The sequence below is a fragment of the Stenotrophomonas sp. IS26 genome (genome assembly GCF_054188265.1).
This window is the reverse complement of sequence record NZ_JBSZJV010000003.1, coordinates 1-113,613: the sequence shown is the minus strand read 5'-3', so window position 1 is coordinate 113,613 and position 113,613 is coordinate 1. Positions and strand designations below refer to the sequence as shown.

Annotated in this window: 100 protein-coding genes, 1 tRNA gene and 3 pseudogenes (1 of these 104 only partly in view); 53 read left to right on the top strand and 51 right to left on the bottom strand. The window is 66.3% G+C overall.

Annotation, left to right across the window (positions count from 1 at the left end):
• Window positions 1-353, bottom strand: the 5' portion of a protein-coding gene (locus ACW6W5_RS04090; protein WP_152153499.1) for an SMI1/KNR4 family protein. Its footprint begins 244 nt before the window's first position; only the first 353 of its 597 coding nucleotides appear in the window; it begins with the start codon at window positions 351-353; its stop codon lies beyond the left edge, outside the window.
• A gap of 196 nt (window positions 354-549) precedes the next feature.
• Here ACW6W5_RS04090 and ACW6W5_RS04085 point away from each other — a divergent pair, with 196 nt between their 5' ends.
• On the top strand, window positions 550-1,350 hold the full coding sequence (locus tag ACW6W5_RS04085) for a dienelactone hydrolase family protein (protein WP_152153497.1): 801 nt from the start codon (window positions 550-552) through the stop codon (window positions 1,348-1,350).
• Window positions 1,351-1,379: 29 nt separating this feature from the next.
• Here the strand turns inward: ACW6W5_RS04085 and ACW6W5_RS04080 are convergent, their stop codons facing one another.
• Window positions 1,380-2,378 carry a polyprenyl synthetase family protein gene (locus ACW6W5_RS04080; RefSeq protein WP_152153495.1) on the bottom strand — a complete coding sequence of 333 codons (999 nt, stop codon included), beginning with the start codon at window positions 2,376-2,378 and terminating at the stop codon, window positions 1,380-1,382.
• A 303-nt stretch (window positions 2,379-2,681) separates the two neighbouring features.
• On the opposite strand from ACW6W5_RS04080, the gene ACW6W5_RS04075 reads away from it, so the two are divergent.
• Window positions 2,682-4,295 (top strand): alpha-glucosidase, encoded by a 1,614-nt coding sequence (locus tag ACW6W5_RS04075; protein WP_152153492.1) that lies wholly within the window; start codon window positions 2,682-2,684, stop codon window positions 4,293-4,295.
• A 646-nt stretch (window positions 4,296-4,941) separates the two neighbouring features.
• On the opposite strand, the gene ACW6W5_RS04070 is transcribed toward ACW6W5_RS04075, so the two are convergent.
• Complete coding sequence (locus ACW6W5_RS04070; RefSeq protein WP_193222840.1) at window positions 4,942-7,701, bottom strand: TonB-dependent receptor; 2,760 nt, start codon at window positions 7,699-7,701, stop codon at window positions 4,942-4,944.
• Between the two features lie 335 nt (window positions 7,702-8,036).
• Window positions 8,037-10,103, bottom strand: coding sequence for a glycoside hydrolase family 97 protein (locus ACW6W5_RS04065; protein ID WP_226956675.1), 2,067 nt, complete (start codon window positions 10,101-10,103; stop codon window positions 8,037-8,039).
• A 234-nt stretch (window positions 10,104-10,337) separates the two neighbouring features.
• Here ACW6W5_RS04065 and ACW6W5_RS04060 point away from each other — a divergent pair, with 234 nt between their 5' ends.
• The 5 genes from ACW6W5_RS04060 to ACW6W5_RS04040 all read left to right on the top strand — a co-directional run bounded on the left by ACW6W5_RS04060 (window position 10,338) and on the right by ACW6W5_RS04040 (window position 16,797).
• Complete coding sequence (locus tag ACW6W5_RS04060) at window positions 10,338-12,539, top strand: glucosidase family protein (protein WP_152153589.1); 2,202 nt, start codon at window positions 10,338-10,340, stop codon at window positions 12,537-12,539.
• Window positions 12,536-14,023, top strand: a complete 1,488-nt coding sequence (locus ACW6W5_RS04055; protein WP_152153488.1) for an MFS transporter — start codon at window positions 12,536-12,538, stop codon at window positions 14,021-14,023. The genes ACW6W5_RS04060 and ACW6W5_RS04055 overlap by 4 nt, the downstream gene beginning before the upstream one ends.
• The gene (locus ACW6W5_RS04050; protein WP_152153486.1) at window positions 14,023-15,744 is read left to right on the top strand and encodes an alpha-amylase family glycosyl hydrolase; all 1,722 of its coding nucleotides are present in this window, start codon (window positions 14,023-14,025) and stop codon (window positions 15,742-15,744) included. The genes ACW6W5_RS04055 and ACW6W5_RS04050 overlap by 1 nt, the downstream gene beginning before the upstream one ends.
• 91 nt (window positions 15,745-15,835) lie before the next feature.
• A complete protein-coding gene (locus tag ACW6W5_RS04045; protein WP_193222839.1) occupies window positions 15,836-16,333 on the top strand; it encodes a GNAT family N-acetyltransferase in 498 nt (165 codons plus the stop codon).
• 71 nt (window positions 16,334-16,404) lie between these two features.
• Complete coding sequence (locus ACW6W5_RS04040) at window positions 16,405-16,797, top strand: SseB family protein (protein ID WP_458233616.1); 393 nt, start codon at window positions 16,405-16,407, stop codon at window positions 16,795-16,797.
• 20 nt (window positions 16,798-16,817) lie between these two features.
• Here ACW6W5_RS04040 and ACW6W5_RS04035 read toward each other — a convergent pair whose 3' ends face one another.
• Together ACW6W5_RS04035 and ACW6W5_RS04030 are read right to left on the bottom strand one after the other, a co-directional pair.
• A complete protein-coding gene (locus ACW6W5_RS04035) occupies window positions 16,818-17,243 on the bottom strand; it encodes a hypothetical protein (protein ID WP_152153605.1) in 426 nt (141 codons plus the stop codon).
• 11 nt (window positions 17,244-17,254) lie between these two features.
• On the bottom strand, window positions 17,255-18,235 hold the full coding sequence (locus ACW6W5_RS04030; RefSeq protein WP_152153606.1) for a hypothetical protein: 981 nt from the start codon (window positions 18,233-18,235) through the stop codon (window positions 17,255-17,257).
• A gap of 319 nt (window positions 18,236-18,554) precedes the next feature.
• On the opposite strand from ACW6W5_RS04030, the pseudogene ACW6W5_RS04025 reads away from it, so the two are divergent.
• Window positions 18,555-18,674: pseudogene (locus ACW6W5_RS04025) on the top strand (SseB family protein); the annotation flags it as partial.
• A gap of 9 nt (window positions 18,675-18,683) precedes the next feature.
• On the opposite strand, the pseudogene ACW6W5_RS04020 reads toward ACW6W5_RS04025, so the two are convergent.
• The 3 genes and pseudogenes from ACW6W5_RS04020 to ACW6W5_RS04010 all read right to left on the bottom strand — a co-directional run.
• Window positions 18,684-19,142: pseudogene (locus tag ACW6W5_RS04020) on the bottom strand (hypothetical protein); the annotation flags it as partial.
• Window positions 19,052-19,555 carry a hypothetical protein gene (locus ACW6W5_RS04015; RefSeq protein ID WP_152153608.1) on the bottom strand — a complete coding sequence of 168 codons (504 nt, stop codon included), beginning with the start codon at window positions 19,553-19,555 and terminating at the stop codon, window positions 19,052-19,054. The gene ACW6W5_RS04015 and the pseudogene ACW6W5_RS04020, both read right to left, overlap by 91 nt.
• A complete protein-coding gene (locus ACW6W5_RS04010; protein WP_152153610.1) occupies window positions 19,552-20,151 on the bottom strand; it encodes an RNA polymerase sigma factor in 600 nt (199 codons plus the stop codon). The genes ACW6W5_RS04015 and ACW6W5_RS04010 overlap by 4 nt, the downstream gene beginning before the upstream one ends.
• Before the next feature lie 112 nt (window positions 20,152-20,263).
• Between ACW6W5_RS04010 and ACW6W5_RS04005 the strand changes: the two genes are divergently transcribed.
• Window positions 20,264-20,590, top strand: a complete 327-nt coding sequence (locus tag ACW6W5_RS04005) for a hypothetical protein (protein ID WP_121043262.1) — start codon at window positions 20,264-20,266, stop codon at window positions 20,588-20,590.
• A gap of 17 nt (window positions 20,591-20,607) precedes the next feature.
• Here ACW6W5_RS04005 and ACW6W5_RS04000 read toward each other — a convergent pair whose 3' ends face one another.
• Window positions 20,608-21,639, bottom strand: a complete 1,032-nt coding sequence (locus tag ACW6W5_RS04000) for a LacI family DNA-binding transcriptional regulator (protein ID WP_121043266.1) — start codon at window positions 21,637-21,639, stop codon at window positions 20,608-20,610.
• 312 nt (window positions 21,640-21,951) lie between these two features.
• Between ACW6W5_RS04000 and ACW6W5_RS03995 the strand changes: the two genes are divergently transcribed.
• The 6 genes from ACW6W5_RS03995 (at window position 21,952) to ACW6W5_RS03970 (ending at window position 27,116) form a co-directional block, all read left to right on the top strand.
• The gene (locus ACW6W5_RS03995; RefSeq protein WP_152153612.1) at window positions 21,952-22,479 is read left to right on the top strand and encodes a single-stranded DNA-binding protein; all 528 of its coding nucleotides are present in this window, start codon (window positions 21,952-21,954) and stop codon (window positions 22,477-22,479) included.
• A gap of 160 nt (window positions 22,480-22,639) precedes the next feature.
• Complete coding sequence (locus ACW6W5_RS03990) at window positions 22,640-22,933, top strand: hypothetical protein (RefSeq protein WP_152153615.1); 294 nt, start codon at window positions 22,640-22,642, stop codon at window positions 22,931-22,933.
• Window positions 22,934-23,168: 235 nt separating this feature from the next.
• Window positions 23,169-24,071, top strand: a complete 903-nt coding sequence (locus ACW6W5_RS03985) for a hydroxypyruvate isomerase family protein (protein WP_193222842.1) — start codon at window positions 23,169-23,171, stop codon at window positions 24,069-24,071.
• Between the two features lie 26 nt (window positions 24,072-24,097).
• On the top strand, window positions 24,098-25,783 hold the full coding sequence (locus ACW6W5_RS03980) for a GMC oxidoreductase (RefSeq protein ID WP_152153617.1): 1,686 nt from the start codon (window positions 24,098-24,100) through the stop codon (window positions 25,781-25,783).
• The gene (locus ACW6W5_RS03975; protein ID WP_152153619.1) at window positions 25,783-26,358 is read left to right on the top strand and encodes a gluconate 2-dehydrogenase subunit 3 family protein; all 576 of its coding nucleotides are present in this window, start codon (window positions 25,783-25,785) and stop codon (window positions 26,356-26,358) included. Before ACW6W5_RS03980 ends, ACW6W5_RS03975 begins: the two co-directional genes overlap by 1 nt.
• A 14-nt stretch (window positions 26,359-26,372) precedes the next feature.
• Complete coding sequence (locus ACW6W5_RS03970; RefSeq protein ID WP_226956684.1) at window positions 26,373-27,116, top strand: 3-keto-disaccharide hydrolase; 744 nt, start codon at window positions 26,373-26,375, stop codon at window positions 27,114-27,116.
• A 30-nt stretch (window positions 27,117-27,146) separates the two neighbouring features.
• Here ACW6W5_RS03970 and ACW6W5_RS03965 read toward each other — a convergent pair whose 3' ends face one another.
• Genes ACW6W5_RS03965 through ACW6W5_RS03945 form a run of 5 tightly spaced genes read right to left on the bottom strand, consistent with a single transcriptional unit; the run spans window position 27,147 to window position 31,781 of the window.
• Window positions 27,147-27,443 carry a c-type cytochrome gene (locus ACW6W5_RS03965; protein ID WP_428999843.1) on the bottom strand — a complete coding sequence of 99 codons (297 nt, stop codon included), beginning with the start codon at window positions 27,441-27,443 and terminating at the stop codon, window positions 27,147-27,149.
• 18 nt (window positions 27,444-27,461) lie between these two features.
• Window positions 27,462-28,328, bottom strand: a complete 867-nt coding sequence (locus ACW6W5_RS03960; RefSeq protein WP_152153623.1) for a sugar phosphate isomerase/epimerase family protein — start codon at window positions 28,326-28,328, stop codon at window positions 27,462-27,464.
• Window positions 28,329-28,347: 19 nt separating this feature from the next.
• Complete coding sequence (locus tag ACW6W5_RS03955; protein ID WP_152153625.1) at window positions 28,348-29,472, bottom strand: Gfo/Idh/MocA family protein; 1,125 nt, start codon at window positions 29,470-29,472, stop codon at window positions 28,348-28,350.
• A 12-nt stretch (window positions 29,473-29,484) separates the two neighbouring features.
• Window positions 29,485-30,702, bottom strand: coding sequence for a nucleoside permease (locus ACW6W5_RS03950; protein WP_152153627.1), 1,218 nt, complete (start codon window positions 30,700-30,702; stop codon window positions 29,485-29,487).
• Window positions 30,703-30,728: 26 nt separating this feature from the next.
• Window positions 30,729-31,781 (bottom strand): sugar phosphate isomerase/epimerase family protein, encoded by a 1,053-nt coding sequence (locus tag ACW6W5_RS03945; protein ID WP_152153628.1) that lies wholly within the window; start codon window positions 31,779-31,781, stop codon window positions 30,729-30,731.
• A 95-nt stretch (window positions 31,782-31,876) separates the two neighbouring features.
• Here ACW6W5_RS03945 and ACW6W5_RS03940 point away from each other — a divergent pair, with 95 nt between their 5' ends.
• Window positions 31,877-32,884, top strand: a complete 1,008-nt coding sequence (locus ACW6W5_RS03940) for a LacI family DNA-binding transcriptional regulator (protein WP_152153630.1) — start codon at window positions 31,877-31,879, stop codon at window positions 32,882-32,884.
• 99 nt (window positions 32,885-32,983) lie between these two features.
• Here ACW6W5_RS03940 and ACW6W5_RS03935 read toward each other — a convergent pair whose 3' ends face one another.
• Entirely contained in the window at window positions 32,984-35,146 is a 2,163-nt protein-coding gene (locus ACW6W5_RS03935; RefSeq protein WP_152153632.1) for a glycoside hydrolase family 3 N-terminal domain-containing protein, read from the bottom strand.
• A gap of 72 nt (window positions 35,147-35,218) precedes the next feature.
• On the bottom strand, window positions 35,219-36,280 hold the full coding sequence (locus ACW6W5_RS03930) for a LacI family DNA-binding transcriptional regulator (RefSeq protein WP_193222843.1): 1,062 nt from the start codon (window positions 36,278-36,280) through the stop codon (window positions 35,219-35,221).
• A gap of 143 nt (window positions 36,281-36,423) precedes the next feature.
• Here ACW6W5_RS03930 and ACW6W5_RS03925 point away from each other — a divergent pair, with 143 nt between their 5' ends.
• Window positions 36,424-37,449 carry an AI-2E family transporter gene (locus tag ACW6W5_RS03925; protein WP_121043289.1) on the top strand — a complete coding sequence of 342 codons (1,026 nt, stop codon included), beginning with the start codon at window positions 36,424-36,426 and terminating at the stop codon, window positions 37,447-37,449.
• An 83-nt stretch (window positions 37,450-37,532) separates the two neighbouring features.
• Window positions 37,533-37,994, top strand: a complete 462-nt coding sequence (locus tag ACW6W5_RS03920) for a DUF1801 domain-containing protein (protein ID WP_152153636.1) — start codon at window positions 37,533-37,535, stop codon at window positions 37,992-37,994.
• Window positions 37,995-38,007: 13 nt separating this feature from the next.
• On the opposite strand, the gene ACW6W5_RS03915 is transcribed toward ACW6W5_RS03920, so the two are convergent.
• Complete coding sequence (locus ACW6W5_RS03915) at window positions 38,008-40,053, bottom strand: TonB-dependent receptor (RefSeq protein WP_152153638.1); 2,046 nt, start codon at window positions 40,051-40,053, stop codon at window positions 38,008-38,010.
• Window positions 40,054-40,162: 109 nt separating this feature from the next.
• Between ACW6W5_RS03915 and ACW6W5_RS03910 the strand changes: the two genes are divergently transcribed.
• From ACW6W5_RS03910 to ACW6W5_RS03875, 8 genes are all read left to right on the top strand, one after another.
• Window positions 40,163-40,333, top strand: coding sequence for a hypothetical protein (locus ACW6W5_RS03910; protein WP_193222844.1), 171 nt, complete (start codon window positions 40,163-40,165; stop codon window positions 40,331-40,333).
• A gap of 113 nt (window positions 40,334-40,446) precedes the next feature.
• Entirely contained in the window at window positions 40,447-41,571 is a 1,125-nt protein-coding gene (locus ACW6W5_RS03905) for a metallophosphoesterase (protein ID WP_152153640.1), read from the top strand.
• Window positions 41,572-41,588: 17 nt separating this feature from the next.
• Complete coding sequence (locus ACW6W5_RS03900; protein WP_152153642.1) at window positions 41,589-42,422, top strand: alpha/beta hydrolase; 834 nt, start codon at window positions 41,589-41,591, stop codon at window positions 42,420-42,422.
• 82 nt (window positions 42,423-42,504) lie between these two features.
• Entirely contained in the window at window positions 42,505-42,939 is a 435-nt protein-coding gene (locus ACW6W5_RS03895; protein WP_152153644.1) for a pyridoxamine 5'-phosphate oxidase family protein, read from the top strand.
• Window positions 42,940-42,942: 3 nt separating this feature from the next.
• The gene (locus ACW6W5_RS03890) at window positions 42,943-43,698 is read left to right on the top strand and encodes a DUF72 domain-containing protein (RefSeq protein ID WP_121043302.1); all 756 of its coding nucleotides are present in this window, start codon (window positions 42,943-42,945) and stop codon (window positions 43,696-43,698) included.
• Window positions 43,691-44,503: a DNA-formamidopyrimidine glycosylase family protein gene (locus ACW6W5_RS03885; RefSeq protein WP_152153646.1), complete on the top strand. Its 813-nt coding sequence runs from the start codon at window positions 43,691-43,693 to the stop codon at window positions 44,501-44,503. The genes ACW6W5_RS03890 and ACW6W5_RS03885 overlap by 8 nt, the downstream gene beginning before the upstream one ends.
• A 120-nt stretch (window positions 44,504-44,623) precedes the next feature.
• Entirely contained in the window at window positions 44,624-45,301 is a 678-nt protein-coding gene (locus ACW6W5_RS03880) for a class I SAM-dependent methyltransferase (RefSeq protein WP_121043308.1), read from the top strand.
• Between the two features lie 173 nt (window positions 45,302-45,474).
• A complete protein-coding gene (locus ACW6W5_RS03875; RefSeq protein ID WP_152153709.1) occupies window positions 45,475-46,743 on the top strand; it encodes an MFS transporter in 1,269 nt (422 codons plus the stop codon).
• 146 nt (window positions 46,744-46,889) lie between these two features.
• On the opposite strand, the gene ACW6W5_RS03870 is transcribed toward ACW6W5_RS03875, so the two are convergent.
• From ACW6W5_RS03870 to ACW6W5_RS03855, 4 genes are all read right to left on the bottom strand, one after another.
• Window positions 46,890-49,091, bottom strand: a complete 2,202-nt coding sequence (locus tag ACW6W5_RS03870; protein ID WP_152153648.1) for a TonB-dependent siderophore receptor — start codon at window positions 49,089-49,091, stop codon at window positions 46,890-46,892.
• Window positions 49,092-49,280: 189 nt separating this feature from the next.
• Window positions 49,281-50,972: a malate dehydrogenase (quinone) gene (gene mqo / locus ACW6W5_RS03865; RefSeq protein WP_152153650.1), complete on the bottom strand. Its 1,692-nt coding sequence runs from the start codon at window positions 50,970-50,972 to the stop codon at window positions 49,281-49,283.
• Between the two features lie 152 nt (window positions 50,973-51,124).
• The gene (locus ACW6W5_RS03860) at window positions 51,125-51,709 is read right to left on the bottom strand and encodes a hypothetical protein (protein WP_152153652.1); all 585 of its coding nucleotides are present in this window, start codon (window positions 51,707-51,709) and stop codon (window positions 51,125-51,127) included.
• A gap of 82 nt (window positions 51,710-51,791) precedes the next feature.
• Window positions 51,792-52,697: a LysR family transcriptional regulator ArgP gene (locus ACW6W5_RS03855; RefSeq protein WP_121043332.1), complete on the bottom strand. Its 906-nt coding sequence runs from the start codon at window positions 52,695-52,697 to the stop codon at window positions 51,792-51,794.
• Window positions 52,698-52,831: 134 nt separating this feature from the next.
• Between ACW6W5_RS03855 and ACW6W5_RS03850 the strand changes: the two genes are divergently transcribed.
• From ACW6W5_RS03850 to ACW6W5_RS03840, 3 genes are all read left to right on the top strand, one after another.
• Window positions 52,832-53,467 (top strand): LysE/ArgO family amino acid transporter, encoded by a 636-nt coding sequence (locus ACW6W5_RS03850; RefSeq protein WP_121043335.1) that lies wholly within the window; start codon window positions 52,832-52,834, stop codon window positions 53,465-53,467.
• Window positions 53,468-53,615: 148 nt separating this feature from the next.
• Window positions 53,616-55,580: an alpha/beta hydrolase family protein gene (locus ACW6W5_RS03845; RefSeq protein WP_152153654.1), complete on the top strand. Its 1,965-nt coding sequence runs from the start codon at window positions 53,616-53,618 to the stop codon at window positions 55,578-55,580.
• Between the two features lie 211 nt (window positions 55,581-55,791).
• A complete protein-coding gene (locus ACW6W5_RS03840; protein ID WP_152153656.1) occupies window positions 55,792-57,195 on the top strand; it encodes a hypothetical protein in 1,404 nt (467 codons plus the stop codon).
• A 14-nt stretch (window positions 57,196-57,209) separates the two neighbouring features.
• Here the strand turns inward: ACW6W5_RS03840 and ACW6W5_RS03835 are convergent, their stop codons facing one another.
• Window positions 57,210-58,985: a peptide MFS transporter gene (locus ACW6W5_RS03835; protein WP_152153658.1), complete on the bottom strand. Its 1,776-nt coding sequence runs from the start codon at window positions 58,983-58,985 to the stop codon at window positions 57,210-57,212.
• Window positions 58,986-59,141: 156 nt separating this feature from the next.
• The gene (locus ACW6W5_RS03830; protein WP_152153660.1) at window positions 59,142-60,293 is read right to left on the bottom strand and encodes a DUF1624 domain-containing protein; all 1,152 of its coding nucleotides are present in this window, start codon (window positions 60,291-60,293) and stop codon (window positions 59,142-59,144) included.
• Window positions 60,294-60,515: 222 nt separating this feature from the next.
• Between ACW6W5_RS03830 and ACW6W5_RS03825 the strand changes: the two genes are divergently transcribed.
• The 3 genes from ACW6W5_RS03825 (at window position 60,516) to ACW6W5_RS03815 (ending at window position 66,076) form a co-directional block, all read left to right on the top strand.
• Entirely contained in the window at window positions 60,516-62,486 is a 1,971-nt protein-coding gene (locus ACW6W5_RS03825; RefSeq protein WP_152153662.1) for an OPT family oligopeptide transporter, read from the top strand.
• 148 nt (window positions 62,487-62,634) lie between these two features.
• Window positions 62,635-64,698, top strand: a complete 2,064-nt coding sequence (locus ACW6W5_RS03820; protein WP_121043353.1) for a S9 family peptidase — start codon at window positions 62,635-62,637, stop codon at window positions 64,696-64,698.
• A gap of 133 nt (window positions 64,699-64,831) precedes the next feature.
• A complete protein-coding gene (locus ACW6W5_RS03815; RefSeq protein WP_183073818.1) occupies window positions 64,832-66,076 on the top strand; it encodes a DUF819 family protein in 1,245 nt (414 codons plus the stop codon).
• A 14-nt stretch (window positions 66,077-66,090) separates the two neighbouring features.
• On the opposite strand, the gene ACW6W5_RS03810 is transcribed toward ACW6W5_RS03815, so the two are convergent.
• From ACW6W5_RS03810 to ACW6W5_RS03790, 5 genes are read right to left on the bottom strand one after another with little or no spacing between them, the layout of a single operon-like run.
• Window positions 66,091-66,576 carry a hypothetical protein gene (locus ACW6W5_RS03810; RefSeq protein ID WP_121043356.1) on the bottom strand — a complete coding sequence of 162 codons (486 nt, stop codon included), beginning with the start codon at window positions 66,574-66,576 and terminating at the stop codon, window positions 66,091-66,093.
• A 47-nt stretch (window positions 66,577-66,623) separates the two neighbouring features.
• Window positions 66,624-66,884 carry a cell division topological specificity factor MinE gene (gene minE / locus ACW6W5_RS03805; protein ID WP_017355894.1) on the bottom strand — a complete coding sequence of 87 codons (261 nt, stop codon included), beginning with the start codon at window positions 66,882-66,884 and terminating at the stop codon, window positions 66,624-66,626.
• Window positions 66,885-66,886: 2 nt separating this feature from the next.
• Window positions 66,887-67,696, bottom strand: coding sequence for a septum site-determining protein MinD (gene minD, locus ACW6W5_RS03800; RefSeq protein WP_088432112.1), 810 nt, complete (start codon window positions 67,694-67,696; stop codon window positions 66,887-66,889).
• A gap of 35 nt (window positions 67,697-67,731) precedes the next feature.
• On the bottom strand, window positions 67,732-68,514 hold the full coding sequence (gene minC, locus ACW6W5_RS03795) for a septum site-determining protein MinC (protein WP_121043359.1): 783 nt from the start codon (window positions 68,512-68,514) through the stop codon (window positions 67,732-67,734).
• Between the two features lie 15 nt (window positions 68,515-68,529).
• Window positions 68,530-69,126: a GNAT family N-acetyltransferase gene (locus ACW6W5_RS03790; RefSeq protein WP_088432114.1), complete on the bottom strand. Its 597-nt coding sequence runs from the start codon at window positions 69,124-69,126 to the stop codon at window positions 68,530-68,532.
• Between the two features lie 138 nt (window positions 69,127-69,264).
• On the opposite strand from ACW6W5_RS03790, the gene ACW6W5_RS03785 reads away from it, so the two are divergent.
• The 5 genes from ACW6W5_RS03785 to ACW6W5_RS03765 all read left to right on the top strand — a co-directional run bounded on the left by ACW6W5_RS03785 (window position 69,265) and on the right by ACW6W5_RS03765 (window position 73,646).
• On the top strand, window positions 69,265-70,461 hold the full coding sequence (locus ACW6W5_RS03785) for a sensor histidine kinase (protein WP_088432115.1): 1,197 nt from the start codon (window positions 69,265-69,267) through the stop codon (window positions 70,459-70,461).
• Entirely contained in the window at window positions 70,461-71,102 is a 642-nt protein-coding gene (locus tag ACW6W5_RS03780) for a response regulator (RefSeq protein ID WP_019184539.1), read from the top strand. Before ACW6W5_RS03785 ends, ACW6W5_RS03780 begins: the two co-directional genes overlap by 1 nt.
• A gap of 313 nt (window positions 71,103-71,415) precedes the next feature.
• Window positions 71,416-72,495, top strand: coding sequence for a polyketide cyclase (locus ACW6W5_RS03775; protein ID WP_152153664.1), 1,080 nt, complete (start codon window positions 71,416-71,418; stop codon window positions 72,493-72,495).
• A gap of 103 nt (window positions 72,496-72,598) precedes the next feature.
• On the top strand, window positions 72,599-72,970 hold the full coding sequence (locus ACW6W5_RS03770; protein ID WP_152153666.1) for a DUF423 domain-containing protein: 372 nt from the start codon (window positions 72,599-72,601) through the stop codon (window positions 72,968-72,970).
• 1 nt (window position 72,971) lies between these two features.
• Window positions 72,972-73,646, top strand: coding sequence for a DNA-3-methyladenine glycosylase family protein (locus tag ACW6W5_RS03765; protein WP_121043368.1), 675 nt, complete (start codon window positions 72,972-72,974; stop codon window positions 73,644-73,646).
• 2 nt (window positions 73,647-73,648) lie between these two features.
• Here the strand turns inward: ACW6W5_RS03765 and ACW6W5_RS03760 are convergent, their stop codons facing one another.
• From ACW6W5_RS03760 to ACW6W5_RS03735, 6 genes are all read right to left on the bottom strand, one after another.
• Window positions 73,649-74,161, bottom strand: a complete 513-nt coding sequence (locus ACW6W5_RS03760; RefSeq protein ID WP_152153668.1) for a hypothetical protein — start codon at window positions 74,159-74,161, stop codon at window positions 73,649-73,651.
• A 27-nt stretch (window positions 74,162-74,188) separates the two neighbouring features.
• Window positions 74,189-74,998 (bottom strand): M15 family metallopeptidase, encoded by an 810-nt coding sequence (locus ACW6W5_RS03755; RefSeq protein ID WP_152153670.1) that lies wholly within the window; start codon window positions 74,996-74,998, stop codon window positions 74,189-74,191.
• Window positions 74,999-75,007: 9 nt separating this feature from the next.
• Complete coding sequence (locus tag ACW6W5_RS03750) at window positions 75,008-75,550, bottom strand: PH domain-containing protein (RefSeq protein ID WP_152153672.1); 543 nt, start codon at window positions 75,548-75,550, stop codon at window positions 75,008-75,010.
• A gap of 1 nt (window position 75,551) precedes the next feature.
• The gene (locus tag ACW6W5_RS03745; RefSeq protein ID WP_121043380.1) at window positions 75,552-75,740 is read right to left on the bottom strand and encodes a DUF4177 domain-containing protein; all 189 of its coding nucleotides are present in this window, start codon (window positions 75,738-75,740) and stop codon (window positions 75,552-75,554) included.
• Window positions 75,737-75,916: a type II toxin-antitoxin system antitoxin gene (locus ACW6W5_RS03740; protein WP_121043383.1), complete on the bottom strand. Its 180-nt coding sequence runs from the start codon at window positions 75,914-75,916 to the stop codon at window positions 75,737-75,739. The genes ACW6W5_RS03745 and ACW6W5_RS03740 overlap by 4 nt, the downstream gene beginning before the upstream one ends.
• Before the next feature lie 87 nt (window positions 75,917-76,003).
• The gene (locus tag ACW6W5_RS03735; RefSeq protein ID WP_088432124.1) at window positions 76,004-76,873 is read right to left on the bottom strand and encodes an SPFH domain-containing protein; all 870 of its coding nucleotides are present in this window, start codon (window positions 76,871-76,873) and stop codon (window positions 76,004-76,006) included.
• A 131-nt stretch (window positions 76,874-77,004) separates the two neighbouring features.
• Between ACW6W5_RS03735 and purT the strand changes: the two genes are divergently transcribed.
• Window positions 77,005-78,192 carry a formate-dependent phosphoribosylglycinamide formyltransferase gene (purT, locus tag ACW6W5_RS03730; protein WP_152153674.1) on the top strand — a complete coding sequence of 396 codons (1,188 nt, stop codon included), beginning with the start codon at window positions 77,005-77,007 and terminating at the stop codon, window positions 78,190-78,192.
• A 270-nt stretch (window positions 78,193-78,462) separates the two neighbouring features.
• Here the strand turns inward: purT and ACW6W5_RS03725 are convergent, their stop codons facing one another.
• Complete coding sequence (locus ACW6W5_RS03725; protein WP_152153676.1) at window positions 78,463-79,668, bottom strand: endonuclease/exonuclease/phosphatase family protein; 1,206 nt, start codon at window positions 79,666-79,668, stop codon at window positions 78,463-78,465.
• 37 nt (window positions 79,669-79,705) lie between these two features.
• A complete protein-coding gene (locus ACW6W5_RS03720; protein WP_121043392.1) occupies window positions 79,706-80,461 on the bottom strand; it encodes an arginyltransferase in 756 nt (251 codons plus the stop codon).
• 154 nt (window positions 80,462-80,615) lie between these two features.
• Between ACW6W5_RS03720 and ACW6W5_RS03715 the strand changes: the two genes are divergently transcribed.
• Complete coding sequence (locus ACW6W5_RS03715) at window positions 80,616-81,221, top strand: EF-hand domain-containing protein (protein ID WP_152153678.1); 606 nt, start codon at window positions 80,616-80,618, stop codon at window positions 81,219-81,221.
• 58 nt (window positions 81,222-81,279) lie between these two features.
• Here ACW6W5_RS03715 and ACW6W5_RS03710 read toward each other — a convergent pair whose 3' ends face one another.
• The 4 genes from ACW6W5_RS03710 to ACW6W5_RS03695 form a co-directional block, all read right to left on the bottom strand.
• On the bottom strand, window positions 81,280-82,488 hold the full coding sequence (locus ACW6W5_RS03710; protein ID WP_152153680.1) for an RNA polymerase sigma factor: 1,209 nt from the start codon (window positions 82,486-82,488) through the stop codon (window positions 81,280-81,282).
• A 131-nt stretch (window positions 82,489-82,619) separates the two neighbouring features.
• The gene (locus ACW6W5_RS03705; protein WP_121043398.1) at window positions 82,620-83,129 is read right to left on the bottom strand and encodes a putative signal transducing protein; all 510 of its coding nucleotides are present in this window, start codon (window positions 83,127-83,129) and stop codon (window positions 82,620-82,622) included.
• Window position 83,130: 1 nt separating this feature from the next.
• Window positions 83,131-84,039, bottom strand: a complete 909-nt coding sequence (tesB, locus tag ACW6W5_RS03700) for an acyl-CoA thioesterase II (RefSeq protein ID WP_088432131.1) — start codon at window positions 84,037-84,039, stop codon at window positions 83,131-83,133.
• Window positions 84,040-84,186: 147 nt separating this feature from the next.
• Window positions 84,187-84,966 carry an enoyl-CoA hydratase/isomerase family protein gene (locus ACW6W5_RS03695; protein WP_152153682.1) on the bottom strand — a complete coding sequence of 260 codons (780 nt, stop codon included), beginning with the start codon at window positions 84,964-84,966 and terminating at the stop codon, window positions 84,187-84,189.
• A 34-nt stretch (window positions 84,967-85,000) separates the two neighbouring features.
• Here ACW6W5_RS03695 and ACW6W5_RS03690 point away from each other — a divergent pair, with 34 nt between their 5' ends.
• A complete protein-coding gene (locus tag ACW6W5_RS03690) occupies window positions 85,001-85,444 on the top strand; it encodes a copper chaperone PCu(A)C (RefSeq protein WP_152153684.1) in 444 nt (147 codons plus the stop codon).
• A gap of 116 nt (window positions 85,445-85,560) precedes the next feature.
• On the opposite strand, the gene ACW6W5_RS03685 is transcribed toward ACW6W5_RS03690, so the two are convergent.
• Window positions 85,561-85,968 carry an acyl-CoA thioesterase gene (locus tag ACW6W5_RS03685; protein WP_088432134.1) on the bottom strand — a complete coding sequence of 136 codons (408 nt, stop codon included), beginning with the start codon at window positions 85,966-85,968 and terminating at the stop codon, window positions 85,561-85,563.
• Window positions 85,965-88,940, bottom strand: coding sequence for an excinuclease ABC subunit UvrA (gene uvrA, locus ACW6W5_RS03680; RefSeq protein ID WP_121043407.1), 2,976 nt, complete (start codon window positions 88,938-88,940; stop codon window positions 85,965-85,967). Before uvrA ends, ACW6W5_RS03685 begins: the two co-directional genes overlap by 4 nt.
• Before the next feature lie 295 nt (window positions 88,941-89,235).
• On the opposite strand from uvrA, the gene rplU reads away from it, so the two are divergent.
• The 3 genes from rplU (at window position 89,236) to obgE (ending at window position 91,076) form a co-directional block, all read left to right on the top strand.
• The gene (gene rplU / locus ACW6W5_RS03675) at window positions 89,236-89,553 is read left to right on the top strand and encodes a 50S ribosomal protein L21 (protein WP_019184518.1); all 318 of its coding nucleotides are present in this window, start codon (window positions 89,236-89,238) and stop codon (window positions 89,551-89,553) included.
• 15 nt (window positions 89,554-89,568) lie between these two features.
• Window positions 89,569-89,829, top strand: a complete 261-nt coding sequence (rpmA, locus tag ACW6W5_RS03670; RefSeq protein ID WP_019184517.1) for a 50S ribosomal protein L27 — start codon at window positions 89,569-89,571, stop codon at window positions 89,827-89,829.
• Between the two features lie 194 nt (window positions 89,830-90,023).
• Window positions 90,024-91,076, top strand: coding sequence for a GTPase ObgE (gene obgE / locus ACW6W5_RS03665; RefSeq protein ID WP_088432136.1), 1,053 nt, complete (start codon window positions 90,024-90,026; stop codon window positions 91,074-91,076).
• Between the two features lie 184 nt (window positions 91,077-91,260).
• Here the strand turns inward: obgE and rpsT are convergent, their stop codons facing one another.
• The gene (gene rpsT, locus ACW6W5_RS03660) at window positions 91,261-91,530 is read right to left on the bottom strand and encodes a 30S ribosomal protein S20 (RefSeq protein WP_019184515.1); all 270 of its coding nucleotides are present in this window, start codon (window positions 91,528-91,530) and stop codon (window positions 91,261-91,263) included.
• A gap of 116 nt (window positions 91,531-91,646) precedes the next feature.
• Between rpsT and murJ the strand changes: the two genes are divergently transcribed.
• The 6 genes from murJ to ACW6W5_RS03630 all read left to right on the top strand — a co-directional run bounded on the left by murJ (window position 91,647) and on the right by ACW6W5_RS03630 (window position 100,713).
• The gene (murJ, locus tag ACW6W5_RS03655) at window positions 91,647-93,251 is read left to right on the top strand and encodes a murein biosynthesis integral membrane protein MurJ (RefSeq protein WP_152153686.1); all 1,605 of its coding nucleotides are present in this window, start codon (window positions 91,647-91,649) and stop codon (window positions 93,249-93,251) included.
• Between the two features lie 75 nt (window positions 93,252-93,326).
• The gene (locus ACW6W5_RS03650) at window positions 93,327-94,274 is read left to right on the top strand and encodes a bifunctional riboflavin kinase/FAD synthetase (protein WP_121043416.1); all 948 of its coding nucleotides are present in this window, start codon (window positions 93,327-93,329) and stop codon (window positions 94,272-94,274) included.
• Window positions 94,271-97,102, top strand: a complete 2,832-nt coding sequence (gene ileS, locus ACW6W5_RS03645; RefSeq protein ID WP_152153688.1) for an isoleucine--tRNA ligase — start codon at window positions 94,271-94,273, stop codon at window positions 97,100-97,102. The genes ACW6W5_RS03650 and ileS overlap by 4 nt, the downstream gene beginning before the upstream one ends.
• Window positions 97,102-97,608 carry a signal peptidase II gene (gene lspA / locus ACW6W5_RS03640; RefSeq protein WP_152153690.1) on the top strand — a complete coding sequence of 169 codons (507 nt, stop codon included), beginning with the start codon at window positions 97,102-97,104 and terminating at the stop codon, window positions 97,606-97,608. Before ileS ends, lspA begins: the two co-directional genes overlap by 1 nt.
• A gap of 53 nt (window positions 97,609-97,661) precedes the next feature.
• Window positions 97,662-98,612, top strand: a complete 951-nt coding sequence (gene ispH / locus ACW6W5_RS03635; protein ID WP_121043425.1) for a 4-hydroxy-3-methylbut-2-enyl diphosphate reductase — start codon at window positions 97,662-97,664, stop codon at window positions 98,610-98,612.
• Between the two features lie 220 nt (window positions 98,613-98,832).
• Window positions 98,833-100,713 carry a M61 family metallopeptidase gene (locus ACW6W5_RS03630; protein ID WP_152153692.1) on the top strand — a complete coding sequence of 627 codons (1,881 nt, stop codon included), beginning with the start codon at window positions 98,833-98,835 and terminating at the stop codon, window positions 100,711-100,713.
• 24 nt (window positions 100,714-100,737) lie between these two features.
• Here the strand turns inward: ACW6W5_RS03630 and treA are convergent, their stop codons facing one another.
• Window positions 100,738-102,366 (bottom strand): alpha,alpha-trehalase TreA, encoded by a 1,629-nt coding sequence (gene treA / locus ACW6W5_RS03625; protein ID WP_152153694.1) that lies wholly within the window; start codon window positions 102,364-102,366, stop codon window positions 100,738-100,740.
• 163 nt (window positions 102,367-102,529) lie between these two features.
• Here treA and ACW6W5_RS03620 point away from each other — a divergent pair.
• Window positions 102,530-102,605, top strand: a tRNA-Thr gene (locus ACW6W5_RS03620).
• A 63-nt stretch (window positions 102,606-102,668) separates the two neighbouring features.
• Here the strand turns inward: ACW6W5_RS03620 and ACW6W5_RS03615 are convergent.
• The 6 genes from ACW6W5_RS03615 to ACW6W5_RS03590 all read right to left on the bottom strand — a co-directional run bounded on the left by ACW6W5_RS03615 (window position 102,669) and on the right by ACW6W5_RS03590 (window position 110,119).
• Window positions 102,669-105,746: an efflux RND transporter permease subunit gene (locus ACW6W5_RS03615; protein WP_152153696.1), complete on the bottom strand. Its 3,078-nt coding sequence runs from the start codon at window positions 105,744-105,746 to the stop codon at window positions 102,669-102,671.
• Window positions 105,743-106,843: an efflux RND transporter periplasmic adaptor subunit gene (locus ACW6W5_RS03610; RefSeq protein WP_152153698.1), complete on the bottom strand. Its 1,101-nt coding sequence runs from the start codon at window positions 106,841-106,843 to the stop codon at window positions 105,743-105,745. Before ACW6W5_RS03610 ends, ACW6W5_RS03615 begins: the two co-directional genes overlap by 4 nt.
• 49 nt (window positions 106,844-106,892) lie before the next feature.
• Window positions 106,893-107,525, bottom strand: a complete 633-nt coding sequence (locus tag ACW6W5_RS03605; RefSeq protein WP_152153701.1) for a TetR/AcrR family transcriptional regulator C-terminal domain-containing protein — start codon at window positions 107,523-107,525, stop codon at window positions 106,893-106,895.
• Window positions 107,526-107,601: 76 nt separating this feature from the next.
• Window positions 107,602-108,936: a GGDEF domain-containing protein gene (locus tag ACW6W5_RS03600; protein WP_152153703.1), complete on the bottom strand. Its 1,335-nt coding sequence runs from the start codon at window positions 108,934-108,936 to the stop codon at window positions 107,602-107,604.
• Window positions 108,933-109,739 carry an alpha/beta fold hydrolase gene (locus tag ACW6W5_RS03595; RefSeq protein WP_121043445.1) on the bottom strand — a complete coding sequence of 269 codons (807 nt, stop codon included), beginning with the start codon at window positions 109,737-109,739 and terminating at the stop codon, window positions 108,933-108,935. The genes ACW6W5_RS03600 and ACW6W5_RS03595 overlap by 4 nt, the downstream gene beginning before the upstream one ends.
• Window positions 109,740-109,774: 35 nt before the next feature.
• Window positions 109,775-110,119 (bottom strand): hypothetical protein, encoded by a 345-nt coding sequence (locus ACW6W5_RS03590; RefSeq protein WP_121043588.1) that lies wholly within the window; start codon window positions 110,117-110,119, stop codon window positions 109,775-109,777.
• A 70-nt stretch (window positions 110,120-110,189) separates the two neighbouring features.
• Here ACW6W5_RS03590 and ACW6W5_RS03585 point away from each other — a divergent pair.
• From ACW6W5_RS03585 to ACW6W5_RS03575, 3 genes and pseudogenes are all read left to right on the top strand, one after another.
• A pseudogene (locus ACW6W5_RS03585) lies at window positions 110,190-111,193 on the top strand (2-hydroxyacid dehydrogenase).
• Window positions 111,194-111,519: 326 nt separating this feature from the next.
• Window positions 111,520-112,596: a ubiquinol oxidase subunit II gene (gene cyoA / locus ACW6W5_RS03580; protein ID WP_121043451.1), complete on the top strand. Its 1,077-nt coding sequence runs from the start codon at window positions 111,520-111,522 to the stop codon at window positions 112,594-112,596.
• An 8-nt stretch (window positions 112,597-112,604) separates the two neighbouring features.
• Window positions 112,605-113,613 (top strand): cbb3-type cytochrome c oxidase subunit I (locus tag ACW6W5_RS03575; protein WP_193222845.1); only part of this gene is annotated, 1,009 nt, incomplete at its 3' end.

The window sequence follows — 113,613 nt, the reverse complement described above, 5'->3', positions numbered from 1 at the left end:
AGAATCTCGGGGTCTTCCTCCAGCCACTCCTCGTAGATCGAGCGGATGCTGTCATCCCACTGCACGCTGTCCTCGAATACCTGCGCTACCGAGCGCAGGTAGTAGGGGTAGTGCCCCTCCTCGACATCCGAGCCCAGCATCAGCACCACCGCCTCGCCACCCGGGTAGGGGCGGAAATGTGTGCCATCCACCCGCGCCAGCAGCGCGACCAGGCTCTCGGGCACCTGCGGCCAGCGCTCGCGCAGGCGCGCCAGATCGGCCGCGCTGGCGCCCTCGACCCAGGCCCACATCCGCGCATCATCTTCGGGCAGGCGCGGCACCAGGCCGGAAAGGAAGCGGTCGACAAGGCTCATGAGGGGTTCCATGCACAGGGGCCGGCCAGCCTGCCATAACAGGGACGGAGGTAGTTAATTCGAGGTAGTTAATTCAGATGAGGTCGGGCGTGGCCGGCCTGCCAGATCACGGGGTTGCACGTCGCGCCGGCGCGTCTACACGGTCCCGTCAGCCGACCGTCATACACTCGGGGCTCTTTCTGTCGGGAGCAGGCGCATGAACACGCAATGGCGGTGGGGTGCAGCGGTACTGTTGGGCATGACGGCGCTGCCCGCGCTGGCGGCGATGCAGGCCAAGCCGGTGGAGTGGACCCAGGATGGCACCACCTTCAGCGGGGTGCTGGTCTATGACGACAGTGACAACGACAAACGCCCGGGCCTGGTGATGGTGCCCAACTGGAAGGGCGTCAACGACTCGGCCATCGCCAAGGCCAAGCAGCTGGCCGGCGATGACTACGTGGTGCTGGTGGCCGATGTGTACGGCAAGGGCGTGCGCCCGAAGACCGATGCCGAGGCGGGTCCGGTGGCGACCAAGCTGCGCAATGACCGCCCCGTGCTGCGGGCGCGTGCGCTCAAGGCGATCGAGGTGCTGAAGGCGCAGGCCGGCAAGGCACCGCTGGATGCGAGCCGGATCGGCGCGGTCGGGTTCTGCTTCGGCGGCACCACGGTGCTGGAGATGGCCCGCGCCGGTGCGCCGCTGGCCGGTGTTGTCAGTCTGCACGGCGGGCTGGGCTCGCCGCTGCCGGCCAAGGCCGGTGGGACCCATCCCTCCGTACTGGTGCTCAATGGCGCCGACGACAAGAGCGTGAGCAAGGACGACATCGCCAGCTTCGAGCAGGAAATGAACGCCGCCAAGGTCGACTGGGAGTTCACCAACTACAGCGGCGCGGTGCACTGCTTTGCCGAGTCGGATGCGAACAGTCCGCCGGGGTGCCAGTACAACGAACGCGCGGCCAAGCGCGCGTGGAAGGCGCTGGACGAGTTCTTCGAGGAGCGGTTCGAGACGACACGCCGGTAGGTGCCGACCGTTGGTCGGCACGCCTCCGGTCAATGCGAGCGCTGCACCGCGTAACGGGCCAGCCCGCGAAGAGCGGCCACGGCATCGTTGTCGGCCAGGCCGTCGAGCGCACGCTCGGCGGCATCGGCGTATTCCTCGGCACGGGCGCGGCTGTATTCCAGCCCGCCGGTAGCGTGGATGGCCGCCAGCACCTCGGGCATCGCCTCGGCGTCACCGTTCTGCACGATCTCGCGCAGGCGCTCGCGGGTGGTGGCATCGGAATGCGCCATCGCGTGGATCAGCGGCAGCGTGGCCTTGCCCTCGGCAAGGTCGTCGCCCAGATTCTTGCCCAGCTCCTCGGCATTGGCCGAGTAGTCCAGCACGTCGTCGGCGATCTGGAAGGCGTAGCCCAACGCCATGCCGTAGTCGTACAGCGCCTGCTGGGTGGCTTCGTCCACGCCGCTGGCCAGCGCGCCCAGACGGGTGCCGGCGGCGAACAGCACCGCGGTCTTGCGCTCGATCACGCGCAGATAGGCCGCTTCGTCCGTATCCGGGTTGTGGACATGCAGCAGCTGCAGCACCTCACCCTCGGCGATCCGGTTGGTCGTATCGGCGAGGATCCGCATGACCGGCATGCGGTCCAGTTCGACCATCAGCTGGAAGCTGCGCGAGTACAGGAAATCCCCGACCAGGACGCTGGGAGCATTGCCCCACAGCGCATTGGCGGTGCTGCGGCCGCGGCGCAGGCTGGATTCGTCCACCACGTCGTCATGCAGCAGCGTCGAGGTGTGGATGAACTCGATGATTGCCGCCAGCTGATGGTGTTCCGGGCCGGCCTGGCCGACCGCGTGGCCGGCCAGCATCACCAGCATCGGGCGCAGGCGCTTGCCGCCGGCCGAGATGATGTGGTCGGCGATCTGGTTGATCAGCACGACATCCGAGGACAGTCGGCGACGAATCAGCGCATCGACGGCGTCCATGTCGGGCGCGGCGAGCGTCTGGATCTGGGGCAGGCTCAGCGCGGGGCGGGTGTCTTCGGTGATGGTCATGCGGTCTGACTTTCAGGCTTGGGCGGAATTATAGGCGGTGCGGTCGTATTCCGCCCGCGAAGACGCGCCGGTGGCCTGGTCAAGGCGCGGGGACGGGCGCCGGATCGTGCCGACCTTGGCCGCCGGCCCCTGCCACATGCCGGGCGCGCCGCGGCCTGACCGGGCGCCCGGAACGCCCCGCGCACCGCGATCCGGCGTGAATACGTATGCAGGCGACCCCACCGCTGGAGGCGCCCCGCTAAGCTTGTCGGGTTCGTTTCTGGCCCCCTCGCGGGTGCCGTGGAAGCCCGAAGGGGGGCCCCAATGTCGCAGTCTCCATGGTGGCGCGGTGCCGTCATCTATCAGATCTACCCGCGCAGTTTCCTGGACGCCAACGGCGATGGCGTGGGCGACCTGCCCGGCATCATCGAGCGCCTGGACTATGTCGCCGCGCTCGGCGTCGACGCGATCTGGGTCTCGCCGTTCTTCAAATCACCGATGGCCGACTTCGGCTATGACATCGCCGACCACCGCGACGTCGACCCGTTGTTCGGCACACTCGCCGATTTCGACGAGTTGCTGGCCAAGGCGCATGCGCTGGGCCTGAAGGTGATGATCGACCAGGTGTTCAGCCATACCTCGATCGACCATGCCTGGTTCCAGGAGAGCCGGCAGGACCGCACCAATCCCAAGGCGGACTGGTACGTGTGGGCCGATCCACGCGAGGACGGCACCCCGCCCAACAACTGGATGTCGATCTTCGGGGGCGTGGCCTGGCAGTGGGAGCCGCGGCGTGAGCAGTATTTCCTGCACAACTTCCTGGCCGACCAGCCCGACCTGAACTTCCATAACCCGGCAGTGCAGCAGGCCACGTTGGACTACGTGCGGTTCTGGCTCGACCGTGGCGTGGATGGCTTCCGCCTGGATTCGATCAATTTCTGTTTCCACGACGCACAGCTGCGTGACAACCCGGCCAAGCCGCTGGAAAAACGCCTCGGCCGTGGCTTCAGCGCGGACAATCCGTACGCCTACCAGTACCACTATTACAACAACACGCAGCCGGAGAACATCGGCTTCATCGAGCAGCTGCGCGTGCTGTTGGACGCGTACCCGGGATCGGTCAGCCTGGGTGAAATTTCCGCGGAAGATTCGCTGGCGACTACGGCCGAATACACCGCGCCGGGCCGCCTGCACATGGGCTACAGCTTCGAACTGCTGGTGAAGGATTTCAGCGCCGGTTACATCCGCGACACCGTGTCGCGGCTGGAAGCGACGATGACCGAAGGCTGGCCGTGCTGGGCGATCTCCAACCACGATGTGGAGCGCGCGGTAACGCGCTGGGGCGGTCATCCGGCACAGCCGCGCCTGGCGCGCATGCTGGTGGCGATGCTGTGCTCGCTGCGCGGTTCGATCTGCCTCTATCAGGGCGAGGAGCTGGGACTGGGCGAGGCGGACGTGCCGTTCGAGGCGCTGCAGGATCCTTACGGCATTACGTTCTGGCCGAACTTCAAGGGCCGCGACGGTTGCCGTACGCCGATGCCGTGGCTGGATGCGCCGAAGGCGGGCTTCACGACGGGTGAGCCGTGGTTGCCGATTCCGGCGGAGCATCAGGCTGCGTCGGTGGCGACGCAGGAACAGGATCCGCACTCGGTGTTGAGCGCGTTCCGTCAGTTCCTGGCGTGGCGGCGGACGATGCCGACGCTGTTGGTGGGCGACATCCGTTTTCTTGCGTGCGCCGAGCCGGTGTTGATGTTCGAGCGTGTGCACGGGGAGGAGACGTTGCTGTTGGCGTTCAATCTTTCGGCGGATTCGGTGCGGGCTGCGTTGCCGGTGGGTGAGTGGCAGGCGGTACATGTGCCGGGTCCGGACGTGGGCGAGGTTGTTGGTAATGAGCTGGTGTTGCCGGCGCAGTCGATGTATTGCGCGCGACGCGGCTGATCGGTGTTCCGGTGGTATTGAGAGGGCGGGGCCAGGTGCCTCGCCCTTTTTTTGTCTTGCGTTCGTGCGTTGGGGTACAGCCACAGCCACAGCCACAGCCACAGCCACAGCCACAGCCACAGCCACAGCCACAGCCACAGCCACAGCACTCGGGGCTGTAAACGTGCTGGTTTGGGCGGGCAGGGGTGGGTCAGCGGGACCCGCTGCAAGTACGTCCATGTAAGCTCGTATGCCGCCATCCATGGCGGCATACGGTCCCGCCAACCCACCCCTGCCCACCCTTTGACAGGGTGTCGGTGTGCAATGGAAAAGCGGCGCTTGCTTGATGGCTCAGTCAACCTGCCCAGACTTCGCGGTGATCGAAACGCAAAACTGACACGGCGGTAGACGCCTTGCTGTGCCATGGCCACCAACCCACTGTCGAAGGGCGGGGGTGTGTGGGTTGGCGGGACCGTTGTGCCGCATGGATGCGGCTCACGAGCCCCCATGGATGGGTTTACGGCGCGCCCCGCAAATCCACACACCCCCGACCAGCCCACGGACAGCCGGCGCTGACGCTCTTCAGAGTCAGAGAGAAGCCAACAAAAACCCGCTGCACAAGCAGCGGGTTCTCGATGTCGCCACTAAGTGGCTGACAAGAGCAACATCAGAACTTGTAGTTCACGCCCAGCATGTACGTGCGGCCCCACTCCACGTACTCCAGCGGACGATCCTTCGTGCCAGCGTAGGTGCGATACGGCTCGTTGGTCAGATTGCTTCCCTGCAGCAACAGCGTCAGCCCATGCAGACTGCTGCTGTCGGCGAACGTATAACTGACCTGCGCATCCGTCACGTTCTCACCGACCACATAACGCAGCGTCCGGTTGCCGTTGAAGTTGCCGATCTCACCGATGAAATCCGAACGACGGCGCTGGCTCACGCGGGCCTCGAACCCACTGCGCTCGTAGTACGCGGTGAAGTTGTACACGCGTTCGGACAGGCCCGGCAGGCTGATCGGATCGCTGCCCACGCTGGAGGCGCTTTCCGGATCCAGGATCTTGATGTCACTGTCGTTGAACGTCGCACTGGCCTGCACGCCGAAGCCACGAAGGCTCTCCGTCAGCATCTCCAGCGGGAACGAGGCGGTCAGCTCCAGGCCCTTCAGCTTGCCACCCTGGCCGTTCTGCGGGGCCGAGAACGTGCCGGTCGGCAGGACCGGGACGATCATGCCCGGCGGCGGTACGTAGCTGGCCAGCAGGTCGCTGAAGTTGTAGTCGTCGCGCGACTGCGTGTAGACGTAGGACTTGAGATCCTTGAAGAACACCGCGGCCGCCACATACGCTTTTTCGCCGAAGTACTTTTCGTAGGACAGATCGATCGCGTTGGCGCGCCACGGATCCAGCAGCGGGTTGCCACCGCTGCCGCCGGGCTTGCCGGTGGCGGTGTCCACGCCGAACTCCAGGCCGGCACGCATCTGGTCCACGCGCGGGCGTGCCACCTGCTTGGCCATGGCGAAGCGCAGCGTCTGCTGGTGCGGGAACATGAAGGCCAGGTTCAAGCTCGGCAGCCAATCGGTGTAGGTCTTGCCGTCATCGATCGGCAGGATGTTCTGGCCATCGGGACGCGAGCGGTCGAAGTAGTTGGACTGCGAGCTCTGGTCGGTGCGCACCACCTGCACGCCGATGTTGCCGCGCAGGCCTACCTCACCGAGGTCGGTGTTGATGTTGGCGCGGATCCACGCGGTGCTGGTCTTTTCCTGCACCGTCCAGGCCTTGGGAATCAGGTAGTCCAGGTTGGTGACCGGGTTGAAGACCATGTAGCGGTCCACCGCGGCCGGCACGTTCCAGGCCGGGATGTAGCCGATACCGGCGAAGCCCAGATTGACCGGTGCGTACTGCAGGTCACCGGCGATGTTGGCATCGCCCTGGTCGCCAAGCAGGATGTTGCCCTCGGCCTGGGTCTTGTCCTTGCGGCGGTCGGCGTAGTTCACGCCCACGTCCACATCGGAGAACCACGGCAGCGAGTCGGGCATCGCGAAGGTGGCCTGCAGGCGGGCGCCCTTCAGGCGGTCTTCGACCATCGGCACCTTGCCGTAGCCGGAGCCGTAGATGGTGTTGGTCAGGAACAGCGCGTCCGGGTTGGAATAGTCCAGCCCCGGGCTGATCTGCGAGAACCCGTCCGGCTTGACCACCACCCCGACCGAATCCAGCTGCGGCATCGGGGTGAGCTGCAGGTTGTTCTCCAGGTTCAGTTCGTTGCGCGTGGCCTTGGAGTAGTTCACATCCGCGACGACCTTGACGCGTTCGAAGTTGAACTCGTTGTTCCAGCCGAACGCGTCGATCTTGTCCTTGCGCTTGTTGTACATGCCGCGCACCAGCGGATACACGCCGGTCGCCACGCCGCCGGCGAAGGTGCCATCGGCGTTGACCTGCGGGTTGGTGATCAGCAGGCCCGGGGTGTAACCGCCGTTGTAGTTGCTGAGGTTGACCTCGAACTGGTTGGCAGTATCGGTCTGCTCGGCTTCGGTGTGGAACGCATCCAGGGTGCTGGTCCACACGTTCGACGGGCGGAACTGCACGGTGGCCATCACGCCGTCGCGCTCGTTGTTGCCGGTGCGGCGCAGCGCCTTGATGCCGTCGGAGAACACCGTGCCCGGGGCCAGGCCGGGGCGATTGCCTTGGTCGGTCTGCTCGGTGGTCCACGGTTCGTACAGGCCGACCTGGTTTTCCTGGATGGGCATGTCGCTGTGCGCGTAGCCGATCGAGATGCCCAGCGTGTTGTCGAGGAACTGGTCGATGTAGCTGGCGCTGAAGCGGTTGCCGTACGGATCGACGTTGGCGGCCTTGCCCAGCGAGCTCTTCTGGTAGCGGCCGCTGATGGCGATCACGCGCTCGGCGAAGCTCAGCGGGCGCACGGTCTGCATGTCGATGGTGCCCGACAGGCCCTGGCCGACCAGCGCTGCATCCGGGGTCTTGTACACGGTCACGCCGTTGACCAGTTCCGAGGGGTACTGATCGAACTCGACGCTGCGGTTGTCACCGGTGCTGACCACTTCGCGCCCGTTGAGCAGGGTGGTGGCGAAGTCCGGCGACAGACCGCGCACGCTGATCACCTGGGCGCGGCCGGCCACACGCTGGGCGGCCAGACCGGGCAGGCGGCCCAGCGATTCGGCGATGCTCACGTCGGGCAGTTTGCCGATGTCCTCGGCCGAAATCGCTTCGACCACCGAGGTGGCGTCCTGCTTGATCGCGATCGCGTTCTCGATGCCGCGGCGGATGCCCGTGACCTGGACGGTGTCCAGATTGGTTGCCGCCGTGCCGGTCGGTGTGGTGGTGGAACTGGGTTCGGCGGTCTGCGCCGACGCCATCAACGGCGTCAGGGCGACGGCCAGCGCGAGACTCAGCTCGCTGCGCTTGCGGTTCAACATTTTCCCCTCCCAGGCAATGTTGCCAATCGATTTTTTGGTTGCCCGGAGGACCCCGGGAGCGTCATGGCGCGGTGGCCGTTGACTGCGTGGCTATGGTAGGCAGCGCATCGGCTGCGGGAATCACCCTGCATACGTATTCAATGACGTTTGCAGCGTTGGAAGCGATTACAGGCGCGTTATCGCAGTCGCGCTGCTGCGCCACGTTCTGCCATGCAACCGTCGATGGTAGTGCCGGCCGCTGCCCGGCATCCCCGGGATGCCATGCAGATGCAGGAGCCGGCCAGCGGCCGGCACTACACGTCATGGGGCGATGTCGAGGCCACCTCTGATCAGGTCTACAGCGGCGTAAAACGGATCGCCTGGCCGCCACCGGGCGCAAGCACCAGCGCCAGCGCGTCGGCGCTGGTGACCTCGCGGGTTTCGCGCACGAAGGCGAAGGGATTGCTGCGGAAATCGGCGCCGTCGCCATCGCGGTAGATCTCCGCGCGGTAGCGCACACCCGGCTCCAGGAAGCCCAGCGAAACGGGCAGCACGCGGCCGTGTTCGTCGGTGATGCTGCCCAGGAACCAGTCGCGGCTGTGGCGGTCCTTGCGCACGATGGTCACGTAGTCGCCCACCTCGCCGTCGAGCACGCGGGTGTCGTCCCAGTCCACCGCGACGTCTTCGATGAAGCGGAAGGCCTCACGGTGCTGCTCATAGTGCTCGGGCAGGTCGGCGGCCATCTGGATCGGGCTGTAGAGCGTCACGTACAGCGCGAGCTGGCGAGCCAGCGTGCTGGGGATCGCCTGACCGCCGCGGCCCTTCAGGCTCAGGATGCCGGGGGTGTAATCCAGCGGCCCGGACAGCATGCGGGTGAACACCAGGTTGACCTCGTGCTCGGGTGGGTTCGGCGGCTGGCCCCAGGCGTTGTATTCCATGCCACGCGCGCCTTCCCGGCTGATCCAGTTCGGGTAGGTGCGGCGCAGGCCGGTGTCCTTGATCGGCTCGTGCGGATTCACCGAGATATGCCGCTTGGCTGCTTCCTGCACCACCTTGAGGTGATGGCGGGCCATGAACTGGCCGTCGTGCCACTCGCGCCACAGCGGGCCACCGGCCGGGTTGCGGCGGTCGACCTGGCCGTCGTCGCAGACGTAGCCGCTCTTGAACGAATCCACGCCCAGCCGCGCATACAGATCCAGCGCCGCGCCGAGCTGGTCTTCGTAGTGTTCGATCGCGCAGCCGGTTTCATGGTGGCCGATCAGGTGCACGCCCTTCTTCGCGCCGTAAGCCGACAGGGCCTCGATATCGAAGTCCGCGGTGGGCCGGGTGAAATCGAAGGCGTAGCCATTGCCGACCCAGTCACCGTTCCAGCCCGGATTCCAGCCTTCCACCAGTACGCCGCGGAAACCATGCCGGGCGGCGAAGTCAATCACGCGCATGGTCTTGGCCGTGGTCGCGGCGTGCCGTGGGCCGGTGGCCCAGCTCTCCTCATCCAGGTGCATCGACCACCACACGCCCAGGTACTTGGAGGGCTTCACCCAGCTGACGTCGCCCAGCACGTTGGGCTCGTTGAGGTTGAGGATCAGGCTGGACTCAACCAGTCCGCCGGCGGTGTCGCTGATCTGCAGTGTGCGCCACGGGGTATTGAAGGGCAGGCTGCGCCGCACTTTCCAGCCTTCCGCCGAGGGCGACAGCTGCGCGCGCAGGCGCTGGCCCTCGGTGCGGCGCAGCCACATGCCGGCGTAGTCCACCAGCGCCGCTTCGTGGATGGCGACATGCAGGCCATCGCGGCTGCGCAGCGTCATCGGCGTATGTGCCAGCGGCACCTGGTCCAGCGGCGTGCGCTGGTAGAGATACTCGTAGTGAATCGGCTCACCGGCCGGAATCCACCAGGCGGTGGAGGTCGGTGCGATCGCGAACTCGGTCAGCTCATCGTCGATGATCGCCTCGCGCATACCCGGCTGCTCGGGGAAGTGGTAGCGGAAGCCCAGGCCGTCGTCATAGACCCGGAACACCACATCGATGCGACGCTTGGCGCCACTGCGTTCGGCCAGCTGCACGACCACTTCGTTGAAGTGATTGCGGGTAAGCCGGCGCTCGCCCCACGGCTGTTCCCAGGTTTCATCGACGCTGCGCGACTGCTGGCCAAGCACGGCAAGATCACGGTCCAGGCGGCCATCGCGTAGCTGGAAGCCGAGCTTGGAGTTGTCCACCACGGCCTCGCCGAACCGTTCAACCCGGTAGCTGGGGTCCCCGCCGTCCAGTTGCAGTGACACGCGCAGCACCTTGCCGGGCGAGTCGACGCTGGCCACGGTGACCGGCTCGGCAAGGGCGGTGGCGCTGAATGCGCAGAAGATCCAGCCCAGCAGGGGCAGGCGACGACGTGCGTGATGCCCGTCCGTTGGATGCGACAGTGACGGCATTTCCCCTCCCAAGGCGGCCGAAAACACCCTCCGGACTATAGCGACGCGGTCGCGATTGCCGACCGCCCTGGCCATGAATACGTATGCATCTCGATGCAGGCTGCGGCGTGCCGTCTACCATGGGCCCAAGGCACCCTGGGAGGGGGCCGCGAGCGCATTGCCGCGAGGCGGTGCGGACCTACAACGCGAGCAAAGGGGAGGGAGGCAACAGGCGTGAGCCGGTTCGCCACTTCGATGCTGAAGATGATCTGCCTGACCGTTGCCCTCGGGGCGGCGATGGGGTCCACCGCACGTGCGGCCGACCTGGACTTCGACGGCCGCCATACGCGCGCCGAGACCGCCGCCGAAGGTGGCTACCGTCTGCACGCGCCGCAGGGCGAGGTGCGCGTCAGTGCGCAGCCGATGCGCAGCGAAACCGGCAGTGTGCTGTTCGATGCGCTGTTCGGGTTGGCCCAGCAGGAGATGGAGGCCGACCGCGTCGATGCGATCCGCGACCCCGCCTTCAATCACGGCAAGCCGGTTTCTTGTGCCTGCTTCCAGACCGGCGAACGCTGGCCCTACGTGTGGACCCGCGATGTGAGCTTCGCCGCTGATCTGGCGCTGTCGCGTCTGGATCCGGTGCGCACGCGCCAGTCGCAGCAGTTCAAGCTGTCCACCGCGCGCGACGGCCACACCCCCGGTCTGTTCGTGGCACAGGACACCGGCTCCGGCGGCAGCTGGCCGATCAGCAGTGATCGCGTGGTGTGGTTCCTGGCCGCACGCGGGCTGCTGGATGACGCGGCCTTTGCCGACCAGGTCTGGCAGGCACTGCAGGCCACTCTGGCGCAGGATCGCGAGGCGGTGTTCGATGCGCGGGTCGGGCTGTATCGCGGTGAGACCTCTTTCCTGGATTGGCGCGAGCAGACCTACCCGGACTGGACCCGCGAGGATGTGCGCTTCATCGGCGAGTCCTTCGCGCTGTCCACCAACGTGCTGCATTACCAGGCGCTGCGACTGGCCGAGCAGCTGGCACGCCAGCACGGCGACGCGCGCGCCACCACCTACGGCCAATGGGCCGATGCGCTGGCCCGCCAGGTCGACGCACGCTTCTGGCGCGAGGATGCCGGCCAGTACATGAGCTACATCGGCGAGGCGGCGCACCCGGTGCCGTACGCCAAGTACGACCTGCTCGCGCTCTCGCTGGGCGTGCTGGCCGATGTGTTCCCGGCCGATCGCGCACGCCGCGCGCTGGCGAACTACCCGGCCGTGGCCGGTGGCAGCCCGGTCGTCTGGCCGCAGGAAGCGCAGCAGCCGATCTACCACAACCGCGGCATCTGGCCGTTCGTCAGCGCGTACTCGCTGCGCGCGGCGCGCCGGCTGGACGATGCGCCGCGCATCGCCATGGAAATCGAATCGCTGATGCGCGGCACCGCGCTGGCCGGCTCCAACATGGAAAACTACGAGATGCGCACGCTGGCGGTGCATGTCGATGAAGGCGTGCTCAGCGGCCCGGTGGTCAATTCGCCGCGGCAGCTGTGGTCGGTGGCCGGGTACCTCTCGATGGTGCTGGAAGGCGTGTTCGGCGTGGAAGACGATGGCCGCATCGCGCCGAAGCTGCCGGTGTCGCTGGTGCCGACACTGTTCGGTGAGCATGACCGCATCCGCCTGGACGACGGCAAACAGCATTACGTGCTGGTGCGACCGAAGCAGCTTGCCGGCGAGCTGCTGGTGGCGGGTGACATCCAGCGCGATGGCAGCATCACCACGGTGCAGCTGGTGCCGTTGCATGCCACGGGCGCGACGCCATCACCAGCGATCCTGCGTCCCTCGGCGGTGTTCGCCCCGGCCACCCCCGCTGCCCCGGTGCCGCGTGAAACGACGGCAGGCTGGCAGATCACGGTGCCCGCCGGGCACGTGCTGTGGCGCGACGGCCAGACGCTGACGCCCACACGGGGTGTCGCCACGATTGCCAGGGACGGTGCCAGTCACTGCCTGAGCCTGACCCGCCGGGAGGGCACTCTGGAATCGCTGCACAGCCCGATGACCTGCATCGGCCCGCAGCAGGTGCTGGCCGGCGACAGGCACTGGCAGTGGACCGCACCGACCGCCGGCCGCTGGCGTGCACGCCTGCGCTACGACAACCCGAACGGCCCGATCAACACCGGTGTGACCGCAGCGGTGAAGACGCTGGTGCTGCAATGCGAGGGTCAACCGGAGCAGCGCCGCCCCATCGTGATGCCGCACAGCGTGGGCGAACAGGACTCCACGGCGGTTGAATTCGAGCTGCCGGCACGCGCCTGCCGCATCACGTTGGACGAGGGCTTCAACATGAGCGCGTTGACCCACTTCGCGCAGTACAACGGCGGCAAGGGCGGCAGTGAGGGCGTGCTCAATCAGGCCCGCGTGTCCGCGCTGACCCTGATGCCGGTCGCGGCCTCGACGGAGCCGCGCCGATGAGCCGGGCGCCCAAACCAACGCTGTCGTTCTGGCAGATCTGGAACATGTGCTTCGGCTTCCTCGGCATCCAGTTCGGCTTCGCCCTGCAGAACGCCAATGCCAGCCGCATCTTCGAGACGCTCGGCGCGCCGATGGATGCGGTGCCTGGGCTGTGGATCGCCGCGCCATTGACCGGCCTGCTGGTGCAGCCGGTGATCGGCTACCTGTCCGACCGCACCTGGACGCGCTGGGGCCGCCGCCGCCCGTTCTTCATGATCGGTGCGGTGCTGACCACGCTCGCCCTGCTGGTGATGCCGAACTCGCCGACGCTGTGGATCGCCGCGGGTACGCTGTGGGTACTGGATGCCTCGATCAACGTATCGATGGAGCCGTTCCGCGCGTTCGTCGGCGATCAGCTGGCTCCACGGCAACGGCCGACCGGCTTTGCGATGCAGAGCTTCTTCATCGGCATCGGTGCGATCGTCGCCAGCTTCCTGCCTTTCATCCTGGCCCACTTCGGCGTGGCCAACACGGCGGCCGCGGGGCAGGTGCCCGATACCGTGCGCTACGCGTTCTACTTCGGGGCCGCGGTGCTGCTCGCGGCGATCACCTGGACGGTGGTCAGCACCCGGGAATACTCGCCGGCCGAGCTGGCCAGCTTCGATGATGCCGAGCCGTCCGCCGTGCACCAGAGTGCACGCGTGGCCGGACCGCCGCCGTGGGCGCAGATCGGCGGCTGGGTGGCGGTGGGCATCGTGTTGGCCGCTGCCATCGCGGCGCGGCAGGGTGACCGCATGCTGTATGTGCTGGCCGGCCTGTGCATCGCCTATGGCGTGCTGCTGGGGGTGGCGCGCTGTGTGCCGGGGGCGAACATGCTGGCCACCATCGTCGACGACCTGCGTGCGATGCCGCGCACCATGCGTCGCCTGGCCTGGGTGCAGTTCTTTTCGTGGTTCGCGCTGTTCGCGATGTGGATCTACACCACTGCCGCCGTCGCCGGCACCCATTTCGGCTCCACCGATACTGCGTCGGCCGCCTACAACGAGGGGGCCAACTGGGTCGGTGTGCTGTTCGGTGCCTACAACGGCTTCGCGGCGCTGGCCGCATTGCTGATCCCGGTGATGGTGCGCGCACTGGGCCTGCGCTGGAGCCACTTGGTCAATCTGTGGCTGGGCGGCCTGGGACTGATCTCGATGCTGTTCATCCGTGATCCGCACTGGCTGCTGCTGTCCATGGTCGGCGTTGGCTTCGCCTGGGCCTCGATCCTGTCGCTGCCGTATGCGCTGCTGTCCGACAGCGTGCCGGCGGCCAAGATGGGCATCTACATGGGCCTGTTCAATTTCTTCATCGTGATCCCGCAGCTGGTCGCGGCCAGTGCGCTCGGCTTCCTGCTGCGCACCTGGCTGGGCGGCGATCCGATGCACGTGCTCGCCCTCGGGGGCGGCAGCCTGCTGCTGGCCGGTCTATGCGTGCTGTATGTGCCATCCCAACAGGAGGTTGTCTGATGTCGCCGTATTCGTCGTTGTCGCTGGCCCTGTCATTCGCGCTGTCCGCCAGTCCCGCCCTGGCCATCGAACGCCCGGACTATGTCGGCACGCGTGAGCCGTTCGCCAGCCAGGCGGTCTACTTCGTGGTCACCGACCGTTTCGTCAACGGCGATCCGTCCAACGATCACAGCGATCAGGGCGGCGCGCATCCCACCTTCGATATCCCGGTGCCCTGCCCGGACAAGGTGGATGGCAACATCGGCTACCTCGGCGGTGACTTCAAGGGCGTGCTCGACAACGCCGCGTACATCCGCAATCTGGGCTTCGGCGCGGTGTGGATCACCCCGATCATCGACAACCCGGACCAGGCCTTCACCGGCAGCAAGCCGATCAGCTGCACCAGCACGCTGACCGACCGCGGCAAGACCGGCTATCACGGCTACTGGGGCGTCAACTTCTATACGCTCGACGAGCATCTACCGAGCAGGGACCTGGACTTCGCCGCGTTCACCCGCGGCCTGCATGCCGCTGACCTGAAGGTAGTGCTGGATATCGTCGGCAACCATGGCTCGCCCGCGTGGACGATGCCGGTGGCGCAGCCGCAGTTCGGCCAGATATTCGACAAGGGCGGCACGTTGATCGCCGATCACCAGAACCTGCCCCCGCAGCAGTTGGATCCGGTCCATAACCCGCTGCATGCCTTCTACAACAGCATCGGCCCGGTCGACGGTAAGAACGGCTCGATCTTCGATGGCAACCTGGCCGAGCTGTCCGACTTCAACGAGCACAACCCGGCGGTGATGGACTACCTGGTGGGCGCCTACCTGCAGTGGACGGCGCAGGGCGTGGATGCACTTCGCATCGACACCATCGGCTGGCTGCCACACCCGTGGTGGCATGCCTTCGTCAACCGCATCCGTGCCGAGCATCCCGGCATGTTCATGTTCGGCGAAGCGTTTGACTACGACGCCAGCAAGATCGCCGAGCACACCTGGCCGGCCAACGCGAATGTCAGCGTGCTGGACTTTCCGCTGCGTGGCGCACTGTCGTCCGTGTTCGGCAAAGAACAGAAAGGCTTTGAAACCCTGGCCGAGCCGCTGCACCTGCTCGACGGGCCGTATGCGAATCCGTACGAGCTGATGAGCTTCTACGACAACCACGATATGGCCCGGCTGGATGCGAACGATGCCGGGTTCATCGACGCCCACAACTGGCTGTTCACCGCACGCGGCATTCCGGTGATCTATTACGGCTCGGAAACCGGCTTCATGCGCAGCCGCGCCGAGCATGCCGGCAACCGCGCCTACTTCGGCCAGGCGCGCGTCGACGACGCGCGGAACAGCCCGATCTACGCACCGCTGCAGCGCATCGCCAAACTGCGTGAGGCCACACCCGCCCTGCAGCGCGGTCTGCAGGTCAACGAGCGGCTGCAGGGCGATGAAGCGGTGTTCTTCCGCGTGCTGCAGCACGGCGATACCGCCCAGACCGCGCTGGTGCTGCTCAACAAGGGCGACACCGCCCGCACCCTTGAGGTGCGCCGCTATCTGCAGGCCGGGACTTGGCGCGACGCGCTGGGCGGCGCCAACCAGACGGTCAAGGGATCACTGAAGGCCGAGGTGCCTGCGCATGGCGTGCGCGTATTCGTGCTGGATGCCCAGGTCGAACAGGCCGCGCTGCAGGCCCGGTTGAAGGCGGCGGTCGACGATCAGCAGGCACGCACCAAGCGCCTAGCGAAGTAGCCAGATGATGCCCGGCCTGCCGTTCGCGGTGGGCCGGGCACTACAATCGGGCTCGCGATCGCGCAAGGCGATCCTTTCGAGTACGTTCTCCATGTCACGCCTGTCCCTGCGCCCCGCGACGCCCGACGACGCCGAGCGCCTGTTCCACCTGATGCAGTTCTACTACTTCGAGGCGTCGGCCTGGAGCGGAGAAGAAGTTCGTCCTGACGGTCTGTTCGACTGTGACCGGCGCGATGTCGAGGCCTCGCTGCGCGACGATCCACAGTGGGCGCGATTGTTGTTCGTCGACGAGGCACTCGCCGGCTTCGTGCTGGTGGACCGGGTGGAGCGGGACGGGCGCCACTATCCCGAACTGGCCGATCTCTTCGTGCTGCCCAAGTACCGGCGGCAGGGCCTGGCGGCCTACGTGGTCAACGCACTGGTGCGCCCCGGCGAGGGGCAATGGCTGCTCGCAGTGTTCCGCGGCGATGTGGCTGCGCATGCCTACTGGCTGCGGACCCTGCCGCGTCTTGGCCTCCCGCATGTCGAACTGGCCGAGGATGACCCGCGGTTCCACCTCTACCTGATCGGCGGTCCACCGCGCCTGTAGTGCCGGCCGCTGGCCGGCTCCCCACAGCCCCGGCGGTACACTAGCGGCCCCCACCCATACCCCCGCATTCCATGAACGACGCTGCCCCCCAGACCCCGATCGAAACCCTGCTCAAGACGGCGATGGATGGTCAGCTGCCGATCGGCCTGTTCATGAAGACCTTCGTCGCCTCGGAGGTGGTGTTGCTCACCGGCAGCTTGGTGACGCCGGATGGCAGCGGTTTCGATCCGCTGCTGTTCGACAAGCAGGGCGTGTTGCACGTGTCGGTGTTCACCGATATGAGCCGCGTCGGTTTCCACAGCCAGCAGGCCCCGCACACCATCCGCATGCTGATGCTGGAGGTGCTCAAGCGCGTCCCCGGCGGCTACGGCGTGGTGATCAATCCGGGGACCTCGCTGGGCTTTGAAATCTCGCCGTCCGGCGTCAGCGAAATCCTCAAGGACTTCGCCGACGGCCCGCGCTGAAGCTGCGTTTTACGGCAGCGTCACCGTGGTATCTGATCAGCATGGGTAGGGCAGAAATCTGATGGGTTCTCCCTCAAAATACAAACTGCCACGCTGTACGCCAATTCACGCGCATCTTGCTGTTTCACGTCCGCCAACAGGTTCTGTTCAAGAACGCGACCTGCGATAGCCTTGAGGCGGCCTTCATTCCCGGGAATGGCCGCGCCGTATGGATGACTTCCAGCCAGTACAAGCGTGTTGGCCATCTGCAGGGCGAGTGCGTCCCGCGTCCACTGCAAATCCTTAGGCGTGCCGTCAGTCCCATACAGCAAGCTGACATACGTGGCTAGCTGATTGGTGAATGTGTCGATAGGTCTGGGCTGATCCTTGGTGCCGAGCCAGAAACCAGCAAGTACTCCAAGTGCGGTTCCTGCGATCAAACCGAGCAGTAGCGATACTGATTTCATTCCATGGTGCCTCAGCGTGGGGCGATCCACTCACAATGACTGAGCTTTCCGTTCACGTGGCCGCAGCGGTACTGATACTGGCCCCAGTCGTAGGATACGTAGCCTGGATTCGGAGTGTTCGGATGTACGTTAACTTCAGTGCCTGATCCATTGGGCAGGCCCCCGCTTGCAGGAAGCTCATTTCCTTCCGCATCTTTCGAGGTTCCTTCGATAAGTCTCGCTGCGCCAGGTGCAAGCACATTTATCTGCCAGCAGGCCACGTCGCCGTTGTCCATCAGGAGGCAGCCGCCTATCCCGCGGCCGAAAAATGACTCCAGTGCTCGGAACAAGCTGGTGACCAGGTTTCCGTTGATTTGACCGTTGACCCAAGCGGGGTTGGTAGTCGTGTGTCCAATCCTGATGACGCTATCCACAGCCGCCATGTTCTGGAGCGCGTCATTGAAGCTGTTGAAGTATCCACTGTTGTTCTGCGGCTTTACAAATACCCACTCTTTCGACATAGAGACGATTGCATCCAGCTGCAGTTGCTGGCCACGATGAAGTCCGGACGATGACGTTGAGAAGTCACCAGTTCCTTGCATTGTAGAGTGAGTGCTGCTGGGCTTCCTGGACTTCGGGACCACCACAATCCATTGACCCGGATCGTCATCTGCGCGTGGTAGTACGCGCCCCAGATGCATCGGTACCTCGCCGGGCGGCACGTACACTACGCTGGCGAACATGCCTTTGGATGTATTTGGGTTTACCACAAGATAGTTTTCCCAGCCTCTGCGTGGTCCATGAGCAATTTCTGCGGCAGATTCGTACTCATATGGCTGGGTGCAGTTTGAGCACACCACCAGTTGTTGGGCCGACGCGGCCTGATGCGCGCCTGAATAGATGCAGAGGCATAGAATCACCCGAATCAACATCCTCATCGCAAGCTCCTTGGAAGAGAGGTTGCCGAACGAAGGGGCTGCGATCCAAGCTTCCAGTTCAGCCTGCCAATTCATGGGCAAGATGGGCTGTTGTCTTGTGCAAAGACCACGTGCTCCGGCACTGTCATCGTGCCTCGGCGCTTAGCGTGGATTGATCGGATCTTTGCTACAGTTTGTACGGGGTGAAGCAGTGTCTTGGTGTCGGAGTACTGCCTGTTGCCGCAGCAGGCGCCGCAAGCTCTGGTCTGTGCAGTCACAGCGAGGCGAACGCCGAATACCAATCGGGATTTGAGCCGCTTGCTCCGCCATCCTCGGGTCAGTAAGCCGGTTGGCTGGCGGTGCCTTCGACCAGATCGGACAGCGTGGCGCTTTCCGCGATGGAGATTTCCTCCACCTCAAGCGCGTCCCCGGCGGCTACGGCGTGGTGATCAATCCGGGGACATCGCTGGGCTTTGAAATCTCGCCGTCCGGCGTCGGCGAAATCCTCAAGGACTTCGCCGACGGCCCGCGCTGACGCTGCACCTTACTGCAGGGTCACCTTCCGCCGGTTATCCGACGACACCCGGTCGATCAGTTTGTTGTACGGATCGAAGCCCGCTTCATCCGGCTTGCCCTCGACCGTCACCGTGATGGAGGGATTGGCCTCGGTAATGTGGTGGCGCTGCAGGTACAGCACCTTCTGATCGCGCTCCTTGCCCGAGGGTCCATTGGCGAACACACCCACCTCGATCCAGTCGTCCATCGCACCGGCGGTCTCCTTGCCGTCACCGTCGGCATAGCGCTTATCGGCGTGCAGCTTCAAGGTGACGTCGTACGTTCCATCGGCACGCTTCTGCGCGCTCGCGGTCAGGACACGGTTGTCGTAGAAGCTGATTCTCTCGAACAGGTCCGTCACCCGCTGCTGGCGGTCGGCCGGGGTCTCGGCGCGGATGTAGGCGAGCAGTTCGGTGGAGGTGGTGTAGGGCGGTTGCTGGAAGCCCTTGGGTGCTTCTGGACACGTGTGCGCCAGCGACCGGCCAGCCATGACACGCCCACGCAGCCTGCGACCACCAGCAGCCAGCCGGATGCCGTTGGCCCGGCGCTCTGCTTGATCGCGCCCCACCACGCCGGGCCGAACATCGCCCCGATGGCCAGGACGGCGAGTGCCAACAAGGCAAGCAATACCCGTGACACCCAACGCTCGATACCGGCGTCATGCCGGGCAATGCGCAGCGTGACCTCACGGGCGAAGCGCATCGGCGGCCCACTCTGCGGTGCGGAGGCAATGGCCTGGGCGATGCGCAGATAGTCGGCGGCGTCCGGCGCAGCACGCTGGCCACTCAGCGCCGCGCGCAGGCCACGTTCCTGTGCCTGCCATTCCTCGGGGTCGATACGGGGATCATCTGCGGTGCTCATGCGGGCACTCCAATACGGGATTCGAGCAGCTCGCGCAGCCGTTTCCGGCTGCGGAACAGATGGCTCTTGATGGTGCCTTCGGCCAGGTCGGTCAGGATGGCGATCTCGGCGATGGAGATCTCTTCCAGATGATAGAGGGTGAGCAGCGTGCGTTGCAGCGGGGGCAGGGCATTGATCGCCGCGTGCAGGTGGGTGTTGATGTCCTGCTCGCTGGTGCGTGCTTCCAGATCGATGCCATCGCCGATCCGATCAATCAACGCGGTGCCGTCGTCGCTTACGGTGTTCTCCACCAGCGGAATACGGCGCCCTTCCAGGTGGCGCTTGGCGATCGAATAGGCGACCTGTGCCACCCAGGATTTCAACGCGCTTTCGCCGCGATACTGATGCAGCGTCTGATGGATGCGCAGGAAGGCTTCCTGGCACAGCTCGCGGGTGTCGTCGGGGTGGCGGACCATGCGGTCGACCACGCGCCAGCACAGCCCTTGATACGCCTGCACCAGCTGCTCGAACGCCCCGGGCTGCCGCGACAGAATAGCGGCGACCAGTGCCCGGTCGGCGTCCAGACAGTCGGCAGGGGCGGGCGGCGGGGTGCGCATCCCCATAGGGATACGTCGAGTGCGCCATCGGTTGCAACCGTGATCCGTGCAACCCATTCCGCCCTGGCCGTATCTCAGTGGACAAGCCCCTCCTCAATGGAACGAACGCCCCATGGATTACAACCTGATTCTTCCCGTCGTCCTGATCCTCGGCATCGTGTATGCCATCAAGAGCGTGGTCGATGGCCACACGCGCCGCCGGATCGTTGAAGCGCGCGGCTCGGAAGAGCTGGTGCGCTCGCTGCTGGCCGGCGACACCACCAAGCGGCGGCTGGCCTCGCTGCATTGGGGCTGCGTGTTGCTGACCCTGGCGCTGGCCTTCGGCCTGGTCGATCTGCTCGGTATCGACCGGGTCACCCCCGGCGCGATCGCCCTGCTGCTCGGTGCAACCGGGCTGGGCAACGTGGTGTACTTCGTGCTGGATCGTCGCCTGAAGTAAGGCCGCGCGCGCGTCGCTCAGCCGCGCAGCGAGGAGTCCCGCAGCACCTGCTTCACCGCGATGCTCTGGCCTTCCACCGGCTGGCCTTCGATCAGCGCCAGCAGTTTTTCCACCAGCAGGTGACCGGCCTGCTTGGTGTCCTGCTGCACGGTGGACAGCGGTGGGGAGACCGAGGCGGCCAGCGGGATGTCATCGAAGCCGGTGACCGCCACATCCTCGGGCACGCGCAGGCCGTGCTCGCGCAGGGCGCGCATCGCACCGATCGCGATCAGGTCGCTGGCCGCACACAGCCCATCGATACGCTCGCCGCGCGCCAACAGTGCCTGGCAGGCATCGAAGCCGGACTGCTCGGTGGTGATCGCATCGTGCTGCAGGGACGGCTCGGCGGTAAGGCCGCGCGCCTGCATCGCCTCCACGTGGCCGCGGTAGCGCTGCTCGAATTCGGGGTAGTGGCTGGAGGCATGACCGACGAAGGCGATCCGGCGGCAGCCCTGGTCGAGCAGGTGGACGGTGATGTCGAACCCGCCCTGGAAATTGTCGCTGCCGATCGAGACGCCGGGCTGGTCGGGCAGGGACGCGCCCCAGCGCACGAAATGGGTACCTTGTTCGACCAGCCGCTGCAGGCGTTCGCGCGACTCGTGGTAGTCGCCATAGCCCAGCAGGATGATGCCGTCGGCCTTGTTGCTGTCCTCGTAATCGGCCTGCCAGTCGGTGGACAGCTGCTGGAAGGAGACCAGCAGGTCGTAGCCGCGCAGCGCGCAGGCCCGGGTGATCGAGCCGAGCATGGCGTGGAAGAACGGGTTGATCAGCGAATCGTCGTTGGTGGGGTCTTCGAAGAACAGCAGGGCCAGCGTGCCGGCATTGCGCAGGCGCAGGCTGGAGGCGTTCTTGTCGACCTTGTAGTTCAGCTCCCGGGCGATGGCCAGGATCCGCTGGCGGGTCTCGGCATTGACCATCGGGCTGCCACGCAGCGCCCGCGACACCGTCGGCTGGGAGACGCCGGCCAGGTGGGCGATATCGAGGGAGGTGGCTTTGCCGCGGATGGTCATTTCAGCAGGGGGCGAGGCGGTGGAGGGACATCATGCCATGCGCTGCCAGGGCTGGGCCGGGCGGCGGGATGGCCCGGCGGGCCGCGGCCCGGCCGCGTCCGGTGTAACCGCCGTCACCCTTGCGGGGTATGGCTCGAGCAGGTTTCCGGTCGCTGCCGGGCGGAATTCCGACAGGGTCGGGGACGGCGGCGATGATAAGATGGTGCAATCTGGATCCCCCCAATTCTCCCGAGGGTGGCCCGGCAGATCTGCACCCCGCCCGGGGCTGTGATATGACTGCGGCCTGCCCTCGGACAACGGAAGAGCAACCCTATGGCGCGCGGCATCAATAAAGTCATCCTGGTCGGCAACCTCGGCAACGACCCGGACGTGAAGTACACCCAGGGCGGTATGGCGATCACCCGCATCAGCCTGGCCACCACCAGCGTCCGCAAGGACAAGGATGGCAACCAGCAGGAGCGTACCGAATGGCACCGCGTGGTGTTCTTCGGCAAGCTCGGCGAAATCGCCGGTGAATACCTGCGCAAGGGCAGCTCGGTCTACGTCGAAGGCAGCCTGCGTTACGACAAGTACACCGGCCAGGATGGCGTGGAGAAGTACTCCACCGACATCATCGCCGATGAAATGCAGATGCTCGGCGGCCGTGAAGGCGGCGGTGGCGGTGGTGCCGGCGGCGAACGTCCGCAGCGCCAGCAGGCCCCGCGCCAGGAGTACGGCGGTGGTGGCGGTCAGCGCGGCGGCGGTGGTGGTGGCTACGGCCAGCAGCGCCCGCAGCAGCAGGCCCCGCAGCAGTCGGCGCCGCCGATGGACGACTTCGCGGATGACGACATTCCGTTCTGATTTCTGATTTTTACGGGTGTAAATAGAACCCCAGCAAGCCACTGTGCTTGCTGGGGTTTTTCTTTTCTGCACGGGACGTTCTGGTTCCTGCTGGTCTGGCGCCGGTCTTCGATCTCTGGTCGTGGCACGATGGGTCACAACTCAAGGGAGGAGTGACGGCATGCGACTGACGGACCAGGAACTCAAGCACGTGCTCAATGTCGACTGGGGAATGCGGTTCTGGCGCTGGTTCCGCTGGGTCCTGCTGGTCATCCTGGCAGTGGCCGCGACCGGTGGTTACACCGGCCTGATGAAGCAGGCACCCAATGCGTTGCTGATCGCCGGCGCGGTCTATCTGCTGGTCGCCTGGCCGGGGCTCTGCCGCGCGTATGTCTATCGCTCGCTGCGGCGCATGATCGAGGCCGACCCGGAGGCGCGGGAGCAGCTGCGCCAGGCGATGCATCGCCGGCGATGATCGGATGCCTGCTGCGCGGCGGCGCTGTCCTCCCGCAGCCCGGTGAACGCGATTGCGTGGCACGCCGCCCTCCCATCGCACGCACGCGGCGACAGGCATCACGCGCGTTGTGCCCCGCAGCATGCGTTTTCGTGCACCGCGTCTTGCAAAAAAATCAGTTCCTCCTCTATGGTGCAATCGATTGCATTGCCACGGATCGTCAGCGTTTGATACCGGTTGGGAGGCCGGAAGACGGATGTCCATCCATTCGATCAGACCGGCGCCGGTATCGGGGCCGGGGCTCACGCGGCGCGATGCACTGCGCCTGGCGGCCGCCGCGAGCCTTGGTTTGGGTGCTGCGGGCGTGCTGCCGGCGTTTGCCGCGGCCGCGCCGCTCAGGGGCAACCTGAAGCACTCCGTCGCCCGCTGGACCTTTCCGCAGCAGTCGGTCGCGCAACTGTGCAGGATGGTGAAGGAAATCGGGTTCGCTGCCATCGATCTGGTCGGCCCGGAGGACTGGCCCACGCTGAAGGCCCATGGCGTGGACAGCTCGATGTGCAACGGTGCGGAGCTGGGCCTGACCAAGGGCTTTGCCGGCCGCGAGTTCCACGACCAACTGGTGGAGCGCTACACGCGGCACATCGATCTGGTCGCCGATGCCGGCTACCGCAACCTCATCTGCTTCTCCGGCAATCGCAACGGCATGGACCCCGAGGAAGGCATGGCCCATGCCGAAGCGGGGCTCAAGCGCATCCTCCGGCACGCCGAGAAACGCAACGTCGTACTGGTGATGGAGCTGCTGAACTCCAGGGTCGATCATCCCGACTACCTGTGCGACACCTCCGCATGGGGCGTGGCGCTGTGCCAGCGGCTCGGCTCGGACCACTTCGGCCTGCTCTACGACATCTATCACATGCAGATCATGGAGGGCGACATCATCGCCACCATCGGCAGGGATCACGCCTGTTTCAAGCATTACCACACGGCGGGCGTGCCGGGCCGGCACGAGATCGGGGACCAGCAGGAACTCAATTACCCCGCCATCTGTCGCGCGATCCGCGACACCGGTTTCGACGGATATCTGGCGCAGGAATTCATGCCTGCGGCACCGGATCCCGTCGGCTCGCTGCGCGAGGCGATCCGCCTCTGCGACGTCTGAAACGATATCCACCAGGTGAGAGATCCATGGCAGACAATCATTACGACGCGATCGTCGTTGGCTCGGGAATCAGTGGCGGTTGGGCGGCCAAGGAACTGACCGAGAAGGGCCTCAAGGTCCTGATGCTGGAACGCGGCCGCAACATCGAACACGTGAAGGACTACGTCAATGCGATGAAGGAACCGTGGGACTTCCCGCACCGCAACCGACCAACCCAGGCGATGAAGGCCGCCTTCCCGGTGCTGATGCGCGACTACGCGCTGGCCGAGAATCTCCAGGGCATGTGGGCCGACGAACAGGAATCGCCCTACATCGAGACCAAGCGCTTCGACTGGTTCCGCGGCTACCACGTCGGCGGGCGTTCGCTGATGTGGGGCCGGCAGAGCTATCGCTTCTCCGACCTGGATTTTGAGGCGAACCTCAAGGACGGCATCGCCACCGACTGGCCGATCCGGTACGCCGACATCGCACCCTGGTACGACCATGTGGAGAAGTTCGCCGGCATCGCCGGCACCCGCGAAGGTCTGGATGTGCTGCCGGACGGCCAGTTCCTGCCGCCGATTCCGCTCAATATCGTCGAGAAGGACGTGGCCGCGCGGATCAGGAAGGCCTTCGGCGGAACCCGGCACATGATCCACTCGCGCACCGCCAACATCACCCAGCCATTGCCCGAGCAGGGTCGGGTCAACTGCCAGTACCGCAACAAGTGCATTCTTGGCTGTCCCTTCGGTGCGTACTTTTCGACACAGGCGGCGACGCTGCCGGCGGCCATGAAGACGGGCAACCTGACGTTGCGGCCGTTCTCGATCGTCAAGGAAGTGCTCTACGACAAGGACCGCAAGCGTGCGCGCGGGGTGGAGGTCATCGATGCCGAGACGGGGCAGACCTATGAGTACACGGCCAAGGTCATCTTCCTCAATGCGTCCTCCTTCAACTCCACCTGGCTGCTGATGAACTCGGCCACCGATGTGTGGGATGGCGGGCTGGGCGCATCGTCGGGCGAGCTGGGCCACAACGTGATGGACCATCATTTCGGTGCGGGCGCCTCGGGCCGGGTCGAGGGCTATGAGGACAAGTACTACTTCGGCCGTCGTCCCTGCGGCTTCTACATTCCCCGCTTCCGCAACGTGGCTGCGGACAAGCGCCGCTACCTGCGTGGCTTCGGCTACCAGGGCGGTGCCAGCCGCACGGGATGGTCGCGCGAGATCGCCGAGCTGAACATCGGTGCCGACCTGAAGGAGGCGCTGACCGTGCCCGGTGACTGGCGCATCGGCATGACCGGCTTCGGCGAAATGCTGCCGCACCACGACAACACGATCCGCCTGGACGGCGACCGCAAGGACAAGTGGGGACTGCCGGTGCTGGCGATGGATGTCTCCATGCGCGCCAACGAACTGGCCATGCGCCAGGACATGGCCGCCGATGCTGCCGAGATGCTCGAGGCCGCGGGGGTCAAAGACGTGGAGATGCATGACAATGACTACGCGCCAGGCAAGGGCATCCACGAAATGGGGACCGCGCGCATGGGCCGTGACCGCAGGACGTCCGTGCTGAACCAGCACAACCAGGTCTGGGATGCGCCCAACGTCTATGTGACCGACGGTGCCTGCATGACGTCCAGCGCGTGCGTGAATCCTTCGCTGACCTACATGGCGCTGACGGCGCGGGCCGCCGACCATGCCGCACGCGAACTGAAAGCGGGGAATCTCTGATGGATCGTCGCGAACTGCTGAAGATGATCGTCGCCGCCACCGGTGCGGCCATGATCGGTCTGCCCGCGCTCGGTCAGGCACAGGCTCCTGCCGCAGGGGCGAAGACGCGCTTCTCCGACGCGGATGTCGGCACGCTGGACGAGATCGCCGAGACCATCCTGCCGCGGACGACAACGCCGGGGGCGAAAGACGCAGGCTCCGGTGCGTTCATGGCGACGTTCGTCAGCGACTGCTACACCGCCCGGCAGCAGGCGACGTTCCGCGCCGGCCTGGCCGATATCGACAAACGCGCGGGCGGCCGCTTCGTCTCGCTCGCGCCGCAGGCACGCACCGAGCTGCTGCGCGCGCTGGATACAGAGGCCAGGAAACAGGCAGTCGAGGTCACCGAGACCGGTACCGCCGAGGAAGGAGAGCCGATGCCGCATTACTTCACGATGTTCAAGCAGCTGACCATCTTCGGTTTCTTCACCTCCAAGGTCGGCGCAACTGAAGTGCTGCGCTACGTCGCGGTGCCGGGGCGCTACGACGGCGACCTCGCCTATATCCCCGGTACGCCGGCGTGGGGGACCAGCTGATGGAGCGCAACGGAATGATCACGCCTGTGCTGATCGCCGCCGCCGTGCTGGTCGCCGCACCTGCGCTCGCGCAGGCCGGTGCCGATCCCGCGCACGATCCGGCGAAGACCGAGGTATGGACGCCCGTGCCTGCAACGGTGGCCACCCCGCCGGGAAAGGCGCCGTCCGACGCCATCGTGCTGTTCGATGGCAAGGATGTCTCGGCCTGGGAGTCGGAGCAGGGCGGACGCGTGCCCTGGCGTGTCGCCGATGGCGCGCTCACGGTGGTTCCGGGCAGCAAGGGCATCCGTACCCGGCAGCGCTTCTGCGACGTCCAGCTGCATGTCGAGTGGCGTACGCCCGTCGAAACCACGGGTTTCGATGGCCAGAACCGGGGCAACAGCGGCATCTTCCTGCAGGAACTGTATGAGCTGCAGGTGCTCGACAGTTACAACAACCCGACCTATGCCAATGGCCAGGCCGGCGCCATCTACAAGCAGGCCATGCCCTTGGTGAACGCCTCGCGCGCGCCGGGCGAGTGGCAGGCCTACGACATCCTCTGGAAGGCACCGCGCTTCTCAGTGGGCGGTGGGCTTGTATCGCCTGCGCGCATCACCGTCCTGCACAACGGCGTGCTGGTGCAGGACGACACCGTGCTGGCGGGCAAGACCGAGTACATCGGCGCGCCCTCGTATTCGCCCCATGCGTGCGCGCCGCTCTCCCTGCAGGAACATGATTCGAAGGTCAGCTACCGCAATATCTGGGTGCGCGAGCTGTAGTGGCACACGGCCGGCGTGGTCGCCGGCCGCTTATTTCGCCAGGTAACTGGCGAGATTGTCGATTTCCTGCTGCGACAGCTGCGAGAAGGGCGGCATCAAGCCGCCGCCCTTGCTGATTTTTTCCTTGATCTGCGCCGGCTGCAACCGCTTGGCGACATCGGTGAGTGCGGGGAACGTCGGCGGAATGCCGGCCCGATTCGCGCCGTGGCAGGCCGTGCAGTGCACGGCATAGAGTTGTGCGCCAGCGGCCGGGTCATCGTTGGACCACGCTGTGGGGGCCAGCACCGTGCCGATCAGCGTCAGGGCCAGCGTCAGGATCTTGTTCAAGTGCGGCTCCTTGGCGGGCTAGCGCGGTGCGCTGGCGGGCAACGTAGCGGTGAGGTGCTGGCGCAGGTAGTCCGCGCCCGTCTTGATGACCTTGGCCGGATCACGAGGTTGGTCGTGCTCGACGATGTACCACTGCACGCCCGCCGCCGCGGCGGCAGGCAGGATCGCGTTCCAGTCCAGCACGCCCTGGCCAACAGCGGCGAAGCCGCCCTCGTCTTCGGCCTGGCCTTTGGGTGCGTTGTCCTTGGCGTGTACCGCGAACACGTGGCCACGGAATTTGCCCAGCATCACCACCGGGTCATGGCCCGCACGGGCTACCCAGGCCAGGTCCAGCTCGGTCTGCAGGTCGGGGCCGGCCGCAGCGAACAGCAGTTCCAGGCCGGTTTTGCCGTTGAAGTCGACCAGCTCGAAGTCATGGTTGTGGTAAGCCAATCGCATCCCCTGGATGTTTGCCTCAGCCGCGATCCGGCCCAGTTCCTGGCCCAGTGCGGTCCAGCCAGCGGCATCGGTCGGCCGATCCTTCTCGTCCAGGTACGGCACCACCAGAGTGGTGTTTCCGATCGAGCGGTTGAAGGCCACCACCCCGGCCAGGTCGCTGCGCAGATCGGCCAGTTGCACGTGGGAGGAAATGGCCTTGATCGAATAGCGGTCCAGCAGTTGCTTGAGTTCGGCGGCGCTGACATTCTGGGTACCGACTGTCTCCACCGCGCCGACGCCCGCGTCATGCACGATCTTCAACTGCTGGTCGAGCGTGCCGGCGTCGCGCAGCGTGTACATCTGCACTGCGATGGGCTGCTGTGGACCGGCCGGGGCGCCTGCGAAGGCGGGCAGGGCAACGAGCAGCAGCAGTGCGAGGGTGGTGGTCCTGCGCGTAGCGATTTTCATCAACACATCCTCCCGGGATTCAACCGATGGTGGTCCAGGCACGGGACCTGGCCGATGCGATCACGCGGTCGACGATCAACGCCGAACGCAGGCCGTCCTCGAAGGTGGGCAGGCCCTGTGGCCGCTCGCCGTCGATGGCGTGGTAGGTGTCGGCGACGAACGCCTCGAAGCAGTGGCCGTAGCCCTGCGCATGGCCGGGCGGCAACACCGACAGCCGGCGTTGTTCGGCACTGCCGGCACCTGGCCCACGCACGAAGGTTTCCTCGCGCTGGTCGGGTCGGCCGATCCACAGCCGTTCGGCGTCCTCTTGGTTGAACGCCACGCTGGTCCGGGCGCCGTCGATCTCGAACCAGAGGCGATTGTGGCGTCCGGCCGAGACCTGGCTGACCGTCAATGACGCCAGCGTGCCTGCGCCGGTCTTGAACATCGCCGCGGCCACATCTTCGCTGGATACGGCCTGCATCGCGCCGCCCGCCGCCGGCGTGGTGAAGCTCTGGCCGGTGAGGGCGCCGCGCTCGGCGAGCACGGTGGCGAATGCCGCACTGACGTCGACGAAGCGCTCGCCACTGACCCATTCCACCAGGTCGCACCAGTGCGAGCCGATGTCGGCGAACACGCGCGACGCGCCGCCCAGCGCCGGGTCCACGCGCCAGTTGTTGCTGGCCGGGTCCAGCAGCCAGTCCTGCAGGTAGCTGCCGTGGATCAGGTGCAGCGGGCCCAGCTCGCCCTGCGCGATGCGTGCGCGCGCCTCGCGCACCACCGGGTGGTAGCGGTAGACGAACGGCACCGTGGCGACCAGCCCGGTCGAGGCGGCCAATGCGGCCAGCGCCTGGGCATCCTCCAGTGTGGTGGCCAGCGGTTTCTCGCAGATCACGTGCTTGCCCGCTTTCAGCGCCGCCTGCGCCATGGCGCGGTGCAGATGGTTTGGCGTGCAGACGTGCACCACGTGGACCTGCGGATCGGTGACCACCTCTTCGATGTCACGATAGGCGCGCGGGACATTCCATGCCTGCGCCACGTCGCGTGCGCGCTGCGGTGACGAGGCGGCCACGCCCCGGATTTCCGCTCCCGCCAGCAGCGCCGCGCGACGATGCACCGCGCCGATCATGCCGGTGCCGATGATGGCGATTCCAAGCGTTGGCATCGGGTGCGGTCCTCAGGGTGTGGAAGGGGCGGCCGCGACCGCCGGCCGGTCGCGGAACAGCAGCAGGAAGGCGATCAGCACGACCAGCGCGACGCCCGCCGGGAACAGCCAGATCTGCTGCCAGTCCGGGCCAGCTGCCGTGGTGTAGTGCTCCACCACCGCGCCGGACAGGAACGTGCCGATCAACATGCCCACGCCGTACGTGGCCAGGGTGATGAACCCCTGCGCGCTGCTGCGCGCGGCGGGGCCGGCATGCGCATCGGTGTAGATCTGGCCGGTGACGAAGAAGAAGTCGTAGCAGATGCCGTGCAGCACGATGCCGATCACCAGCAGGGAGAAGCCGCTGCCTGCATCGCCGAAGGCGAACATCGCATAGCGCACTACCCACGCCGCCATGCCCACCGCCAGCATCGTCTTCACTCCCAGCCGCACGAACAGGAACGGCATGGCCAGCATCAGCAGCACTTCGGAGACCTGGCCCAGCGATTGCAGGCCGGCCGCGCCGCGCACGCCCAGATCGTTGAGGTACGGGTTGGTGAAGTTGTAGTAGAACGCCAGCGGGATGCAGATGGCGATGGAGGCCAGGAAGAACACCAGGTAGGAGCGCGACTTCAGAAGCCGCAGCGAATCCAGCCCCAGGATCTGTCCCAGCCCGGCGTCGCGCTGTTGCGCCAGCGGCGGCGTGTGCGGCAGCGTGAACGCATACAGGCCCAGCGCCAGCGACGCCATCGCCGCCATCCGGAACGTCAGCTCGAGCCGATGCGCCTGTTCCCAGCCCAGCCAGCCGATCAGCACGCCCGCCACGATCCAGCCGACGCTGCCGGCCACCCGCACGAGCGGAAACTGCTTTTCCGGCGACTGCATGTGCCGCATCGCCACACTGTTGGCCAGCGCCAGCGTTGGCATGAACAGCAGCATGTACCCCATGACATAGAAGGAGAAGGTGCTGAAGTCCGTCGCCGTGGACGCCAGCCACATCAGCGCCGCGCCAGCGAGGTGGAGTACCGCGAGGATGCGCTGCGCCGCGAAGTACCGATCCGCGATCAGGCCGACCAGGAAGGGCGCGACGATGGCGCCGATCGATTGGCTGAGGAACGCCGTCGCGACCTGGCTCGCGCTGGCCTGCAACGGCCCCTGCACCAGGTAGGTCCCCAGGGTGACGAACCATGCCCCCCAGATGAAGAACTGCAGAAACATCATCGCGCCCAAGCGCGACATGGTGTGCGTCATGGCTTGCCCTCCCAGGCAGTGATGGCTCAGATCCCCAGCATGCGGCGCAGTGATCCAGGATCGGTGCCGCTGTCGGCAAAGTCGTCGAAGGCGCGCCCGGTCACGCGGATGATGTGGTCGCGGATGAAGGCGGCCCCTTCGCGCGCGCCGTCTTCCGGGTGCTTCAGGCAGCACTCCCACTCCAGCACAGCCCAGCCGGGAAAGTCGTACTGCGCGAATTTCGAGAAGATCGCCTTGAAGTCGATCTGGCCGTCCCCGAGCGAGCGGAACCGCCCAGGACGATCGATCCAGTCCTGGTAACCGCCATACACGCCACTGCGCGCGCTGGCGTGATACTCCGCGTCCTTGACGTGGAAGATGCCGATGCGATCGTGGTAGCGGTCGATGAAACCCAGGTAGTCCATCTGCTGCAGCAGCAGGTGACTGGGGTCGTACAGGATCTTCGCGCGGGGATGGTGGTCCACCACCTTGAGAAAGCGCTCGAACGTTGCGCCGTCATGCAGGTCCTCGCCCGGGTGGATCTCGAAACACAGATCCACGCCGCAGGTGTCGAACGCATCCAGGATCGGACGCCAGCGGCGGCCGAGTTCGGCGAAGGCTTCGTCCACCAACCCCGGCGGTCGTTGCGGCCAGGGATAGAAGTAGGGCCAGGCCAGCGCGCCGGAGAACGTGGCGTGCGCGGTCAGCCCGAGGCGCTGGCTGGCCTTGGCGGCCAGCAGCAGCTGCTCCACCGCCCAGGCCTGGCGGGCTGCGGGATCACCGCGTTTGTCCGGTGGTGCGAATCCGTCGAACAGGCTGTCATAGGCCGGATGGACGGCAACCAGCTGCCCCTGCAGGTGGGTGGACAGCTCGGTGATCTGCAGGCCGTGTGCGCCCAGCATGCCGGTCACATCGTCGCAATACGTCTGGCTGCGCGCAGCTTCGGCCAGATCGAACAGCGCCGGAGCGCTGGTAGGCACTTGTACGCCAGAATAGCCCAGCCCCGCGGCCCATCCGGCCAGCGTGTCCAGCCGATCGAACGGAGGTGTGTCGCCAATGAACTGCGCCAGGAACAGTGCTGGACCCTTGAGCGTTTTCAAGCGGATTCGCCCTCGATGCAATCGATTGCATTATCCTAGCAGGGGCATTCGAAAGAGCTGTTGTGCACTGCACAGCGGAAGGAAGAGGTAACGCCATGGCCACCATCTACGACATCGCAAAGCACGTCGGTGTTTCCGCCGGCACGGTGTCGCGGGCGCTGTCCCGGCCGGAGAAAGTCCTGCCGGCCACGCGCGCGCGCATCGAACAGGCGGCGTCGGCGCTGGGCTATGTCCCCAACACGGTTGCCCGGACACTCAAGACCCAGCGCAGCGGCAAGATCCTGGTCACCGTGCCGGACATCGCCAATCCGTTCTTCGCTCAGATCCTGCAGGGCGCGGAGGACGCGGCGCAGGCCGTTGGCTACGCTGTCCTGCTCGGCGATACCCAGAACCGGCCCGAGCGCGAGGAGCGCTACGCACAGATGCTCCGGCGCAACGAGGCCGATGGCCTGATCGTGCTGGGGCACCGCCTGCCGCCGACGGCGCGCGAGATCGTCCAGCAGCGCGGCGCCGCCGCGCCGGTGGTCAACGGATGCGAATTCGATCCCGCGCTGGGCATCCCCAGCGTCCACATCGACAACGCGGCCGCCGCGCGCGCCGTGATGGAACACCTGTACGGGCTGGGGCACGAGCGGATCGCCGTGGTCGGTGGGCCGCGCGACAATCCTCTGCACCAGCAACGACTGGAAGGCGTCCGGACCGCTGCCAAGGCGCGTGGCCGCCTGCGCCAGTTGAGCGTCGTGCCGGGCGACTTCACCATCGAATCCGGGCACGCGGCCGGGATGTCGCTGTTGACGCGCGCGCCCGTGCCGACGGCGGTGTTCTGTTTCAGCGACCAGATGGCACTGGGCGTCCTGGCGGCCTGCCGGGATCTGGGCATCCGGGTGCCGGGTGATCTGTCCGTCGTCGGCTTCGACGACCTGGCATCGTCGCGTTACCTCACGCCTCCGCTGACGACCATCAGGCAACCGATGCGGGAGATCGGTGCCCGCGCGGTCAACCTGCTGCTCGCCATCATCGAACGTGTCGATGTGCCGCTTCAGCAGACGCTGGATTTTAGTTTGATGCTGCGGGGCTCGACTGCCTCGCCCGGGCGGAGGTGAGGCAGGGTGACATATGGCTGCTGCGACACGGTGGCGCCAGTTGTGTCACGCGCGTGTGGATGGGAGAGAGGGGCAGCGATGCGCGCGGATGGATTCGCCTCAGCCCAGGGTGACCTCCGCCGCCTCGCCAGTCGTGCAGGACGGCGCGATCCACACATCGAACGCACCCGCTTCAGCGCGGCGGATGCCATCCACGCCGGTGAACTCGAGCATCGATTCGTTCAAGAGAAAGGCGACGTCCAGCGACTTCCCACCGGCGAGGGTGATCTTGTCGAAGCCTTTGAGCTCCCGGACTGGCCGCACTCGGCTCGCGACCCGGTCGTGGATGTAGAGTTGCACGACCTCTTCGACGGTCCGCTCGCCGAGATTGCGCACGCGCGCGCTGACGCGGATCGACTCACCCCGCCGAAGCACCGCCGCGTCGACCTGGGTGGGACCGTACTCGACCTTGCCATAGGTCAGGCCATGCCCGAACGGATACAGCGCTTCATGCGGAATCTCCCGCCAGCGCGTCTTGAACTCCTTCATCTCCGGAAGTTCAGGACGGCCGGTGCGTGGATGGTTGTAATAGTAAGGTTGCTGCCCCGACGCGATCGGGAATGACACCGGGAGGCGCCCCGACGGGCTGTAATCACCGAAGAGCACGTCGGCGATGGCATGCCCGGTCTGTGAACCCAGGAACCAGGTGATCAGGACAGCATCGGCGTCGCGCACACCCCCGTGCAGCGCGAGCGCGCGACCATTGCGGACCAAGGCCACCACGGGTGTGCCAGCGGCCGCGACCGCATCGGCCAGCTGTTGCTGGACGGCAGGCAACACGATCTCGATGCGCGATTGCGCCTCGCCGGAGTAGCGCTGCGGCTCGCCCACAGCCAGGATCACCACATCCGCTCGCTGCGCGGCCTGTACGGCCAGTGCCAGACCGCCGTCAATCGCGTCTTCCATGCCGCAGCCGTCGACAATCTCCAGCTGCGTGGCCTCGCCGAGTGCGGCACGCAGGCCGTCTTCAAGAGACACGTAGCGATCGGCGTCGCCGAACAGCGTCCAGCAGCCTTCGATGTTGTCGCGGTCGCGGGCGAACGGTCCGATCAGCGCGATGCGCTGCCCGGTCCTGGCCAGCGGCAGCACGTCGCCAGCATTCTTGAGCATCACGATCGACCGCCGGGCCGACTCGCGCGCCAGGTCCTCATGCCGCGCGAGGCATGCGTCGGAGACATCGTCCATCGCCAGCGAGCGATACGGATTGTCCAGCAGCCCGATGCGCTCCTTGAGTTCCAGCATGCGCCGGACGGCCTGGTCCAAGCGCCACATCGGCACGCTGCCATCGCGGACCAGCGGCGGGAGATGCTGCAGATACAGACCGCTCTGCAGGCTCAGGTCGAGGCCGGCCATGAAGGCTTTCAGTACCGCGTCGCGCATGTCTTCGGCGTAACCATGCGCCACCAGTTCCATCTCCGAGGTGTAATCGGAAATGGTGACACCGTCGAAACGCCACTCGCCGCGCAGCACGTCCGTCAGCAACGGTTTGTTGGCACTGACCGGAACGCCGTTGATATCGTTGAACGCGGTCATGACCCCGCCGACGCCGGCATCGACGGCGGCTTTGAACGGGGGCAAGTGCACATCCCGAAGCGTCTGCGGGGCGATATCGACGGTGTTGTAGTCCAGCCCCGCCAGGCAGGCGCCGTAGGCAACGTAGTGCTTGGCCGTGGCGACCAGCGCATCCTCGCCGCGCAGGTCCTCGCCCTGGAAACCCTGTACGCGCGCGGCGCCGAAGCGGCACGCAAGCAGCGTGTCCTCGCCGGTGCCTTCGGCGCCGCGGCTCCAGCGCTGGTCGCGGGTCACGTCGATGGCCGGTGCGAAGGTCCAGTGGATCGCCGCGGCGGTCGCTTCCACGGCGGTGGCGCGCGCGGTCCGGCGCGCCAGGTCCGGTTCGAAGGTCGCGGTCTCGCCCAGCGGGATCGGAAACACCGTGCCCATGCCATGGATCACGTCGGCGGCAAGGATCAGAGGGATGCCCAAGCGGCTCTCTTCCACCGCCACCCGCTGCAGCGCCACCGCGCCGTTGCGCCCCTTGCCGTTGAACAGGGCGCCGACCCCGCCTTGGCGGATGAGCTCGAGCACCTGCTCGGCGTTCTGTGCATTGGCGACCGGATTGATATCCGGAACGAACGGGCGAACCATGTCGGCCGTGACGTTGAGCTGGCCAACTTTTTCTTCGATGGTCATCTGCGCCATCAGCGCGTCGATACGGGATGTCATTGGAGCCTCATGAAATCGATTACATGGGGCCATGAAACGGGGTTGACCGGTAAACCGCCAGCGGAACGGCGATCAGTTGCAGGGTGCCGTCACCGATTCGGAGGACCTGCGGATGATCACATGGTGGGGAAGCACCTGTTCGCCCTGTGGCAGGCCGGCATCGCCGGTCAGGCAGTCGAGTAGTGCCTGCGTGGCCGTTGCAGCCATCGCCGCCATCGGTTGGTTGGCCACGGTCAGCGGCGGCCAGGCTCGACGGGCAGCGGCGGTGTCATCGAACGCCGCCAGTGAGAGGTCCTGCGGAATCCGCAGGCCTGCTCGATGGGCCACCCAGAGCACACCCAGTGCCATGTCGTCATTGCTGGCCAGCACGGCGCTCGGCGCTGAGGAGGCACCAAGCAGGTCTTCGCCGATGTCGCAGCCCGACTGGAACGAAAAGCGGCCGTAGCGGACGAGCTCGGGGGCGATCGGCAGTCCGGCTCGCGCCATCGCATCTTCGAAACCGGCAAGCCGCTCCCGGCTGTCGCCATGTTCCATGGGACCGGCCAGGAATGCGATCCGCTGGTGGCCGCTGTCGATCAGGTGCGAAGCCAGCTGATCGGCCGCCAACCGGTTGTCGATGCGGACGGTCTGCATGCCGGGCAGCGCCTGCGCGCCGGCCAAGGCAATGGCGGGCATACGCAGCCGCATGAAGGTGTCAGAGTTCGATAACCGTTCGGCGTAGGGCGGGATGAGGATCAGCCCCTCGGCACCGGCCTTGATCGCATCCATCACCAACTGTTCGGCGTCCTCGAGCGTCGCTGAGGTGCCTTCGCAGACGATCAGTTGGGCGCCCGCCATGTGGGTGCTGGCCAGCACGGCGAGCAGGCTGTCGGTCAGGAAAGGCGAGCGGTCGCCGGAATGGATCAGGGCGATACGTGTTCCCGCTGCACCGGCCAAGCGCCGCGCCTGAAGGTTGGGCACATAGCCGGTCGCACGGATGGCCTCCTTCACCCGCGCACGGGTTTCCGCGCCCACCTTGCCGGTGCCATTGATCACATTGGATACCGTCATGGACGACACACCGGTTCGATCGGCAACGGTCTTCAGTGTTGCGGGGCGATGCGGAGGTTGGCCTGGGGCTGGGCGATTGGCCATCGAAACGTCTGCGGGGGAAACAGCGCGTATTGGAACCGGTTTAACGTTAAACCCCGCTGAGCCGGATGAATCATCCCGGGACCCGGACCCCATTCCCGTTGGTGTGATCCACTACCATGGGCCACCCGTCAGGATGCGCCCGCATGTCCATAGTGATCCCCGCGTTGCCCAAGCCGCCCACCGCCCGCATCGCGGCCTGGTTGCTGATGCTGCTGGGCATGTGGCTGACCTTGAAACTCGGGCTCGTGGTCACCCTGCTGTCGGGCCTGCTGGTGTTCCACCTGACCCATCTGCTGGCCTCCACCGTCGAGGGCAAGTTGCCGCCCGGGCGCGCACGGGCCTATTCGGTGATCGTGCTGTCAGCGTTGATCATCGGCGCGCTGACCCTGGCGGCGATCGGCATCGCCTCGTTCTTCCGCAACGAGACCGGTGGGCCGGATGCGCTGTTGATGCGTCTGATGGACATCCTCAACACCTCCCGCCACCAGGTGCCGGACCTGCTGCAGCCCTATATCCCGGAAGACCTGCAGGCGCTGCGCACGGCGATGAACGACTGGGCGGCGACCCACCGCCAGCAGCTCGGTATCGCCGGCACGTCGGCCGTGCAGATCAGCGTGCGGATCCTGATCGGCATGGTGCTGGGTGCGATGATCGCGCTCTACGACGAGCTGCCGCTGCCGAAGATGGGGCCATTGGCGCAGGAGCTGATCGGCCGCACCAGCCGCATGGCCACCGCGTTCCGGCAGGTGGTGTTTGCCCAGGTGAAGATCTCCCTGCTCAATACGCTGTTCACCGCCATCTTCCTGCTCGGGGTGCTGCCGCTGTTCGGTGTGCATCTGCCGCTGTCCAAGACGCTGGTGCTGATCACCTTCCTCGCCGGCCTGCTGCCGGTGGTGGGCAACATCATCTCCAACACGGTCATCACCATCGTCGCGCTGTCGGTGTCGTTCTACGTGGCCGTGGTCGCGCTGCTTTACCTGGTGGTGATCCACAAGCTGGAGTACTTCCTCAACGCGCGCATCGTCGGGGGCGAGATCCAGGCGCGCGCCTGGGAGCTGCTGCTGGCGATGCTGGTGATGGAAGCCGCGTTCGGGCTGCCAGGGTTGGTCGCGGCGCCGGTGTTCTATGCCTACATCAAGCGCGAACTGCTGGATCAGCGCTGGATCTGAACCACCGGCCGCGGCACGCGCTCCGTTGCTCACAGCCCCGCCGCGGTCTATAACGCGGGTGGGTCTTCCACGGAAACGGCACCATGGCGACGAATGGTCCACGAGCGTCAGGCAGCAAGGGCGCGCGCCCGCTCCCTGGCAGCGAACCGCGGTTGCTGTCCGGCGGCAATCCGCAGATTCCCAAAGGTGACGGCGATGGCCGGGTACAGGCCTACATCGCCGCGATGCCGGGCTGGAAGCGTGCGGTGGGCGAACGCCTGGATGCGCTGATCGTGGCGACCGTTCCGGGCGTGAACAAAGCGGTCAAATGGAACTCACCGCTATACGGGATCGAAGGCGACGGCTGGTTCCTGAGCCTGCATTGCTTCACCCGCTACATCAAAGTGGCCTTCTTCCGCGGGCGGGCGTTGCAGCCGATCCCGCCGGTCGCCTCGAAAAGCCAGGACACGCGCTACCTGCATATCGGGGAAGGCGTGCCGCTGGACGAAGCCCAGTTCCGTGCGTGGGTGGAGCAGGCCAGCCGCCTGCCCGGCGAGCGGATGTAAGGGGCAGGCCGCCCTACAGCTTCAGGTTCAACGACACGTAGGCCGCGCGCCCCGGTGCGGGTGAGAACATCGGCTGGTCATCGCCGCCCCAGAAGAAGTTGTCGTACCACGCATACGCGTACTCGCGGCCGGTCAGGTTCTTCACCTGCACATCCACGCTCAGCCGCTCGGACAGCTGATACGACGCGCTGGCATCGAGCACCGCGAAGGCGCCGAACGTGCCCTGCGTGTTGCGCTCTTCAATGTAATAGTCACCCTGCATCCGGCCCTGCAGGCCGAAGGTCCAACGATCGTTGGCGCGGTAGTCCACGCCGATGTTGCTGATGTAGCGCGGCGTGGCGATGACTTCGTTGCCGGCCAGAGCGGTACCGTCGGTGGTGAAGGCGCTGACCACCTTGGCCTGCTGGATGGCGTGCGAGCCCCACAGCGTCCAATGCTCGCCCAGGCGCGTGGTGACCTGCAGGTCGACGCCTTCGCGACGGGTCTGGCCCAGGCCGACCGAGGTGCCGGTGGCGGGCATGTTGGCGACCTCGTCGGTGGCATCCTGGCGCCACACCGCGATGCGCGCCTCGGTGCCGACAGCGGGGGTGAACTTGATGCCTACCTCCTTGCCGGTATTGATCGAGGGCCGGAAGGTCGCCTGGCCGGCGGTGAGGTAGGCCGGTGCGGTGGAGCCGGTCAGTACCTGGAACGTCCTGCCCCAGTTGGCATAGACGTTCAGGGCCGGGGTGATCGCATAGACCACGCTCAGCTTGGGCTGCTCGATCGTGCCGTAGTGCTGCAGCGGGGCGGTGATGCCACCGGGCAGGCGGGTGCTGCCGGAGAAGCGGTCGACGCGGTAGGCCGGCACGATCTTCAGGGCAGGGGTGGGCTGATACACGGCCTGCACGTAAGCACCGAGGTTGTCCAGGGAATAGCGGTCATCGTTCTGGATCCGCGCCGGGGTCGAGAAGTCGGTCGGGACGGCGTGGTTGTAGCGCAGGCGGCGATAGGTGTTGTCCTGATGCTCGGCGTTGAGACCGGCCTCGACGGTGAGCGCAGGCGTGGCCGCCCAGGTCAGCGTGCTGAGCAGGCCGGTCTGTTTCTCGTCCCACTGGCGGCGCTGGCGCGGCGCGTTGCCGGGCACGTAGCCGGTGAAGGTCACCTGCCGATCGTCCTCGTAGCGGTTGTAGTACAGCTTGTTGCTGACATGCACGGTGTCACTCAGCTGCAGGTCCAGATGGGTGCTGAGATGGCGCATGTGGCGGTCGTCGAGATCGTTGGCATTCTTGAGCGCGGATCCGCGGCGGTCAGTGGCCAACTCTTCAGCCGTCATGAAGCCGGGCTCGTCCGCCTCGTGGTGGTACACCCGTGCGATCAGGCCGATGGTGAACAGGTCCTCGCCGCCGCTGTAGAACCACTTGCCGCCGAGCGAGTACTTCTTCGAGCGGTCATGGTCGCGGTAGCCATCGGAGGCCTGTGAGGCCAGGAAGTAGTTCTGGGCGACACCGTCCGCTTCGCGACCGATCGCGACCTGCGCTTCGCGGGTGTTGTAGCTGCCGTAGGTGAGTCGCGCATCGGTGTAGTTGCCGCCCTGGCGGGTGCCGAGGTTGATGTTGCCGCCGATGTTGTGCAGGCCGTAGCGCGGGTCGTTGGTGCCGCGCACGACTTCGATGTAGTCGATGTCCAGCGGGAACACCATGTCGATGAAGCGCTGGTTGCCGCTGTTGACGTTGCTGGGGATGCCGTCGATCAGGATCTTGATGCCGTTGAGGTAGCCCTCGCCATTGAACGCGCGGAAGGTGGCCTTGCCGGATTCCGCGCCCTGGCGGGTTTCGGTCAGCTGCATGCCCGGCATCTGGCCAAGCAGTTCCCAGCTGTTGGAGACGTTCTTCTCATGCACCTGGTCGCCGCCGAGCACATCCACCGAGGTCAGCACGCGGTTCGCGACGAGGGGACGGCGGGAGCCTTCCCGCACGTGCACGCTGCCCAGCGTGATTGCCGCATCGCTGGACTGCGCGCGCGCTTCACCGGCGCACAGGGTCGCCAGCACGGCGGACACCATTGCCTTGGTTCTCATCTCTTTGTGCCTTTCAGTAGCCGTGAGGACAGGGGTAGCGCAAGCCGACAGAAGTCGCTCGCTGAGGGGACGAGGGTGCTAGAAAAAGCAATAATATAACATTGCATTGATGTTCGCTTCCCCTGAGTTCTGCACCCGTCGCGCCATCGATCTGCGCGAGGGCGAAACGATCCACGCGACCGCATTCGAGGCATTGATCCGCGCCGCGATCGCGCGCAACCGGGCAGCGAAGCCCCTTGCCGCTGCAGCGCGTGCGAAGGCAAGCCAGCGCTCTGCCTGAATCATCACGACCTCCTGTACTGGTACACGCCGCGCGATTCGGCAACGATAAAGGGCTGGGCGAGGCGGCAGCGATGCGGCCGGCCCATTCCCCCACGTTTCCAGGATGTGCCTGTGCTGAGTGTGATCGGCTGTTTGCTTGCGTTGTATCTGGTGTGGCGCGTGATCTGGCCGCTGCGGCTGTCGCGTCCGGTGCGGATCGTACTGGGCCTGCTCGTGGTCGCACTGGCGCTGCACCACCGGATCGTGGCCCAGTTCGCCGGGACCATGGCCTCGCCCGAGATTCCCACGGCGATGATCGCGGTGCTTGCGACCGGGTTCACCACGCTGCTGATCAGTGCGGTGTTCGTGCTGGTGCTGGATGCGCTGCTGCTCATCGCGCGTCTGGGCCGGGCGCAGCGCGTGCTGCCGATGCTGCGCGCGGCGTGGCTGCGCCCTGCTGCGGGCACGTTGGCGCTGCTGCTGTCCGCCTACGGCATCTGGCAGGGCATGGCGGTCCCCAAGCCGCGGCAGATCGAGGTCGCCATCGACAGGCTGCCGGCCGCGTTCGACGGCTACCGCGTGCTGCAGCTCACCGACATCCACGCCAGCCGCCTGCTCACCGGTGCCTGGGTGGAGAAAGTGGTCACCCAGAGCAATGCCCTGCATCCGGATCTGGTGGTGATCACCGGGGATCTGATCGACGGCACTGTCAGCGCCCGCGCCAACGATTTCGCGCCTCTGGCCAGTCTGCACGCGCCCGATGGCGTCATCGCGATCACCGGCAATCATGAGTACTACGCGCAGTACGCCGAGTGGATGCAGGCCTTTCGCGGGCAGGGCATGCAGGTGCTGGAGAACACCCACACGCAGGTCCAGCGTGACGGTGCGACGCTGACCATCGCCGGTGTCACCGATCCGGTGGCCGCGCGCTACGGCCTGCCCATGCCGGACCTGACCGCCGCACTGGCCGGCGCGGACCCGCAGGCGCCGGTGATCCTGCTCGACCATCGTCCGGTGGAGGCACGCGCGAATGCCGCGAAGGGCGTCGCGCTGCAGCTCTCCGGCCACACCCACGGCGGCCACATCCTCGGCATGGACCAGCTGGTCAAGCGCGCCAACGGCGGCTTTGTCTCCGGGCGCTATGAGGTGAATGGCATGACCTTGTATGTCAGCAACGGTGCCGGGTTGTGGCCGGGCTTCGCGGCGCGTATCGGCGTGCCGTCCGAGATCACCCTGATCACGCTGCGACCGCGCTGATGGTGTGTGGATACGGTATGCCCGGGGTGGTGCTGCCGGACACCGAGGCCTGGACGGTGCGCGATCCGGTGGGCCGCGATTATCCGATCTGGGTGTCGCTGCCGGCCGGCTACGAGCGGGATACACACCTGCGCTACCCGGTGCTGTATGTCACCGATGCGCTGTACAGCTTTCCACTCGCGCGCAGCGTGCGCAACATGGTGGGGCAGGGCGGTGCGCACCTGGCGCCCTTCATCCTGGTCGGGCTGCCTCCGCAGCAGGGGCTGAGCTCGCAGCAGAGCCGCTCGCGTGATTACACCCCGACCCAGCCCACCCGCAGCCCCGGGGACGACTACACCGATGGCATCACCTACGGCGGCGCTGCGCACTACCGGGATTTCCTGGCGCAGCGTGTGCTGCCACAGGTCCAGGCGCGCTACCGGACCGATCCAGCGCAGCGTGCGTTCGCCGGCCATTCCTACGGCGGTCTGTTCGGCGCCTTCGTGTTGCTGACGCGCCCGGCGATGTTCCAGCGCTACATCCTGTCCAGTCCTTCGCTATGGTTTGATCAGCATGTGATCGAGCGGATCGAGGCGGACTATGCCAGTGCGCATGCGGATCTCGACGCCCGCGTGCTGCTGTCGATCGGCGCACACGAAACCCCGGCGTCCGCTGCGCCCTTCGCCGCCCGCAACGATATGGTCGCGCATACCCGGTCCTTTGCCGACCGCCTGCGCGGGCGCGGGTATCCCGGCCTGCAGCTGGAAACACGCGTGGTGCCGGATGAGGATCACCTCACCGTTTACCCGGCGATGCTCACCCGTGCGCTGTTGGCGCTGTTCCCCACTGGGAGCACGTTCCGGACCGTGTGAAATTTCCGCCAGTGGCTGTGCACGCCTCGGTCACCGGGCAGCGCGGAGGCTGGGCGCACGAGCCCTGACCTGCGGAGATTCCATGACCACTCTGACCCTGCCCGAACTGGCCAAGAAGATGGCCGGCATCGATTTCGCGATGCTGCAGACCCACACCGCCAGCGGCGAGATCGCCGGCCGGCCGATGAGCAACAACGGTGACGTGGACTACGACGGCGACAGTTATTTCTTCGCCTTCGACAATGCTGACATCGTGGCCGAGATCGAACGCGACCCGAAAGTGGCGCTGTCCTTCACCGGCAGCAAATCGCTGCTGGGCAAGCCGCCGTTGTTCGTGGCCGTGGAAGGCCATGCCACGCTCAGCCGCGACCGCGCGACCCTGCAGGCGCATTGGGTCCCGGATCTGGAACGCTGGTTCAAGCAGGGCGTGGATACGCCCGGCATCGTGCTGATCCAGGTCAAGGCGACCCGCATCCACTACTGGTCGGGCGAGGACGACGGCGAGATCCGCCTGTAAACGATGCCTGCCTCGTCGATCAAGATCGGATGCGCAGGCTGGTCGATTCCCAGCCGTTACGCCGCATTGACCGGCGCGGGCGAGAGCATGCTCGCGCGCTACGCAACGCGGTTCCCGGTGGTTGAGATCAACTCCTCTTTCTATCGGCCGCACCAGCAGCGCACGTATGAACGCTGGGCGGCGAGCGTGCCGGCCACGTTCCGGTTCTCGGTGAAGCTGCCCAAGGCCATCTCGCATGAGGCAGCGCTGCGCGGTTGCGGTCCGGCGCTGGAGCGCTTCCTTGAGGAGACGGCCGGCCTGGGCCGCACGCTGGGTGGGCTGCTGCTGCAGCTGCCGCCGAGCCATGCCTTCGATGCGCGGGTGGCGGCCGGCTTCTTCGGCATGCTGCGGCGTCGCACCGATGTGCGCGTGGTCTGCGAGCCACGCCACACCACCTGGTTCACACCGCAGGCCGACGCGATGCTGCAGCGGCATGCGATCGGGCGTGTCGGCGCGGACCCTGCGCGAGTTCCCGAGGCCGCCCAGCCGGGCGGTGACGCCGGATGGCGCTACTGGCGATGGCATGGCGCGCCACGCATGTACTACAGCGACTATGACGACGCAGCACTGCGGGAGTTGGCCAGGACGGTTGCTGCGCGGACAGCAGGTGCGCGCTGGGTGATCTTCGACAACACCGCCCATGGGTTCGCCATCGCCAATGCGTCCCGGCTGCAGGACATCCTGAGCGGCGCTACCCTCCAGGAGCCCGGACATGCCTGAAGGTCCCTCCATCGTCATCCTGCGTGAGGCCGCCGCCAAGTTCCGCGGCAAGACCGTGCGCCTGGCCACCGGCAACAGTTCGTTGGACCTGACCCGCATGGAAGGGCGGCGGGTGGTGGCGCTGCGCAGCTGGGGCAAGCACTTCCTGATCGAGTTCCGCGGCTTCAGCCTGCGCGTGCACATGCTGATGTTCGGCAGCTACCGCATCGATGAGCGCAAGCCGTCGCCACCGCGGGTGTCGCTGCAGTTCGACAACGGCGAGCTCAACATCTATGCCTCGTCGGTGAAGTACATCGAAGGCGCGCTGGAGGACACCTACGACTGGCGCGGGGATGTGATGAACCCGGCCTGGGATCCCGGGCTGGCGCGCAGGAAGCTCAAGCAGCAGCCGGAAACGTTGATCTGCGACGCGCTGCTGGACCAGGATATCTTTGCCGGCGTGGGCAACATCATCAAGAACGAGGTGCTGTTCCGCACGCGTGTGCATCCCGAATCCACGGTCGGCGCGCTGCCACCGCGCAAGCTGGGCGAGATCATCAAACAGGCGCGACAGTACAGCTTCGATTTCCTGGACTGGAAGCAGCAGTTCGTGCTGCGCCAGCACTGGCTGGTCCACACCAAACGGACCTGCCCCCACTGCGGCGGCCCCCTCAGCAAGACCTACCCGGGCACGACCCGGCGGCGGACGTTTTTCTGCCCGGTGTGCCAGGTGCGCCATGGCGCCGCGCCTGCCGGGTGCAAGGCCGCGCCGAACGCACGCAAGGCGTCCCCGAGGCGTTCAGCCAGGTCCTCGCCCATGGCGTAGGATGGGTCCACACGCACGTACGCGCGTCCTGCGCGATCGACACCTGATCGCCTTCGCTCCTTTCTCAGAGTCCTTCATGCCGCCAGCGGAATGAAGGCTCCCGTGTCCCACGGAGCGCTCATGCCGGGCTATACCACCCGCATTCTCACCATCCCGGTCGGCGGTCACGACTTCCGTATCCGCGCGCTCAGCGATCTGCAGCAGTTTTCCGATCCCACCGGACGCGCCCAGCGGGCCGGCATCCACTCCTCGCTGTGGAGCCTGTTCGGTCAGATCTGGCCGGCCGGCCGCGCGCTGGCCGATACCATGAGCCACTTCGATGTGACCGGTAAGCGGATCCTGGAGCTGGGCTGCGGGCTGGGCCTGTCCAGCCTGGTGCTGGCCCATCGCGGCGCGGATGTCGTGGCGACCGACCACCATCCACTGGCCGAATCCTTCCTGGCCTACAACGCCGGCCTCAACGACCTGCCCGCGGTGACCTACCGTGACCTGCCCTGGGAGGTCCCTGACGGTTCGCTGGGGCGCTTCGATCTGATCATCGGCAGCGACATCCTCTACGAACGGGGGCATGCCCATCAGATCGCGGCGATGATGCTGCGGCACGCCAAGCCCGATGCCGAGCTGCTGATCACCGATCCCGGCCGCGGCAACGTGGGGTCGTTCTCGCGTGGCATGGCCCTGCAGGGCTTCGATGTGACCGAGGAACTGGGGCTGTTCGAGGATGAAGGCAATGCGCCGGGCAACGGCCGCCTGCTGAGCTATCGGCGGGGTGCGGTGCGGCCGGCGGCCGTGGCCTGAGCGCAGGCAGGGCGTGTTTCGACACGACCGCTCTGCTGTGACGCGGCGTGCAGATCGACTGGCGTAGGCTGTCGCCGTCCAGATGCGGCCCAGGCGGCCGGGAGTCCCTCGATGCGATCTCGTCCACTGCCGCGCCGCGAAGGCCTGCGTGTTTTCAGGATGCAGGCTTGAGCATGGCCGCCACCGCGCCCACTGCGCGCCCGCAGACGCGCTCGATGATCATCGCCGGTCTCTCCACGGTGGTGGAGTGGTACGACTTCACCCTTTACCTGTATCTGGCCACGGTGCTGTCGCGCGTGTTCTTCGGCGGCGGCGAGAACGCGCTGCTGGCTACCCTGGCCGGGTTTGCGGTGTCGTATCTGATGCGGCCCCTGGGTGCACTGGTCTTCGGCCATCTCGGCGACCGTTTCGGGCGGCGCTACATGCTGCTGGCCTCGATGTTGCTGATGACCGTGGCGATGCTCGCCACCGCGCTGCTGCCCACCTTCGAGAGCATCGGCGCCGCTGCCGGTGTGCTGCTGTTGCTGCTGCGCTGCCTGATGGCGTTCTCGGTGGGCGGCGAGTACACGGGCGTGGTCGCCTATCTGCTGGAAACCGCACCCGTGCGCAGGCGCGGGCTGGTGACCTCATTGGCGTCGGCCGCGAGCGAAGTGGGGGCCCTGCTGGCGGTGGCGTTGTCAGCGCTGACCGTCGCGCTGCTGAGCACGGCGCAGCTGGATGGCTGGGGCTGGCGGATTCCGTTTTTCGTCGGGGCGGCGCTGGCCGGTGCGATCCTGCTGGCGCGCTCGACCATGCACGAGTCGCCCGAGTTCGAGCGGCAGCAAGCCGAGGGTACCGTGCCGACGTCGCCGATCCGCGATACCTGGCGGCACCACAAGCCCGCGATTGCGCGCACGTTTGCGATCTCCGCACTGGGCTCGATCACTTATTACGTCGGCATTACCTATGTGCCCGCGTTCCTCGGTTCGGTGGGGCAGGTGAGTGAGTCGGAGGCGTTGTGGCTGTCCACGGTCGCGGCGGTGGCAGTGATCGTGGTGACACCACTGGCCGGTGCGCTGTCCGACCGGATCGGGCGTCGCCCGGTGTTGATCGCGTTGGCCGGGCTGTCGGCGCTGCTGCCGTTGACCATGTTCTCGGTGATGGCCGGGGGCAGCACCGTGGCGATCGGGCTGGCGGCGGTGGTGCTGGCGTGTCTGGCCGGTGGGGTGAGTGCGGTGGCGGCCCCTGCCACGGCCGAGCAGTTCCCCGGCGAAGGGCGCCTCAGCGGGCTGGCACTGGGCGTCACCATGGCCACGGCGTTCTTCGGTGGCGCGACGCCGTTGCTGGCCGAACTGCTGGTGCGGCATACCGGCTGGTCGTCGGCCCCCGGGGCGATGATCGCCGTGGTGGCAGTACTGGTGCTGCCGGTGATGTGGACGCTGCGCGAGACGCGACCCAGGTAGTGCCGGCCGCTGGCCGGCTCCACGCAATGCCGGGTCTTCGAGGAGCCGGCCAGCGGCCGGCACTACCGGTATACGGTGGGTTGCACAAAACAGAACAGGCCGCCCGAAGGCGACCCGTTCGTTCAACACAGCGATGTCGTCGGGCCTCAGTACTTCCAGCGCAGGCTCACCGCAACAAAGCGCGGCTCGCCGTAGTTGTTGTAGTCCAGGTTGGCCCAGTAGGTCTTGTCCAGCGCGTTGCGCACGCTCAAGGTCGCCGTCCAGCTGTCGCTGATGCGGTAGTTGGCGTTGAACTGCACCAGCGCATACGCCGGCTGGTTCACCGTCACCGTGCCGCCGAGCGGATAGGGGATGTTGTAGCCCTGCACCTTGCTCTGCCACTGCACGCCCGCACCCACGCTCAGGCGCTCCAGCGCGCCGCGCAGCCGCACCTGGGTGTTGAGCTGCAGCAGATCTTCGGCCGGGTTGGCATACAGCAGATCGGTAGCCGCGCGGGTCACCTTGACGTGGGTGAAGCCGGCATTGACGGTCCAGCCCGGCAGGATCTCGCCGTTGACGTCCACTTCCCAGCCGCGTGCCTTGGTGCCATTGATGCCGATGTAGGCCGAGCTGCCATCGCTGAGCGAGCGCTCCGGCACGCTCGTGTCGAGCACCGCGTAGTTGTCCTGCTTGGCCTCGAACACCGCGGCATTGGCGGTCAGGCGGCCGTCGAACCACTGCGACTTGATGCCCGCTTCCAGATTCGAACCTTCCACCGGCGCCAGCAGGTTTTCGTTGCGGTCCTTGAAGTTCTGCGGGTTGAAGATTTCGGTGTAGCTCGCGTACGCCGCCACCTGCGGAGTAATGTCGTATACCAGGCCTACATAGGGCGTGACTTCATCGGTCACTTTGTACGCGCCGCTCGTACCGGTATACGCACCGGCCGCGTTGTAGGAGCGGGACAGCGTTTCCCAGCGGCTCAGGCGCGCACCGGCGATCAGCGCCAGTGGATCGGCCAGGCGCAGGCGGGTAGCGACGTAGACGCCGCTCTGCGTGGTCTTGGCGACGCGGCGTGCGCCGGTACGTGCGTAGGTCACTTCGGAGATGTCGCCATCCCAGGCGCGGATATCCGGGATGTAGTAGCAGCGCTCGGTCCCGCAACGTGCCCAGTCGGTGGGATAGCGCAGCGCGATGGTGTTGGTGGTGCCTTCCAGATCCGCCCACTGCCCCCCCACGGTCAGGTCGTGCTCGCGGCCGAACAGGGAGAACGTGCCGCTCAGGTAGGCATCCACGTTGCGGCGGGTGTCTTCGGAATCGCCGGCGGCGGTGCGCAGGAAGATGCCCGCACCGGTGGCCGGATCCGGGTAGCCACTGCCGTACACGCGCACGTTCTGCACGTTACCCTGGGTGTAGGCGGTGTTGATCTTCAGCAGCCAGTTCTCACCGAAGCGCTGCTCCAGGTTGGCGAAGGCGGTGCTGGTCTCGCGCTGCCAGTAGCTCCACTTCGGCGCGACGTTGGTCGAGCGCGGCAGATGGGCGAAGTCGCCCTGGCTGTTGAAGAACGGCACGGTGCCCCAGGTCGAGCCGACCGGATTGTTGTCCTGGGTCTGGTATCCCACGGTCAGCGTGGTGCTGTCGGTCAGGTCACCTTCCAGCACGGCCATGCCGGCCATCTTGTTCTCGTGGTAGCGGTCGTAATACAGATCGCGGTCGGTGTAGGCGGCAACCACGCGGCTGCGGAAACGGCCGTCAGCGGTCAACGGCGCGGTCACGTCGGCTTCCATGCGCTGGTAGTCCCAGCTGCCGGCGCTCACCGCGAAGGAGGCATCGAATTCCTTGCCCGGGCGCTTGCGCAGCAGGTTGACCGTGGCCGATGGCACACCGGCGCCGCTGAGCAGGCCGTTGGCGCCGCGGATCACTTCGACCCGATCGTAGAACGCGGTGTCATATTCCTGGTTGGTCGAGCCACTGTAGGTGGGGATGCCATCGACCTGGAAATCGGTGATGGGAAAACCGCGCGCGTAATACAGCGGGCGCTGGGTGTCGTAGAAGGAGACGCTCACGCCGGTGACGTTGCGCATGACGTCGTTGATGCTGAACAGCGATTCGTCCTGCAGGCGCTGAAGGCCGATCGAGGTCGCCGACTGTGGGGTTTCCTGCAGGCTGATCGGTAGCCGCGTGGTGCTCGAGGGCATCGCGCGCGCACCCACCACACTGACCTTGTCCAGCGTCTTGGCATCGGCATTGCTGCTGGCGTCTGCCGGCGCATCGGCGAAGGCCTGCGGGGCGGTCAGCACCAGCACGGAAAGCAGGGCCAGGCCCAGCGGGGCACGGCGGGGAAGGCGAAGCGAAGCAGCGCAGGCGTACATGCGGGTCTCGTGATGATCTGGGGGCGTGGCCGGGCCCCAAGCCCGGCGGGGTGCAAATGTAAAGCGTTCTCATTCGCTTTACAAATACTGAACATTCAGATTGTCCAGGCCCCCAGAACGCAACCGGCCACCGCAAGGGTGGCCGGAGGGAAACCGTGGCGGAGGCGCGAAGGCCCCGCCGGTGCAGGCTTACAGCGCCTGCAGTTCTTCGTTGGCGTTGCGCTTGGCCTCGGCCGGCTTGGCGGCCGGCGGCGGGGTCAGCATCACCGCCGGGCTGGTCTCGACCGGCACCTCCAGGTACGGCAGCTTCAGGGTCTCGCTGGTCAGGCGGCGGATCTCATTGGTCAGCGCCGGGCTGTCGTTGAGCTTGCGGCCATACGACGGGACGATCTGCTTCAGGCGCGCTTCCCAGCCCGCCGCCATCTGCTCGGGGAAGGCTTTCTTGAGCAGGTCCAGCATGATCGGCGGCGAGGTCGAGGCACCCGGCGAGGCGCCGAGCAGGGCGGCCAGGGTGTGGTCCTGGTCGGTCACGATCTCGGTACCGAACTGCAGGATCGCGCCCTTTTCCGGGTCCTTCTTGATGATCTGCACGCGCTGGCCGGCGGTGACCAGCTTCCAGTCCTCGCGCTTGGCGTGGGGGAAGTACTTGACCAGTTCGGCCTGGCGGTCGTCATCGTTCAGACGTGCCTGGCCCATCAGGTACTTCACCAGGTCCAGATTCTCCAGGCCCACGTCCATCATGCCGGCTACGTTGTTGTGGTTGACCGAGGAATACAGGTCGAACCACGAGCCGTGCTTGAGGAACTTGGTGCTGTACAGCGCGAACGGCCCGAACAGCACCACCGGCTTGCCATCCAGCTTGCGCGCATCCAGATGCGGCACCGACATCGGCGGCGAGCCGGTTTCAGCCATGCCGTAGGCTTTGACCGAATGCCGGTTGGCGATCGCCGGGTCCTGGAAGGCCAGGAACTGGCCACCGACCGGGAAGCCGGCGTAGTTCTTCGATTCCGGAATGCCCGACAGCTGCAGCAGCTTGAGCGCGGCGCCACCGGCACCGATGAACACGAAACGCGACTTGACCGTGGTCTCGTTGTCGGACTTCAGGTCCTTGACGGTCACGTTCCAGCTCTTGTCATCGTTCTGGCGCAGCGCGCGCACTTCATGGTTGAGGTGCAGTTTGAAGTTCGGGCTGCGTTCCAGGCCCGCGGTCAGCTGGCGGGTGATCACGCCGAAGTTCACGTCGGTGCCCAGCGGCATCCAGGTGGCGGCGACCTTCTGCTTCGGGTCGCGGCCTTCCATCAACAGCGGCGCCCACTGCGTGATCTGCGCGGGATCCTCGGAGTACTGCATGCCGTAGAACAGCGGGTTCTTGACCAGCGCCTGCTGACGCTTGTGCAGGTAGGCGATGTTCTCATCACCCCAGACGAAGCTCATGTGCGGGGTCGGGTTGATGAAATCGCTGGGCTGGCTCAGGCGGCCTTCGCGGATCTGGTGCGACCAGAACTGGCGCGAGATCTCGAACTGCTCGGCGATGCCGACCGCACGCTTGGTCTCGATGCTGCCGTCGGGCAGTTCCGGGGTGTAGTTCAGCTCGGCGAACGCGGAATGACCGGTGCCGGCGTTGTTCCAACCGTCCGAGCTTTCCAGCGCAACCCCGTCCAGGCGCTCATAGACCTGGATGTTCCAGTCTGGCTGCAGCTCCTGCAGGAAGGTGGCGAGCGTGATGCTCATGATGCCGCCGCCGACCAGGACGACGTCGACCGGCTTGTCGTTGCCGGCAGCCGGGACCGAACGCTGATGCAGCGGCCAGTACAGGAACAGTGCCGCTGCCAACAGCAACACCACGAGCAGGCCGAGGACGACCTTCGCTAGTTTTTTCATGGGGATCTCAGGTAGGGAGACATGGGAAGGATGCCGCCGCTGCCGGGAACGCCCGTGAAGACGGGCGTCACAGCGGTACCTTGGGAGCGATTTTAGCCCTTTCCGGTACGGATTTGGTGCAACGCAGCATCCGGTGGGTGTGCCGGGCCGGGTCAGTCGCTGGCCAAAGTGAAGTATTCGAGGAGGAAATAGCCGGCTTGATAGACCAGTGCCAGCACGGCCAGAGCCAGATGGGCGCGGCGCTGGCGCAGGGCCATGCCCAGCCCGGCAATGACCAGCATCACCACCGTGTGGACCCAGTAGGCGTCGCCGAGCATCTGCCAGCGGCTGTGTCCCTTGATGGCGGTATCGACCAGATCCAGCAGCGTGACCAGCGCCAGCATTCCGAAGAAGCCACCGCGCCGCTGAAGCAGATAGTTCTCATAGCTGCCGAACTCGCGCACATCGTCCGGAAACAGCAGGACGCAGAGCAGGTACCACGCGGCGCAGTAGGCGATCACGAACAGATACAGCTCGAAGGTCCACTGCCGGACCTCGCCCAGCCGGAACTCCCACCACCAGAAGGTCACCACCGAGATCAGCGCCCAGACCACCCAGCACAGGTGGATCCACGACCAGCCGCGGCGCTGGGGGTGCTCGATGATCCCCGCCAGCCCGCGCAGCAAGGTGGTGATGCTCAGGCCGAGGATGATGCTGAGCACCACGCGGATGTGCAGGTAGACCGGATCGGTGTCCATCGACGTGCCCGCGGCTGGAATGCGCCGATGCTGCAACGGGGCGGGTCGTCAGGTCGTGTAGGGCGGCTCTACCGGTCGGGGCTTACCGCTTCTTGCGCACCAGCGTCGCCGAGGCCGCCAGCACCGCCCGGGTCAGCAGCGCCATCGTCTGCACATCGCCCTTCCAGTGCTGCCAGTACAGCGGCACGTCTTCCCAGGCGCGCTGTTTCATGTGCACCAGCCGGCCAGCCTCCAGGTGGCGTTTGACCAGCGGCAGCGGGTTCATGGTCCAGCCCAGCCCACCGAGGTTGGCCTGGACGAATGCGCGGGTGGAGGGGATCCACCAGGTCGGCGCGGTCAGCGGCAGGTCGTTGCCGGCCAGGCGGCGGGCGAACCGGGCCTGCATGTCGTCCTTGCGGTTGAACACCAGCACCGGGGCCTGGGCCAGCGACTGCGCGTTGACGCCCTTGGCGAAGTGCTGCTCATGGAAGGCCGGGGTGCAGGTGGCGGCGTAGCGGATGCTGCCCAGCGCATGGATCTGGCAACCCTGCACGGGCTCATCCAGCGTGGTCACCGCGCCCAGCACGGCCCCTTGCCGGAGCAGGGCCACGGTGTGGTCCTGGTCTTCCGAGCGCAGGTCCAGCGTGGTGCCGGTCTGCCGTGCGAACTGCAGGGCGGCCTCGGGGAACCAGGTTTCCAGGCTGTCGTGGTTGACCGCCACCGGAATGCTGGCGTGGGGCAGGTCCTCATCGGCGATGCCCATCCGGTGCAGGGCATCGTGCTCGAGCAGGGCGGTCTGCTCGGCCAGCTGCACCAGCACCTGGCCTTCGGTGGTGGCCACCGCCGGCGAAGAGCGTTTGACCAGCAGGCGGCCGACGCGGTCCTCCAGCGCCTTGACCCGCTGGGAGACTGCCGAGGCGGTGACATTGAGCGACTGCGCGGCACGGTCGAAGCTGCCTTCGCGGATCACCGCCGCCAGGGCGCGGAGCTGGGCATGGTCGATGCGCATGATCTTAAGTTCCGCTAAAGATGGTTAAGTAAGTTTAGCTCTACTTTTTAATGTTGCGGCGCGACAATACGCGCCATCCGGTGCTGTACGCCTTGGCGAGGCACCGCCCCCCAGCAAGACACAGGTGGTATCCCATGTTTTCCATCCTTTCCGGCGGCGCCGGGCTGAGCGCGTGGCTCAGTGGTGCCGCAACCGGCATCGGCCTGTTCGCGGTGGTCGGCGCGCAGAGCGCGTTCATCCTGCGCCAGGGCATCCTGCGCAAGCACATCATTCCGGTGGTGGCGACCTGCGCGGCCATCGATGGCATCTTCATCTTCGCCAGCGTGGCGGGCCTGCGCACGCTGACCCAGGCGCTGCCGTGGCTCACCACCGTGGTCCTGTGGGGCGGTGTCGCCTTCCTGGCCTGGTACGCCTGGCAGTCGGCGCGGCGCGCGCTGGCCGGTGGCGGTGGCATGCACGTGGACGACGGCGACAGCACCTCCCGCCGCGCGGTGCTGATCTCGGCGGTCGGGTTCTCGCTGATCAACCCGCATTTCTGGCTGGACATGATGGTCATCGGCGGCATCGCCGAGAACTTCGGCAACGCGCGCATGGCGTTCGCGGCCGGCGTGTTCACCGCCAGCTGCCTGTGGCTGACCGCCCAGGGCCTGGGCGCGCGCCTGCTGGCCCCGCTGTTCACCAAGCCCAAAACCTGGCGCATCCTCGACGGCACCATCGCGGTGATCCTGTCGATCCTGGCGCTCAGCCTCGCGTTCCGCGGCATGCATTGAACTCTCTCCTCGATGCAGGTCCTGGAAATGGCACCGTTCGCGGTGCCATTTTTTTTGCCGCCTGCAGGATTATCCCTATGGTTGACCGGTTGGGCTTCCGCCTAGAATCGCGATCCCGGACATGAGGTCCAATGCAGCAGGGGAAAGGATGAAACACCTTCAAGGGTTGGGGTTGCTGGTGTTGCTGGCCATCACGGGCCAGGCCGGCGCGGTGGATCTGGAGCGCTACCTGCGCCGGGATGCCTTCACCGATATCAAGATTTCGCCGAACGGCGACTACTACGCGGCGACCGTGCCGATGGAAGATCGCACCGCCCTGGCGATTCTGCGCAGAAATGGGGGTGAGGTGGTGGGCTCGTTCGTGCCACCCAGGAACAATCACGCCAACCATTTCGACTGGGTCAGTGGAGAGCGCGTGCTGATCGGCCTGGCCGAAAAGCATGGTTCTCTGGACCAGCCGCGGATGACCGGTGAGCTGTATGCCATGAACGCCAACGGCGGGCGCGGCGAACTGCTGGTCGGCTACCGCGTGCAGGGAAACGGCCCGGGTACCCGCATCCAGCAGAAAAAAGTGGAGGCCGTGGCGGCGTTCCTCGCTGATGACCTGCCTGCGGACGACCGCAACGTGCTGGTCACGATCTGGCCGTTCAACGATGACCCGTTCACCCGTGCCGATCGGCTCGATGTCACCACCGGCCGCCGTCAGACCGTGGCGCGCTCGCCCGTGCGTCGCGCCGATTTCGTCACCGACAACCAGGGCCAGGTACGTTTCGCGCACGGCGCGGGAGCCGACAACGTCAACAAGCTGTATTACCGCGAAGGGTCGGGCACGACCTGGAAGCTCGTCAACGATGAAGCACTGAACGGGCGTATCGAAACGGCGATTGGTTTTTCCGAAGATGGTCGGCTGGCGTACTTCAATACCGAGATGCCGCAGGGGCCCGATGCCATCGTGTCCTGGGACCCGGTGACCGACGAGCGCAAGCTCGTGCTCCGCGATCCCGTGGTGGATGTGCACAAGTACATCTACCGGCCGGGCACATCCATCCCGGTGGGGGCGCTGTACCTGGGTGACACGCCGCGCACCCGCTTCTTCGACGAAAAGGGCCCCGATGCCCGTCTGTATCGCAGCCTGGAGGCCGCATTTGGTGGTGATGCGGTGTTCATCACTTCCAGCACCCGTGATGGCAGGCAGCTGATGGTCGAGGCGTGGTCGGGGCGCAACCCGGGCGACTTCTACATCTTCGACAATGAGGCAAAGAAGGCCGACCACGTCATCAGCCGCAGCAGCTGGATCGACCCGGCCGCGACTGCCGTGGTGCGTCCGGTGGCTCTCAAGGCGCGTGATGGGCTTGCCCTGCACGGCTACCTGACGGTGCCGGGTAAAGGCAATGCCAACAGGCAGCCGATGGTGGTGATCCCGCACGGGGGGCCTTACGGTCCGTTCGATACCGGCGGCTACGACCCGGTCAGCCAGATGCTCGCTGACGCGGGTTATGCAGTGCTGCAGATCAACTTCCGTGGATCGGGCAATTACGGGCGCGCGCATCGGTCTGCTGGCGCCCGCGAGTGGGGCGGCACCATGCAGGACGATCTCACCGATGCAACCCGCTGGGCCATCAGCGAGGGAATTGCCGATGCCTCGCGGATCTGCATCTATGGCGCCAGTTATGGCGGCTACGCGGCGATGATGGGCGCTGCGAAGGAGCCCGGTCTGTACCGTTGTGCGGCCGGGTATGTCGGTGTCTATGACCTGCCGATCATGTTCACCACCGGCGACATCCAGCGGCGTGGTTCTGGTGAAAACTATCTCAAGGAATGGATCGGTGACCGGCAGCAACTGGCTGCCGTATCGCCGGTGAATCTGGCCGACCGCATCAAGGTGCCGGTATTCCTCGCTGCCGGTGGCGAAGACGAACGCGCCCCGATCCAGCACACCAGGCGGATGGAGGCGGCGTTGAGGAAAGCCGGCGTGCCGGTGGAGGCGCTGTACTACCCTACCGAAGGCCACGGCTTCTACACCGATCCGCATCGCCGTGAGTACTACACCAAGCTGCTGGCGTTCCTGTCGCGCCACATCGGAGGGCAGGCGGCCAACGCCGTGCAGCCCTGACCGCATCGTTGGGCTTAAGAAGACAACGGCACCGTGAGGTGCCGTTGTTGTGTGTGGGGAGGGCTGAACGCGGCAGATTGCAAGTTGTTGCATGGTGCCCGGGCGCGACCCTGCGGGATGCTGGGCAGCTCTCCCTTCGGGTCTTCCCAGCATGCGGCGCTACCTCTCCTCAACGTCCCACCTGCGGCCTTTTTCGTGCTGGTCAGCGCGTTTGCTGCTTGTTCTGTTTTGCAATCCCTCCCGTGCGACCGACATCGATGACGGTCTGCAGTTGACGGTGGATCAGGCGCTCATGATCGCAGTGCTCTCCGGCGAGGTGGACGAGAGGGCGATCCGGTTGCACGGGTTGATGCGGCGCAGCGAGCCCGTGGGGCCATTGAGCGAGCCCGACGCCGCGGTACTTCATCACACCGTCCAGTTACTGACAATGGGCAAGCTGATGACCGAAAATGTTGTCGCATTTGCGTACGGCAACCGGCTTGAGGGCACAGCGGCAGGTCGTCTACTGGCGGCATCGCCAGCATGGGGATTCGCCGGCGATGGCGCTCGTTGCCTGGCACAGGACGTCCGGCGCGAGCCTGTTGATGGCGCACCTGCCGCCGCCGCATCCACCGATAGGGTGGGCTATCGCGTCCAGTACGTTTGCATCGCACCACATATGCACAAGAGTCGTGCGCTTGCACAGCTGATGACGGCTGTCGTGCAGGGACAGGCCGTACCATCGGTAGATGCACTGGAGCGGTCGATGTTGGCCGGCGAGCGCCGCGACGCGACCCGGCCTTGGTCTATCAGCGGCAGTCTCTCCTTGTCCAGCGATGCACACGGACGTAACTGGACGAGCAGTGGTGCCGTCGTGGGCGAACAACTGCTGGCGGAAATGGAGGTGCCGCCGACTGTGTGGATGCCGATGCCGGTGTCGCAGGCCGAATCGGTGCGCATGGCGGTGCGGGAACTGATGCAGCGCATGCAGGTTGCCGGAGAAGCGTCGGCAGACCTGCAGGATGCGATCGCCGCGCACCTCCTGCTGAGCTTTCCGGAAGTGTTGTGGGGTGCCGTGCGCGAGGACGTCACCGGGTTCGCGCGCGCAGTTGCCCGCCGCGCGGCCACGGCCGAATGTCGGGTGCAGGAGGTGCAGCAGGGGGAGGACCGGTATGAAGCGCACACCGTTCGCCTGGCGCAGGCAGCCTTGACATGCACGTTGCCCGCGCTGGAGTGGACGCTTGCACCTCTCGATGCCCACGGTAGTGATGCGACCGCCTTGGCGACACGCTATCGCCAGTTCCTTCAGCGCGCGGCGGAAACGATTGCCACGTCACCTGCCCATGTGGCCGCAACTGCAGTGGACCTTCAGCAGGTGCCCGGACCGAATGGCGACGCATGGCACGCCGAGCCAGGTGCTTTGCCCAAGCTGCTGCTGGAGGGCATCCTGCCCGCGCCGTTGGTGAAAGAACTCGGCGGCCTGGCCCTGAACGCAGATGCGCTCCATCCGGATATGCGTTTCGAGCATCTTGATGGGCGCAATCTGGACGAGTCTGGACGCGTGCTTGTGCGCCGTTTCCTTTATCAGCTGCGCGCGGCCAATGCGCAGAATGAGGTGACACTGCCGGAGCGCTGATTGCCGCGGTTCGGCTACTTCACCCCGTGCATCATCTTCTTCAGCAGCGGCGAGCAGATCAGCGCCACCGCCGCGCAGCCCAAGCCGATCCACATCAGCAGCCAGAACAGGTGTTCGTAGCTGGCGGCAGCGTTGGCGATATCCATGGTCTGGCCTTCCGGCACCTCGATCGCGGCGAGCTTGCCGAACAGCGCCGCCAGCGTTTCCGAGAACGCAGTGGCCAGGAACCAGGTGCCCATCATCAGGCTGACGACGCGCGGTGCGGCGAGCTGCGTGACCGCCGACAAGCCGACCGGTGACAGGCACATTTCGCCGATCTCCAGGATCAGATACGCCAGCACCAGCCACCACACGCTGGCCATCTGCCCGGTCGCGCCGACGTGCTGGGCGGCCAGGGCCAAGGGCACGAACGAGAGTGCGGCGAAGATCAGCCCGATCGACGATTTGATCGGCTTGGACGGATCCATGCGGCGACGGTCCAGCCACGCCCACAGCATCGCAAACAGCGGCGCGAGTACGACCAGGAACAGGCCGCCGAGGTAGGTCAGCGAGCCGGCGGTCTGCGGGATCACCAGGCAGTCGCGGATCAGCATCACCAGCATCGCCGCCACAATGGCGATGAACAGGTTGCGGGGCGCGGACGAACCCGGGTTTCGCTCCGACAGGCGCGCGGCCACCACGAAGCCCAGCGGCGCCAGCAGCAGCGAGGCGATCGACCAGGGCAGCGGGGTGCCGCCCTGGATCACCAGCGACGGCACCAGATCCTTGGTCAGCAGGCGATCGGTAAAGGTCACCCAGGAGCCGTAGGTCTGCTCGTACAGGGTGAAGAACACCAGAGCCATGAAGATCAGCGCCATCAGCGCGATCATCTGCTGGCGCTGCACCGGCGTGCAGCGGGTACCGGTGAACCAGGCGAACCAGACCAGCACGCCGCCGAGCACGACGATCATCAGCATCAGTGCCAGGCTGATTTCACCGCCGAGCGCGAACGCGCCGTTGGCCGCGGCCCACATCAAGGCAGCGACGGGGATTACGCCGAGCACGGCCACCGCATAGATCAGCCATTCGCGACGGATGCCGAGCACGCGCTGGCGCAGCGCCGGAAGGTCGGACGGTTCGGCGTGGCCCTGCAGATACTTCTGGCCCCACAGGAACATGCCCAGCCCGATCACCATGCCGATACCGGCCGCGCCGAAGCCGTACTTCCAGCCATAGGCTTCGCCGAGGAAGCCGCACACCAGCGAGGCGAACAGCGCGCCCAGATTGATGCCGGCGTAGAACAGCGAGAAGCCCGAATCGCGGCGGGGATCGTTCTCCGGGTAGAGCTTGCCGACGATGGTGGAGATGTTCGGCTTGAGGAAGCCCACGCCCATGATGATCAGGGCCAGCGAGAGGTAGGTGATGCCCAGGGCCGCGTCATCGCGTACCACGGCGCCGTCAATGCGGACCGCCGCGTGGCCTTCGAACGCCATGCCCAGATGCCCGAGCACCAGCAGCACGCCACCGAACACCACCGCCTTGCGCATGCCCAGCCAGCGGTCGGCGAGCAGACCGCCGAACACCGGGATGCAGTAGACCAGGCCACCGTAGGCACCGAGCAGGTCCAGCCCGGCCTTGTCGCCGAACAGGTGGTACTTGGTGAGATACAGCAGCAACAGCGCCTTCATGCCGTAGAACGAGAACCGCTCCCACATCTCGGTGAAGAAGCAGATGTAGACGCCCTTGGGATGGCCGAGGAAGTCGTCGGTAGCGGGGGAGGTTGCGGCGGCGGGCAGGGCGGCTGCGGTCATCGAGGGATCAGGCAGGGCGGACAAGGGGGCGAGTATAGGCCCGGGGTGACGGTGTATCCGTGCCGGGTCTGGCCGCTCCGCCGTCGGGGTGCCGGCCGCTCCGCTGTCGTAGTGCCGGCCGTTGGCCGGCAGCCTCAGCAGCCCGGCATCGCTCGCCTACAGATAGCGAAGCCACGCCAGATCCCGCCGCCGCGCCTTGAACCGCGCGAACGCTCTGGTCGGCCAGTACAGCGCCAAGGCCAGCAGCGCGGTGATCACCCACAGGCTCGCCACATGGTCCACGGCGAAATACGCGCCGTGGGTGTGTCCCCAGCGTGCTTCGGCCAGCACGTACAGCAGCTTCAGCACGTACAGGTGCAGCAGGTAAAAGAACATCGGTGCCGCGCCGATGTCGGCCAGCGGCGCCAGCGCCCGGGCCACGCGCGGCGGCTCGTACAGGCGCAGCAACAGCAGGCCGATACCCAGGGTCAGCAGCAGGAACAGCAGCGAAGGCGGGTACTTGGTGATGTTGAAGACGCTCATCAGCGTGCTGCCCAGCGTGGCCGAGGACTGCCACGGGCTGTCGCCGTAGAGGTTCACCGCTCGCAGGATGAGGAACGCCAGCAGCGCACCGGCGCCGGCCCTCCACAGGCGGCGCTGGCGCAGGAGCGCACCGCCACCGCGCGCGAACCACGGGCCGATCACCCAGCCCAGTGCAATGACGCCGATCCACGGCAGCACCGGGTAGGAGGTGCGCAGGCGCAGCCCGTCGGTCACGGTGATCCAGTCGCGCTGGTGCAGCACCTTCCACAGCACGGCCAGCGCCCCGTCGCCCTGCACGCGGATGCCGTCGAGCAGGTTGTGCCCGGCGATCACGGCCAGCGCCAGCACCGCCAGCGCCCCGCGTGGCAGCCACAGCAGCCCGGCCAGCGCGATCATGCTGATGCCGATCGCCCAGATCACCTGCAGGTACATCACGCTGGGCGGGAACTGCAGCGTCCACGCGAAGTTGACCACCAGCAGCTCCAGCACCACCAGGAACAGGCCGCGCTTGAGCAGGAAGGCCGACGCGGCCCGGCGCCCATCCGGCTTGCCACTGGCGTACAACCAGGCCGACAGGCCGGTCAGCAGCACGAACACCGGCGCGCACAGATGCGCCAGCAGCCGGCTGACGAACAGCGCCGGCTCGACCTGGTCGACCGCCATCGGGTCGCCGACCTGCTGGTGCATGTAGAAGGTTTCTCGCACGTGGTCGAGCAGCATCAGCACGATCACGGTGCCGCGCAGCTGGTCGATGGAGGTCAGGCGGGAGGTGGGGGAATGCGTCACAGCAGCGCCGGTTGCTTGGTACGATAGGATATAACATAACCAAATGGATGGGCCCGGCGCGCGACGTTGCCCAGTCCGGCGGGTCGCGGCGGCGGCGGCACGCGAAGGTCAACAGGGGCCTTGATCGGGTGGTGCAGGGTTGCCGGCCAGCGGCCGGCACTACTGGACTTGCCCGTACATGAACGCTAGCGTGGCAGGGATTTTTTGCCAGCAGAGGCTTCCATGAACAACGACGCTGCGCCACGCCAGCTCACTTTCCGCGCGGTGGTGCTTGCCATCGTGCTGGCAGTGATTCTGTCGGCCGCCAACGCCTACCTCGGTCTGTTCGCAGGCCTGACCATCGCCACCGCCATTCCCGCCGCGGTCATTTCCATGGGGGTGCTGCGCCTGCTCGGCGGTGGCACCATCCTGGAAAACAACATCGTGCAGACCGGTGCTTCGGCCGGTTCGTCGATCGCCGCCGGCGTGATCTTCACGATTCCCGCGCTGGTGATCATGGGCTACTGGCCGGACTTCAAGTACTGGTGGGTGCTGGGCATCGCCGGTCTGGGTGGTCTGCTGGGCGTGCTGTTCTCGGTGCCGCTGCGGCGTTCGATGATCGTGGAAGATCCGCTGCCGTTCCCGGAAGGCAAGGCGGCCGCCGAAGTGCTCAAGGCCGGTGAGAACCCGGGCCCGGGCCTGAAGATCCTGGCGGTGTCGGCGGTGATCGGCGCCTTCGTGAAGCTGGCGGCCGAAAGCGGCCTGCGCCTGATTCCGGATGCCTGGGCCACCTCGGCCTACGTGGGCAGCTCGAAGATCACCGCCTTCATCGGCACCAACCTGTCCCCGGCGCTGCTGGGTGTGGGCTACATCGTCGGCCTGAATGTCGGCATCGTGGTGGTGTCCGGCTCGATCCTGACCTGGCATATCGCCATTCCGCTGTACCAGATGTTCTTCATGAACACCGATCCGGCGCTGGCCGCCTCGATCGCCACGGCCAGCTCCACCGAGGCGGCCTTCGCCATCTGGGGCGCGAAGATGCGTTACCTGGGCGTGGGCGCGATGCTGATCGGTGGCGTCTGGACCCTGATCTCGCTGCGCAAGTCGCTGCTCAATGGCGTCAAGAGCGGTTTCGCCGCGGCCCGCAAGAGCGGCGGCCCGGCGCTGGCGCACACCGAGCGCGACCTGCCGATGAAGTGGATGCTGGTGGCCTTGGTGGTGTTCACCCTGCCGCTGTTGGCGCTGTACCAGGCCATCGTGGGCCAGTGGCACGTCTCGATCCCGATGACGCTCATCATGATCGTGGCCGGCTTCCTGTTCGTCTCGGTCTCGGCCTACCTGGCCGGGTTGATCGGTTCGTCCAACAATCCGGTCTCGGGCATCACCATCTCCACCATCCTGTTCGCCTCGGCGGTGCTGGTGGTGTTGCTCGGCGCCGACGGCCTCAAGCCGGTTGGCGTCGGCGGTGCCCCGCTGGGTGCGGTGGCCGCGATCATGATCGGTGCGGTGGTGTGCTGTGCGGCCGCGGTCGGCGGTGACAACCTGCAGGACCTCAAGGCCGGCTACATCGTTGGCGCCACCCCGTGGAAGCAGCAGCTGATGCTGGGCATCGGCGCGTTCTCGTGCGCGCTGATCATGGCCCCGGTGCTGAACCTGCTGGCCACCGCCTACGGCATCGGCGTCAAGTCCGAGCTGCATCCCAACGCGCTGGCCGCGCCGCAGGCCAACCTCATGGCCTCGGTGGCCAAGGGCCTGTTCGGCGGCGAGCTGCCGTGGACCTTCATCGGTATCGGCGCCGTGGTCGGCGCGGCGATCATCGCTTTCGACAGCTGGCTGAAGTCGCGCAATGCACGCTTCCGCGTGCCGGTGCTGGCCGCGGCGATCGGCATCTACCTGCCGCTGGAGCTGATGGTGCCGATCTTCCTGGGTGGCCTGATCGCCTACCTGGTGGAACGCTTCCACAAGATCCGCGGCGACGACGAAGAAGGCCGCGACCGCGTGCACAAGCCCGGCGTGCTGTTCGCTGCGGGCCTGATCACCGGTGAAGCCCTGATGGGTATCGCGATCGCGGTGCCGATCGTGATCAGCAGCCGCGCGGACGTGCTGGCGCTGCCGTTCCACCTGCCGGGCGCGCAGTGGATCGGTCTGGCCGTGCTGTTCCTGGTCGGCTGGTTGATCTACCGCACCGGCAAGCGCGCGGTGGGTTCAGTCTAAAAAGTCTGCATCTGCGTCATGGCAAACCCCGCTCCGGCGGGGTTTGTCGTTTCTGCCTCCCGTCGAACCACCGGCATGACCGATGGCCTTTGCATCGGTGGCCCCTGCGGCCCTACCATCGGCGTTTTGCCGTTCCGCGGAGACCCCGATGAAACTTCGTTACGCCCTGCTGCCGTTGTGCCTGCTGACCGCGATGCCCTCGCTGGCGGCCACGCGTGGCCTGGATGTGCGCGACATGATCGCGCTGGATCGGGTCTCCAGCCCGCTGCTCACCGCCGATGGCGGCAATGTGATCTTCGCCAAGCGCGTGGTCGGTACCGACAGCAAGGCCAGCACCGGCCTGTACATCCGCAACCTGCGCACCCGGGATCTGGCCCCGCCCAAGCCGCTGACCCCGGCGGGCTGGAACGTCAATTCCGCTGCGCTGTCGGCCGATGGCCAGACCGTGTATTTCCTGAGCGCCAAGAACGGCAGCCAGCAGCTCTACGCGCAGCCGACCACCGGCGGCACCCCGCGCCAGCTGACCGATTTCCCGGTCGATGTGGACAGCTTCCACGTCTCCCCGCAGGGCGACCGCGTGGCCTTCAGCAGCGGCGTGTTCCAGGACTGCGGTTCGGACCTGGCCTGCACCAGCAAGAAGCTGGACGCGCACAAGGCACGCAAGAACACCGGTGAAGTCTTCGACACTCTGTTCGTGCGCCATTGGGACACCTGGGCCGATGGCCGCCGCAACACGCTGTTCGTGGCGCCGCTGCCGGTCGCCAAGGCCGCAGCGGTGAAGGGCGCCTCGGCGATCAGCGCGACGCTGGCCGGCGATGCACCGTCCAAGCCGTTCGGTGGCAATGACGACTTCACCTGGTCGCCGGATGGCAAGAGCGTGGTCGCCGCGATCCGCGTGGCCGGCAAGCAGGAGCCGTGGTCGACCAACTTCGATCTGTACCGCCTGGATGCCGAGGGCAAGCAGGCCCCGGTCAACCTGACCGCGGCCAACCCGGCTTGGGATGCCGGCCCGGTGTTCAGCGCCGACGGCAAGACCCTGTACTACCGCGCCATGAAGCGCCCCGGCTTCGAAGCGGACCGCTTCGGCCTGATGGCGATGGACGTGGCCACCGGCAAGACCCGTGAGATCGCACCCAAGTGGGATCGTTCGGCCGGCGAGATCGTGCTGTCCGGTGACGGCACCCTGATCTACACCAGTGCCGACGACATGGGCGAGCACCGCCTGTTCGGCGTCGACATCGCCACCGGCACCGCCGAAGTGGTGGCCGACGGCGGCAGCATCGGTTCGCCGGTGATCGCCGGGACCACCCTGGCGTACACCAGGAACAGTCTGAAGAGCGGCGATCAGATCATCGTGGCCGCCTTCGATGGTGCCAACCCGCGCGAGATCACCCCGAGCGCCGGTGAGATGCTGCCCGACGTCGCCTTCGGCGATTACGAGCAGTTCCAGTTCAAGGGCTGGAACAACGAGACCGTGCACGGTTACGTGGTCAAGCCGTACAACTACCAGGAAGGCAAAAGTTACCCGGTCGCGTTCCTGATCCACGGTGGCCCGCAGGGCAGCTTCGGCAACGGCTGGAGCTACCGCTGGAACCCGCAGACCTACGCCGGTCAGGGCTACGCGGTGGTCATGATCGACTTCCACGGCTCCACCGGTTACGGCCAGGCCTTCACCGATGCGATCAGCCAGCACTGGGGCGACCGCCCGCTGGAAGATCTGCAGAAGGGCTGGGCTGCGGCACAGAAGCAGTACCCGTTCCTCAACGGCGACAAGGCGTGCGCCCTGGGCGCCAGCTATGGCGGCTTCATGGTCAACTGGATCGCCGGCAACTGGAACGAGCCGTGGAAGTGCCTGGTCAACCATGACGGCGTGTTCGACCAGCGCATGATGGGCTACGCCACCGAAGAGCTGTGGTTCACCGAGTGGGAGCAGGGTGGCACGCCGTACGCGAAGGCCGCCAACTACGAGAAGTTCAACCCGGTCAACCACGTGGCCGACTGGAAGAAGCCGATCCTGATCGTGCACGGCCAGCTCGACTACCGCATTCCGGTGGAGCAGGGCCTGGCGGCGTTCACCGCTGCGCAGCGCCAGGGCATCGAGTCCAAGTTCCTGTACTTCCCGGATGAGAACCACTGGGTGCTCAAGCCGCAGAACAGCGTGCAGTGGCACGACACCGTCAACGGCTGGTTGAAGCAGCACATCGGCGAATAAGCCGGTTTGAAGCGCCGCCCCCAGGGGCGGCGCTTTGCTATCGGTGGTGCCGGTCATTGGCTGGCGGTTGTATCGCGCGTTCCACATCCATGAGGTTGCCGGCCAGCGGCCGGCACTACGCAGGCCATCCCCCGTGAAAGCACCCGCCCTGATCCAGAACGATATCGTCGTCTTCGGCTTGATCGCTGCCACCCTCGGTGCCGTGTTCTGGACCGCCTCGCGCGAGCAGGGGCTGTGGAAGCGGTTCTATACCTACGTGCCCGCGTTGCTGCTGTGCTACCTGATTCCCGGCGTGTACAACACCGTCGGCCTGATAGATGGCCAGAACACCCATCTCTACAACCCGGTCGCGCGCGACATCCTGCTGCCCGCCGCTCTGGTGCTGCTCACCCTGGCCGTGGACATCAAGGGCATCCTGCGGTTGGGGCCGAAGCTGATCGTGATGTACCTGGGCGCCTCGCTCAGCATCATGATCGGCGCCGTGGTCGCCTTCCAGTTGATGAAGTGGCTGCACCCGGCGACGGTCGCCGGTGACACCTGGGCGGGCATGGCGGCGCTGGCCGGCAGCTGGATCGGCGGCGGTGCCAACATGCTGGCCATGCGCGAAGTGTTCGATGTCAACGCGACCACCTTCGGGCAGTTCGCGGTGGTCGATGTCGGTGTCGGTTATGTGTGGATGGCGGTGCTGATCTTCATGGCCGGGCGCGCGGCAAAGATCGATGCGCGCAGTGGTGCCGACACCTCCGGCATCGATGCCCTCAAGCTGCGCATCCAGGCGTTCCAGGCACAGCATGAGCGCGTGGCCAGCCTGACCGACCTGATGCTGATCGTGGCGGTCGCCTTCGGCGTGGTGGGGCTGTCGCACGCGATCGCCGGGCCGGTCTCGGCATGGTTCAAGGGGCATGTCGCCTGGGCCTCGCAGTTCAGCCTGGATGCGCCGTTCGTGTGGGTGGTGGTGATCTCCACCACCTGCGGCCTGGCGTTGAGCTTCACCCGTGCGCGCAACCTGGAAGGTGCCGGTGCCTCCAAGCTCGGCTCGCTGCTGCTGTACTTCCTGATCGCCTGCATCGGCATGCAGATGGACCTGCTGGCACTGCTGGACCGCCCGTGGCTGTTCCTGCTCGGCCTGATCTGGATCGCGGTGCACATCGTGCTGCTGTGGGCGCTGGCGCGCGCGCTGAAGGTGCCGTTCTTCTACTTCGCGATCGGCTCGCAGTCCAACATCGGCGGGCCAGCCTCCGCGCCCGTGGTGGCGGCGGCGTTCCATCCTTCGCTGGCGCCGGTCGGCGTGCTGTTGGGCACGATGGGCTACGCCACGGGCACGTATCTGGCGTACATCGTGGGCATCACCCTGCGCGCGATGGCAGGGCAGGGCTGACCGCACGTGCGGATTTACGCAGGAAGAAGACCGCGTTCGACCAGCCACGCCTTTGCATCTTCCGCATCCTGTTCGAACCACGCCTTCGTCGACCCCAACCGATACGTATACCCCCAAGCATCCATGTCCAGCATCAGGCGGTCGCTGCCCACACCAGGCAGTCTTCCGGCCAGCACGATCTGCAGGTAACAGGTGGCGTCTTCTTCGGGCACCGAATCGGTGGCATCGGTATGCACCAGCGCACGCCGCTCCGGCGGCAGCACGATCAGGTGACAGGCTTCGTGCAGCATCGAGTGCACGGGGGTGTCATCGCGGACGTACACGTCGCTGCCGATGATGCCGGCTTCGGGTTCGCCCCAGTAGCTGCCCGGAATCGGCGCACCATCGGCCACACGATGCAGGTGCAGATCGTGGGTGGCGAGCAGGGCGAGGGCATCGTCGAAACGGATATCGCCGACGCGGGTGACCTGCGGTTCGGCGGTGGGGGCAGCGTCGTTCATGGGTTACCGCTCAACCGCCCCTTCCAACGCGGAAGGGGCGATGTCGATCAGGGCTGCTGCGGGCCTTCCGGCAAGGCGACGGAGATATCGAGCACATCGTGCTCCCCGTCCTTGACCAGATCGACCTTGACCGCATCAGCGTCGATGTTGACGTACTTCTTGATCACTTCCAGCAGCTCGCGCTGCAGCAGGGGCAGGTAGTCCGGGCCGCCGCGGTGGCTGCGTTCCTGCGCGATGATGATCTGCAGGCGGTTCTTGGCCGTTTCGGCAGTGGTCTTCTTCCGGTTCAGGAAATCGAACAGTCCCATGCTTACCCTCCGAACAGCTTGCTGAAGAAGCCTTTCTTCTCCACGGTGGTGAAGCGCATCGGACGCTCTTCGCCAAGGATGCGGCCCACCGCATCTTCGTATGCCTGGCCCGCCGCCGATTCGGGGTCCAGAATGACTGGCTCGCCCTTGTTGGACGCATTGAGCACGTCGCCCGATTCGGGCACCACGCCAATGGCCTTCAGGCCCAGCACTTCTTCCACGTCGGTGATGCTGAGCATCTCGCCGCTTTCCACCCGTACCGGGCTGTAGCGCGTGAGCAGCAGGAAGGCCGGCACGTTCTTGCCGGATTCGGCCTTGTGGGTCTTCGAATCGAGCAGACCGATGATGCGGTCCGAGTCGCGCACCGAAGACACTTCCGGGTTCACCACCACGACCGCACGGTCGGCGTAGTACATCGCCAGGAACGCGCCCTTCTCGATACCGGCCGGGGAGTCGCAGATGACGTACTCGAAGCCGTCGGCGATGAGATCGTCGAGCACCTTGCGCACGCCTTCCTGGGTCAGTGCGTCCTTGTCGCGGGTCTGCGAGGCAGCCAGCACGTACAGGTTGTCGAAGCGCTTGTCCTTGATCAGGGCCTGCTTGAGGGTCGCTTCGCCGTGCACGACATTGACGAAGTCGTACACCACGCGGCGCTCGCAGCCCATGATCAGGTCCAGGTTGCGCAGGCCGACGTCGAAGTCGATCACCGCCACCTTTTTGCCACGACGTGCCAACCCGCAGGCCAGGCTGGCGCTGCTGGTGGTCTTGCCGACGCCGCCCTTGCCGGAGGTGACTACGATGATTTCAGCCAAAGGATTTCTCCTGATTCTTCTGTTTGGGGGCTGCGTCAGTCCAGCGCAGCGATCTTGATCTGGTCCTGTTCCAGCCACACCTGCACGGCCTTGCCGCGCAGGGAGTCCGGAACATCGTCCAGTACCTTGTAGTGGCCGGCAATGGCGACCAGTTCAGCGTGGAATTCACGGCAGAAAATGCGCGCCGTGGTGTTGCCTTGGGCACCTGCCAGGGCACGGCCCCGCAGCGTACCGTAGATGTGGATGCTGCCATCGGCGATCACTTCGGCGCCCGCGCCGACGGTGGCCATGACGGTCAGGTCGCAGTTTTCCGCGTACAGCTGCTGGCCCGAACGGACGTTGGCGGTCTGCATGCGGCCCGGCTTGGGCGCGCCTCCGGTGGCGACAGCGCTGGGCGCCGGCGCCGCAGGCACGGCCGCGGCGGCACGCGCACGGCGCGGCGGCGGTTCGGCGACCGGCACGCGCGCAGGCGCCGGCTCGGCCTCGGCGCGCTCGTACTGGGCGCGGAACTTGGCCAGCAGCGGCAGGCCGAGCTGCTGGGAAAGCAGGTCGGTTTCGGTGGTGCCGTAAGCCAGCGCAACCGGCAGCACGCCGGCCTTGCGCAGGCCGTCCAGCAGCGCCTTGGCGGTCGCCACGTCCGGCATCCTGCTCAGCCCGCCGAAATCCAGGATCACTGCCGCACGCCCGAACAGCTTCGGCGCACGCGCGACACGTTCCTGCATTTCACGGGTGAGGCGCTCGACATCGAGGGTGCGGATGCGCAGATTGGCGATGCCGACCTGGCCGATCTTCAGTTCACCGGCCTGTTCAAAATCCATGTTCGCCGCCACCGATCAGGTCCCCGTCTGCTGCTGCACGCGCAGCGGCTCGCGGCGATGGCCTACCCAAGGCACATCCGGCAGCTGATCGCCGTAGGTGTCGTGCACCCACTGGTAACTGCACAGGTCCTTGAGCAGCATGCTGGCGCGCACATCCACGTGGGCCATGTTGTTCTGCCCGACCTCGCGGAAGCCGAAGCTGCCGTGGAAGAGCAGGGCGGCATCGGCACCGTGATCCAGGAACACCTCGCAGGTCAGCTGCGGGTAGCGCAGCTCGGCGTAGCTCTGCGCATCGGCATAGAACGCACGGCCAACGCCACCGCCGCGGCGGCGGCTGGCGACCACGATGCGGTCGATATAGAAGAATTTGCTGTCAAGCTGCTGCTTGAACCAGGCGAAGTTGCTGCTGTCGTGCTGGCTGTCGCTGCCGAAGCCGATCAGGAAACCGGCCAGGTTGCCGTCGCGCTCGGCGACGCGGAAATACTCAGCGCTTTCATAGAACAGACGCAGGCGGGCGGCATCCAACGGCAGGATGGCCAGGCCGGCATTGTTGTTCAGGGCCAGGACGGAATCGAGCTCGTGCTCGCGCACGTCGCGGATGACAATCGACATTGTGACTCCGTGGGGTAACGCGGTTGGCCCATCGAGGGGCCCTCGGTCTGATTATTGCATGGGTGGCTTCCCCCCGCGAGCGGACAGGCATGACTTCTGTGGGAGTGCAGGGGAACAGGTTCAGCCTACTATGCGTCCATGTTGGGATACCTCAGCCACACCCGAGTACTGCGACTGGCCGGCCTGTTCACCTGGGTCATGGTCGGACTTCCTCTGGTTTACTCACAGTACGAAGCACTGCTGCGCCGCGGCGGAGGCGTCGATGCCTGGGCGCTGTGGCTGTTCGCGGCGTACCTGGCCTTCGGCGCCGGCTACTTCTGGCTGACCCGCGGGCTGCGCAACGGCGGCCACTCGCGCTGGTACGACCGGGTCATGCTGGTGCTGCTGACCGCGTCGGCGCTGGGCGTGAGCTATCTGAGCGGTTCCGGGCTGGGCAGCATCCTGATGATGGTCGCCGCCGGCGTCATCCCGTGGATGCTGCCGGTGCGCGGTGGCGTGATCTGGCTGCTGCTGAGCCAGCTGGCGGTGCTGCCGGTCTACTACCTCATCCTGAATTTCTCCCTGTTCGAAGCGGTGATGCAGTCGCTGCTGTATGGCGGCTTCTCCATGTTCATCTTCGTGACCAGCCTGGTGGCGCGGCAGCAGACCGATGCCCGTGAAGAGCAGCGCCGGCTCAATACCGAGCTGCGCGCCACCCGCGTGCTGCTGGCCGAAAGCGCCCGCGTCAACGAACGCACCCGCATTTCCCGCGAGCTGCACGATCTGTTGGGCCACCACCTGACCGCGCTCAGCCTGAATCTGGAAGTGGCCGGCCACATCACCGAAGGCCAGGCCCAGGAACACGTGCATCAGGCCCATACCCTGGCCAAGCTGCTGCTGACCGACGTGCGCGAGGCGGTCAGCCAGCTGCGCGACAGTGGTGCGATCGACCTGGCCGCCGCGCTGCGCCCGCTGACCGAGCAGGTCCCCTCGCTGGAGATCCACCTGGATATCGACGAGCCACTGAGCGTGGAAGATCCCGAGCGCGCGCACGTGCTGCTGCGCTGCACCCAGGAAATCATCACCAATGCGGTGCGCCACGCCGGCGCGCGCAACCTGTGGATCAAGGTCCGGCGCGAGGCGCCGGGCATCGTGGTGCTGGAAGCGCATGATGATGGGGTGGGCGCCGACGGTATCGTGGTCGGCAATGGGTTGCGCGGGATGCGCGAGCGCCTGCAACAATGCGGTGGTGAGCTGCAGATCGAAACCCGCCGGGGACAGGGCTTCCGCCTTCGTGCCTCGGTACCCGGCGTGCCAGTATTGATGCTGACCGCTGTCATTGAAGGAGTGCGTTGATGATTCGCGTCTGCCTGGTCGACGACCAAACCCTGGTGCGGCAGGGGATCCGCTCGCTGCTGGCGCTCGATGACGGCATCGAAGTAGTCGCTGAGGCCGCCGATGGCCGCCAGGCAGTCGAGGTGGTTCCGCAGGTCCGCCCTGACGTGGTCCTGATGGACATGCGCATGCCGGTGATGTCCGGGCTGGAGGCGCTGCAGATGCTGTCGCGGCTGAACCAGCTGCCGCCGACCATCATCCTGACCACCTTCGATGACGACCAGCTGGTGCTGGCCGGGCTGAAGGCCGGCGCCAAAGGCTACCTGCTCAAGGATGTGACCCTGGACCAGCTGGTGGGCGCGATCCGGACCGTGGCCGATGGCGGCTCGCTGGTGCAGCCGGCGGTGACCCAGCGGCTGCTGTCGGGCCTGGAGCACATGCGCAACGAGTTCGTGAGCCTGGACCGGCCGGACCCGTTGACCGACCGCGAGACCGAGATCCTGCGGCTGATGGCCAGCGGCTTCTCCAACAAGGAGATCGCCAATTCACTGGGCGTGGCCGAGGGCACGATCAAGAACCACGTGTCCAACATCCTCTCCAAGCTGGGCGTGCGCGACCGTACCCGCGCCGTGCTCAAGGCCTTCGAACTGCAGCTGGTCTGAGCCTGCGGACCCGGCGCCGGCCTTCGGGCGGCCACGGGTTCGCAGGTAATTTATGAATTCTGTGAAACCCTTGCAGCGCAAGCGATGCAGGGGGATTTTTGGTCCCAGCGGCCGAATCCGGCAAAGAAATATTGTCCATCCGCTACGTGCTGACACGCGCGATGCGTTATCTTTCCGCTCCTTGTCTATGCAAAACCGCTGCCGACATGGAAACCGGTGTGCCAACCCTGATCAACAACACCGGCGAAGCCTGCTAGGATTGGCGCTTCGCTTCAATCAACCCGGCCGTGGGATCGGCCCCGGAGACTCCTGAATGACCCGTATTATCGAGTTCCTGATCGCCTTGGGGATCGTGGCTGGCCTGTTCGTCATCATTGGCGTATGTCTGCCGGGCGAGCGCCATATTTCCGAAAGCATCGAGACCAACCGCAAGATGACGATCGTGTACGACACGGTCAACAGCCTGCGCCGCTTCAAGGACTGGAACCCGCTCTTGCTGCGCGATCCCGCCGTTGAACTGAAGTACTCCGGCCCCGCTGCCGGCGTCGGCGCACGCCTGGACTACGCCTCCAAGGAAAGCTCCTTGGGCGAAGGTAGCTGGGTGATCACCGAGTCCGAGCAGAACAAGCACGTGGCGATCAAGATCGAGGACGCCTCCAAGGGTCACGACAAGACCACCCGCTTCACCCTGGAGCCGACCGGCAAGGGTGGCCGCAACGTCAAGATCACGCAGGACTACAGCGTCAAGTACGGTTTCAACCTGTTCGGTCGTTACGCTGGCCTGTACGTCAGCCGTCACGCCGGTGACGACCTGAAGCTGGGTCTGTCGCGCATGGCCAACATGCTGGCCACCGTGCCGAACATCGACTACCGCACCGCCGAAGCTCCGCTGACCGATCTGGCCATCGTGGACGTCCCGGCCGAGGACCTGCTGGTCGTCACCGCCGGCAACGTGGATCGCGGCCAGGAGACCATCACCAAGTCCATCAAGGACAACCAGGAGTGGATCAAGCGCGTCATGGAGGCCAACAACCTCGAAGCCGCCGGTCCGTTCCGCATCATCACCACCGATTTCGGCGCCGAGAAGTACGCCTTCGACGTGGCCCAGCCGGTCAAGAAGAAGGGTGCTGAAGGCGCGACTGCCGAAGCCCTGACGGTGAAGATCGACGGTGGTGCACCGGTCAAGTACGTGCACGTTGCTCCGCATCGCTCGGCTCACGCGGCCTACACCGGCCACATGGCCGGCCTGGACATCGCCCGCAACGCCCTGCGTGCGTGGTCGGTGACCGGCGGCAACGAAGTGATCGATCGTCCGTACGAGTCCTGGAAGGACGGCGTGGACAAGTCGTTCACTCCGGAAGGCACGTACGACATCTACTGGGCCGTCAAGTAAACCGACGGTTGCCGTGATGTAACGCACGACCTGAAACGCGCCGCTTCCTGCGGCGCGTTTTTTTTTGGCTCCGGCAGCGGGGCATTGTCTGAAGGACGCAAGCATGCTCAACCTGGAACGACGCACGCGCAAACCCTCCCTGCTGGCCGGCCTGGGCGGCCTGCTGGCGGCCACTGCGGTCGGTCTGTCGGCCTACGCCTCGCACGGCATCGCCGATCCACTGGCGCAGTCGCATGTGACCACCGCGGCCTTGTACGCGTTCGGGCACGGGGTGGCGCTGGCCGTGCTCGGCCCGACCCAGCAGAACACGCTGGGTCGGCTGGCCCTGTATGTCCTGCTGATCGGCACGCTGCTGTTCTCCGGCAGCCTGGTGGCTGGCGCGTTGTGGACGCTCAGTACGCAGTTGGCACCGGTCGGTGGCACCGCGCTGATGGTCGGCTGGCTGGCCTACGGCCTCAACGCGCTGAGGCGCTGACATGCCCCGCTACCGCCGCGGTTTCGATGTCGATGAGGCGCATGACTGGCTGAGCCGGCGCGACCGGCGGCTGGGCACGTGGATGAAGCGGCTCGGCCCGATCCAGGCGCCGCCCGGCTGGGCGAAAACCTTTGATCCGGTCGACGCGCTGGCACGGGCGATCCTGTTCCAGCAGCTCAGCGGCAAGGCCGCCTCGACCATCGTCGGGCGGGTGGAGACCGCCATCGGCAGCACCCGCCTGCACGCCGATACGCTGGCGCGCATCGATGATGCCGGGCTGCGGGTCTGCGGGGTCTCGGGCAACAAGGCGCTGGCGCTGCGAGACCTGGCGCGTCGCGAGGCAGCGGGTGAGATCCCCGACCTGCGTCGGATGTCGGTGATGGACCACGACGCGATCATCGACGTGCTGGTCCCGATCCGCGGCATCGGCCGCTGGACGGTGGAGATGATGCTGATGTTCCGGCTCGGTCGCCCGGACATCCTGCCGGTGGACGACCTCGGTGTCCGCAAGGGCGCCCAGCGCGTGGACAAGGCCGAGCGGATGCCGACCCCGAAGGAGCTGCTCGCCCGCGGCGAGAAATGGGGCCCGTTCCGAACCTACGCGAGCCTGTACCTGTGGCGGATCGCAGATTTCACGGTGGATCCGAAGGCCACGACCAACCGCTCGCAGGGGTGAGGCTACGCGGCCGGTGGCTTCGGCGCGAAGGCCGGGTCGTCGCTGATTCGTGCCCGCGCTGGCTGGCGCTTCTTCGCCGCAAGGTAGCGGTGATGGTGGAAGGTGGCGAAGGTGCCGCGGAGGACCACGACCCCGATCACCAGCATCATCCCCATCCTCCGAAGCGTGTCTGTCAGGCCTGCGGTGTCCTGCCTCAGATGCATGACCAACACCCATGCCCACAACGCAGCGGTCAGGCAGGCCGCAATCCGGCTGCGTTTGTAGACCCCCACTGCCAGACCCAGGTAAACGCAGCCGACCATCGCAGCAGCGATGAAGTTCATCATGGCGAACACGTGCCGGTTCGTGACCCACGTCCAGCCGCCCGTGGCGAGGGTGAACACGGTGAGTCCCGCGCCCAGTAACCAGAGCTGCGTGACTGGCCTGGTGATCCCGCTCGGCACCTGTTCCCAGTGCGGTGCCGTTGGCGGGGTGGGGGGAACCTCACCGGCCTGGTAGGGATTCTGATCGTCCATGGTCGCCCTCCTTGTGGGTCGCCCCGGTCAGGGTGTGGCGTCGTGCCAGCACCAGTGCCACGGTTCGTAGACAATCCCATGCGGGTTGTCGCGCGGGTAGCTCAGCTGGAATCCGAAGCGACCGGCCTGCTCGCCCAGCCACGCGAACGCGGCAGTCGACTCGAACGATTCTTCCGCCGGCGGTTCGCCGGGTGTGCCGATATCCAGCGCGTAGCCGCTGTGGTGCTCGCTGTAGCCCGGCGCGGCGTTGACCTTGAGGATCTCCTCCACGCTCAGCCCGCGGTTGCGTTTGCGGGCGAATATCCCGAGCTGGTAATCGTGGCTGCGGTAGCCGGAGATCGCCTCCAGGGCGATGCCATCGGCAGCGGCCCGCGCGCGCAGGCGTTGCCAGCTGCGGGCGGCGTCACGCTGGAGCCAGAGTGGCCGCCGGTAGCGGTCGAAACCGGCCAGGTGCAGCTGAGCCGGTTCGGCTTCCAGCGCCAGGCCGCTCGCGGCCTCGTAGGCATCGGCATCAATCCCGAGGGTTTCGAGGCGATGCTGCAGTCCACTCAGGGGCAGCAGCGCATCGGGCGCGCTGCCGCGGCGGCGATCCAGCACCTGGCGGTCCAGCGCATCCAGTGCCTCCTCGATGCCCGGCTCGCGCATCAGGCGCGGCACCAGCGGCAACACGCCGTGGGCGGTAGCGACGGCGAGGTAGCGCCCATCGCGTTTGCGCCGCAGGACCCACTGCGCGCGCGCCAGGGCGCGCGCGTCGGCAGAGCCGCGTGCACGCAGCAGGCCGCCAGGCCACAGTTCGATCTCGGCGGTGTTGATCAGCAGGGCGGGGGATCGGCGCATGCTGCCAGCTTAGTGCGCGCGCGGCGGTCCGGCCAGCGCCTGCAAAGCGTCGAGGAGAATGCGGGGACGTTCCGGGCTGATCACCAGCGCGCTGCCATCGCGCAGCGGCAGGTGCAGCACGCGGCTGCTGTCGGTGATCAGGCAGAACGCCTTGCTGCGATCGGCCATGCGGTAGTGCCCGGACTGGAAGCCCGGTACGCCGTAGCCGTTGGTCTTGATCGAGGGCTTGTACCGGCCATGCTCGGCGAAGTCGACGATGTGCGCCTCGTCCAGCCGCATCGCGCTGACCGGCACGCGCTTTCGGTAGAAGGTCGACAACACTTCCAGCGTGTCCTCATGCAGCACGATGCGACGCCGGCTGTAGGCCCAGGTCAGTACGGCTGCCAGCACGGCCAGGAAGGGCAGCGTGACCATCAGCTCGGTGTGCGAACGCTCCGGTGCGTCCAGCGCGGTGCCGACCATCAGGCCGGCGACGAGCAGCAGCGGAACCCACAGCCACAGCAGTCGCCAGACCGGCGATGGGGCAACCTCGAAGGGATGAGGTGCACTCACTTCATGCCTCCTTTTTGAAGATCAGTACCGACGTCGTGAAGGGAGGTGCCGACACCAGGCTGATCGCGTTGACCAGCTCCCAGCCGAGCTGGCCCTGCCGGGTCAGTTCCTCCTGGATCTGCTCGGCGTTGACGATCCCCATCAGGTTGGGTTTCACTTCAACGGTGAGATAGCTCCAGCGCCTGCTCATGATTTGCTCTCCTTGTCGGCGGTGGGTTTGGGAAGGCGTCCGGCCTTGCGCAGGGCATCGCGCAGCACGTATTCGATCTGTGCATTGAGGCTGCGCAGCTCGTCGTCGGCCCAGCGCTGCGCCGCCGCCAGAACGTCGGCATTGATACGCAGCGGGTACGCTTTCTTTTCGGTCATGCGGGGTCCTTTATCGACAGCGCGTGCCGTCCCCTCGGCGCCGCGTTGCGGTGGTAGCTGCCGACCCTTGGTCGGCACGCTGGTGCATCAATACAGCGAACCGGCGTTGACCACCGGCTGGGTGCCACGATCCGAACACAGCACGGTCAGCAGATTGCTCACCATGTGCGCCTTGCGCTCTTCATCGAGCTGGACCACACCGTTCTTCTGCAGTTCGGCCAGGGCCATTTCGACCATCCCGACCGCACCGGCGACGATCCGCGTACGTGCGGCGATGACCGCATTGGCCTGCTGGCGTTGCAGCATCGCCTGGGCGATTTCCGGGGCATAGGCGAGGTGGCTGATGCGCGCATCGATCACCTGCACGCCGGCATCGGCCAGGCGCTCGGCCAGCTCGTCCTTGAGGTGCTGGGAGATCTCGGCGGCATGGCTGCGCAGCGACAGCTGGCCTTCTTCGTGCTGGTCATACGGGTAGCTGGTCGCCATCGCGCGCAGCGCCGATTCGGACTGGATGTGCACGAAGCTCTCGTAGTCGTCCACGTTGTAGACCGCTTCGGAAGCATCCACCACCTGCCACACGATCACCGCGGCGATCTCGATCGGGCTGCCGTCGAGCTCGTTGACCTTGAGCTTGCCGCTTTCGAAGTTGCGCACGCGCTGGCTCACCTTGACCTTGGTGAAGAACGGGTTGTTCCAGCGCAGGCCGTTCTCCTTGACGGTGCCGACGTACTTGCCGAACAGGCTGACGACCACCGCCTGGTTGGGCTGCACGGTATACAGGCCGACCAGGCTGAGCAGGGCGGTGGTGGCCAGCACCAGGCTGCCCACGATCAGCGCCGGGTTGCGGTTTCCCTTGTCCACCCCGACCACGAACATCCACACGGCCACCGCGGTCAGGGCCAGCACCAGCAGCAGGAAGGGCAGGCCGGACAGCGAGCGGATCGACTTCTCTTTCATGGCAGGGCGTCCTTGGGTAGTTGATTGGAAGATATCAAATTGATATCACTTCGCAAGTGCCGCCCCAGCCGGCCACGCGGCGGCGGCACCGGCTAGAATGCCCTCCCGCCCCTGTTGCCCGGAACATCGCCATGTCCACGCTCGGTACGCCGCTGTCTCCTTCCGCCACCCGTGTGCTGCTGCTGGGATCCGGCGAACTCGGCAAGGAAGTCGCCATCGAGCTGCAGCGGCTGGGGGTGGAGGTGATCGCCGCCGACCGCTATGCCGACGCGCCGGCAATGCAGGTGGCGCACCGCTCGCACGTGATCGACATGCTCGACGCGATGGCGCTGCGCGCGCTGATCGCACTGGAGAAGCCGCATCTGGTGGTGCCGGAGATCGAGGCGATCCATACCGAGACGCTGGTCCAGCTGGAACAGGAGCAGGGGCTGCGGGTAGTGCCGACTGCGCGTGCGGCACGCCTGACCATGGACCGCGAGGGCATCCGCCGGCTCGCCGCCGAGACCCTGGGTCTGCCGACCTCGCCGTACCGGTTCGTTGATACCGACGCCGAGTACCGCGCGGCGGTCGCCGCGATCGGGCTGCCGTGCGTGGTCAAGCCGGTGATGTCCTCCTCGGGCAAGGGCCAGAGCACGCTGCGTCAGGACGCCGACATCGCGCCGGCCTGGGAGTATGCGCAGACCGGTGGCCGCGCCGGTGCCGGGCGCTGCATCGTGGAGGGCTTCATCGATTTCGAGTACGAAATCACGCTGCTGACTGTGCGTCATGCGGGCGGGACGTCGTTCTGTGCGCCGATCGGGCACTGGCAGAAGGATGGTGATTACCGCGAGAGCTGGCAGCCGCAGCCGATGTCGCCGCGTGCGCTGGCGCGGGCGGAGGAGATTTCGCAGGCGATCACCGATGAGCTGGGTGGCTGGGGGCTGTTCGGGGTCGAGCTGTTCGTGAAGGGCGACGAGGTGTGGTTCAGCGAGGTGTCGCCGCGGCCGCATGACACGGGTCTGGTGACGTTGGCCTCGCAGGAGTTGAGTGAGTTCGCGCTGCATGCGCGCGCGATTCTGGGGCTGCCGATTCCGGTGATCCGCCAGAGCGGTCCGTCGGCGTCGTGTGCGATGTTGGCACACGGTGAGGGTGTGCCGTTCTTCAGCAATGTGGCCGCAGCCCTGGTGCATCCGGATTCGGCGCTGCGCCTGTTCGGCAAGCCGAGTGTGCACGGGCATCGCCGGGTGGGGGTGACGTTGGCGCGCGGTGGGGATATCGAGGAGGCGCGGAAGATTGCGCGTGAGGCGGCTGAGGCTATCGGGATCGAGTTGCGGTCTTGAGGTGGGTTTGAGGCCCAAGCCTAAGCCGAAGCTGGCGCCTTGATTGCTGTCGGTCTGAGGCGATCGGGCAGCCCGATGCAGGACACGCCGTAAACCCATCCTTGGGGGCTCGTAGTGCGGCATCCATGCCGCACACGGTCCTTCATCGGGCTGCCCGATCACCTCTTCGTGGAGGGTCGGTTGGGCGGATCCAACGGCGGGGCATAAAATGGCAGGACAAAAAAACGGCGAGCCTTGGCTCGCCGTTTTTCGTTGAATACGGAGCAGACTTTATTTCAGGTCGACCCACACGAGGTGGTGGTCGCTGCCGTCGGCGATTTTTGCTTCCGGGCTGTCATTGGCGGGCCAGAACACGCCGCTGCCGATGTAGCTGAAGCCGACCGAGGGTAGGACGTAGTCCAGGCGCATGGTGCCGGATTTCGGGCCGAAGTCGCCGGTGGCGTGGAAGGGCGCGCCTGTGCGGGTGATGCCTTTCTCGGCGTAGGCCAGGCTGGTCTGTTCGGCGCCGACGCTGCGCGGGGTGGGGTAGCGCAGGACGCGGGGGTTTTCGATCAGTTCGACGATCGCTTCGTGGCGGCCGTCGCCGTCGACCGGGTCGTTGTTGAGGTCGCCGAGGATGACGAAGCGCGCGTCCTGCGCGAGGCCGCCGCAGTGGCCGCGGTCATCGCACAGCCATGAATTGTCGCGGTCCTTGAGGTAGTCCTGCCACAGGCGCAGTTCGTCGTGGTTGCGGGCGGCGTTGCGCTTCTCCGGGCCGTCGAAGACCGGCGGGGTCGGGTGCGAGACCAGGGCGTGTACGGTGCCGTTCGGGGTGGTCACCGGTACGTCCCAGTGCGATTTGGAGGACAGGCGCAGCTGCGACCAGACGTGGTCGTTGTAGAAGGATTTCCCGGTACGCGGGTCGATCGGGCGCAGGGCGCCGGGCATCGTGCTCCACTTCAGCAGCTGGAAACTGCGGACCTTGGCTTCATCGATCGGGTAGCGCGACAGTACCAGCATGCCGTACTGGCCCGGGTGCAGGCCGTAGCCCCAGGCATCGTTGCCACGGGCGCGGCCTTCGCCGCCGATCTCGCCGTTGTTGTCCAGGTCCAGGCCGCTCTGCACGCCGGTGTTCACCGGGGCGAGGTAGCGGTAGGCGTAATGCAGCGGCTCACCGCCGCCCGGCTGGGCGGCTTCCAGGTAGCGCTTCTGGAAGAGATCAGCGGCGCGATGGGCGTCGTCGTAATCGAACTCGTTGAGCAGCACCAGATCCGGGCGGACCTGCTGCAGGACGGCGGCAATCTTGCGCGCGTGTTCGCTGTCACCTTCGAGCTCGGCGATCAGGCCGCCGGTCTCGTCGCTGTACAGGGAGGTGTTGTAGGTGGCGATCCGCAGCGGTGCGGAGGCGGTATCCGGCATGGCGGCGGTCTTGGCAGGGGTCTGGGCGCAGGCGCCGCAGAGCAGGGCTAGGGCAAGGATCAGGGGATGGGCTTTCATCCGCCTATTTTGCACCCGGCGCGGTGTCAGTGATGCGTCAGCGGCCGTCCAATTCGTCATCGAAGGCGTGCCAGCGGCGGCCGTCATAGGCCTCCAGCGGGCGGAACCGGCGCTTGTAGTCCATCTTGCGGTGGTCGCGGATCCAGTAGCCCAGGTACAGGTGCGGCAGCTGCTCGCGCTGGGCCCAGGCGATCTGCTGGAGGATCGCGAAGGTGCCCAGGCCGCGATGGGCCTGGTCCGGATCGAAGAAGGTGTAGACCGCCGAGAGTCCTTGCGGGGTCACATCGGTCACGGCGACCCCGAGCAGCGGGCCGCGATGGCCGTCCTCGCCCGGGGCGCGGATTTCGATGAAACGCCCCTGCGACCAGCGCCCGATCAGGAACTGGTCGAACTCGTGCGGGCCGTGCTCGTCCATGCCGCCCTGCGCGTGCCGGTGGGACAGGTAACGGTGGTACAGCGCGAACTGCTCTTCGGTCTGTTCGGCGGCGACGATACGCACTTCCAGATCCGCATTGCGGACCAGGCAACGACGCTGGCTGCGGTCCGGTGCGAAGCGGGCCACGGGGATGCGCACGGCTACGCAGGCGTGGCAGTCCGCGCAATGCGGGCGGTAGACCAGATCCCCAGAGCGGCGGAAGCCCCAGCCCAGCGCCATCGGGTACAGCGTGCCCAGGCGCGGATCGTTGGGATCGAGCACCAGATCGCGTGCGGCCCGTTCCGGCCAATAGCCACAGGGGTGGTCACCGGTCTGGAACAGTCGCAGCTCGTCGTCGCGGTCGCCGTGTATTGCCATGCCCACAGCATAGCCCCGTGCCGTCGCAGCCGCCGCGACTGTCTGCCAAATGAACACGGCTGGCCGGGCTGTCAACGGTGCTGGCGCCCACGCGTTGTTACCGGTGTGGGTGCCATGCACCGCACGCAGTTTCCCTCACAAACCGGAGTTACCCATGCGCAACCGCAAATCCCTCCTGCTGCTGGCCCTGCTGCTGTCCACCGGTGCTGCCGGCCTGGCGGTCGCTGCCGATACCCCCGCCGCCGCTGACAAGCCGGCCCGTGCCAAGCTGGACACCAATGGCGATGGCTTCATCGACCGCACCGAAGCGGCCAAGTCGCCCCGTCTGGCTGCGCAGTTCGACACGCTCGATGCCAACAAGGACGGCAAGCTCTCCCGTGAGGAACTGCCGCGCTGGCACGGCAAGCGCCACGGGCGTGGCCCGGGTGGGCATGGCGACTGGATGGCCAAGCTGGACACCAACAAGGACGGCCGCATCAGCCGCGAGGAGGCCAAGGCCGACCCGCGCCTGGCCGCGCGCTTCGATGCGATGGACGTCAACAAGGATGGTTACCTGGACAAGGCCGACCGCGAGCTGCGCATGAAGCAGCATCGTGATGCCTGGTTTGCCGCAGCCGATACCAACAAGGACGGCCAGCTGAGCAAGGCCGAGTTCGATGCGGCCAAGGGCCCGTTCGGTGGCCCGCGTGGTGATCATCGCGATGGCAAGCATCGCGATGGCAAGCCGCCGATGCCGCCGAAGGCACCGGCCACGAAGTAAGCGGTATGGCGGTGGTGTGTAACGAAAGCGCCGGTCATCGACCGGCGCTTTTCGTCCATCAGATGCGGCCGTTCCTGTACATCGCCCAGACGATGGTGCCGACCACCAGCAGATTCATGGCCCACAGCGCTTTGGGGCCGTACAACGACTGATATTTCCAGTTCGCCCCGGTGCGCCCGTGGCGGGCCGCATCGCGCGCGATCATCGGCGCCATGATCCGCTGCAGCGGGACCAGGCACTGATAGTTGACGACGCCCAGGCCGATCGCCAGCGCCACGCATGGCCAGTACCAGGCCAAGGGCAGGAAGCCCAAGGCGAATACGCCCATGCAGACCAGCATCGCAGTGAAGGTGCTGTAGTGGACGAACCTGCGGATCGCTGCGCGCTCGCTTTCGTTCTCGGCATATGAGAGCAGATAACGGCCGCCCAGGTAGCTGCCCAGCACGCCGCCGACCATGCCGCCGATGATCGCGCCCCAGGCGAGATCCGGTGGAAACACCTGTGTCTGGCTGGCCGCTGCCGTCAACGAGCCCATTGCCGCACCGCCGGAGACACTGGCACCGCCCAGGCCGAGCTTCCCGGTGCCCAGCCCGGTGCCCAGCAGGATCGCAGCACTGGCCGTGCCCGGGGCGGCGACCAGCACCATCGATACGACGGTCGTGGCGAAGGCGGCACTCGGCGCGCTGCTGCGGGCGAAGTCGCTGAAGCGACGCAGCATCTCCTCACGCACGGTGGCACGTGCACGCGACAGGCGCTTGCGCACGGCGGCATCACTGAGCCCGAGCAGATCGGCGACCTGCTGCGAACTCTGACCTTCGCGGTAATAGAGCAGCAGGGTTTCGCGGCTGTCTTCCGGCAGCGCCGAGATGATGTCTTCGGCGGCCAGTTCTTCCTCTACCCGTTGCAGATGATCCGGGGCACTGGGGCTGGGGTCGGCAGCCATGTTGATGGCGATCTCGGCGGCCTCGCCGGACAGCGGGCGGCCGCGGTTGGCGCGCAGCCAGTCACGGGCGAGATTGCGGGTGATCTGGCGCAACCAGGGCAGGAAGCTGGCATGGCTGTGCAACTGGTTGAGTTGCTGCCAGGCCTTGATGAACGCTTCCTGCGCGATGTCCTCGCTGGCATGCACATCGCGGGTGATCGCCAGCGCGATCGCGGTGACCGTGTTCTGGCAGGCCAGCACGATGCGGCCATACGACTGCTGGCAGCCGCCTGCGGCAGCCGGCAGCTCGCGTTCGAGCGTGATGGTCAGCGTATGCGGCGTCATGGTGTCCTCCCCCGGGGATGGTCCCATCATGACGCGTGCCGGTCCCGGATGTGACCGGGTAGTGCCGGCCGCTGGCCGGCTCTGCAGGCTTCCAACCGCACGAGGAGCCGGCCAGCGGCCGGCACTACCTGTTACTCGGTGGGCTGGATCCGGACCCGCACTTCCTCTTCTTCCGGCGGGGGGGCTGCCGGTGCGGTCGGCGACGCCGCCGGCTGCACGGTCGGGGTCGGCGCGGGCGCCGCGACCGGGGCGCTGCGGTGGCGCATGACCACCACCATCGCCACGGCAGCGATCACCAGCAGCAGGCCGATACGGATGCGCCAGGCCCAGTTGCGCGGCGCATCGTTCTGGGCGACCTCGTCGCGGAACGCGAACTGCGCGGTCGGGTGATCGCGGCGGGTGGTTTCGAGCAGGCGCGCATCGCGCAGGATCTCGCGGGCGCGGGGCTGGTCATCGGCATGCACCACCCACAGGGTCGGGTGGGTAGTGGCCTTTTCCTTGTCCAGATAGCTGAACTGGCTGCCGCGTTTGCTGTGGTACGAGCGTCCGTTGGTGATGCGCACCTCGATGCCGGCGTCGCGCAGCAGCTGGGCCACGCCTTCGACGGTTTCCACTCGCTGGCTGTTGAAGATCTGTCTCATGTCAGTCCTTGGCCGGCACGGCGGCAGCCGCGGCACTGTCGTCGACCACGCGGATCAGGCCTTCCTGCGCCGTGCTGGCGACCAGGATGCCGTTGCGGGTGAAGAACTGGCCACGCGCCAGGCCACGCGAATCCTGCGCGCTGGGACTGTCCAGCGAGTACAGCAGCCAATCGTCGGCGCGGAACGGGCGGTGGAACCAGATCGCATGGTCCAGCGAGGCCATCTGCACATGCGGCTGGTAGTAGCTGATGCCGTGCGGGAAGGTCGCGGTGCCGAGCAGGTGGAAGTCCGAGGCGTAGGCGAGCAGCGCCTGATGCAGCTCCGGGGCATCGCCGACGGTCTCGTTCAGGCGCAGCCAGACCTGGTGGTACGGCGGGCGCTTGGGCGGGTTGAGTTCGTCACGCGGGTAGACATGGCGGAACTCGAACGGGCCGCCCCGCGAGAGCCAGCGCTGCACCTTGATCGGCAGACGATCCAGGACCGCCTGCGGCAGCGGCTGGTTCGGTTCGATGTCTTCCGGCTGCGGCACTTCGGGCATCTTGTGCTGGTGCTCGGCACCGGTCTCGGCCTGCTGGAACGAAGCGGCGCAGAAGAAGATCACCTTGCCGTGCTGGATCGCGGTGACCCGGCGGACGGAGAAGCTGCCGCCATCGCGGGTGCGGTCCACGTCATAGACGATGGGGTGGTCGATGTTGCCGGCACGCAGGAAGTAGGCGTGCAGCGAATGCACGTGACGGCCGTTCTCGACCGTCTTCTGGGCGGCCGACAGCGCCTGGCCCAGCACCTGGCCGCCAAAAACATACTTGGTACCGATATCGCGGCTCTGGCCGCGGAACAGATTGTCTTCCAGGCGTTCGAGCGAGAGTAGGTCGATCAGCTCGGAAACGACGGGTTCGTGCGTGGCGGACAAAGGCGGCAACCTGGGTTGGACTGGCGCCGATTATACGGGCTCCGGTAGGGCCGGCTGCTGGCCCGCTCCTCGTCAGGTACAGGTGTAGGGAAGCCGGCCAGCGGCCGGCACTACCGGTGTGCGCGGGCGCGCTTCAACCGTGGTGGGTCATCCCTTTCCCAGCCGCGCGACCAGTCCCTGCAGCGCCTGCTGGGCGTCCGGGGCGTACCAGGCCTCGATGAAGCGATCCAGCTGGATCAGATCGGCGTGCAGGGCCTCGTGGAGATCGGCACGGGCGATCGCGCGGGTCAGCAGCATCGGCTGGCGCGGCAGCGTGAGCAGGCCCTGCAGCCAGGCCACGGCACGGGCAACCACCAGATTGGCGTCGACCACCTCATCGACCAGCCCGATCTGCAGCGCACGCTCGGCCGGCACCATTTCGCCGCCGACCAGCAGGGTGGTGGACCGGTGGTGGCCGACCACGCGGCGCATCAGGCGCTGGATGCCTTCCGGCGCGACCAGCCCGACCTGCACTTCGTTCAGGCCGATCACCGTGGGATGGGCGGCGTCGGGGCTGCGGGCGATGATCCGATAGTCGCAGCACAACGCGAGCACGCAGCCGCCGGCCGGGGCGTGCCCGGTCATGGCGGCGACCACCGGCACGCGGCACTCGGCCAGGGTGCGCACGGCGCCGAAGAAGGCCTGCCAGCTGTCCAGCAGCTTGTGTTTGTCATCGCCGTGGCCGAGCAGGTGCGGCACGTCCATGCCGGCGCTGAAGATGCGCTCGCTGCCGGACAGCACGATGCCGTGCACATCATCGGACATCGCCTGGTTGATCGCGTGGATCAGGTGCCGGCATAGCTCGGTGTCCAACGCATTGACCGGTGGCCTGGCCAGCCGCAGTTCGCGGATGGGGCCGTGGTTGATCACCTCGATGAGCGTCGTCATGCTGCAGTCTCGTTGCGGACAGGGAACGAAGCCGATGATAACCAAACCATTCGTGTGCGTATTGTTGGGATTGTGTGCGTTCGCAACATCCGCGTGGGCCGCAACGCCGGCCTGTGTGTCACTGCGCGATGGGTGGGTGCGCCTGCCGCCCGGTGCGATGCCGATGGCGGCCGGCTACGGCCAGATCCACAACGACTGCCGCGAGGCGGTGGTGGTGGTCGCCGCCGGCAGCAAGGCGTTCGGCGATGTCTCGCTGCACGAAACCACGCTGGTCGACGGCGTCAGCCGCATGCGCGCGGTCGAACGCCTGCCGATCGCGGCGGGGGCGACGGTCGTGCTGAAACCCGGTGGTCTGCACCTGATGTTGATGCAGCCGGAGGTGGCGCTGAAAGAGGGGGCGCAGCTGCCGTTGCGGCTGAGCCTGGAAGATGGGCGCAAGGTGGATGGAACGTTGCAGGTGCGCAGCGCGGTGCCGTAAAGATGCATGGGCCGTGGTAGTGCCGGCCGCTGGCCGGCACCCACGCAGTCCATCGCTGCCATGAAACTGCCGGCCAGTGGCCGGCACTACTTTTCAGTTCGGCGCGGCGGAACCTCTCAGCTCGACGCGGTGCGGATCGCCTCTGGCAACGGCGCGCTCTTGCCGGTCTGCGTGTCCATCCAGACCACTACCACGTTGCCATCCGAATACAGCGTGCTGTCGTTCTTCTCGTCCACGATGCGGTGGCCGATGGTCACGCTGCTGTTGCCGAGACGCTCGACGAACAGCTCCACCACGATATCGTTGGGCCACACGATCGGCAGGCGGTAGTTGACGTTGGTCGCCGCCACTACCGGTGCGATCCGGTCGGTCATCGAAACGCCCTCCACGCCCAGCATCCAGCGCACGCGCGCTTCTTCCAGGTAGGAGATGTACTTGGCGTTGTTCACGTGGCCCATGCTGTCCATGTCGCGCCAGCGGACGCTGATCGGCACGCGGGCGAGGATCTTGTGCTCGTTGCTCATGCGGTCTTCTTCTTGGTCTTGCTGGGGGCTTTGGTCGCGGCGGTCTTGCGCACGGCCTTCTTCGGTTCCGGCTTGGCCTTGCGCGGCGGGCGGGCGTCGGGCTTGTTGGCCACGGCCGCCGGCTGTTCCGGACGCGCGCTGGTGGAGGGCAGCATTTTGGCCAGGAACTGGCCGGTGTACGAGGTTGGGCAGGCCGCCACGTCCTCCGGCGTACCGGTGACCAGGATGGTGCCACCGCGGTGGCCGCCTTCCGGACCCAGATCGACGATCCAGTCGGCGGTCTTGATCACGTCCAGGTTGTGCTCGATCACCACCACCGTGTTGCCTTCGTCGCGCAGCTTGTGCAGCACGCCGAGCAGCGCCTCGATGTCGTGGAAGTGCAGGCCGGTGGTCGGCTCATCCAGGATGTACAGCGTGCGCCCGGTATCGCGGCGCGACAGTTCCTTGGACAGTTTCACGCGCTGCGCTTCACCACCGGACAGCGTGGTCGCGCTCTGGCCCAGCTTGATGTAGCTCAGGCCCACATCGACCAGCGTTTCCAGCTTGCGCGCGATGCTCGGCACCGGCTCGAACAGCTTCAGCGCATCTTCGACGGTCATCTGCAGCACGTCGTTGATGTTGTAGCCCTTGTACAGGATCTCCAGCGTTTCGCGGTTGTAGCGCTTGCCGTGGCAGACATCGCAGGGCACGTAAACGTCGGGCAGGAAGTGCATTTCCACCTTGATCAGGCCATCGCCCTGGCAGGCCTCGCAGCGGCCACCGCGCACGTTGAAGCTGAAACGCCCCGGCGAATAGCCGCGTGCACGCGCTTCGGGCACCTGCGCGTACAGCTCGCGCAGCGGCGTGAACAGACCGGTGTAGGTGGCCGGGTTCGAGCGCGGGGTGCGGCCGATCGGCGACTGGTCGATGTCCACCACCTTGTCGAACAGATCCAGCCCGTCGACTTCCTTGTACGGGGCGATCGGGTGCGAGGAGCCGTTGATCTCGTTGGCGGCCAGCGAGAACAGGGTGTCGTTGATCAGGGTCGACTTGCCCGAGCCGGACACGCCGGTGATGCAGGTCAGCAGGCCCGACGGAATATCCAGGTCCACGCCCTTGAGGTTGTTGCCGCTGGCACCGCGCAGGTGCAGGGTCATCTTCGGGTTGGGCTTGTGCCGGCGCGCCGGGATCTCGATGGCGCGCTTGCCCGACAGGTATTGGCCGGTCAGCGAGCGCGGCGCATCCAGGATGTCCTGCAGCGTGCCCTGGCCGACGATCTCGCCGCCGTGCACGCCCGCGCCCGGACCGATGTCCAGCACGTAGTCGGCCAGGCGGATCGCGTCTTCGTCATGCTCGACCACGATCACCGTGTTGCCGAGGTCGCGCAGGCGGGTCAGGGTGCCGAGCAGGCGTTCGTTGTCGCGCTGGTGCAGGCCGATCGAGGGCTCATCCAGCACGTACATCACGCCGACCAGGCCGGCGCCGATCTGCGAGGCCAGCCGGATGCGCTGGGCTTCACCACCGGAGAGGGTATCGGCCTTGCGCTCCAGGGTCAGGTAATCCAGGCCGACGTCGACCAGGAAGCCGAGCCGTTCGCCGATCTCCTTGACGATCTTGCCGGCGATCTCGCCGCGCCAGCCGGGCAGGGTCATGCTGCTGAAGAACTTCAGCGCATCGTCGATCGGCATCACCACCAGTTCCGGCAGCGCACGGTCGGCCACGAACACATTGCGCGCGGCCTTGTTCAGGCGCTGGCCCTGGCACTCGGGGCAGTTGCGCTCGCTGATGTACTTGGCCAGCTCTTCGCGCACGGCCGAGGATTCGGTCTCTTTGTAGCGGCGTTCGAGGTTGGGAATGATGCCCTCGAAGCGATGCTTGCGCTGGGTTCGGCCACCGGCTTCGGTGAAGTAGGTGAAGGTGATCGTCTCTTCGCCGCTGCCGTACAGCACGGCCTGGCGCACGTCCTCGGGCAGGCTCTGCCAAGGGGCGTCGGTGTCGAACTTGTAGTGCTTGGCCAGCGAGGCGATCAGCTGGAAGTAGTACGCATTGCGGCGGTCCCAACCGCGCACGGCGCCGGCCGAGAGCGACAGCTCCGGGTGCACCACCACGCGCGAGGGGTCGAAGAACTCGGCCATGCCCAGGCCATCGCAGCCCGGGCAGGCGCCGACCGGCGAGTTGAACGAGAACAGGCGCGGTTCCAGCTCCGGCAGCGAGTAATCGCAGACCGGGCAGCTGTACTTGGAGGAGAACAGATGCGCAGGCGCATCCTCCACATCCAGCGACTGCACCGAGACCATGCCGTCGCCAAGCTTGAGCGCGGTTTCAAAGCTCTCGGCCAGGCGCTGCTTGATGTCCTCGCGCGGGCGGAAGCGGTCGATCACCGCTTCGATGGTGTGCTTCTGGCGCAGTGCCAGCGGCGGCACCGCATCGATTTCATGCAGCTGGCCGTCCACCCGCACGCGCACATACCCCTGCGCGCGCAGCTGGTCGAAGACCTGGGCGTGCTCGCCCTTGCGCTCGCGGATCACCGGCGCCAGCAGCATGTAGCGCTGCTCGGCATCCAGGGTCAGCACGTGGTCGACCATCTGGCTGACCGTCTGCGCTTCCAGCGGGTAGCCGTGGTCCGGGCAGCGCGGGCTGCCGACGCGGGCGTACAGCAGGCGCAGGTAGTCGTAGATCTCGGTGATCGTGCCGACGGTCGAGCGCGGGTTGTGCGAGGTCGATTTCTGCTCGATCGAGATCGCCGGGGACAGGCCCTCGATGTGGTCCAGGTCCGGCTTTTCCATCACGCTGAGGAACTGGCGGGCATAGGCCGACAGCGACTCCACGTAACGACGCTGGCCTTCAGCGTAAATGGTGTCGAACGCCAACGAGGACTTGCCCGAGCCGGACAGGCCGGTGATGACAATCAGCTTGTCGCGGGGCAGGTCGAGATCGATGTTCTTAAGATTGTGCGTCCGCGCGCCGCGGATGCGGATGAAATCCATCGCCATGGGGGATCCGTTGTGGGGCTTCGGCTCAGGGAGCCGGCAAGCGGGTGGGGCAATCGGAAACGGCAATCGGTCAGCCTACCGAGCTTGGGATTTGGGGGCAATCGTGGACTTTGCCACCCCCATGTCTCATTCCCTGAGACCCCACGAGCCGGTTTCCTGAACCGTATTCAGCCAAATCCGGGTCAGAGCAGGGGGTGGGTTGACCCGAAGTGGTTGAAGTCATTAAAATTCCGCTTCTGTCCGCCCTCGATGGCGGCAGTCCATAGACCACAATAACTACAGAGGAAGTCTGGTCATGTACGCAGTACTGGTAACCGGCGGTAAGCAATACCGCGTGGCGCAGGGCGAAACGCTCCGCGTTGAAAAGCTCGAAGTCGAAGTCGGCAACGAGATCAAGTTCGACAACATCCTGATGCTGGGCGACAGCGATGGCATCAAGCTGGGCGACGCGCTGAGCGGCGCTTCGGTCACTGCCAAGGTCGTGTCCCAGGGTCGTGCCGACAAGGTCCGGATCATCAAGTTCCGTCGCCGTAAGCACCACATGAAGCGCCAGGGTCACCGTCAGTACTACACCGAAATCGAGATCACCGGCATTGCCGGTGGCAGCAAGTAATAAGGAGAAGCAGTCATGGCACATAAGAAGGGCGTAGGCTCATCGCGCAACGGTCGCGACTCCAACCCGAAGTACCTCGGCGTCAAGATCTTCGGTGGCCAGGCCATCGATGCCGGCAACATCATCGTGCGTCAGCGCGGCACCCAGTTCCATCCGGGTACCGGCGTTGGCCTCGGCCGTGACCACACCCTGTTCGCGCTCGTCGACGGCAAGGTGGAGTTCTCGGTCAAGGGCCCGAAGAAGCGTCGTACCGTCAGCGTCGTCGCCGAAGCCTGATCTTCAGCGGTACGCAGGCGCCCACGCCACGGCGTGGGGTCGCTGACGAAAGCCCCGCTTCGGCGGGGTTTTTCGTTGGTATCAACTATCGGGCGGGACATTTCCCGCCGCCGGCCCTGGATCGTACCGGGGCCGTTAGACTCTGCGGTGGGGTGCACCTCGCGCCCGCCGCCTCCAGATTGGCATCCAGAATCATGAAACTTGTAGACGAAGCAGAAATCCAGGTGATCGCCGGCAATGGCGGCAACGGCTGCATCGGTTTCCGTCGCGAGAAGTTCATTCCGCTGGGCGGGCCGGACGGTGGCGACGGCGGTAATGGCGGCAGCGTGTGGATCCGTGCCGACGAGAACCTCAACACCCTGGTCGATTTCCGCCATGACCGCATCTTCAAGGCGCAGCGCGGCGAGAACGGCATGGGCCGCCAGGCCTATGGCAAGGGCGGCGAAGACCTGGTCATCACCGTGCCGATCGGCACCGTGATCATGAACGTCAGCACCGATGAAGTGATCGGCGATCTGACCAGCCATGGCGACCGCCTGCTGGTGGCCAAGGGCGGCCGCGGTGGCCTGGGCAACATGCATTTCAAGAGCTCCACCAACCGCTCGCCGCGCCAGGCGCTGCCGGGTGAAGAGGGTGAAGAGCGCCTGCTCAAGCTCGAGCTGAAGCTGCTGGCCGACGTCGGCCTGCTGGGCTTCCCGAACGCCGGCAAGAGCACGCTGATCCGTGCGGTGTCGGCGGCGACCCCGAAGGTCGCCGATTACCCGTTCACCACGCTGTACCCCAATCTGGGCGTCGTGCGCGTGGAGAACTACCGCAGCTTCGTGATCGCCGACATTCCCGGCCTGATCGAGGGTGCGGCCGATGGCGCGGGCCTGGGCGCGCAGTTCCTGCGCCACCTGCAGCGCACCCGCCTGCTGCTGCACCTCGTGGATATCTCCCCGATGGAAGGTGGCGTGGAAGGTGTCTCGCCGATCGAGCAGGTCCGTGCAATCGAGCGCGAGCTGGAAAAGCACGATCCGGAGCTGCTGGACAAGCCGCGCTGGCTGGTGCTGAACAAGGCCGACCTGATGTTCGAGGACGAGGCCAAGGCCGCCGCCGAGAAGATCGTCGCCGAGCTGGGCTGGACCCAGCCGTGGTACCTGGTCTCGGCGCTGGGTCGTGAAGGCACCTGGCCGATCATGAACAACGTGATGGCCTTCTTCGATCGCCAGAAGGAAGACGAGGCGCAAGCGCGCGATGCGTACTGAGCGCACCCGCGCGCCCCTGAGAAACCCGGCTGCGGCCGGGTTTTTCTGTGGTGCCGTCGTCACCGCCGACCGGGCTGGCCGTCGCAGATCGCAGGCAATAAAAAACCCGGCCGGGGCCGGGTTTTTCTCTGCGGCTGGATCGAAGTCACGCGGGGCGTGGCTCTACGACACCCGCAGCGCCGTATCAGGCGGCCTTGATGGCCTTGATGCGCGCGGTCAGGCGGCTCTTATGGCGAGCAGCCTTGTTCTTGTGGATCAGACCACGCGAGCTGAAACGGTCGAGGATCGGCTGGGCAACAGCGAAGGCTGCCTCGGCGCCGGCGGCGTCATTGGCATCCAGAGCCTTGATCACCTTCTTGACAGCGGTGCGCAGCATCGAACGCTGAGCCGTATTGCGCGCGTTGCGCACGACGGTCTGCTTGGCGCGCTTCTTGGCGGACTTGATATTGGCCACAGTGGTGGTTTCCTGAAAAATCGGTGTAATGGGAACAGCAAGCTGGAAAGTATGATGGCTCGAAAAATGTACGTCAAGTCAATTGTCAAGAGGGAACACGGGTGAGTTCACCAAGGATGTTGCGGGGCCTGCTGTCTTTCAGCAGCATGACCATGATTTCGCGGGTGTTGGGGCTGGTTCGCGACCTGGTCATCACCACCACGTTCGGCACCAATGCGGTGACCGACGCCTTCTGGGTCGCCTTCCGGGTGCCCAATTTCCTGCGCCGGCTGTTCGCCGAGGGCTCGTTCGCCACCGCGTTCGTCCCGGTGTTCACGGAGGTGAAGGAAACCCGCTCGCATGCCGAACTGCGCGAACTGATGTCGCGGGTAGCCGGCACGCTGGGCGGGGTGCTGCTGCTGGTCACCGCGCTGGCGTTGATCTTCGCGCCGCAGCTGGCGACCCTGTTCTCCAGCGGGGTGGATACCGACCCGGCCAAGCACGGCCTGCTGGTGGACCTGTTCCGGCTGACCTTCCCGTTCCTGCTGTTCGTCTCGCTGACCGCGCTGGCCGGCGGAGCGCTCAACAGTTTCCAGAAGTTCGCGATGCCGGCGCTGACCCCGGTGATCCTCAACCTGTGCATGATCGCCGGTGCGCTGTGGCTGGCCCCGCGGCTGGGTGGCACCCCGGAGAAGCAGATCCTGGCCTTGGGCTGGGCGGTGCTGGCCGCCGGCCTGCTGCAGCTGCTGTTCCAGCTGCCGTCGCTGAAGGGCATCAACCTGCTGACCCTGCCGCGCTGGGGCTGGCAGCATCCCGGGGTGCGCAAGGTGCTGACCCTGATGGTGCCGACCCTGTTCGGTTCCTCGATCGCGCAGATCAACCTGCTGCTGGATACGGTGATCGCCGCCAAGCTGACCGATGGCTCGCAGTCCTGGCTGTCGCTGGCCGACCGCTTCCTGGAACTGCCGCTGGGCGTGTTCGGCGTGGCGCTGGGCACGGTGATCCTGCCGGCGCTGGCCCGCCACCATGTCAGTACCGACAAGGCCGGCTTCTCCAGTGCGCTGGACTGGGGCCTGCGCACGACGCTGCTGATCGCCATCCCGGCCATGCTGGGCCTGCTGCTGCTGGCCGAGCCGCTGATCGCCACCGTGTTCCAGTACGGCCGCTTCACCGCGTTCGATACCCGCATGACCGCGCTGTCGGTGTACGGCTTGAGCTTCGCCCTGCCGGCCTTCGCGCTGCTCAAGGTGGTGCTGCCGGCCTTCTACGCCCGTCAGGACACCCGCACCCCGGTCCGCGCCGGTGTGGTCGCGCTGGTGGCCAACATGGTCTTCAACGTCATCCTGCTGGCCGTGCTGTACCACGTGATGGTGCCGGAGGCGCTGAAAGCGCAGGGCGTCTGGGTCGCGTTGGGCAAGCAGCCTGGCCTGCATCTGGCGCTGGGTATCGCCAGTGCGCTGTCCAGTTATCTGAACCTTGGCCTGCTCTGGTACTGGCTGGGCAAGACCGATGTCTACCAGCCCAAGGCGGGCTGGGGCGGCTATGCGACCAAGCTGGGGCTGGCCTGCCTGGCCATGGTGGCGGTGCTGCTGGGCCTGCTCTACGGGATGGCGGACTTCACCGGCATGGACAAATGGCACCGGATCGGCAACCTCGCGCTGCTGGTCGGCGGCGGTGGCCTGACCTATCTGGTGGCCCTGGTTGCCATGGGCTTCCGCCCGCGCCACCTGCGGGAGCATTGATCCGGGGGCAGCCCGGCTATACTTCATGGCTATCTCTTGCAAAGCATCGGCCCTGGTGGGCCGCATTCCACGTAGATGAGCAGGCTGTTTAGAAACGTCGAAGGCGGGCAGTTGTTCCCGCACGGAAGCGTGGTCTGCATCGGCGCATTCGACGGCCTGCACCTGGGTCATCGTGCGTTGGTGCGCCACGCCGTTTCGCGCGCGCGCGCGCTGGGCGTGGCTGCCGTGGCGGTGGCTTTCGAGCCGCTGCCGCGCGAGTACTTCGCCCAGGGCGAGCCGCCGCCGCGATTGACCCTGGCCCGTGACAAGGTCGCCATGCTGCGCGAACTCGGCGTGGATGCGATCGGCCTGCTGCGCTTCGATGCGCGCATGGCCGCGATGCAGGCCGAGGCGTTCGTCGAGCAGCTGCTGGTGCACCGGCTGAGCGCGCGCGAGGTGTGGATCGGGCCGGAGTTCTGCTTCGGCAACCGCCGCAAGGGCGATCTGGCCCTGTTGCAGGCGATGGGCCGCGAGCGTGGTTTCAGTGCGGGCGAGATCGAGCCGGTCGACCTGCACGGCGAGCGCATTTCCAGCACCCGCATCCGCCAGTTGCTGCGCGCCGGTGATTTCCGTCATGCCGGCGATCTGCTGGGCAGGCCGTATACGATTGGGGGCAGGGTAGTGCGCGGCCGCCAGTTGGGCCGTACGCTGGGGTTCCCGACCGCCAACCTGCGCTTTCCGAAGACGCCGGCGCTGTCGGGGATCTACGCGACCTGGGTCCATGGTGTGTTCGACCAGCCGTGGCCGTCGGTCTCCAGCTTCGGTACGCGTCCCACCGTGGATGGCGTGGAGCCGCTGCTGGAAGCGCACCTGTTTGATTTCCAGGGCGACCTGTACGGCCGCCACATCGATGTCGAGTTCGTCGCCAAGCTGCGCGACGAAGAAAAGTTCCACGATCTGGCTGCGTTGACCGACCAGATGCACCGTGACGCCGAACAGGCCCGTCACATCCTTTCCGAACACAGATTGCGAGCCACTGCGTGAGCCAGGACTACAAAGCCACCCTTCATCTGCCGGCAACCGAATTCCCGATGCGCGGCGACCTGCCCAAGCGCGAGCCGGGCATTCTGTCGCGCTGGGAGGACGAGGGCCTTTACGCCCGCCTGCGCGACAACGCGCAGGGCCGCCCGCTGTTCGTGCTGCACGACGGCCCGCCTTACGCCAATGGCCAGATCCACCTGGGCCACGCGGTCAACAAGATCCTCAAGGACATCATCGTCAAGTCGCGCTACCTGGCCGGCTTCGATGCGCCCTACGTACCGGGCTGGGATTGCCACGGCCTGCCCATCGAGATCGCGGTCGAGAAGAAGTGGGGCAAGGTCGGCGTCAAGCTCGATGCGGTCGCGTTCCGCCAGAAGTGCCGCGAGTTCGCCGAAGAGCAGATCGAACTGCAGCGCCGCGACTTCAAGCGCCTGGGCGTGATCGGCGATTGGGACAACCCGTACAAGACGCTGAGCTTCGATTTCGAAGCCAACGAGATCCGTGCGCTCTCCAAGGTGTTCGCCAACGGTCACATCGTGCGCGGCGCCAAGCCGGTGCACTGGTGCTTCGACTGTGGCTCGGCGCTGGCCGAAGCGGAAATCGAATACCAGGACAAGACCTCGCCGGCGATCGACGTGGCCTACGTGTCGCGTGATTCCCAGCAGCTGGCCGAGCGCTTCGGCGTGACGCTGCCGGCCGATGTCGAGGTGGCGGTGCCGATCTGGACCACCACCCCGTGGACGCTGCCGGCCTCGCTGGCGGTGTCGCTCGGTGCGGAGATCGAGTACGTGCTGGCCGAAGGCCCGGCCCACCACGGCAAGCGCCGTTGGCTGGTGCTGGCCGCCGCGCTGGCCGAACGTTCGCTGCAGCGCTACGGCGTGGACGGCCTGGTCGTGCACGGTCGTGCCACCGGCGCCGCGCTGGAAAATCTGCTGCTGGCCCATCCGTTCTACCCGCAGCGCGACATCCCGCTGCTCAATGGCGACCACGTCTCCGACGAAGACGGTACCGGTGCGGTGCATACCGCCCCGGGCCATGGCCAGGAAGACTTCGTGGTCAGCCAGCAGTACGGGCTGATGGACAAGTACAACGCCGGCCAGATCAACCCGGTCGACGGCCGTGGCGTGTACCTGTCCTCGACCCCACCGGCCGGCGATGTCGAGCTGGCGGGCCTGCACCTGTGGAAGGCGCAGCCGCTGATCGTCGATGTGCTGCGTGCCTCCGGTGCGCTGCTGGCGTATGTCGAGATCGTGCACAGCTACCCGCACTGCTGGCGCCACAAGACGCCGGTCGTGTTCCGCGCCACCCCGCAGTGGTTCATCTCGATGGACAAGGCCAACCTGCGCCGCGATGCGATGGCCGCGATCGACAACGTCGGCTGGTTCCCGAGCTGGGGCAAGGCGCGCATCGGCTCGATGGTCGATGGCCGCCCGGACTGGTGCATCAGCCGCCAGCGCACCTGGGGCGTGCCGATCGCGCTGTTCACCCACCGCGAAACCGGTGAGCCGCACCCGCGCACCGTCGAGCTGATGCAGCAGGTCGCCGACCGCGTGCAGGCCGAAGGCATCGACGTGTGGTACTCGCTGGACAGCGCCGAGCTGCTGGGCGAGGAAGCGTCGCACTACGAGAAGGTCACTGACATCCTCGATGTCTGGTTCGACTCGGGCGTGACCCACGAAGGCGTGCTGCTGGCGCGTGGCTTCGGCAAGCCCGCCGATCTGTACCTGGAAGGCTCGGATCAGCACCGCGGCTGGTTCCAGTCCTCGCTGCTGACCGGCGTGGCCATCGACAAGCAGGCCCCGTACAAGCAGTGCCTCACCCACGGCTTCACCGTGGATGAGAAGGGCCGCAAGATGTCCAAGTCGCTGGGCAACGGCATCGAGCCGCAGGACATCATGAAGACCCTGGGCGCGGACATCCTGCGCCTGTGGATCGCCTCGGCCGATTACAGCAATGAAATGTCGCTGTCGCAGGAAATCCTCAAGCGCAACGCGGATGCCTACCGGCGCCTGCGCAACACCGCGCGCTTCCTGCTCGGCAACCTGGACGGCTTCGACCCGGCCCAGCATCTGGTGGCCCCGGCCGACATGGTCGCGCTGGACCGCTGGATCGTGCATCGCGCCTTCGAGGTGCAGGAGAAGATCAAGGCGGCGTACACCGGCTACAACATGGCCGAGATCGTGCAGCTGCTGCTGAACTTCTGCAGCGTGGATCTGGGCTCGGTGTATCTGGATGTCACCAAGGACCGCCTGTACACCATGCCGGTGGACTCGCGCGGCCGCCGCTCGGCGCAGACCGCGATGTACCGCATCGCCGAAGCGTTCACGCGCTGGATCGCGCCGATCCTGAGCTTCACCGCCGATGAGCTGTGGGGGTACCTGCCGGGCGAGCGCAAGGAGAACGTGCTGTTCGCCACGTGGTACGACGGTCTGGTTCCCTTGCCGGCCGATGCACCGCTCAACGCAGCCGACTTCGACCAGCTGCTGGCCCTGCGCGAGCAGGTCGCCAAGGTGCTTGAGCCGATGCGCGCCAACGGTGCGATCGGTGCGGCGCTGGAAGCGGAGATCACCGTCGCCGCCGATGCCGAGACCGCCGCGCGCTGGCAGCCGCTGGCCGAGGAGCTGCGCTTCCTGCTGATCAGCGGTGACGTGCAGGTGCGCCCGGCGACCACCGACGAGGTGTTCGTCAGCGCCCAGCCGACCGGCAAGCACAAGTGCGTGCGCTGCTGGCATTACCGCGCCGATGTCGGCTCGGTCGCTGCGCATCCGGAACTGTGCGGCCGCTGCGTGACCAACATCGACGGTGCCGGCGAAGACCGGCGGTGGTTCTGATGACCGCCGCCCGTCCGCGTCCGAACGCGCTGATCTGGCTGCTGCTGTCGGCAGCGATCATCATCGCCGACCAGTGGAGCAAGGCCTGGGTGCTGTCCAGCCTGCCCGAGTACGAGCCGGTGGTGGTCATCGAAGGCTTCTGGAACTGGTACCGCACCTACAACACCGGCGCAGCATTCAGCTTCCTGAGCGATGCCGGTGGCTGGCAGCTGTGGTTCTTCACCGCGCTGGCGTTGGGCATCAGCGGCCTGATGGCCTACTGGATGTGGGGCACCGCGCGCGGTGCCTGGCGCAGCGCCGTGCCTTACGCGCTGGTGATCGGCGGGGCGATCGGCAACGTGATCGACCGCCTCATGCACGGTCACGTCGTTGACTTCATCCAGTGGCATATCGGGGACCATTACTGGCCCTCGTTCAACATCGCCGACTCGGCGATCGTGGTCGGCGCGGTGGGTATCGCCCTGTTCGGCCTGTTCGACGGCAAGGCTGCCAAAAAAGCGGGATAATTCCCTCCTGTATCCGTAACAACCCGGCTCACGCCGGCCGGAGTATCTGACCGATGGATGTGTTGCTCGCCAATCCGCGTGGTTTCTGTGCCGGTGTCGATCGTGCGATCGAGATCGTCAAGCGCGCGATCGAGACCCTGGGTGCGCCGATCTACGTGCGCCACGAGGTCGTGCACAACCGGTTCGTGGTGGATGACCTCAAGGCCCGCGGCGCGATCTTCGTCGAAGAACTCGACGAAGTGCCGGACGACAACACGGTGATCTTCAGCGCGCACGGCGTCTCCCAGGCCGTGCGCCAGGAAGCCGACCGCCGTGGTCTGAAGGTGTTCGACGCGACCTGCCCGCTGGTCACCAAGGTGCACCTGGAAGTGGCCCGCCACTGCCGCGCCGGCCGCGACGTGGTGCTGATCGGGCACGCCGGGCACCCGGAAGTGGAAGGCACGATGGGCCAGTGGAACCGCGAGCGCGGCACCGGCCAGATCTACCTGGTGGAGGGTGTGGAGGACGTCGCCACGCTGGTCATCGACCAGCCGGAGAACTTCGCCTACACCACCCAGACCACGCTCTCGGTGGATGACACCCGCAGCATCATCGACGCGCTGCGCACCCGCTTCCCGGCGATGCAGGGCCCGAAGAACGACGACATCTGCTACGCCACGCAGAACCGCCAGGACGCCGTGCGTGACCTGGCCAAGCGCTGTGACCTGGTGCTGGTGGTCGGCTCGCCGAATAGCTCCAACTCCAACCGCCTGAGTGAACTGGCGCGCCGTGATGGCGTGGAGTCCTACCTGATCGACGGTGCCGACGAGATCGACCCGGCGTGGGTGGCCGGCAAGAAGCACATCGGCTTGACCGCCGGTGCCTCGGCACCGCAGGTTCTGGTGGATGGTGTGATCGCGCGCCTGAAGGAGCTCGGTGCCACCGGTGTGGGCGAACTGGAGGGCGAGCCGGAATCGATGGTGTTCGCGCTGCCGAAGGAACTGCGGCTGCGGTTGGTCGACTGACCGCGCAGCATTCCGCCACGCATGCCATGGCGCTGCCCCGGTAGTGCCGGCCGCTGGCCGGCAGCGCACCCCGGTTGGCCCTGATCGCGACCGGCAGACAGAACGTCACTGCGCGCCGCTGTGCCAATCATGGCCGCAACGCGACGTATGACCTTTGGCCATGGGGCAGGGCGCTGGCGGAGGACTAGGATCAAGGGCTTCCCCCGCTGGAGCCTGCCTGATGAAGATGCGTGCCATTGCCCTGTCCATGTTGCTGGCTGTGTCCGCAACAGGCGTGCAGGCGCAGACACCGCCGCCGCAGGACGTGGCCTTCCCGGGCCTGCTGCGCATCGACGTGGACGCGCGCGACATCGGGCGACGCATCTTCAAGGTGAAGGCCACGGTGCCGGCCAAGCCCGGCCCGCTGACCCTGCTGTACCCGCAGTGGCTGCCCGGGGCGCATTCACCGAGTGGCCCGATCGACAAGCTCGCCGGCCTGGTCGTCACCGCCAACGGCACGCCGCTGCAGTGGACGCGCGATCCGTACGACGTCTATGCCTTCACCGTGCAGGTGCCGCAGGGCGCCAGCGAAGTGGTGGCCGAGTTCACGTTCCTCTCTTCGCAGGGCACCCAGGGCCGCGTGGTGATGACCCCGGACATGCTCAACCTGCAGTGGAATGCCAATTCGCTGTATCCGGCCGGGGTGATCACCCGCAACATCCAGGCGCAGGCCACCGTCACTCTGCCGCCGGGCTGGTCATATGCCACCGCGCTGGATACCGAGCGCCGCGAAGGCGATACCGTGGTGTTCAAGCCGATCAGCTATGACCACCTGGTCGACTCGCCGCTGTTCGCCGGCCGCCACTTCCAGCGCTTCGATCTGGACCCCGGTGCGAAGGTGCCGGTGCACCTGAATGTCTTCGCCGATGAGGCCAAATCGCTGGCGGCCAAGCCCGAGCAGATCCAGGCGCATCGCGCGCTCGTGCAGCAGATGTACAAGCTCTACGGCGCACGCCACTTCGACCGCTACGAGTTCCTGCTGGCGCTGACCGACAAGCTCGGCGGCATCGGCCTGGAGCACCAGCGCTCCAGCGAGAACAGTGGCGAGACCGGCTACTTCACCGAGTGGGACAAGACCTGGCTGGGCCGTGATCTGCTGCCGCACGAGTTCAACCACTCCTGGAACGGCAAGTACCGGCGTGGCGCCGATCTGACCACGGCCAACTTCAACGTGCCGATGGGCGACAGCCTGCTGTGGCTGTACGAAGGCCAGACCCAGTTCTGGGGCCAGGTGCTGGCCGCGCGTTCCGGGCTGTGGAGCCCGCAGCAGACCCGCGACGTGCTGGCCAATGTGGCGGGCACCTATGATCGCGGTCGCCCCGGCCTGGCCTGGCGCAACCTGCAGGACACCACCAACGACCCGACCATCGCCCAGCGCCGCGCATTGGCCTTCCGCAACTACCAGATGAGCGAGGACTACTACTCCGGCGGCCAGATGGTCTGGCTGGAGGTGGAGGGCAAGCTGCGCGCGCTGACGGGTAACAAGCGCGGCCTGGACGACTTCGCCAAGGCGTTCTTCGGCATGAACGACGGCGACTGGAATGTCCATCCGTATACCTTCGAAGAGGTGGTGAGCACGCTCAACGGCGTGGCGCCGTTCGACTGGGCCAGCTTCCTGCGCGAGCGCCTGGACGGGCACGGGCCGCTGACTGGTGGCCTGGAAGCGGCCGGCTGGAAGCTGGTCTATACCGATACGCCGAACGAGGCGTTCAAGGCGCAGGAGACGCGTGGCAAGAACAGCAACCTGCTGTACTCGATCGGCCTGTCGGTCAGCGAGTCCGGCTACATCGGCGATGTGCTGTGGGACAGCCCGGCCTTCAACGCCGGTCTCATTCCCGGCATGAGCGTGGTCGCACTCAATGGCCGCGTGTTCAAGGCCGAGCAGTTGAAGGAGGCGATCACCGCCGCCAAGACCGACAAGGCGCCGCTGACGCTGCTGGTGAAGAGCTTCGATCGCATCGATACGGTGACGCTGGATTACCACGATGGGCTGAAGTACCCGTCGCTGGAGCGCATCGCGGGCAAGCCGGACCGGTTGGCGGAGTTGTGGAAGGCGCGGTGAGTGCGCTGCGTGGAGGCCGCTGGATCAGTCCGCGGCGTCCACATCCTGGGCGCTCTCGCACGCACGCTTCGGCGCACACAGGCGATCCAGCAGCGCCAGCGTGACCCCGTTGCTCCAGCCGAAGCCATCCTGCAGCGGGTACTCGCCACCGCCGCCGCCGGTGGCCGAACCGTCGACCACGTACTTCTCCACCAGCTTGCCCTCGCGGTCATACACGGTCTGCACGGTGCGCAGGAAGCGCGTGCCGATCCGGCGGGCGAGGGTGTCCTGTCCATAGCGCTGCAGCCCGTCCACCGCGACCCACTGCAACGGTGCCCAGCCATTCGGGGCATCCCATTGCTGCCCGGTTGTCACGGTGGTGGTCAGCAGCCCGCCATCGCGGAGCAGCTGCGAATCGACTGCCTGGGCGGTACGGCGTGCCTGCGTGCGCCCGGCAACGTCCAGCCACAAGGGAAACAACGCCGCCGCGGTCAGGGCAGGGCGGGTCTGGCCGCGCTCCAGATCGCGGTCCACGTACCAGCCTTGCGTTTCATCCCAGAGCAGTTGGTTGATGGCGTGCCGACGTGTCTTGGCCAGTTGGGTGAATGTGCGTGCGCCGCTGCGATCACCGGCCGCCTTGCTGGCGCGGGCCACGGTCGTTTCCAGATGGAACAGCAGGCTGTTCAGATCGACCGGCACGATCGCCGTGGTATGGATGCTCGCCAACGCAGACGGCTCGGCGAGCCAGCGTGAGCTGAAATCCCAGCCCGATTCCGCACCGGCGCGCAGGTCGCGATACACCTGTGAAGGCGCGCGCTGCGGCGCCAGGACGGCCGTGGCCACATCGTCCATCCAGGACTCTGTGCGTGGCACCGCGCGGTCGTCCCAATAGCGATTGAGCAGTTGCCCGTCCGCCAGCCGCACGACGCGTTCGCGCGCCTCGCCCGGCGCCAGCGTTTCCGCGCCGCGCATCCAGAATGCATGCTCGATGCGCAGCTGCGGCAGGTAACGGCGGTAGGCGTCATCGCCTTCGTGGGTGGCGAGTAGATCCACCATCAGGCTGAAGAAGGGTGGCTGCGAGCGGCTAAGGTAGTAGCTGCGGTTGCCGTTGGGAACATGGCCGTAGCTGTCGAGCTGGAACGCGAAGTTGTCCACCATGTCGCGCACCTGCTGCCAGCGACCACTGGAGGCCAGCCCGAGCAGGGTGAAATAGCTGTCCCAGTAGTACACCTCGCGGAAGCGCCCGCCGGGCACGACGTAGGGCTTGGGCAGCGGCAGCAGCGAGCCGTTCGGATCCACCGTGTCGATGGTGCGGGTCAGTACCGGCCACAGCCCCTCGATGTGCGCGCGCAGTGTCTCGCCCGCTGGTGGCACGTAGGGCTGGGTGTCACCGGGCACCGCGAAGTGCTCGGCCACGAAGGTTGCCAGATCGAATCCAGGTTGGGTCCTGGCGCGCTGCCACTCGGCGAGGAGGGGTGCGCTGGGCTGGCGGGGCACTGCATCCGCGAAGGTCTTCTGATCCTTGAACAGGTGCCCCCCCTGGACCTGCTGGAACAGGGGCTGCCACTGCTGGTCCGGTGTCTGCGGCGTCGGTGCCGTGTCGCGTGCCAGCGCAGTGGCACTCAGCAGCAGGGATGACAGCAGCAGACCGGCCAGGCGGGGACAGGGGCGCATGGGATGCCTCCGGAGGTGGGAAATCCACTGTACGGGCCGGCGCGTCAAGGGCTGGTACTTCCGGGGCAGCGCGCACGCGGTCATTGGGGTGCGGGCCGTTTGACGGTGCGGCCGCTTCCCTGATTGACCAAAGTGGTCCGCACCCCCTAGAATTCACGACCTCGCCGGAATAGCTCAGTTGGTAGAGCGGCGCATTCGTAATGCGTAGGTCGTAGGTTCGATTCCTATTTCCGGCACCAGATACAGCAGAAAGCCCCGGCCTTGGTCGGGGCTTTTTGTTTGTGGCGAAGTGGCCAGTTACCTCACTTCGCCCCACTCCCAACGGGATGCGAAGACCGCCGCCGGAACTTCCGCGACAGCCAATCCCCCGCATCATCCACCACGGTGAAGGCCGCGGGAATCACGATCAGGCTCAGCAGCGTGGAGGTGATCAAGCCCCCGATCACGGCGATCGCCATGGGCGCACGGAAGCTGGAATCCCCGGCAAAGCCCAGCGCGATCGGCATCATGCCCGCGCCCATCGCCAGGGTGGTCATGATGATCGGCTGTGCACGCTTGCGGCAGGCATCGATCAGCGCGTCATGTTGGCTCATGCCGTGCTCGTCTTCGGCCATCACCGCGTAATCCACCAGCAGGATGGAGTTCTTGGTGGCGATGCCGATCAGCATCAGCAGGCCGATCAGCGCCGGCAGCGAGAGCATGTTCTGGGTGATCAGCAGGGCGCCAAACGCACCGCCGGCAGACAGCGGCACCGCAGCCAGAATGGTGACCGGCATCAGCGCGTGGTTGAACAGCAGCAACAGCACCATGTAGATGCAGATCAACCCGGCGGCCATCGCCAACATGAAGCCGATGAACAACTCGACGAACACCTCCGCATCGCCGGTGTTGAGGAAGGTCACGCCCGGCGGCAGCTGCTTGACGCTCGGCAGGGCCTGCACCTCGGTCATCACATCGCCCAGCGGACGACCGTTGAGTTCGGCGGTGAGGGTCACGTTGCGCTGGCGCTGGTAGCGCGAGATCTGCGAGGGGCCGCTGCCTTGCTGGATATCGGCGACCGCCGCCAGCGGCACCGGGCCATTGCGGCCGGGCACGCGCAACTGGCTGATCAAGCCTGGGTTGGCCAGGGTGGCTTCGGCAAAGCCGACCCGGATCGGTACCTGGCGGTCGGGCAGGTTGAGCTTGGCCAGGCGCTGTTCGTAGTCGCCAGCGGTGGCGATGCGGGCGGCTTCGGCGATGTCGGCGGTTGCGACGCCCAGGTCCGCGGCGCGGGCGGGATTCGGCACGATCTGCAGTTCCGGGCGCAGCAGCGAGGCGGTGGAGGTGACGCTGCCCAGGCCTTGGATACCGCGCAGGTCGCGTTCCAGTGCGGTGGCGGCATCCTGCAGGCGTTGCGGGTCGTCACCGGAGAGCACCAGCTGCAGCAGGTTGCCGGGCTCGGAGCTGACATAGCTGACGCGCACGCCGGGCAGATCGGCCAGGCGCTCGCGCGCCTCACGTTCCAGCACGCGCTGGTCGCGGTCGCGTCCGTCGGCGCTGCCCCAGTCGAGCACCAGGGTCGCCTTGCGCGGCTCACCGACGCCGGTCGCACCCGGGTCGCCCAGGTCGAGCACGCTGCCGACCGCGGTATAGACCTGCTTGAGTTCGGGCATGTCCTTGAGCAGCCCGCGCGCGTGCTCGGCGACGGCCACGGTCTCCTGCAGGCGGGTGCCCGGCGGCAGTTCGAGATTGAGGTTGCTGCGGCCCAGATCGGACTGCGGGATGAAGGTGGCCGGGATGAACGGCACCAGCGCCAGCGATGCGACGAACAACCCGGTGGCCAGCCACAGGGTGCGGCCGCGATAGCGCAGGGCGGCGTCCACCCAGCCCAGGTACCACGTCATCAGTTTGGACTCCGGCTTCTCCTCGCCGTGCGGCTTGAGCAGGTAGGCGGCCATCATCGGGGTGAGCAGGCGGGCCACCAGCAGCGAGAACAGCACGGCGGTGGCAGCGGTCCAGCCGAATTCGCGGAAGAACTTGCCGGCGATGCCGGGCATGAAGGCCACCGGCACGAATACGGCGGCCAGCGTCAGCGAGGTGGCGATCACCGCGTTGCCGATCTCGCCGGCGGCCTCGCGTGCGGCTTCCAGCGGTGGCTTGCCCATGCGCAGGTGGCGCACGATGTTCTCGATCTCCACGATCGCATCGTCCACCAGGATGCCGACCACCACGGACAGCGCCAGCAGCGTGATGATGTTGAGGGTGAAGCCGAAGAAGTACATCACCGCGAACGTCGGGATGATCGACAGCGGCAGCGCCAACGCGGACACCCACGTTGCGCGCCAGTCACGCAGGAACAGCCACACCACCAGCAGCGCCAGCAGCGCGCCTTCCCAGAGCATGGTCATCGAGGAATCGTAGGAGCGATGCGTCTCATCGATCGCCGTGGTGACCAGGCGGAAGTCGATGCCGGGATGCTCGGCCTTGATCTTGTCCAGCGCGTCATGCACGCCGGCCTCCACCTTGACCTCGCTGGAGCCGCGGGTGCGCGACATCGAGAAGGCCACCACGCCCTTGCCGTCCAGCAGGGCGGCCTCGGTGGGATCGGCGGCGCCATCAGTGACCGTGGCCAGCGTGGACAGCCGCACGGCGCGCCCGTCCGGCAGGGCGATGGAGTAGTCGCGCAGCGCCTGTGCGTCACCGACGGTGCCCAGCGTGCGGATGGTCTGCTGCGCGCCCTCGACCTCGGTCTTGCCGCCGGCACGCTCCACCTGGATGCGGGCCAGCTGCTGCGATACATCGCCGGCGGTAATGCCCATCGCGATCAGCGCGTTGGGATCCAGATCCACCCGCACCTGGCGCTGCACGCCGCCCACGCGGGTGACGCGCGCGACACCCGGGACGCCGTACATCGCACGCGAGATGTCGCGGTCGACGAACCAGCTGGCCTCATCGGTGGTCATGTGCGGGGCGACCAGCGCATAGGTCATCAGCGAGCCGCCGATATCGACCTTGGAGATCACCGGCTCCTGGATGTCCTGCGGCAGGTCGGTGCGGATGCGCGTAACGGCATCGCGGGTGTCATCCAGCGCGGTGGCCAGGTCGGCCTCCAGCTGGAATTCGATGGTGGTGGTGCTGACGCCTTCGCTGACCGAGGACATCACGCGCTTGACGTTGTTGACCGTCGCCACCGAGTCCTCGACCTTGCGGGTCACTTCCGCTTCCAGCTGGCTCGGCGAGGCGCCCGGCTGGGTGACGGTGACGGTGGTCATCGGGAAGGCGATATCCGGGAAGCGCGCCACCGGCAGCTGATGGAAACCCCACAGGCCGGCCACGCACAGCACGAAGAAGATCAGCAGCGCAGGCAACGGGCGGTTGATCGCCCAGGCAGAGATGTTCATCGGGCGGCGGCCTTGGCATCGGCCACCACGCGCACGCGGTCGCCCTCACCGAGGAAGCCGGCGCCATCCACCACCACCTGATCGCCCGCCTTCAATCCTTCAAGGATCGCGGTACGGCCCTTGACGGCCTGGCCGGTGCTGACGCGGTGGCGGGTGGCCTGCTGTGTGTCGTTCACGGTGAACACGTAGTTGTGGCCATCGCGCTGCACGATTGCTGCGGTCGGGATGGTCAGCACCTGGCCGTCGCCGGTGACGATGCGGCCATCCACATAGATGCCCTGTTTGAGCGGGCCGGGCGTGGGCAGGTCGGCGTAGATCGTGCCGGTGCGGGTCTGCCCATCGACACCCGGGGTGACCGCGCGGATGCGGCCGCTGACCACCTGGCCGCCGTACGGCAGCTCCACGGTGTTGCCGACGGCGACATCGGCCAGCTGGTTTTCCGGCAGCTCCGCGCGCCACTCCAGGCGGCCATCGCGGATCAGGCGCAGCAGCTCGGTACCGGCGGAGACCACCTGGCCTGGCTGCACCAGGCGCTTGGAAATCAGGCCGTCGGCCGGCGCGCGCAGGTCGGCGAAATCGCGGCGCAGCTTGGCGGCGTCGCGCGCGGCACGGGCGGTGGCGGTCTGCGCCTCGGCATTGATGCGCGAGGCACGCAGCTCATCCAGGCTGCTTTCGCTGATCAGCTGCTGGGCGGCCAGCTTGGCGCTGCGCTCGTAGTTCATGCGGGCCAGCTCCTGCGAGGCCTGCGCCTGCCGCAACGAGGCATCGGCCTGCGCCAGCTCGCTGTCCAGGGTGCGATGGTCCACCTGCAGCAGCACCTGGCCCTGCGTGACCCATTGCCCCACGTCCACCAGCAACGCGGTGACGCGCTGGCCGCTGATCTCCACGCCCAGCTGCATTTCCTCGTAGGCGGTCACCGGCCCGGAAACCAGCACCGTGCGCGCCATGGTCTGCTGCTGCGCGGGCGCCAGCGAGACCGGCAGCGCCGAGCTGGCAGCGGCGGCGTCGGCCGAGGCCTTGTCGTCCTTGCCGCCACACGCGGACAGCAGCGCAGCGACCAGGATCAGGGAGAAACTGCGGAAGGAGGGTGCACGCATGGAGTGGCTTTCCGGGTCGGAACAGCGGGAAAAGAAAGGAAGGGGGCAATCAGGATTCGCGGGACAGGCGCAGTGCGATGCCATCCAGCATCAGGCCCAGCCCCTGCTCGAAGCGGGCGTCGAAATCGACCTCGCTCCACACGTCACGGGCCTGCCAGCAATGGGGAAAGCGGGCCTCGGCCAGCGCCAAGAACGCCTCACCCAGCGCCTCCATGCTGCCGTCGCCGGGCCAGGACTGCTCCTCGATGACAAAGCCCATCGTGTAGTACACCAGGTCCATCGAGGTGGTCGCGGCAAAGCGTGCCGGCGCGCCGGCGCCCATCAGCGCGGCGATGCTGGCCTCACCCACCCGCAGCACGTTCTCGGTCGCCAGGAAGGTGCCGGCATACACCCGCGCACCGTCACGGCGGGCCTTGAAGGCCAGGCGGAACTCGCGCCCGATCTGCAGCAGGGTCTGCCGCCATGGCTGCCCGGCGGGGATCGTACGGGCGACGTCGCCGATCATGGCGTCGGCCATGGCGTCGATCAGCGCCTGCTTGCTCTTGAAGTGCCAGTACAGAGAGGGCGCCCGGATGCCCAGCGAGCAGGCCACCTTGCGCAGGGTAATACCCTCCAGGCCGGCCTCGTCGAGGATCCGGAAGGCCGCCTCGACGATGTTTTCCCGCGCGATGGGTTGGCGCACTGTGCTCTGGCCTAACGTTGTTAGGGGGCGAATCTAACAGTGTTAGGCTGGCGCGGGCAAGTGCCGCCCGCGTGCCTCAGAGGTCGATCAGGTCGGCCTGCAGCGCCGCCATCCGGACCCGGTTCCGGCCACTCGTCTTGGCGTCGTACAGCGCCTCATCCGCCCGGGCGATCAGCGCCTCCAGCAGCCGCTGGTCGCCGCCCGGCAGCGCCTCGCCGATCGCGCCACCGACGCTGACGGAGACGGCAATGCGCTCGCCGCCCACGAGGATGGGTTCGGACGCCACCGCACTGCGCAGCCGTTCGGCGGCGGCGGGGATCTCGTCCACCGCGGACGCCGCCAGCAGGGCAATGAACTCCTCGCCGCCGAAGCGGGCGAACAGATCGCGCTCCCGCAGGGCGTCCCGGCAGCGCTTGGCGACCACCTTGAGGACTTCATCGCCGACCGGATGGCCGTAGGTATCGTTGATCTTCTTGAAGTGATCCACGTCCACCATCAGTACCGCGACGGCGCGGCCGTTGGCTTCGCGCGCGGCGATGATCTGGGCCGAGCATTCTTCGAAATGACGGCGGTTGGGCACGCCGGTCAAGGGATCGGAGGAGGCGAGGCGGCGCAGCTCGGCGGCCATCAGCAGATCGGCGGTGACATCGGTGAACAGCCAGATGCGCCCATGTGCGCCGTCGCCGCGCACCGGGTGGGTATCCACCTCGAAGGTGCGTTCGCCCAGTGTCCAGTTCTGCTTGGCCGCGAACTGGTCGTTGTTGATCTGGGCGCTGTAGGCCAGCTCCAGTTCGCCATGGTTGTCGCACCGTTGGCGCAGGGCGCGCATCGGGCCGGCGAGATCCGCGGCGCGGTGATCACCTGCCGTGCAACCCAGCAGTTCCGCTGCGTGCTCGTTGACCGCAGCACCTACGCCATCGCCATCGATCAGGACGATGCCCGCGGGCACGCTTTCAAACAGATCGAGGAACTGATTGCGGACGATGGCGCCGCGTGCGGCTTCCCGCCGCGCGGACAACAGCCGCGCCACGCTCGTTGCCAACAGCGGCACCTGCGCCGTCAACGCTGCGGGCGCAGGGGCGCTTCGCCAAACCAGCAGCAGGCCGCTCAGCGGCGCCCCGTGCGAAGGCGCCGGGACGTACAGCAGGTGGGCGGGGAGGCCTTCCAGGGCATGGATGATCGCCGTCGGCAGCCTGAACCCCGCCGCGTCCATGGCTTCGCCGTTCCAGCGGCACTCGAGGATGCCGCTGCGTGCCAGGTTGAAGCTCGGCGAGGGCAGTGCCGGGGCCGAGACCGCCCAGGTCGCCCGGCCGCCGGCGTCCACTTCCACCGCCATCACCAGGTCGGCGTGGGAGGCGAGGCGGGCGAACTGGCACAGGGCGGCCAGCGCGTCACTGTCGGACGTGGTCACAACGCGGTGCCTGCCAGTCGCTGTTCGAGGATGCGCATGACGTCATCCGGCGCGGTCATGTGCGGAAGATGCCCTGAGGCATCGATCACATCCAGGGTGGCGCCCTCGATCGCGTTGGCCAGCCAGTGGCCGACGGCAACCGGTACCGCCACGTCGTGTGCGGTCTGGATGAGGTGGACCGGGCGTGAAACCCGCGCGGCCAGGCTGCGCAGATCGGAGGTGAAAATCGTGCGCGACGTGTTGAGTGCGATGTCCGGGCGCATCTGGAACAGGGTATTGGAGAAATCGGCGACAACCGCGCTGTCCTCCACGCCGACGACCATCGGGGCGAAACCGGCGATCCAGGCCTGGTAGTTCGCACGCATGCTCTCGAACAGCTGCTCCAGGTCCTGCGGCTTGAAACCGCCGGTGTAGCCGGCGTCGTCGAGATAGCGCGGCGACGCACCGATGATGACCAGGCGCTCGAACAGCTCCGGCCGTGCAACGGCGGCGGCCGCGCCGATCATGCCGCTCATCGAGTGGCCGATGTAGGTGCAGTCACGCACGTCCAGTTCGTCCAGGATGTCGATCAGATCGTCGGCATAGCCGAACAGCGAGCCGTGCCGTTCGAAATCGTAGGTCTGCGCACCGTGCGGACCGCAGCCGGCGAGATCGAAGGAGATCACATCAAAGCGTGCTTCAAACCAGGGGCGCAGGGCGTTCCATGCGGTCTGATCGGTACCAAAGCCGTGTGACAGGATCGCGACTGATTTGCCCGCACCGGTACGGCGCCCGTTGAACCGCTCGAAACTTTCCACGCACATCCACCCATGGCGTCCTGCAAGGGCCGAATACTAGGTCACGGGCGCGCGCGGGTCCAACGCGCGCCCGTGCCGAAGACCAGTTGCCGCAGATAGCCGCCGATGAAACCTGCGATGGCCCCTGTGAGCGCACCGAGCAGCAAACGGGCGGCGACGCGGGCGATACGGCCGCCATGCAGCCGCACCCACGGCAACAATGTCATTGCCTGGGCACCGATCAGCAGGACCAGCACATCCAGCCCCAGCGCATCCACCACGGGCAGCAGTGGTGCAAGCAGTGGATTGCAGGCCATCAGGGTCACGATCGCGGCAGTGAGCGCGAACAGGGTGCGCCGGCCCATCGGCGTGGCGGTCCAGCGGAGAAGGCGGGCAGTCAGGGACACGGCAGGCTCCAGGCAGTTGGCCGGAGTGTACTGCGGTATCGTCATGCTCGAACTCCCGGGGATCACCCTCATGAAGATCGCAGTATTCAGCGCCCGCCCGTACGACCAGCAGTTTCTCGATGAGGCCAACCAGCGCCGCGGGGCAGGGCAGCCGTTCGAATGTCTGTACTTCGATGCCGCGCTGGATCTGCATACCGCGCCGCTGGCGCAGGATTGCGAGGCGGTCTGCGTGTTCGTGAATGACCGGCTGGATGCCCCCGTACTGCAGGCGCTGCACGCGATGGGCGTGCGTGCGGTCCTGCTGCGCTGCGCCGGCTTCAACAATGTCGACCTGGCGGCGGCGGGGCAGCTGGGCCTGTTCGTGGCCCGCGTGCCCGCGTATTCGCCGGAGGCCGTGGCCGAACACGCGCTGGCGCTGGTGATGACGCTCAACCGCCGGACCCACCGTGCCTACAACCGGGTGCGCGAGGGCAACTTCATGCTCGATGGCCTGCTGGGCCGCACGCTGCATGGCAAGACGGTGGGCATCGTCGGCACCGGGCAGATCGGCCTGGCCACGGCCCGCATCTTCAAGGGCATGGGCTGCACCGTGCTGGGCCACGATCCGTATCCGTCGGCGGCCTTCGCCGCGATCGGCACGTCGGTGGCGCTGGATGAGCTGCTCGCCCGCTCGGATGTCGTCTCGCTGCACTGCCCGCTGACGCCGGACACCCATCACCTGATCGACGATGCGTCACTTGCCGGGATGAAGCCCGGGGCGATGCTGGTCAATACCTCGCGCGGCGGGCTGGTGGATACCCATGCGGTGATCCGCGCGCTGAAGTCGCGCCGCCTGGGGCATCTGGCCATCGATGTGTACGAGCAGGAGAGCGGGCTGTTCTTCCAGGACCGGTCTGGCGAGATCATCGACGATGACGCGTTCCAGCGCCTGATGACCTTCCCCAATGTGCTGGTGACCGGGCACCAGGGCTTCTCACGGTGGAGGCGCTGCAGGAGATCTCGGCGATCACGCTGCGCAACCTGGCGGATTTCGTCAGTGGGGCGGCCTGCCCGAATCAGGTGCTGGCCGCCTGAGCGGCGCTGCCGGTGACGCCGGCCACCGGGGCGTGTACCGTGGCCATCCGCCGACGCCCGCGGCTGACTCGTTCATGTCTATACAAGGGCCGGAATGTTGCCGAATCGGGTCATTGCCCGGCACTGCGACAACGTGTCGCAGCCCAAAACAGGCCTTTCCTGCGCTGGATCATTGTCAATGCCTTTCTTAAATGATGCGTGACGGCCTAAAATTAGAAGGCTGACATGATCGTCCTTCGTGCCTGTCCCCTTGGACCGGCACCACCGGCTTTGGCTGGGACGGAGGCGGGCTTGAACTGGCATTCCCTACGCAATTGGATCGACCGATGATTCCGTTGAAACCCCTTGGACGCTTCCTGCGTCCGGGCCTGCTGTTTGCGTTGTCCGTGTTCCTGACGGGCTGCAACTCGGCCATCCTCAACCCCAAGGGCCAGATCGGCCACGACGAGAAGACCCTGCTCATCACGGCGACCGTGCTGATGCTGCTGGTTGTCGTGCCGGTCATCATCATGACCCTCACCTTCGCGTGGAAGTACCGTGCGACCAACACCAAGGCCCGCTATGAGCCGAAGTGGTCACACTCCACGGCCATCGAAGTGGTGGTCTGGTCGATCCCGTGCATGATCGTGCTGGTGCTGGCCGTGCTGACCTGGCGTTCCTCGCACGCGCTGGATCCGTACCGTCCGCTGGACTCGGACAAGAAGCCGGTGGTGATCGAAGCCATCTCGCTGGACTGGAAGTGGCTCTTCATCTATCCCGAAGAGAACATCGCCACCGTCAACGAGATCACCTTCCCGGTGGATACCCCGCTGAACTTCAAGATCACGTCCGATTCGGTGATGAATGCGTTCTTCATCCCGCACCTGGGCAGCATGATCTATTCGATGACGGCCATGGAGACCAAACTCCACCTGATCGCCAACGAGACCGGTGAGTTCCCGGGCATGTCCTCGCACTACAGTGGCGCGGGCTTCAGCAAGATGCATTTCTCCGCGCACTCGGTGACCGAGGCGGAGTACCAGCAGTGGCTGACCAAGGTGCGTGCCGAAAGCGCGACCCTGGACAAGACGGCCTTCGCTGCGCTGGTGGCCGAAAAGAACCACGACTGGCACCCGGTGACCTATTACGGCACCACCGAGGCCGGCCTGTTCGACTGGGTCATCGCCAAGCACATGGGCGACAACCAGCACTACGGCATGAAGCACGACCACAAGGCCATGAAGCATGACGGCGCCGAGGGCGAAAGCCATGAAGGCCACGACATGCAGGCCATGAGCGGAGCCCACGACGAAGCGGCCAAGCTGCCGGTCCATGCCGACCAGCCCGCTGCCGCGGACGCCGCACACACTGCAGACGAGCACGCCGCAGCCGGCCACGCCGGTCACGACGGCTCGGGAGAATGACCATGAATCTGTTGGGTAAACTGACCTTTGCCGACATTCCGCATGACCCGATCATCATCACCACGTTGATCGGTGCTGGTATCGGCGGCCTGCTGGTGTTGGCCCTGATCACCAAGTTCAAGCTGTGGGGCTATCTCTGGAAAGAGTGGTTCACCTCGGTCGACCACAAGAAGATCGGCGTGATGTACCTCATCGTCGCCTTCGTCATGCTGCTGCGCGGCTTCGCCGACGCCATCATGATGCGTGTCCAGCAGGCGATGGCCGCTGGCGGCAACGAGGGCATCCTGCCTCCGCACCACTACGACCAGATCTTCACCGCCCACGGCGTGATCATGATCTTCTTCGTGGCGATGCCGCTGATCACCGGCCTGATGAACGTTGTCGTGCCGCTTCAGATCGGCGCACGCGACGTCGCCTTCCCGTTCGTCAACTCGCTCAGCTTCTGGCTGTTCGTAGCGGGCGCGGGCCTGGTGATGATCTCGCTGGGTGTCGGTGAGTTCGCGCAGACCGGCTGGCTGGCCTTCCCGCCGTTGTCAGGCAAGGAATACAGTCCAGGGGTAGGTGTCGATTACTACATCTGGGGCCTGCAGGTCGCCGGCCTGGGTACCACGCTGAGCGGCATCAACTTCTTCATCACCATCTTGAAGATGCGCACCCCCGGCATGAAGCTGATGCAGATGCCGATCTTCACCTGGACCGCGCTGGTCACCAACGTGCTGATCATCGCCGCCTTCCCGGTGCTGACGATCACCCTGGTGCTGCTGACCCTGGATCGTTACCTGGGCACGCATTTCTTCACCAATGACGGTGGCGGCAACGCCATGCTGTACATCAACCTGATCTGGATCTGGGGTCACCCGGAAGTCTATATCCTGGTCCTGCCGGCCTTCGGCGTGTTCTCCGAGGTCATCGCCACGTTCTCGCGCAAGGCGCTGTTCGGCTACAAGGGCATGGTCTACGCCACCGCCTGCATCGGCGTGCTGTCGTTCCTGGTCTGGCTGCACCACTTCTTCACCA

Coding starts and splice junctions, on each gene's coding strand:
- rpmA (WP_019184517.1), top strand. CDS start 89,569: ATGGCACATAAGAAGGGCGTAGGCTCATCGCGCAACGGTCGCGACTCC.
- ACW6W5_RS03875 (WP_152153709.1), top strand. CDS start 45,475: ATGGCCGCCACCGCGCCCACTGCGCGCCCGCAGACGCGCTCGATGATC.
- ACW6W5_RS04060 (WP_152153589.1), top strand. CDS start 10,338: ATGCTGAAGATGATCTGCCTGACCGTTGCCCTCGGGGCGGCGATGGGG.
- ACW6W5_RS03920 (WP_152153636.1), top strand. CDS start 37,533: ATGGCGACGAATGGTCCACGAGCGTCAGGCAGCAAGGGCGCGCGCCCG.
- ACW6W5_RS04050 (WP_152153486.1), top strand. CDS start 14,023: ATGTCGCCGTATTCGTCGTTGTCGCTGGCCCTGTCATTCGCGCTGTCC.
- ACW6W5_RS03595 (WP_121043445.1), bottom strand. CDS start 109,739: ATGTGCGTGGAAAGTTTCGAGCGGTTCAACGGGCGCCGTACCGGTGCG.
- ACW6W5_RS03615 (WP_152153696.1), bottom strand. CDS start 105,746: ATGAACATCTCTGCCTGGGCGATCAACCGCCCGTTGCCTGCGCTGCTG.
- ACW6W5_RS03880 (WP_121043308.1), top strand. CDS start 44,624: ATGCCGGGCTATACCACCCGCATTCTCACCATCCCGGTCGGCGGTCAC.
- ACW6W5_RS03890 (WP_121043302.1), top strand. CDS start 42,943: ATGCCTGCCTCGTCGATCAAGATCGGATGCGCAGGCTGGTCGATTCCC.
- ACW6W5_RS03765 (WP_121043368.1), top strand. CDS start 72,972: ATGCCCCGCTACCGCCGCGGTTTCGATGTCGATGAGGCGCATGACTGG.
- ACW6W5_RS03870 (WP_152153648.1), bottom strand. CDS start 49,091: ATGTACGCCTGCGCTGCTTCGCTTCGCCTTCCCCGCCGTGCCCCGCTG.
- ACW6W5_RS03940 (WP_152153630.1), top strand. CDS start 31,877: ATGGCCACCATCTACGACATCGCAAAGCACGTCGGTGTTTCCGCCGGC.
- ACW6W5_RS03910 (WP_193222844.1), top strand. CDS start 40,163: ATGTTCGCTTCCCCTGAGTTCTGCACCCGTCGCGCCATCGATCTGCGC.
- ACW6W5_RS04070 (WP_193222840.1), bottom strand. CDS start 7,701: ATGTTGAACCGCAAGCGCAGCGAGCTGAGTCTCGCGCTGGCCGTCGCC.
- ACW6W5_RS03990 (WP_152153615.1), top strand. CDS start 22,640: ATGCGACTGACGGACCAGGAACTCAAGCACGTGCTCAATGTCGACTGG.
- ACW6W5_RS04045 (WP_193222839.1), top strand. CDS start 15,836: ATGTCACGCCTGTCCCTGCGCCCCGCGACGCCCGACGACGCCGAGCGC.
- ispH (WP_121043425.1), top strand. CDS start 97,662: ATGGATGTGTTGCTCGCCAATCCGCGTGGTTTCTGTGCCGGTGTCGAT.
- ACW6W5_RS03860 (WP_152153652.1), bottom strand. CDS start 51,709: ATGGACACCGATCCGGTCTACCTGCACATCCGCGTGGTGCTCAGCATC.
- ACW6W5_RS03770 (WP_152153666.1), top strand. CDS start 72,599: ATGCTCAACCTGGAACGACGCACGCGCAAACCCTCCCTGCTGGCCGGC.
- ACW6W5_RS03745 (WP_121043380.1), bottom strand. CDS start 75,740: ATGAGCAGGCGCTGGAGCTATCTCACCGTTGAAGTGAAACCCAACCTG.
- ACW6W5_RS03960 (WP_152153623.1), bottom strand. CDS start 28,328: ATGAAAATCGCTACGCGCAGGACCACCACCCTCGCACTGCTGCTGCTC.
- ACW6W5_RS03705 (WP_121043398.1), bottom strand. CDS start 83,129: ATGAGACAGATCTTCAACAGCCAGCGAGTGGAAACCGTCGAAGGCGTG.
- rplU (WP_019184518.1), top strand. CDS start 89,236: ATGTACGCAGTACTGGTAACCGGCGGTAAGCAATACCGCGTGGCGCAG.
- ACW6W5_RS03955 (WP_152153625.1), bottom strand. CDS start 29,472: ATGCCAACGCTTGGAATCGCCATCATCGGCACCGGCATGATCGGCGCG.
- uvrA (WP_121043407.1), bottom strand. CDS start 88,940: ATGGCGATGGATTTCATCCGCATCCGCGGCGCGCGGACGCACAATCTT.
- treA (WP_152153694.1), bottom strand. CDS start 102,366: ATGCGCCCCTGTCCCCGCCTGGCCGGTCTGCTGCTGTCATCCCTGCTG.
- ACW6W5_RS03685 (WP_088432134.1), bottom strand. CDS start 85,968: ATGAGCAACGAGCACAAGATCCTCGCCCGCGTGCCGATCAGCGTCCGC.
- ACW6W5_RS03690 (WP_152153684.1), top strand. CDS start 85,001: ATGATAACCAAACCATTCGTGTGCGTATTGTTGGGATTGTGTGCGTTC.
- ACW6W5_RS03740 (WP_121043383.1), bottom strand. CDS start 75,916: ATGACCGAAAAGAAAGCGTACCCGCTGCGTATCAATGCCGACGTTCTG.
- ACW6W5_RS03790 (WP_088432114.1), bottom strand. CDS start 69,126: ATGTCGATTGTCATCCGCGACGTGCGCGAGCACGAGCTCGATTCCGTC.
- ACW6W5_RS03970 (WP_226956684.1), top strand. CDS start 26,373: ATGATCACGCCTGTGCTGATCGCCGCCGCCGTGCTGGTCGCCGCACCT.
- ACW6W5_RS03755 (WP_152153670.1), bottom strand. CDS start 74,998: ATGCGCCGATCCCCCGCCCTGCTGATCAACACCGCCGAGATCGAACTG.
- ACW6W5_RS03715 (WP_152153678.1), top strand. CDS start 80,616: ATGCGCAACCGCAAATCCCTCCTGCTGCTGGCCCTGCTGCTGTCCACC.
- ACW6W5_RS03695 (WP_152153682.1), bottom strand. CDS start 84,966: ATGACGACGCTCATCGAGGTGATCAACCACGGCCCCATCCGCGAACTG.
- ACW6W5_RS03985 (WP_193222842.1), top strand. CDS start 23,169: ATGTCCATCCATTCGATCAGACCGGCGCCGGTATCGGGGCCGGGGCTC.
- cyoA (WP_121043451.1), top strand. CDS start 111,520: ATGATTCCGTTGAAACCCCTTGGACGCTTCCTGCGTCCGGGCCTGCTG.
- ACW6W5_RS04015 (WP_152153608.1), bottom strand. CDS start 19,555: ATGAGCACCGCAGATGATCCCCGTATCGACCCCGAGGAATGGCAGGCA.
- ACW6W5_RS03820 (WP_121043353.1), top strand. CDS start 62,635: ATGAAACTTCGTTACGCCCTGCTGCCGTTGTGCCTGCTGACCGCGATG.
- ACW6W5_RS03825 (WP_152153662.1), top strand. CDS start 60,516: ATGAACAACGACGCTGCGCCACGCCAGCTCACTTTCCGCGCGGTGGTG.
- ACW6W5_RS03975 (WP_152153619.1), top strand. CDS start 25,783: ATGGATCGTCGCGAACTGCTGAAGATGATCGTCGCCGCCACCGGTGCG.
- ACW6W5_RS03900 (WP_152153642.1), top strand. CDS start 41,589: ATGCCCGGGGTGGTGCTGCCGGACACCGAGGCCTGGACGGTGCGCGAT.
- ACW6W5_RS03980 (WP_152153617.1), top strand. CDS start 24,098: ATGGCAGACAATCATTACGACGCGATCGTCGTTGGCTCGGGAATCAGT.
- ACW6W5_RS04080 (WP_152153495.1), bottom strand. CDS start 2,378: ATGACCATCACCGAAGACACCCGCCCCGCGCTGAGCCTGCCCCAGATC.
- ACW6W5_RS04030 (WP_152153606.1), bottom strand. CDS start 18,235: ATGAATTGGCAGGCTGAACTGGAAGCTTGGATCGCAGCCCCTTCGTTC.
- ACW6W5_RS04055 (WP_152153488.1), top strand. CDS start 12,536: ATGAGCCGGGCGCCCAAACCAACGCTGTCGTTCTGGCAGATCTGGAAC.
- ACW6W5_RS03950 (WP_152153627.1), bottom strand. CDS start 30,702: ATGACGCACACCATGTCGCGCTTGGGCGCGATGATGTTTCTGCAGTTC.
- ACW6W5_RS03650 (WP_121043416.1), top strand. CDS start 93,327: ATGAGCAGGCTGTTTAGAAACGTCGAAGGCGGGCAGTTGTTCCCGCAC.
- ACW6W5_RS04035 (WP_152153605.1), bottom strand. CDS start 17,243: ATGAAATCAGTATCGCTACTGCTCGGTTTGATCGCAGGAACCGCACTT.
- purT (WP_152153674.1), top strand. CDS start 77,005: ATGTCCACGCTCGGTACGCCGCTGTCTCCTTCCGCCACCCGTGTGCTG.
- ACW6W5_RS03810 (WP_121043356.1), bottom strand. CDS start 66,576: ATGAACGACGCTGCCCCCACCGCCGAACCGCAGGTCACCCGCGTCGGC.
- ACW6W5_RS03930 (WP_193222843.1), bottom strand. CDS start 36,280: ATGGCCAATCGCCCAGCCCCAGGCCAACCTCCGCATCGCCCCGCAACA.
- ACW6W5_RS03760 (WP_152153668.1), bottom strand. CDS start 74,161: ATGGACGATCAGAATCCCTACCAGGCCGGTGAGGTTCCCCCCACCCCG.
- mqo (WP_152153650.1), bottom strand. CDS start 50,972: ATGAAAAAACTAGCGAAGGTCGTCCTCGGCCTGCTCGTGGTGTTGCTG.
- ACW6W5_RS03885 (WP_152153646.1), top strand. CDS start 43,691: ATGCCTGAAGGTCCCTCCATCGTCATCCTGCGTGAGGCCGCCGCCAAG.
- ACW6W5_RS03850 (WP_121043335.1), top strand. CDS start 52,832: ATGTTTTCCATCCTTTCCGGCGGCGCCGGGCTGAGCGCGTGGCTCAGT.
- ACW6W5_RS03710 (WP_152153680.1), bottom strand. CDS start 82,488: ATGACGCCGCATACGCTGACCATCACGCTCGAACGCGAGCTGCCGGCT.
- ACW6W5_RS03725 (WP_152153676.1), bottom strand. CDS start 79,668: ATGAAAGCCCATCCCCTGATCCTTGCCCTAGCCCTGCTCTGCGGCGCC.
- ACW6W5_RS03720 (WP_121043392.1), bottom strand. CDS start 80,461: ATGGCAATACACGGCGACCGCGACGACGAGCTGCGACTGTTCCAGACC.
- ACW6W5_RS04000 (WP_121043266.1), bottom strand. CDS start 21,639: ATGACCATCCGCGGCAAAGCCACCTCCCTCGATATCGCCCACCTGGCC.
- ACW6W5_RS04010 (WP_152153610.1), bottom strand. CDS start 20,151: ATGCGCACCCCGCCGCCCGCCCCTGCCGACTGTCTGGACGCCGACCGG.
- ACW6W5_RS04075 (WP_152153492.1), top strand. CDS start 2,682: ATGTCGCAGTCTCCATGGTGGCGCGGTGCCGTCATCTATCAGATCTAC.
- lspA (WP_152153690.1), top strand. CDS start 97,102: ATGACCGCCGCCCGTCCGCGTCCGAACGCGCTGATCTGGCTGCTGCTG.
- ACW6W5_RS03855 (WP_121043332.1), bottom strand. CDS start 52,697: ATGCGCATCGACCATGCCCAGCTCCGCGCCCTGGCGGCGGTGATCCGC.
- ACW6W5_RS03925 (WP_121043289.1), top strand. CDS start 36,424: ATGTCCATAGTGATCCCCGCGTTGCCCAAGCCGCCCACCGCCCGCATC.
- ACW6W5_RS03735 (WP_088432124.1), bottom strand. CDS start 76,873: ATGAAAGAGAAGTCGATCCGCTCGCTGTCCGGCCTGCCCTTCCTGCTG.
- ACW6W5_RS03835 (WP_152153658.1), bottom strand. CDS start 58,985: ATGACCGCAGCCGCCCTGCCCGCCGCCGCAACCTCCCCCGCTACCGAC.
- minE (WP_017355894.1), bottom strand. CDS start 66,884: ATGGGACTGTTCGATTTCCTGAACCGGAAGAAGACCACTGCCGAAACG.
- ACW6W5_RS03630 (WP_152153692.1), top strand. CDS start 98,833: ATGAAGATGCGTGCCATTGCCCTGTCCATGTTGCTGGCTGTGTCCGCA.
- ACW6W5_RS03995 (WP_152153612.1), top strand. CDS start 21,952: ATGGCGCGCGGCATCAATAAAGTCATCCTGGTCGGCAACCTCGGCAAC.
- ACW6W5_RS03785 (WP_088432115.1), top strand. CDS start 69,265: ATGTTGGGATACCTCAGCCACACCCGAGTACTGCGACTGGCCGGCCTG.
- ACW6W5_RS03895 (WP_152153644.1), top strand. CDS start 42,505: ATGACCACTCTGACCCTGCCCGAACTGGCCAAGAAGATGGCCGGCATC.
- ACW6W5_RS04040 (WP_458233616.1), top strand. CDS start 16,405: ATGAACGACGCTGCCCCCCAGACCCCGATCGAAACCCTGCTCAAGACG.
- ACW6W5_RS04085 (WP_152153497.1), top strand. CDS start 550: ATGAACACGCAATGGCGGTGGGGTGCAGCGGTACTGTTGGGCATGACG.
- ACW6W5_RS04005 (WP_121043262.1), top strand. CDS start 20,264: ATGGATTACAACCTGATTCTTCCCGTCGTCCTGATCCTCGGCATCGTG.
- obgE (WP_088432136.1), top strand. CDS start 90,024: ATGAAACTTGTAGACGAAGCAGAAATCCAGGTGATCGCCGGCAATGGC.
- ACW6W5_RS04065 (WP_226956675.1), bottom strand. CDS start 10,103: ATGCCGTCACTGTCGCATCCAACGGACGGGCATCACGCACGTCGTCGC.
- murJ (WP_152153686.1), top strand. CDS start 91,647: ATGTTGCGGGGCCTGCTGTCTTTCAGCAGCATGACCATGATTTCGCGG.
- ACW6W5_RS03845 (WP_152153654.1), top strand. CDS start 53,616: ATGAAACACCTTCAAGGGTTGGGGTTGCTGGTGTTGCTGGCCATCACG.
- ACW6W5_RS03780 (WP_019184539.1), top strand. CDS start 70,461: ATGATTCGCGTCTGCCTGGTCGACGACCAAACCCTGGTGCGGCAGGGG.
- ACW6W5_RS03915 (WP_152153638.1), bottom strand. CDS start 40,053: ATGAGAACCAAGGCAATGGTGTCCGCCGTGCTGGCGACCCTGTGCGCC.
- ACW6W5_RS03935 (WP_152153632.1), bottom strand. CDS start 35,146: ATGACATCCCGTATCGACGCGCTGATGGCGCAGATGACCATCGAAGAA.
- ACW6W5_RS03610 (WP_152153698.1), bottom strand. CDS start 106,843: ATGCGTGCACCCTCCTTCCGCAGTTTCTCCCTGATCCTGGTCGCTGCG.
- minC (WP_121043359.1), bottom strand. CDS start 68,514: ATGGATTTTGAACAGGCCGGTGAACTGAAGATCGGCCAGGTCGGCATC.
- ACW6W5_RS03775 (WP_152153664.1), top strand. CDS start 71,416: ATGACCCGTATTATCGAGTTCCTGATCGCCTTGGGGATCGTGGCTGGC.